Source organism: Candidatus Accumulibacter necessarius (assembly GCF_036625085.1).
The window spans coordinates 114,289-229,631 of record NZ_JAZKUM010000004.1; the positions used below are offsets into that span (position 1 = coordinate 114,289).

Sequence of the window (115,343 nt, forward strand, 5' to 3'; positions counted from 1 at the left end):
ACAAGGGAAGCGATCCACCGTCGCGCGGTGGTCCTAGACGACCGGGCGTTGCTGGAACGTGGGCTCAACGGCAAGAGCTGAAGGAAGACAAGCTGCCTTTGTCGGGAGCTTGAAGGGCCTGCTGGAATGCAAATCGACTTCAGCGGTGGCCATTTGTTCCGAATCCAGGTTGATGACGGCCGCGGCTGTTTCATGGAGGGAGCCGCGCTTCACGGGGCTTGCTTTGCGACTTGGAGTAGTGTGCTCTGCAGCAATCAGGCAAGACCGCAATACCGAAGGCGACCTACGGATCTACCGATGCTCCCGATCCAGCCAACGACGTGAGTCACATGGTTCTCCACCAGGATGGGCAGTAGCCCCCGCCAGCAACCATCGACTGGATCGGTTCACAACTGGCCAAACCTGCTGGCGCCGCGATCGCTCAGATTAGCCGGTTGCTCGAGCCTCTCGGTTGCGCACCGTGTGCGCAGAGCCTCGCCGATGGGACGCCAGTGTTGACATTGCGCAGGAGACGGTCGGAGCAATAACAGCCCTCCTTGCCGCATTGCCGTATGCTCGGCCCTCGCTCAGCCCGTAGCACTTCTGAGCGAGGGCGGCCAACTCAAGGCCGAGCGCGAGCCAGGGAGAAGTCGGCAGCTAAACAGCCGTCCTGCGCCCACGCCGTAGCGAAAGCCCTGCAAACGCGAGGCCCATGAGTGCCAGCGTAGCCGGCTCCGGAACTTCGTTGCCACCGACTTCAACAGCGACGCTATCGATTCTCGCGTCGTAGTCAGTCCCGTTAATCTCGCTGCGGAAGGCGATCGTCGTGTTTGCTCCGCTAGCCACGAATGAAAGGGTTGCGTTGATCCAATTGCTATTGAGGATCTGGTAGCTAGCGACCTCGATACCGTCAATATCAACCGCCAGTCCGAATCCGCCCGTGATGACTCTCCCCGAGTAGTCAAAGGTCAGGTCGTACTGTGTGCCTGCGCTGGTTGCGATGGCCTGTGACAGTTTGGGGTCCGGGTCACCACTTGGAGTATTGCGACCATTGTGGTTGATCCAGAAAGAGCCCAGGGGATTGCCCTCGCCCGGAAGATACCCACCGTCTACACCCTGGTTGTTATAGGTCCAGCCGTTCGCGTTGGTCGCGAAGTCTCCGTTCTGAATCAGATTCGCCTGCGCAAGACCGCAGCCGAACAATGCGCTGACCAAGGCCAGCGGCCGGACCATGGAACGTAGTTTCATTGTGAATCTCCCGTGAAGTTACCAGCAAGAAGTGATCTAGTGATTCAGACGCCACACTCTGACGATGGAGAGCGCCTGCAAACAGGCAGCCTTCTTCTCTTCCCGCTATCGCCAGCCCTCTGGCTCAGTCGTCACAAGCAGAAACCGTGCCAGAACTACAATGGCACATGAGCCTAGTAAATCTTTCAATAGCTTAGGTCTATAACGCATCTAGCAAGGGAATCGGAGGTGTCCCCTTCCCGCTCAATCTGTAAAATTTCTCGACATGATGAATCTCACAGATCCTCGACCTGCGACACCGTGGCTGGCCAACCCGAAACTTCATTGGTGGCGGCTGATAATTACGTGCACCTTCTGCAGGGAAGTGTGGCTCGCTGACTACAGGCGCCTGACGCAGCAAGGCGCTGTAGCCGGGTTGGCGCGATCAAGCTCCCGGCTGCCGCCGAGACGCCGCCTGCGTAGTTGCTGCGTACCGTCGTTTTGACACCCCGGTCGTCCACCCGGATAATCCAGACAAGACTTCATCAGCGTGTAGAGCGCTCAGCGCGGCAAGAAAGGGGCAGGACATGCGAACGGTAAAAAGCTTCCTGTCCAACTCAGCGCCAAGTTTCGCAGCTACCGCGACGCCCTGCGTCGCGACCTCGACCGGCCGAATGTCCCGGTCAAGGTGCAGAAGGATTTCATCGCCACCGGCAGCGAAATGCTGGACAAGCTCGACGAGTACATCCGCGACTGCGACGCGGTAGTCCACCTCGTCGGCGACATGACCGGTGCCCTGGCGCAGGCGCCGTCGCTGGCAGTGATCCGCCAACGCTATCTGGATTTGGTCAGTCGCCTTCCTGTGCTTGTACCGTTCCTCGAACCCAATGCGCCGGCGGTCTCCTACACGCAGTGGGAAGCCTGGCTGGGGTTGTATCACGGCAAGCCGCTTTTCATCGCCGCGCCGCAGCAGGCGCATCTCACGCGGCTGGCGGAGCTCGAGCGCCACCCGGAAATCACCTTTGCCGATGGCAACCGCCTGGTGGTGGAACTGCTGCGCTCGAAGCTCCACGAGATCCTCGCGCTGGCCGGGCCGCCGACCCGGCCAGTCAGTCTGCCCTACCGCAGCCTCGGCGAGTTCTTCAAGGGCCGCGAAGCAGCAATCGAGGAACTCGTCACCAAGCTCGGGTGAGTCCCCGAGCACCCGACTCCGGTCGCCGCGCGCGTGATCAACGGCATCAGCGGCGTCGGCATGACGCGCCTCGCGCTTGAGTACGCCTGGCGGCGCGCCGACGACTACGGGGCGATGTTCTTCGCCAGCGCCGACGACCCCGTGGCGCTGCAGAGCAACTTCGCCGTCCTCTGTGGGCGAAGGATCCTCGATCTGCCCGAGCAGCGCGAAACCGAAGAAGCCCGGCAGCACGACGCAGTGCTCAAGTGGCTGTGCGAGCACCCCGGCTGGCTGATGATGTTCGACAACGTCGATTCCGAAGAAGCCGCCGCAGCGGCCGAATCGCTGCTGCCGCAACTCGCCGGCGGCCACACCCTGCTCAACAGCGGGCCGGCTAACTGGAGCGCGGCTGCCTGGCGGTTCTGCGGCTCGATGTCCTCTCACCCGAGGCCGCCGCCGACTTCCTGCTCGCGCGCACGCGGACAGACGCCGCGCTCACGACGACGATGCAGTTGCGGTGCGAACGCTGGCCGAAGAACTCCGCTGCCTCGCTTTGGCGCTCGAACAGGCGGGCGCCTATATCGCGCAGCGCGCGCAGAGCTTCGCGCAGTATTTCGCCGAATGGCAGGGTCAACGCGACGAGGTGCTCGCCTGGTTTGACCCGCGCTTGATGCAGTACCCGAAGAGCGTGGCAATCACCTGGCAGACCTCGTTCGATCAAGTCGGTGAAGCCGCCCGCCGACTGCTGAGGCGCGTGGCCTGGCTTGCTACAGACCCGAGCCCGGAATCGCTACTGGAGGTGCTGTTGCCTATAGCGGCGGGTGAGGAAACCGATCCCTTCAAGGCGTTGGCAGAACTGGATTCGTATTCGCTGGTCAAGCGCGCCGCCAACACGTCGAGCTTCACGGTTCACCGGCTGGTGCAAGAGGTCACCCGCCGTGGCCAGAGCGACCGATGGCCGCCGGCTGCGCTTATCGAGGGCCTGGCGTGGGTCAATGCCGCTTTCGTTGGCGACCCTCAGGACGTCCGCAACTGGCGGGTCCTCGAGCAGTTGGTGCCGCACGCGCGGGCGGTCGCCGGATACGCCGACCGGGTCGGCATCACCGATCCGACCGCCGGATTACTGAGCGACAGCGGGACTTTTCTGCTGGAGAAGGCCGTGCACGGCGATGCCGAGCCACTGATGCGCCGGGCGTTGGCGATCGACGAGGCGAGCTTCGGCGTCGAGCACCCGACGACTGCGGTCCGTTTCAACACCCTGGCTCACCTGCTTCAGGCCACCAACCGGCTGGCCGAGGCCGAGCCGCTGATGCGTCGCGCGCTCCGATGCTGCATCGCGAGCGTCGGCATTGAGCATCCGAACACGCAGACTATCTTGGGGAACTACGGCGAGCTACCGAGGGCAATGGCCAAGACCGAAGACGAAATCCGCGACAGCGTGCTCCCGCTGTTGCAGCAACGATGAAGGTCACGGTAAGCATCATCAGGTAGTCCGTCAGGCTGCGCGACTGCCACGCCCTCGCAGCGCTTCGCCAGCGGATCAGCGCCCACTTCTCTCGGCGAAGTTTGCCACCCCGCAGTCAGCTCTTGTGACTGCAAAGCCGTGCTGGCCAGGTCGGCACTGGCGGTGGCCTGCCTGCCGCATATCGACGCACCCGCTTGCCCGGTGGTTTCCTCCGGGCCTTGTGACATCTTCCTACCTGCCGGGCGGTGGTGCGCGCAGGGCGGCCAGCAGCTTCTGGCCAGGACGGCCGTCGACCACCATACCCAGGCGCTTCTGCTCGGCCTGGATCGCCTGCCGGGAGTTGGCGCCGATCATGCCGTCTATCTCGCCGATCGGGTGTCCCCGGCTGGCGAGCAGGGTCTGCAGTTCGCGGCGCTCTTGCCGCGACAGGCCGGGGTCGTCGGTCGGCCAGGGTGCGGCAAACGCCTTGCCGCCCTTGATCCGGTCGGCGAGGTGAGCGATCGCCAGGGCATAACTCTCGGCGGCGTTGTACCCGTAGATCACGTCGAAGTTGCGAAAAACCAGGAACGCCGGGCCGCGCGGACCAGCGGGCAGGAGCAGGCCGGCGGCGGCATCCGAGGCGGCGATCGGCTGGCCATCGGCGCGCTGCACGCCGCGGCCCGTCCAGTAGGACAGCGGACGCTTGTTGCGCCGTCCCGAGACGCTGCTGTCGAAGGCGGACGGCAATACCACCTCGTAACCCCAGGGCTCGCCCTTGCGCCAGCCCGCCCGGTGCAGGAAATTGGCGGTCGAGGCGAGGGCATCGGGGACGCTGTCCATCAGGTCGCGGCGGCCGTCGCCGTCGCCATCGACCGCCAGCCGCAGGAAGGTCGATGGCATGAACTGGGTGTGGCCGAAGGCGCCGGCCCACGAACCAACGAGGCGCTCCGGCGCGATGTCGCCAGTGTCAAGGATCTTCAGCGTGCTCAGGAACTCGCCCCGGAAGTAGGCTTGCCGGCGGCCAAAACAGGCCAGGGTGCCGAGCGAGGTGAGCAATGGGCGTTTGCCGAAATTGCGTCCGAAGTTGCTTTCGACGCCCCAAACGGCGACGACGGTGTCGGCATCGACCTGATAGCGCTCCGCTGCCTTGGCCAGCGGGGCCGCCCATTTCTCGCGCATGGCGAGTGCATCGGCCACCCTTTCCTCATCGACCAGGCCGGCAAGGTAATCCCAGATCGGTGTCCGGAACTCGGGCTGGTAGTCGAGGAATTCGAGCACGCTCATGTCGGGCGTCAAACCACGGGTCAGGCGATCGAAGGCAGCCGTCGAGACGCCTTTCGCCGGCGATTCTGCGCGCAGCGCCGCCATGCAGGTGGTGAAGCGCTCGGCCGGCACGGCTTCCTGAGCAGCGATGGTGCCGGTCATCAGAGTCAGGGAGAGGAAGAGGTAGGCGGTTTTCATGGCAAGGTTCACAGGGCAAAGGTGGCGTCGCGGTGGGTGGATACAATGAAAGCGTTTGCCGCGCGGAATAGCCGTCATCGGGGCCGGCGCGGGCGTGACAGCGACTCATGCCGCAGCCAGGTGAAAATTCACCGCCTGTCAACCGTCCGCGGTCTTGTCGGGTGGTTCGGTCGGGCGGGTCGGAAGGTCGTTCGCTGCCTGACCGGTGGCCGCGGCACGTGGCTTGGCGTCGTATTCGGCGCTGCCGATCACTTCGCCCTCGATGACCAATCCGCCCGGCTGCTGCCTCTGCGGGTTGGCCTGCTGCTGCATCTGCTCGTTCAGATGCCGGCGAAGGTGACGGGTTTTCCACTTCAGGTAAGCAAAGACCAGCAATCCGCCGATGACCACGACAGTGAGTGCCAGCAGCGAAAACATGAACGCGACGACCACCAGCACCGCCCCGGCGGCAATCGTCAGCAGTTTTCCAAGGATGCCACCGGGCGGCGCTGCCAGCCGAGTGTCGGCAAAGCCGGATTGTTCGTGATTGTTTCCCATCCAAACCCTCGTTGTCCCGTTCCGAGAAGAACGACCTTGGCGCTTATTGTACGGTGTGGGCAGCGCTCGGACCACTCTGTGGCAACCTTGCTCGCGGTGCGCGGTGGTCTCTGCCCGACAATAGAAACGGCCCGCGCAGAGGGGGAGCTGGGCGGGCCGGGTGATGCTGTCGCCGTGACACTCCGGGGGGAGGGGGGGGGGAGGGGGAGGGGAGTGCTCCGGCGACAGAACGAATGCTATAGATAAAGACGAACAAGATCTGTGCGGTATTTGTCGTTTTGTGTCACAACGTGTACGTGGCCACCCGGAGAGGCGCTAGATCAGGAAGGGATTGGCAGCGCCGGTAAATAGCCTGGTCAGCAGCTTCTGCTCCTTGCTCTCGATCGAATCGAGAAACTCGCTTGCCGAGCCCATTCCGCGGAAGGCGTTGAAGCCGCGCTCAAGGAACTCGTGCAATTCACCGAGGCCGGTGAGGTGGGCAGGACCGCGCATCAGCTTGAGCATGCCGCTCAACAGCGGCTTCCTGGCCAGTCTGTCGAGCGCTTCACCGGTTTCGCGAATCAGCAGAATCTGGCGTTCCCGCTCCGCCTGGCAGCCGACAACCCGGTAGGCGGCAGCATAGGCGTCCTCGTCGATGCAGTCGATCAGCCCGGCCCGACACAATTCGGCGATCATGGCCGAATCGAGTTCTTCGGACAGGGCATCCAGTTCGACCGCCAGCGCGATGGTGCGCAGCGCCGAAGCCGGAAGCATCTTGATCAGGAGCGGCAGGATGCGCTCGACCTCCTCGTCGCGGCTGCTGAAGTCCTTCGGGCCGTAGAGGTCGGAGAGAAAGAACTGCGCAGCTTCTCCGAAGCGCGGACTGGCCAGCAGAACGGCATGGGTGCGGGCCAGTCGCCCGGCCTGCCATTCGCGCAGCCGCAGGCGAGCACGCGCGGCCTCAGGCTCGGTGTTGGCCTGCAGGCGCAAATGCTTGGCCGTCTTCAGGTGTTGCCGTAATGCGTCGGCGCTCTGCTGCATCTCCAACGAGACCGTCGAACTGTCCATGGCGAAGCATTATGCACCGCCGGGGAGAGTCTGTTTAGAGGACATCGCCTAACGGCAACACGCCGGGGAGCATACACTTGATCGCGAAAGAATCTTCGAAAGGACAAGCCATGCCTCATCCCGATTCGCTGGCGAGCCGCTTCGCCCGTTTGCAGGGCGCCGCGCGAAGCGATCCGAATCCGGACCGGGCGGTGCGCGATCGCCGCCTGCAGAGTCTCGACCGGCTGCTGCTCGACAACGAGAAGGCGCTCGCCGACGCCGTTCGGGGCGATTTCGGCCATCGCTCGCTGGCGGAAACGCGCATGCTCGAGCTGTTTCCGGCGCACGAGGCCATTCGCCACACCCGTCGGCACCTGCGCCGCTGGATGCGGCCGCAGGCGCGCTCGGTATCGCTGTGGTTTCAGCCGGGCAGGGCCGAGCTGCATTATCAGCCGTTGGGCGCGGTGGGCGTCATCGTGCCCTGGAACTACCCGATTTTCCTCGCCGCGGCACCGTTGGCCGGGGCACTGGCGGCCGGCAATCGCGCGCTGGTCAAGATGTCGGAGGTCACCCCAGCGACGGCATCACTGCTCGCCGAACTGGTCGGCAGATACTTCGCCGACGACGAGGTGTCGGTGGTCGAAGGCGATACCAGCGTGGCACAGGAATTTTCCAGGCTGCCCTTCGATCACCTCCTGTTCACGGGTTCGACCGCGGTGGGTCGACACGTCATGCGCGCTGCGGCCGACAATCTGACGCCGGTGACGCTGGAACTCGGTGGCAAGTCCCCGGCGATCATCGGCCCCGGATCGGCTGCCAGCGCCCATTTTGCGCACGCGGTGGAGCGCATCGTCGTCGGCAAGTGCCTGAACGCCGGGCAGACCTGTATCGCACCTGACTACGTCCTGTTGTCGGCCGGGCTGGAGCAGGCATTCATCGACCGGGCGCGAACTGTCGTCGCCAACTGTTATCCGGAGATCGACAAGAGCGCCGACTATTCGACGATCATCGATCAGCGTCAGTACGCCCGCCTCTGCGCTTACGTGGACGAGGCCAGGATGGCCGGGGCAAAGGTGGTTGATCTGGCACCGGCCGCCGTCGCCGACCCGGTTCGACGTCACCTGCCGCCACTGGCCTTGCTCGAGGCTGGCGACGATCTGCGCGTGATGCGGGAGGAAATCTTCGGTCCGCTGCTGCCGGTGCTGCCCTATCGTGATCTCGACGAGGCGATTCGCTACGTCAATCAGCGGCCGCGGCCGCTGGCGCTGTATTACTTCGACAGCGAGCGCAGGCACATCGAGCGCGTGCTCAATGAAACCGTTTCCGGCGGTGTGACGATCAACGACACCATCCTGCACATTGCGCAGGACGATCTGCCCTTTGGTGGCGTGGGCCCGAGCGGCATGGGCTGCTATCACGGTTTCGCCGGCTTCGAGACCTTTTCGGTCAGAAAGGCGGTCTTCCGGCAATCGCGTCTGTCCGGCATCGGCCTGTTCAAGCCGCCTTACGGTGCCCTGTTCGAACGCTTGACGAGGATCATGCTGCGATGATTCTCTCCCGACGGCAGTTCATCCAGACCGGTCTCGCCGGCAGTCTGGTACTGTCCTTTGCCGGCTGGCTGAACGCGGCCGGTGCGCGTCGTCTGAGCGCAGCCGAGCGCGAGATGCTCGCTGCGCTGTGCAGCGCGCTGCTCGACGGTGCGCTACCGAAGGACGCCGAGCAAAGGCGCCAGTTGGTGGCGCTGACCGTCGACGGCATTGCCACCGCGGTCGACGGTCTTTCGCTGGCCACCCAGAAGGAACTCGGCGAGTTGTTCGGCCTGCTGGTGCTTGCGCCGGCGCGGCTGCTCCTGGCCGGTGTCGGCAAGCCCTGGCGCGAGGCCAGCGTCGCCGAGGTGAGCGAGTTTCTGCAGGATTGGCGATCGAGTCGTCTCGGCCTGCTGCAGAGCGCCTACGGCGCACTGCACGATCTGACCTTTGGCGCCTGGTATGCACGTGCCGACACCTGGGAAGCCATCGGCTATCCCGGCCCACCACGGGGGTATTTCTGATGCAGGACCCGATCAAGACCGGCCTGGCCAATGGCTGGAAGCACGTCGACGCCTCAACCCTCACCAGGAGTCAGGCGGTGGAGGCCGATGTGGTCATCGTCGGCACCGGTGCCGGTGGCGGCGTCACCGCCGACATCCTCAGCGACGCCGGCTTGCGTGTCGTACTGATCGAGGAAGGTCCGTTGCGCTCGTCGAGCGACTTCCGGATGCGCGAGGCCGATGCCTACCCCGAGCTGTACCAGGAATCGGCCTCGCGGAAGACGGCTGACAAGGCGGTGAACATCCTGCAGGGGCGCTGCGTCGGCGGCTCGACGACGGTGAACTGGACGAGCAGCTTCCGCACACCGCCGGAAGTGTTCGACTTCTGGCAACGCCAGTTCGGCCTGCGGCAACTGAGCGTCGAGTCGATGAGTTCGTGGTTTGCGGTGATGGAGCACAAGCTCTGGGTACGTTCCTGGGATACGCCGCCCAACCAGAACAACCAGGTCCTCGTCGCCGGTGCCGAGAAACTCGGTATCCCGGTAGCGGGCATCAAGCGCAACGTCAAGGGTTGCTGGAACCTTGGCTACTGCGGCATGGGCTGCCCGACCAACGCCAAGCAATCGATGTTGCTGACCACCATTCCAGCTGCACTGAACCGTGGCGCGACGCTGTACACCCGGCTGCGCGCCGAACGCCTGCGTTTCGCCGGCAGCCGGGTGAGCGCGCTCGACTGCATGGCCTTGCAGCCAGACGGCATCCATCCGGCTGGCAAACGCGTGCAACTGCGCGCCCGCCATTTCGTCGTCGCCGGTGGCGCCATCGGCAGCCCGGCACTGCTGATGCGCAGCGGCATTCCTGACCCCTATCGCCTGCTCGGCAAGCGCACCTTCCTGCACCCGGTGATCATCTCGTCGGCGCTGATGCCGGCGCGCGTCGACGCCTACGCCGGTGCGCCGCAGTCGATCTACAGCGACCACTTCCTGCATCGGGCGCCGATTGACGGTCCCCTAGGCTTCAAGCTCGAAACACCGCCGTTGCACCCGGTACTCTATGCGACCACGCTGCAGGGCTTCGGCGAGGCACACGCCAGGCTGATGCGTGAGTTTACCCACGTCAACGCGCTGCTGGCGCTGCTGCGCGACGGTTTCCATCCGGAAAGCCGCGGTGGCCAGGTTCGCCTGGGCAGTGACGGTCTGCCGGTGCTCGACTACCCACTTGGTGAGGTGATCTGGGAGGGGGCCCGGCGGGCGCTGCTGGCGATGGCTGAAATCCAGTTCGCTGCTGGCGCGCGCTGGGTGACGCCGGTGCATGAGACCTCCCCCGGATACTCGAGCTGGGCCGAGGCTAAGAAAGGGATCGCCGAGTTGCCGCTGAAGCCCTTCCTCTGCCGGGTGGTCAGCGCGCACGTGATGGGCGGTTGCGGCATGGCCGATACTCCCCAGCGCGGTGTCGTCGATCATCGCGGGCGGCACTTCTGGCTCGGCAATCTGTCGGTGCACGACGGATCGGTTTTTCCGACCAGCCTGGGGGCCAATCCGCAGCTTTCGATCTACGGCCTGGTCGCCCGCAATGCCAGCCTGCTGGCTGCCGAACTGTCGGGCCGGCCGCCTCCGGTCATCCCCTGAGGAGAACCGTCCCATGCTCGCACGCGCCCTGCGTCTGTCCCTGCTGCTTGAAATTGCGCTTTACCTGGCGCTGGCGAGGTTCGCTTTCGATGCCTCGCCAGCCACCGCCGCCCTGGCGGCCCTCGCTGGCGTGCTTTGCCTGCGCGCTGCGCTGCTCACGCTGATCTACGCTTATGCCTGGGCCTACCATTCGCCGGCGTCGCGGCTGTCGCCGCAGCAGGCGCTGGTGATGGTCGCTGGCGAGTACGGCGCCCTGCTGTTCGCCTTCGTCCTGATCTTTCCTTTCGAACGCTGGTGGATGGGCGAGGATCGTCTGCAGCCGGCCGCAACGGATGGTGCCGAGCCGGCCGGCCGCCGGCCGCCGGTTCTGCTGGTGCACGGCTACGGCTGCTCGCGCGCTGCCTGGTGGTGGCTGCGCCGCCGGCTCGTGGCAGCTGGCTGGAGGGTGGCGACGATCAACCTTGAGCCAATCTACACCGGGATCGATGATTTTGTTGATCCCCTGGCCCGGCGCGTCGACGCCGTGCTTGCCGAAACCGGCGCCGCACGAGTGATTCTTGTCGGCCACAGCATGGGCGGCCTGGTGGCGCGGGCTTACCTGCAGCGCCACGGCGAATCGCGGGTGGCAGGTCTGGTGACTCTGGGAACGCCGCATCAGGGCAGCCGGCTGGCGCACATCGGTTATGGCGAAAATGCCCGTCAGATGCGGCCCGGCGGCCCCTGGCTGCAGACCCTTGCCAGCCCGGCGCCGGTGGTCGATACTGTCGTCATCTACAGTTCACACGACAATTTCGTGATGCCGCAGAGCCAGCTGCAACTGCCAGGAGTACCCAATCAGGCGATCGACGGAATCGGTCACCTGGCGATGCTTTTTTCACCACGCGTGGCGCAGGCCCTGCTGGCGGCACTCGAGCGAATCGGCGCGCGCTCTCTCGCGGCAGACAGCGCCTGAGCAGGCAATGAACAAGCTGGCGTTCGCCGTGTCGATCTGCCTGCTGGCGGTTCAGGCGCTGGCGCAAGAGGTGTTTGTCACACGCGGCGCCGGTGGCCCGGTTTATTCCGACAAGCCGCAGCCCGGTTCCAGGTCGGTCACCTTGCCGGAACTCAACGTGTCGCCAGCCGTGCCGGTGACCAAGGCGGCGGTCCCGGCGGCGAGAAAGACGCCGGATGAAGCCGGCAATCGTGCGGCGGCAGTGCCGGGCTACCAGAAGTTCAGCATCGTCTTCCCCGAGAACAATGGCAGTGTCGCGGCCAACACCGCGCTCTTCGAAGTTCGGGTCGCGCTGGAGCCGGCGCTGCAACTGGGCGAGGGGCACGCGATCATGGTCAGCGTAAATGGTCGGCCGGTCGGCCAGCGCTTCACGGCGACAGAGTTCATGATTCCGCCGGAATTCTGGGGCGATACCTTGCCGCCAGCCAACCAGCGCCATCAGGTCGATGCCGCGATCGTCGACAGCAGTGGCGCGGTGATCAAGCGGGCGGAGCCGGTGACCTTTTATCTGCGCTATATCGAGTTCAGGCATCACCGGCCGGTGCACCAGCCGCAGCCACTGCCGATACCCGTCGAGAAGCCCAGGCCGCCACCGGCATTGATGGAGAAGGGCCCGGCGGTCAGGAAGTCAGAGGAGCCACAAGGGCAAGCCCTTCCGCGCGGCCTGGGCGCCAGCCCAACGCCACCGCCGCGGCAGTAGCACGGGAGGTGCCGGTGCCATGCGACACTACAGCAGATCGCGGGCTATTCCTAAAGCAGCCGCTACAGGTCCCGTCGAGGCCGAAGAAGGCTGTCCGAGGACTGACACACCGACCCGGGCGCTGCAGCGATCGCCGCGCTCACAGAAGCCGACAGAAGTTAACAGAAGCTGACCGAGGATAAGCTCACCATGGGACCACAAATTCGTATCATCACCTCCGAAATCTGCCAGGTTGGTGGCCCTGGGCAGACCGATCAGAGCGATGCGGCGATCTACCTCGTCCATTTCGCCGATTCAGCGGCTCTGATCGATGCCGGCAGCGGGCGTGCCAGCGATCGCGTGCTGATGAACATCGAAGCGGCCGGTGTCCTTCCGGAGCAGGTTCAGTACCTGTTGCTGACACATTGCCACTACGATCACACTGGCGGCGCAGCGGCGTTCCGGCAGCGCTTCGGCTGGCGGGTGGCCATCCACTCGCTCGAGGCCACCGCCCTGGAGACGGGCGACAACAAGCTCAGCGCGGCGTCCTGGTATGGCGACCATCTGGCCCCCTGTCCGGTCGATCTCCGGCTGGCCGACGGCGATCGCATCCTGCTCGCGGAGCGCGAGATTCAGGTCATACACATTCCGGGACACTCACCCGGATCGCTGGCCTATCTGGTCGAATCGGAAGGCAAGCGCGTGCTCTTTGCCCAGGATGTGCATGGACCCATCCACCCGGCGCTGTTGTCGAACCGGGCCGACTATCAGGCCTCGCTGCGCAAGTTGCAGGCCCTGCAGGCTGACATTCTCTGCGAAGGGCACTACGGCGTCTTTGTCGGCCAAGCCAACGTGGCGGCTTTCATCGACGGCTTTGTTGAGGACTGACGACGGCCGTTACTTTCGCCAAGCCGGACCCGATCCCTGGAACTCGCCCGTTCGCGCTGACGAACGTGGTAGAGGTGGCAGCAGGGTAGGCGCCACGCCGGCCGCTACCCGGTATTGCGCAACCCGGCGGCCACCCCGTTGATGGAGATGTGGATGCCGCGCTTCACACGTTCCATTGCGGCGTCGTCGCCTGGTGCGCTGCTGCGGTAGCGTCGCATCAGCTCGACCTGCAGGTGGTTGAGCGGGTCGATGTACGAGAAGCGATGCTCGATCGAGCGTGCCAGCGAGGGGTTCGATGACAGGCGCTGCTCCTCGCCGGTAATCAGGGCGAGTGCACTCTGCGTGCGTCGCCATTCGGCTTCGATCAAGCCGAAAATGTGCTCGCCGAGTGCGTCGTCCTCGACCAGTTCGACGTATCGTCGGGCGATGCCGAGATCGGTCTTGGCGAGGACCATGTCCAGGTTGGAGAGCAACGTGGTGAAGAAGGGCCACTGCGCGTGCATCCTCCGCAGCAGCGCCAAGCGTGCCTCGCGCTCGTCGTTCTGGCCACCGAGGTAGACGTCGACCGCCGACCCGAAGCCGCACCAGCCCGGCAGAGCGACCCGGCACTGCCCCCAGCTGAAGCCCCATGGAATCGCCCGCAGGTGCTCGATGGCGTTGCTTGCCTTGCGGGCGGCGGGGCGGGAGCCGATGTTCAATTCGGCGATTTCGCGGATCGGGGTAGCGCTGAAGAAGTAGTCGGCGAAGCCGGGTGTTTCGTACACGAGCTGTCGATAAGCGGCCATGCTGGCCACGCTCAGAGCCTCGGCTGCGGCCAGGAAGCGCGCCGGTGCCCGCCGGGCCGGCGGCAGCAGGGTTGTTTCCAGGGTTGCTGCAACCAGTGTCTCGAGGTTGCGGCGGCCAATCTCCGGGTTGGCGTACTTGGAGGCAATCACCTCGCCCTGCTCGGTGAGGCGGATCTGGCCATTCACCGTTCCCGGCGGCTGCGCCATGATCGCCTGGTAGCTCGGTCCGCCGCCGCGTCCGACCGTCCCGCCGCGGCCATGGAAGAGGCGCAGCGTCACGCCTTGCGACTGGTGAAGCCCGGCGAACAGCGCGGCCAGCGAGGTCTCGGCCTTGTACAGCTCCCAGGTGCTGGTGAAGGTGCCGCCGTCCTTGTTGCTGTCCGAGTAGCCGAGCATCACTTCCTGCTCGCCGCCCGAGGCCCCGATCATCGTGGCGATACCGGCGGTGGCGTAGAAGCTGCGCATGATCGCCGTCGCGCGGCGCAGATCGTTGATCGTCTCGAACAGCGGGACGACGTTGAGTTCGCTCTGTGCTCCCTCGCGCAGTGTGCCGCGCAGCAGGCCGGTTTCCTTGAAGAGCAGGAGGACTTCGAGCAGGTCGCTGACTTCCTCGGTGTGCGAGATGATGTATTGGCGGATGGCGTGCTTGCCGAACGCCTGCCGCAAGCTCGCGGCGGCTTCGAAGATCGCCAGTTCGCCGTTGGCCAGGGCGCTGTAGTCGCCGCCGCGCACACGCAGCGGGCGCGCATCGTCGAGCAGTCGTAGCAGCAGGGCGCAGCGGGCCGGTTCAGCCAGACCGCCGTAGTTTTCCTCCAGCCGGGCGACGCGCAGCAGTTCGGCGAGCACGGCCTCGTGCTGGTCGGAGCTCTGCCGCAGGTCGACCGTCGCCAGGTGGAAACCGAAGACCTCGACGGCGCGGATCAGCGGGGCCAGGCGCAGGGCGATCAGGGGATCGGCGTGATGGGCGCGCAGCGAGTGCTCGATTACCCGCAGGTCATCCAGGAAATCAGCCGCCGAGGGATAGGCGGCAGCGCTGACCAGCGCGTGGCGCAGCGCGGACTGGCCGGTCAGCGCCTGCAGCGTCGCCGCCAGGCGCGCATACATGCCGATCAGCGCCCGCCGGTACGGCTCGTCGCGCCGGTGCTCACTGGTGTCCGGCGAGCGATCGGCGAGCGCCGCCATGGCCGGCGTCATGCGCACCCATTGCGCCGACATCGAGAGTTCGCCGCCCAGCTGGTGCACTTCAGAGAGGTAGTGTTGCAGCGCTGTTTCCGCCTGTCGCTGCAGCGCCATGCGCAAGGTCTCCGCGGTAACGAACGGGTTGCCGTCGCGGTCGCCACCGATCCAGTTGCCCATGCGGAAGAAGGGAGCCAGTTGCTCGCTGGGGAGCGCTTCCTCGAGCGCGCGGTAGAGGCGCGGGATCTCGCGCAGAAAAGTGGCGCGATAATACTGGAGAGCGTTCTCGATCTCGTCGGCGACCGTCAGCCGGGCCAGGCGCAGCATTCGCGTCTGCCAGATCTGCGTCACCCTGGCCTTGATCAGCGCCTCGTTGTCAGCCAGTTCGCCCACGCTGAACAGGGTCTCGCGGCCTTCCACGAGTTCAGCGATGGTCCGTTCGGCGGCGAGGATGCTCTGCCGCTGGACCTCGGTGGGATGCGCCGTGAGGACGGGTGAGATGTGCGCCGAACGCAGGCTGCGGCCGATTTGTTCGGGCGATACGCCGGCCGCTGTCAGCCGCCGCAGGCTCAGTGCTAGCGAGCCTTCCTGCAGGTGTCCGGCGCGCTCGTGAAGGCGGCGGCGGCGAACGTGCTGCCGGTCCTCGGCGATGTTGGCCAGGTGCGAAAAGTAGCTGAAGGCGCGGATGACGCTGACCGTCTGGTCGTTCGATAGGCCACGCAGCAGGTCATCGAGGTCCTGCCCGGCCTGGGTGTCGCTTTTCAGGCGGTAGGCGATCGACAGTTGCCGCACACGTTCGACCAGCTCGTACGCTTCGGGGCCATCCTGTTCCCGGATGACCTCGCCGAGGATGCGCCCGAGCAGGCGGATGTCTTCGATCAAGGGGCGGTTCTTGTCGTCAGCGGCGGAAGCAGGGCTGGAGTGGCGGGTCATGGGAACCGAGGGAGGGTGGATTTCGCAGCATGGTATCAGGTCCATGTGCTGAAAATTTCATTGCGGTACCTGAGTGCAGGGCAATTGCATGAAAGCCAGGGTCGTAAACCCTGCCCGAGCGGACGATCAGAGGAAACGAGACTTCGACTGAACGGCATTTGTATCCCAGCAGCTTGCCGCCTGATGCTTAGCGGATGATTCTTGACGCACAGCACACAGCGTTTTACGCTCTGGCAGTATCGGGCCAGCGCCCCAAAGTTGCGAAAGGCGCCTGCCAGGTTCCAGCGGAACTGGCAGGCAGAGTCGCTGTCGAAATTGCCTGAAGAAGTGATTTCACTGCCGTCAGCAACCGGTCGAACCCGTAATTCCAGCAGACCGCTTCTGTGGCGCTGAAAGCCGTTTTCCGCCCACCGATAGACCAGCTGCCTCAGCGATCGACCGATCAAGCTAAGTTTTCACCCTCTAACGTTATCGACGATTCGGAAGCGTCTGACAACACGTTAACAGCTGCGGTTCGGCAAAGGAGGAGCACGTGAAAATACAATCCACGAAGATCGACGCATTCAAAGGAAAGTTCGGGGGAGAAGTTGTTTCTCCGGGCGACGAAGCCTACGACGACGCGCGCAAGATATGGAATGCGATGATCGACAAGCATCCCGCGCTCATTGTCCGCTGCATCACCACGTCGGACGTGGTCCTTGCAGTGAACTTCGCGAGAGACAACGAGCTCCTGCTCGCGGTCCGTGGCGGCGGGCACAACATCGCCGGTAGTGCCATGTGCGACGACGGCATCGTAATCGACCTGTCGCAGATGAAAGCCGCCAGCGTCGACCCCGTCGCGCGCCGTGTCACGATCGAGGGCGGCGCCACGCTCGCGGACCTCGACGCCAGCACCCAAGCCCACGGCCTCGCGACGCCGCTCGGCATCAACTCCACCACCGGCGTCGCCGGACTAACGCTTGGCGGCGGCTTCGGTTGGCTCAGCCGCAAGCACGGTATGACCATCGACAACCTCGAGTCGGCCGAGGTCGTCACCGCCGCTGGCGAGGTGGTGCGTGCCAGCGACACCGAGCACCCCGATCTGTTCTGGGCCCTCCGAGGTGGCAGCGGCAATTTCGGCGTCGTCACCCACTTCGAGTTTCGCCTCCACCCTGTCGGCCCGGACGTTCTGAGCGGCCTGATCGTCTACCCAATCGCCGCGGCGAAGTCTGTGCTGCGCCAGTACCGCGAATTCCTCGCGCAAGCGCCGGACGCCCTCTCCGTCTGGGCCGTCTTGCGCCAGGCTCCACCCCTGCCGTTCCTTCCCGAGGCGGTCCACGGCACGGGGATGATTGCGCTTGCGCTGCTCTACGCGGATGACCCGAAGCTGGGCGAACCGCTCATCGATCCGCTGCGGAAGTTTGGCACTCCCCTGGGCGAACATGTGGGCGTTCAGCCGTACACCGCCTGGCAGCAGGCCTTTGACCCGCTGCTTACACCAGGGGCGCGCAACTACTGGAAGTCACACAATTTCTCGACGCTCCAGGACGGGCTGTTCGATGCCGTCATTGAGTCCATAGAGAATCTGCCATCGCCCCAGTGCGAGATCTTCTTCGGCGCCATCGGCGGAGCCACCACACGGCCAGCGCCTGAGTCCGCAGCCTACGCGCACCGCGATGCGCAGTTCGTGATGAATGTGCACGGGCGCTGGCAGGAGCCGGCCGACGACGAACGTTGCATCGGCTGGGCGAGGGAGTTCTTCAAGGCCTCAGCGCCTTTCGCCAGCGGCGGAGTCTACGTCAATTTCCTGACGGCCGACGAGGGCGATCGCGTACGCAGCGCCTACGGCCCGAACTACGATCGCCTTGCGCAAGTGAAGCGAACCTACGACCCGGACAACCTGTTCCGCATGAACCAGAATATCCAGCCGGCTTGAGAGATGGTGAGGAAGTGTTGTACCTGATACAAGGCTACTGGCCCCCGTAATCCAGGCAGACAACCATGGCTCGACAATACGTCGATTGCCGCGAATACCCGAGCGACACAAACTGCACCGTCAGGGCAATTGCATGAATCTTATACAAGACCGAGCAGTTCCGCGCGGAAGGTATCGGAGGTAGCGGCGATGAGGCGCTGAACCTTGAGACCGCCCTTGCGCTTGACCGGGGAGAGGCGGATGAGGTTCAAGACGAATTGGCGCACGACGGCGAGGTTGTGAGCGGCATGATCGGTACGGGCCCGCATCTGGTCGTCGCCAAAGACCACGTCCATGCACCAATGCAGACTGTGGCAAGTCGGCCGGAGGAGTTGCACCCCCGGCCTCTCACAGAACGGTGCGTGAACCTCTCGATTCACACCGCTCCCATCAAGCAAACGCACCGACCATTCCTTTCTGCCAATGCACGAAGAGATACGGCTGCGTCTCGGAAAGCTGTTCGAGAAACCTGCTCGCCCGTATCTTGTGGCCCTTCAGCCGTCTGTACTTCCTCATCGCCCAAGCCACCAACGTCTTGTTGAAGTGCCTGAAGACGGGGTACATTGCCGACCGATAGAATCTTCCGTAATACGCGAGCCAGCCCCTCAGGACTGGATTGTGCAGTCGGGAAATGTCGGCTAGGCTCAGCTCCGTCCGATTTCGGTAGCTCAGTTTGCGTGTCGTTGCCCGCATCGCCGTAATCGCTTTGTTGCTGACCGCCGGGGTGAAGCTCACAAACAGGCTGTTGCGCTTGCTGTTCTTCACCACCCTTGGCCGGAAGGTATATCCGAGGAAATCAAACTGCGTGACCGGATACCTCCCCTTGCGACTACCGTCTTTGCAGTACACGATCTTGGTCTTGTCCGGATGCATCTGCAGGGCGCATTGCGCAAACCTTGCATCGAGCGCCGCCATCAGGGCCTGCGCCTCCTGCTCGGTCCGACAATGGACCAACCCATCATCCGCATACCGGCACCAGGGGTTGTCCGGATAGTGTTTCGTCATCCAGACGTCAAACGTGTAGTGAAGGAACAGGTTGGCCAACACCGGACTGACGACGCCGCCTTGCGGTGTCCCCCGGGTACGTTCTACCCGGGTTCCGTCCGCCTGTTGCAGCGGCGCAGTTAGCCAGCGCCTGATATACAGCATGGCCCATTCACACTCCACGTGCTTCTCGAGCGCCTTCTCCAGCAATGCATGGTCGATGTTGTCAAACAGGCCTTTGATATCAAACTCTAGAACCCAAGAATACTTCCAGCATCGTTCCCGCGTTACCCCCACGGCATCCAGCGCCGACCTTCCGGGCCGATAACCGTAGGAATCCGGTAGAAACTTGGCTTCAATCCCGGGCTCTATCACCCGCTTGACAACCGTCTGCGCCACACGATCTGCCACCGTTGGAACACCCAATATGCGCTCCCCGCCATTCTTCTTGGGAATGGCAACCGCTTTGACCGGCGGCGGAAAGTAGCTTCCCGACGACATCCGGTTCCAGATCTTGTACAGGTTACCCTTCAGATCCTTCTCGAAGTCGCCGATCGATTCCTTATCCACCCCTGCCGATCCCGCATTGGCTTTGACCGCTTGATACGCTTCGTACACCAGCCATTTGTCAATGGCAAATGGTTTTGTTGCACTCATCCGTTTCCTCCTGTTGCCAGTTGAACGCCAAGTGCAACCGCTTGATCCGACCCCTTTGCTCCAGCCGCATTACCAGCCTTCATCGCTCGTACGGGTCGGTCCGTCCCAGTGCTCCGCATCGGTACTCTCGCCTCGTGGTTTCTGCCACTTGTGCTTCTCCCTTGACATCGGAACGACTGGTTCCCGCAGTTCCACACAAAAGCCTGGATCAGCTTCACGCCTCCTATACGCCGGCCGCCGCTTGCCCAGTAGTCAGGTGCCCGGCAAGCTTGTCCCAGAAGATAGAAACGCCCCTGGTTTTGACGACAAGTCTCTGGATTACGACGCGTCAGCGAAGGTTCACTTTCGTTCGTCTCTCTGATCCTTACCTGCTCGAGGTACGTCCTCGACGCTTTGACCCCAACGCTCACCACCACGGCTCTTGACCGCAGCAGCTTGGGGTGGTTTGAGGCCCGCTCCTGAAAGCCGACCCCGAGGGACCTACCCTCATCTTCCGTGTAGCTTCTACACAGTTCGTCAGTCCATTACGAACTTCCTTTCTGTGTGCCTGCGGCACACTCTCGACACGCCAGTGCTGGCGGACGCTCTGATTCATGCGCTGAGCGTCAGGTGGCAAGCTACTGAGATACACGCGCCGTTCAGTCGAAGTCGCTTTCCCCCTGATGGTCCGTTCGCTGGTGATCACCGCAAACGATTTCAGGTCTGGCCAGCGCTCGGGGGCGTGCAGACAGTCCAGCTGGTTGAAGACGTAGCAGCGACGCACTTCGATCCGGCCATGATCCTTCTCGATGACTTCGTGGAACTGGTGGGGCGTCTTGGCTGGTGCCGCCTCGAAAGCGCCGAAGAAGTCGTCGATCGATTCGGCCAGCCTGGGCTGATTGTCCTTGACGGCCAGGAGGTAGTCCGCGCCGCGGTCCCGAATGGCCTGCGCAATGTTGGGCTGGGTGCCCATCGCATCGATGGTGACGATGCTGCCTTGCAGTGCCAAGGTCGCCAGCAGTTCAGGGATGGCGGTCTTCTCGTTCGACTTCTTGGCGGTCGCGCGCTGCCCGAGCACCACACCCGCTTGGGCCGCAAAGGCGCTGACCAGGTGAAGGGGTGTGGCGCCCACCTTTCCCGACCGACGACTGGTCTTGCCGTCGATGGCCACCACGTCGCCGTTTGCCAGCACGGGCAACACCTGGCCCACCCAGCGCACGAAGGCCGCCCCGAATTCGTCGGGATCAATCGCCGCAAAGACCCGGCCAAAGGTGTCGTGCGAGGGGATGCCCTGTTCGAGTTTCAGATACTCCCGCAACCACTCCAGCTTCTCTTTCGCCCAAGCCTCGATTTCGACAAAGGTGTCGGCCCCTGACAGGACCGCACTGACTGCAACCACCAGCAACTCGATCAGGTCGTGCTCGACCTTCGTACTCTGCCTCGGATCGCGCACGCCCACCCAGACGTCGACCAACCGGAACTTGCTTTCTGCCCTCATGGAAAACCCCAAAAAGACAGAAAACTACACAAATCAGGGGGCTGTGAACAGCCCCTTTGTAACTCGTTGAGCGTAAACGATTATTTCGGAGGGTTCACGACGATGGCATTCATGCGATTGCCCTGACTGCACCGTTTTCATCGCGGCAGACTCGGAGAAGGACCTACTCGAGGCCGCAGTGCCGCACGCGGTGACGGTGCACGGGCACCAGGACAACGAGGAACGGCGCAAGACACTCAGCACGCTGTTCAAGGTGGGCGCGTCGAAACCCTGAGGGGGATACCCCTCTCTGGCAATTGTGACGGCTATTCGCACGATCGCTCTTGCCGGCGGCGCGCTCCCTTCCCTAATCTGACCCGGCCCGTTACAGTCGCGCTTTGGTACCGCCAGCAAGCACAGGCCGGCGGCCTCAGCGGGGGTGGGTGAATGAAGAACATGAGTGGGCTGGACGGTGTGTTTCTGCACCTCGAAACACCGGCGACGCCGATGCACGTCGCTGCGCTGTACCTGATCGAGCCGCCGGCCGACCGCGACCGGCATGTGGACTTCGCCGGCGAGATCGAGCGGCAACTGCTGCCGCGGCTGGCGCTGGCGCCTTTCTTTCGCGCCCGGCTGGCGCCGATGCCGCTGCAGTTTGCCAACCCGGTGTGGATTGACGGTGGCGTGCCGGAATTTTCCTGTCATCTACGCCGCATCGTCCTGCCGGCAGCGGCCGGCTTCGCGGATCTCGAGGCCTGTGTCAGCGGCCTGCACGCGACGCCGCTCGATCGCCGATACCCCTTGTGGGAGCTGGCGATCATCGAAGGCCTGGCCAGTGGCGAGATCGGCCTGTACTTGAAGATTCACCATGCGGCGCTCGACGGTGTCTCCGGCATGGCGCTCGCCGGCACCCTGTTCGATGCCACCGCCGAGCCGGCAGAGGTGCCCGCAGACTGGCGGCAACGGGTGGGCGAAGCCGAAGACCCCGGTCTTGGGCAGCGGCTTGGCGCGATTTTTCGCCATACCGCTGCTCAGTACGTGAAGCTGGCGCGTCACCTGCCGGCGGGGCTGCGCTTGCTGAGCGGCATGGTCAGGTCCGCCGGCCAGGGAACGGCGCCCGGCATGGGGCAGAACCTGGCGTTTGGGCCAAAGACCCCGTTCAACGTGCCAATCAGCAATGCGCGTGGCTTTGCGGCGCTGTCTCTGTCGCTGGCCGGGGTCAAGGAGATTGCGCGGCGGCACGAGGCGACGCTCAACGATGTCGTGCTCGCCCTCTGCAGTGGCGCCCTGCGTCGCTACCTGCAGGCGCAGGGCGGGCTGCCGCGCAAGTCGCTGATTGCCACCATGCCGGTGTCGCTGCGCCCGGCGGGGAACACCGAAACGACGATCCAGGCGACGCTGACGCTGGTCCGGCTGGCGACGCACCTGGCCGATCCGCTGCGGCGACTGCATGCGGTGCATGCCGCGGCCGGCGCTGCCAAGGCCTTGACGAGGCGTGCGCAGTCGATCATTCCGACCGATTTTCCGTCGCTCGGGATTCCCTGGGTCGTCGGCGGCCTGGCGGCGCTGTATGGCCGTTCAGGCGTGGCGAAGCTCCTGCCGCCGCTGGCCAATCTGGCGATTTCGAACGTGCCCGGGCCGCGACAGCCGCTCTACATCGCTGGTGGCCGGATCCGTGCCTGCTGGCCCTTGAGTATCGTCGAGCACGGTCTCGGCCTCAACATCACGGTGTTCAGCTACTGCGATTCGCTCGATTTCGGGCTGACCGTCGCCCGCGATGCCGTTCCGGACGTCGCCTTGCTGGCGCAGGCACTGACCGCCGCTTATGCCGAATTGGACCAACTGCCGGCGACGGCCGTGGCGGACGGGCCGGTGAAAATGCATGGCCCAGGGGAATCGGTGGTGCGCAAGGCGGCCGCAGAAGCGAGTACCGAACGCGCCAGGGCAGCTCGTCCGGCGGTACACAAGAAGACTTCAACATAGGGAGGAGACAAGCATGTACGAACCCCATCAGTGGTACGAACTGGGACTTCTACGCTCGCCGGGTTGGCTCAGGCTGGCGCTGGAGATGCGCGCGGGCTGGGAGTACGGGGCGAGCATTGCGGCCACGCCGCTGTTGAGTATGGCGCCGCGCGGCGACGGTCATCCGGTACTGGTTTTCCCCGGCCTGATCACCGGCGACCTGTCGACGCTGCCGTTGCGCAACTACCTCCAGAGTCGGGGCTACGCAGCTTACCCTTGGGGGCTGGGAATCAACCGTGGCCCGCGCGAGGGCGTGGTCGACGCCTGTCTCGAGCGCCTGGATACGCTGGCCCGCGAGCATGACCGCTCGGTCAGCCTGATCGGCTGGAGTCTCGGCGGCATCTATGCGCGCGAGCTGGCGAAGGCGAGGCCGGACATCGTCCGGCAGGTGATCAGCATGGGAACGCCTTTTACCGGTCATCCGAAAGCGACCAACGCCTGGCGCATCTACGAATGGGCGACCGGGCACAAGATCGGTGCTCCCGACATCCACGAGCCACTACGCACGCCGCCGCCGGTGCCGACAACGTCGATCTTCAGCCGCAGCGACGGGGTCGTCGCCTGGCAATGCAGTCTCGAACGCGAGAGCCCGCATACCGACAACATCGAGGTGCAGGCCAGCCATCTTGGCATGGGCCTGAATCCGCTGACGCTGTATGCCATCGCTGATCGCCTCGCGCAGGCCGAGGGCGAGTGGCAGCCATTCGATCGCTCGGGCTTTCGGAGCTACCTGTATCCCGACCCGCGTCGCCGGGCCCGCTATTGAGCGGCAAGGCGGCCGCGCTGGCGACGAGGCGAGGACGCCTTGGGCACTGAGCTGGCGTGGCCCGACGCTGAGGCGATGGTGCACGCGAATGGTATCGATCTCTGCTACCAGAGCCTGGGTGATCCCGGCGCACCGGTGATCCTGCTGATCATGGGGCTGGGCATGCAGCTCATTGCCTGGCCCGATGCGTTCTGCGCCAGCCTGGTCGACCGGGGCTTTCGCGTGATCCGCTTCGACAACCGTGACGTCGGCCATTCGACACACGTTGCCTGGGGACAGCGGCCGCGGGTGCTGCTCGCGATTGCGTGCGGCGTGCTGGGCCTGCCGGTTCGTTCGCCGTATCGCCTGAGTGACATGGCAGACGATGCCATCGGCCTGCTCGACGCGCTGCAGGTCGAACGAGCCCACGTCGTCGGTGCCTCGATGGGGGGCATGATCGGCCAGTGCATGGCGGCGTGTCATCCGGCGCGTCTGCTGAGCCTCACCTCGATCATGTCTGCCAGTGGCAACTGGCGTGTCGCCTGCGGCCGTCCTTCTGTCTTGCGACAGCTCTTGCGCCGGCCAGCGCAGCCGGATGACCCGACGAGCCAGGTCGATCACCTGATGCGACTGTTTGGCGTGATCGGCAGTCCAGGCTTCCCGACTGACCAGGCGGAACTGCGCCGCCAACTCGAGCGCGGCGTTGGTCGCGCGCTTTACCCGGTTGGACCGTACCAGCAGTTGCTGGCGATCATCGCGGCCGGCGATCGGCGTCGTGAACTCGCCATGATCCGCGTGCCGACTCTGGTGATCCACGGTGCCGACGACCCGCTGCTGCCGGTCGCGGCGGGCCGGGAAACCGCGAAGCACATTGCCGGTGCCCGACTGCAGGTCATCAAGGGCATGGGACACGACCTGCCTCCGGGGGTGCAGGCGCTGCTGGTGGAGGGAATCGTCAGTCACTGCCGGGGAGCCGCAAGGGCCTGAGCCCGGCGGGGCGCTGCCTTGGCCTCGACCGGGTGCGGTGGGCGGTGTCGTGGTGATCTCTTGCCGGTATCGAGCGGAATCAGTGACAATCCGTTTGCCGAGCAAAGCAACGGTCTGCGCACCGTTCGTCGGCATTCCCGATCCGCCTGCGGATCACCTGTAAACCCGGACCACTCCGTGTCCGGGCGGATGTCTTGATAGTGGAGATCAACCATGCAAATTTCCCGGAGGCGGTTTCTTGCCTCGGCGGGGGCGCTCGGCGCTACTGCCACAGCTTCCGTCCTGGCCCAGCCAGTCAGGCCGCTACCCTTCCTGATCACCACCCAGAGCGATGCGCTGTTGCCGAAGGCCTCTGGCAAGCGCGTCGTCATCTGTGGTGGGGGCTGGGGTGGCGTCAGCGCAGCCAGGCATCTCAAGAAAAACAATCCGGGCATCGAGGTCGTTCTGCTCGAGCGTAATCCGCTTTTCTTCTCCTGTCCGATGAGCAACAAGTGGCTGGTCGACGTCGTCGATACCAACTACCTCACCTGGAGCTATCTGGACGTTGCCAGCAAATACGACTATCGCTTCATCCAGACCGAAGTCCTCGCCTTCGAGCGTGACCGGAAACGCGTCATCACCGCCCAGGGCCATGTCGATTATGACTACCTGATCGTCGCTGCCGGCATCCGCTACAACTACGAGGCCTGGTTTGGCGATGACCGCCGGGCCGCGGAGTATACCCGCGCCCGCTATCCCGCAGCCTACATTCCCAACGCCGAACACTTCGTCCTCAAGGCGGGGATTCAGGGCTTCAAGGGCGGCGACCTGGTGATGACCCTGCCACCCCCGCCGCACCGCTGCCCGCCGTCGCCCTATGAGCGGGCCTGCCTGATCGCCAGCCTTTTCAAGCAGAACAAGGTGAAGGGGAAAATCATCCTCCTCGACCCAAAAGACAGCCCGAAGCCGATCACCGAGGGCTTCCAGGAAGCGTTTTCCACCCTCTACCGGGACCAGATCACCTACGTGCCGAAAGCGGTGATCCAGGAAGTCGATCCCTTCAACAAGCGGATCAGGACCACTGCCGGCGATTTCAGGTTCGACCACAGCATCCTGATGGCGCCGCACCAGGCTGGCGATATGGCCTGGAAGGCGGGTGCCATCGGCCGCAATGCCGAAGGCCGGCTGACTGGCTGGGCAGCGGTCGATCCGCTCTTTCTCAACCTGCGGGAAGACCGGGACGTGTACGTCATCGGCGACGCGGTCGGCATCGTTTCACCGCAGTTCAGCTTCTACCCGAAAGCCGGCCACGTGGCCAACGCACACGCCAGGATCGTTGCCCGCTACATTGCCGACCGAGTGGCGGGCAAGGCGCCGAAGGCGGCGCTGCCTGACAACCTGTGCTTCATGATGGTGAATACTGCACCGCGCGAAGACATCGCCGTCCGCTTCCGCTATCACCTGGACGACCAGGGGGTGATCATTCAGGAGCAGATCGACGACAATCTGCGACGCGACGATCTGGTGAGCGAGGATTTTCAGTGGGCGAGCCGGATGTACGAAGACATGTTCGGCTGAACGTCAGCGGCATACCCCGGAAGGCAGCCAGGCGACACTTCCGGGATCGCTGGTCCGCTACCTGCGGAGGACCGTCGCCAGCAGGCTTTGCCGACGAGGGGAACGGCCGCCCGGGATGTCACGGACAATGTTCACGACGTCTTCTTTCCCGCAAGGTCCCTTCCGCAAAGGGTGCCGGCAGGGGATTTCAGGGCACGGCTGCCGATCAACCGCTGGCTTCCGGCAACCCGTCTACCCGAAACGCCCGGTGATGTACTCCTCAGTCAGCTTTGACGACGGGTTGGTGAAGATCTTCTTGGTGTCATCGAACTCGATCAGCTCACCGATATACATGAACGCGGTGTAGGCCGAAACCCGCGCGGCCTGCTGCATGTTGTGGGTCACGATGAGGATGGTGACCTTCTCTTTGAGTTCGTCGACGAGTTCCTCGATTTTTGCTGTAGCGATCGGGTCAAGCGCCGACGTCGGCTCGTCGAAGAGCAGGATCTCGGGGTTCGTGGCCAGCGCCCGCGCGATGCACAGGCGCTGCTGCTGGCCACCCGAGAGGTTGAAGGCGAGGTCATTGAGCCGGTCCTTGACCTCGCTCCACAAGGCAGCGGCGCTCAGCGCTTCCTCGACCTTTTCGTCGATCAGGGCGCGATTGCGAAGCCCGCGCACGCGAAGGCCATAGGCGACGTTCTCGTAGATCGACTTGGGAAACGGGTTGGGCTTCTGGAAGACCATCGAGATGCGCATGCGCACCTCGATCGGATCGACGTGCCGGTCGACGATGTTCACGCCGTCCGGATAAAGCAGGATCTCGCCCTCGTAGCGCATGTTCGGGTAGAGATCGTGCATGCGGTTGAAGCAGCGCAGGAAAGTCGACTTGCCGCAGCCCGAAGGGCCGATCAGGGCGGTGACCTGGTTCTTCTCGACCGGAAAGTCGATGCTCTTCAGGGCCTGGAAGTCGCCATAGTAGAAGTTGAGTGCATTGACCTGCGCCTTGAGTTCGGCCCGGGGTTTTCGTACGAGGGTGCTGATGGTGCTCACGATGGTCATCCTTGTCGGGTGAGCAGGTCGCTCACCATTTGATTTTCCTGCGGAAGTGGTAGCGGATCCAGATGGCGACAGCATTCATCGACAGCGTCATCACCACCAGTACCAGCCCGGCGGCGGCGGCATTCGCCTGAAACGCCTCCTCTGGTCGCGAGATCCAGTTGAACATCTGGATCGGCATCACCGTGAAGGGTGCCATCAGCCAGTCGAAGGAGATCAGCTGATCCGGGTTGCCGAAAGGCGAAGGCGGCAGGAAGGCAATGAAGGTCAGTGCGCCGATGGTGATGATCGGCGCCGTTTCGCCGATGGCGCGGGCGAGGCCGATGATCACGCCGGTCATGATGCCGGGCAGCGAATAGGGGATGACATGGTGCGAGACCACCTGCCACTTGGTCGCCCCGCAGGCATACGCGCCTTCGCGGATGTTCTGCGGGATGGTGCGGATCGCTTCACGGGTGGCGACGATGACCACCGGCAGGATCAGCAGTGCCAGCGTCAGGCCAGCGGCGGCGATGCTCTGGCCGAGGCCGAACTGGTAGACGAAGAGGCCGAGGGCGAGCAGGCCGTAGATGATCGACGGCACGCCGGCGAGGTTGGTGACGTTGATCTCGATGATGTCGGTCAACAGGTTCTTGCGCGCGTATTCCTCGAGGTAGATGCCTGCGCCGACGCCAAGCGGCACGGCGACCAGGGCGGTCACCAGCATTACCAGGATCGTTCCCACCCAGGCCGAGAGGATGCCGGCGCTGGCCGCCCGTCGCGACGGGAAACTGGTAAAGAAATCCCAGGAGAGATGCGGTAGGCCGCTGTTCAGCATCTGGCCGAAGAGCATGGCAAAGACCAGCGTGGCGAACATCAGGGCCAGCACGCCGAGCAGGCCGAATAGCCAGTCCCAGGTCTTGTGTCTGGCAATCAGGCGACGGATCGCCTCGACGTCGGCGGCGGGCGCGGTGAGCGGCAGGGTGGTCATTGTCAGTAAGCCTCACGAAAACGTTTGCGCAGGACGTGGCCGATGATGTTGAACAGCAGGGTGATCAGGAGCAGGGTCAGGCCGGCGGCGAAGATCGTCTGATAGCCGAGCGAGCCGTGTGGCAGGTCGCCGAGCGCCACCTGGACGATGTAGGCGGTGATCGTGGCCGCCGGTTCGACCGGGTTGAAGCTGAAGTTCGGTTGCATGCCGGCGGCAATGGCGACGACCATCGTTTCGCCGACAGCGCGCGAGATGCCGAGGATGTACGACGAGGCAATGCCGGACAGCGCCGCGGGCGTGACGACAAAAATCGCCGTCTGCAGGCGCGTTGCGCCCATCGCGTAGGAGGCTTCGCGCATGTTCATCGGTACCGCACGCATCGCGTCTTCGGACAGCGAGCTGACATAGGGCACGATCATGATGCCCATCACCAGACCGGCCGAGAGCATGTTGAAGCCGGGCAGGTCGGGGTAGATCTGCTGCAGCAGGGGGGTGACGAAGAGCAGCGCGAAGTAGCCATAGACGATCGTCGGGACACCGCCGAGCATTTCAAGAAAGGGCTTGGCGACTTCCCTGACGCGGAAAGGGGCGAACTCGGAAAGGTAGATGGCGAGCACAGTACCGAGTGGAATGGCCACCAGCAGGGCGACAATCGTCGTCGTCAGGGTGCCCGAGAGCAGCGCGATGATGCCGAAGTGCGCGTCGTCGAACAGCGGCGTCCATTGCGTGTCGGTCAGGAAGTCGAGCAGCGGCACGGTGCGGAAGAAGGCAATCGATTCCCAGACGAGAATCGCGACGATGGCGAGTGTCGTGAACACCGAGACCAGTGCTGCCAGCAGCAGCACGGCCTCGATGCCGCGTTCGGTCAGGCGGCGCCGAAGATTCATCGATGGTATCGCCAGCGATCGGCCGGCGGCGGCAACTATCAACGGTTGCGGCGAAGGTTTCAGGGGAATACTGCTCATCGTTGGAGCCTCAGACGACAGCGTGTTGGCATGGAGCGGACCGGCCGGGCGCCCCGGGGCGCCGGCCTGGTACCAGGGTCTGGCTGATGTTTCAGAGCTGCGCCTCGCGCTTCATCAGCTGCTCGATGGTCAGTCCGACTTCGTTCTGGCCACCAAAGACGGTACCGAGCTTCTTCTTCGCAAGGTGCTCGAGGTTACCCGCGTAGGCTTTGGCCGGCAGCGGGATGTACTTGACCTCCTTGACCAGTTGCGGGGCGTTTTTCATGTAGAAGTCTATGAAATCGCGGATCTCCGGCTTGTCGAGCGACTTCTCGCTGACGTAGATGAAGATCGGTCGCGAGAGCGGCTGATAGGTGCCGTTGTCGACGTTCTCCGGTGTCGGCGCGACCGGCCCCTTGCCGCCGTCGATGGCGACGGCCTTGAGCTTCTTCTGGTTTTCGATGTAGTAGGCGAAACCAAAGTAGCCGAGCGCGCCCTTGTCGCCGGAAATGCCCTGCACGAGCACGTTGTCGTCTTCCGACGCGGTGAAGTCGCCGCGGCTCGACTTCGCCTTGCCGACGATGGCTTCGGTGAAGTAGTCAAAGGTACCGGAATCGGATCCGGCGCCGTAGAGCTTGATCTTCTGCTCGGGCCAGGCAGGGTTCACGTCTTTCCAGCTGTTGATCTTGCCCTGCGCAGCCGGTTCCCAGACCTTCTTGAGTTCGGCGACGGTCATGCTCTTGATGAAGGTATTCTGCGGGTTGACCATCACTGTCAGTGCGTCATAGGCGATGGGCATTTCGTAGTAGCGGACACCGCTCTTGGCACACTCTTCCATCTCTTTTTTCGAGATCGGCCGCGAGGCGTTGGCCAGGTCGGTCTCGCCACGGCAGAACTTCTTGAAGCCACCGCCGGTGCCGGAGATGCCGACGGTGACATTGACGGTGCCCTTCCTGGCCTTCTGGAACTCCTCGGCGACCGCTTCGGTGATCGGGAAAACGGTGCTCGAACCGTCGATCTTGACCACCGGCGGCGCGGCGAGAAGCGATGGCGTGAAGCAGAGGGCCGTCAGAAAAGTGATTGAAGGAACAACGGACTTGCCTGGCAGACGATTCATGATCAACTCCTGATTGTGTCTGGATTAGGGTTCTGGAGTCGATTATTCACTGGCTGTGTGACAGCTTGATGACGGCTGCGCCGTGCGGTCGCCCGGGGGGTGCAGCTCTCTTGGCCATGGGCTAGTCGTGCGCTCGCCCAGCGGGCCAAACCCACTCCGCCTCGCTTACTGGCGAGGCGGAGTGGGTACCTTGGGACCGTTCGTGTGATGCGCTGGGCGGGCGTGACTCCTTGACCTACGCGCTTTCGTTAATCGCCGGTTCAGGGGCGATGACATCGCGTATCGCGGCCTTGAGATTGCTTGCGTCGAGGTGCGCGAGCAGCAGCAGGCCGGCGCGTATGAGTTGCTCCTTGCCGGTATCGACGCCCTGGCGTGCGAGCCGCTTCTTCAGTTTGCCGAGTTCCCGGTACTCGCTCTCGGCCAAATGTACCTTGCAGCGGACGGTTTTCGGTTTCTTCGGCTTTTCGGCCTTCGTCCTGGCCTTTCCGGCCGGCGCCCTGGCCGTCGCTTCGGCGGTCCTTCGGAGTTTGAGTTCGTGCGCGGCAGCCTTGATGGCGTCAGCGCTGGAAGGGTGGGATGGTGCTGACATACAAATCTCCATGGGGTGGGATGGGTTTTCTCGAGGGGGGACTATGAGCCGTGCATCAAGGCCTCGAGCAGCTTCCGCATGTCGTCGGGACGCGGGCGGGCCTTGTTCTCGCCGCCATAAACGCTGCCGACCTTTTTTGCCGCGATCCGTTCCATGTTCTCGCTGTAGGCCCTGCTTGGCAGTGGCAGGTAGTTTGCTTCGACGACCAGCCTGGCTGCATTCTTCATGCCGAATTCGACGAAGTCCCTGACCGCGGGCTTTTCGAGCGAACGTTCGCTGACGTAGAGGAAGAGAGGACGCGACAGTGGTTGATAGCTGCCGTTGCGAATGTTGCCGACCGTCGGCAGGACGGCTTCCTTGCCGTCGCTGATCGCGACTGCCTTCAGCCTGTTCTGGTTTTCAACGTAGTAGTCGAGGCTGATATAGCCCAGGGCGTCCTTGTCCTGGGCGATGCGCTGGGCCAGTACGTCGTGGTCTTCGGCCGTACTGACGTCGCTGCGGCTGGACTTTGCCGTGCCAACAACGACTTCAGTGAAGGACTCGAAGCTGCCCGAATCGACGCCAGGTGCATAAAGCTTGATCTTCTCGGCGGGCCAGGCAGGGTTGATGTCCTTCCATGTAGTGACTCGGCCCTGCGCCGCCGGTTCCCAGAGCTTCCTCAGTTCGGCGACGCTCAGTCGATTGACGAAAGCATTCTGCGGATTGACCACTACAGTCAGCGCGTCGTAGGCGATGGGCATTTCGTAGAAGCGGATGCCGGCTTTGGCGCACTCGTCCATTTCCTTTTTCAGGATCGGCCTGGAGGCGCTTGCAATGTCGGTTTCGCCACGACAGAATTTGGCGAATCCGGCGCTGGTTCCCGAGACGCCGATGTTGACGTGTACCTCGTGCAGCTTGGCCCGCTGGAAATCCTGAGCAACCGCCTCGGCAATCGGATAAACGGTGCTCGAGCCATCGACCTTGACGACGGGCGAGGCGCCCATGGCCAGTGGGCTGAAGCCAACTGCAGCAGCAAACGCAATTGCGGAACACAGCGGAGCGGCTGGTAGGGCTGACAGATTGCACTTCATGGGGAGCCTCCGTGGCTGAAGTACGTCGAAGCGACAGAGCCATTATGTGACAGATTTGTGACGAATTGATGACAGTTCGCCGTTCCGGGAACAAAGCGACCGGGCGCAGCCTGGTGGCCGCCGGACGAAGGCAGCACCCCGGCGCTCGCCACCGTACCTTCGGCGCCCGTTCATAGCCCAGTGCGCCCGCCCGGCGGTTTGCGCGGCGATGCCAGACGGCCGATAATGCCGCCTGGCGTTGGCACGAACTGCTGGCGGAACTTGGAGACATCAGATGGATCTTTGGGCATGCCCAGCAGTGGTCACCGGCGCAGCATCGGGCCTGGGCGCGGAAACGGCGCGCTATCTCACAGAGGCCGGTGCCAGAGTAACGGTGATAGACATTGACGCCGACGGCGTGCGCAGGGTGGGCGAGGAGATTGGTGCACACGCCATTCACTGTGACGTCGCGGATTCACTGGCGGCGGAAAAGGCGCTGAGCACAGCGCGGGACGCGCATGGCGCCGCCCGCGTGCTGGTGCACTGCGTTGGCCGTGGCCACTTCGAGCCGATTGTCGGCGTCGATGGCCCGATGCCGCTCGAGGATTTCCGGCAGCTCGTCGAGGTCAACCTGATCTCGACCTTCAACATGATGCGTCTGGCCGCTGCCGACATGGCGCGTCTGCCGCCGATGGCCAACGGTGAGCGCGGCATCATCCTGTCGACGGCGTCCGTCTCGGCGTACGAAGGACAGAGCGGCGAGGCGGCCTATTCGGCTTCCAAGGGCGGTGTTGTCAGCATGATCCTGCCGGCCGCCCGCGAACTGGGTCCCCTGGGCATCCGCGTGGTCGGCATCGCACCTGGGCTGTTCGGTACGCAGACGCTGTTCGACATGGAGAAAAACCTCGACTCCCGGCTGGCGCGGCAGATTCCGTTTCCGCACCGCTTCGGCGACCCGGCCGAGTTCGCGATGCTGGTCCTGCATGTGATCAAGAACGTCATGATCAACGGCAGTGTGCTGCGTCTCGACGGCGGCTATCACCGCTGAATCGGCGTCGTGATCGTGCAGGAGGGCGCAGCCATGAGCAAGACCATTGTCTTCTATCTCATCTCGCATGCCTCGGGCGAGCTGGTCGAGATGCTGGCGCGCAATGCCGTCACCCAGCTCGAAGGGGTCGAGGTGAAACGGCGCTTGTGGAAGATGGTCCGCCGCCTGGACCAGGTTCCCGAGATCCTCGGCGTCCTGGCTACCGCGCCTGGCTATGTCCTGCACAGCATCAGCCACAGCGATGTGCGCGCGGCCATTGAAGAGGGCTGCCGCCGTCTGGGCATGCCTTACCAGTTTGCCCTCGAGCCTCTGCTCGGCCAGCTTGCCGAGTACTCTGGCGCCGCCATCAAGTCTCACACCAGTTCCGGCGACGCTTTCGACGAGGATTACTTCCGGCGCGTCGAGGCCATGAAATACACGCTGGCCCACGACGACGGTATCGGCAGCGAAGACCTCGACGGCGCCGACGTGATCGTCGTCGGGGTATCGCGGGCGACCAAGACGCCGACCTGCATGTATCTCGCCTCGCGTGGCATCAAGGCGGCCAACGTGCCGCTGGTGCCGGGTGCGCCGCCACCAGTCGCCTTGTTGCGGGCGAGTGGTCCGCTGGTTGTCGGCCTGACGGTCGATCCGGCGCGTCTGGCGGTGGTTCGCGCGGCTCGTCTGAGCGCGCTGAACGACGAAGCCAACACCGACTACGCCGACTACGATATCCTGCGCAAGGAGGTGCTCGAAGCGCGGCGCCTGTTCATCCGGCGCGGCTGGCCGATCATCGATGCCAGCCATCGCTCGATCGAACAGACAGCCTCGATGATCATAGACATGTTGCGCAAGCGGGCCGGCGAAAGCCATTAGAGAGCCTGCTGTGCGTGGGTGCTGGCCGCTGCGGCATGACGCAGCCTGCGGCACCCGCCGCACCCCGTCAGAAGAAAAAGCGATGGGCGAAGAACGCGATCAGGCCGATGGCGATCGTCGCCAGCAGGTTACGCGTGGTGATGCCGGCGGCGAGACTGAACAACGCGGCGACAAGGTACGGATTCGCCAGTGAAAGGTGCCAGTCGCCTCTTGGCAACAATACGGCGGGCAGGGTGATCGCGGTGAGCACTGCCGGCGGGATGAACTTGAGCGAGTCGCTGAGCCAGGGTGCGAGGCGAATCCGGTCCGCCAGTCCGAACAGCAGGTAGCGGATGCCGAAGGTCACGGCGACCATGCCGGCAAGCATCCAGGCTTCGTTTGCGCTCATTGCCGGATCGCCTCGACTTTGGCCCGGGCCAGGCGCTGCGCCATGAGGCCGGCAGCAATGCCGGCAAAGGCGGAGACGAGAATTCCCAGCTTGTAAGGCATCGCCAGGGTGAGCAGCGAGGCGGCGCCGGCAGTCAGCACACAGAGCGCGACCGGAAGCGTTTTGACAAAGGGGATGATCATGCCGATGAAGGTGACCGGCATCGCGACATCGAGTCCCCAGTTCTGCGCATCGGGAATCCGGTTGCCGAGGACCAGGCCGAGAAAGCACCACAACTGCCAGTTGAGATACATGGCGATCGACGAGCCCAACTGGTACCAGTGTTTGCAGGATGATGAATCCTTTCTTTGAAAGCGGTGCACGGCGACCGCGAAGGTTTCGTCGGTGAGCCAGAAGGCGAGGGGAATCCGCCAGCGCTGCGGCAGGTCCTTGAGGTAGGGCAGCAGGGTGGCGCTGTAGAGCATGTGTCGCAGGTTGACGATCAGCGTCGTCAGAACGATGATCGCCACCGGTGTCTGGGCGGCCACGAGGCCGATTGCGATGAACTGCGACGAGCCGGCGAAGACCAACGCCGACATGGCGATGGCGGCGGCGAAGGACAGACCCGAGGTGGCGGCGACGGCGCCGTAGATCAGCCCGAACGGCAGCGCGCCGAGCAGCAGGGGCAGCGTGTCGCGTACTCCCGAGAGGAACTCCTGCTTCCTGAGGGCTGGTGGCTGATTGACTGGCGCCATGGGCTCAGGGCGTCAGAGGAGCGTGCACCGGGACGGCTGAATCGGGCGATTGGCTTTTCGGTGGCGGCAGAACGTGGTCAGGCATCTCATGGCGGGATTCTACCCGCCTATGGCCACCAAGATCTTGCGGTCGGGCCGGAAAGGAGCGGGTCCGAACGAGACGCACCGGCGGACCTGCGCCGCGATCGCTTGCCTCATGCGCTCAATGACCATGGGCGCCGGGATGGCGCCCTTCTATCCGCCTTGTCGATGAGCCGGACCAAGCGGGGTTCTTGGGCAGCAGTTCTCATTTCAAACCCAAGCAATGCGGCTGTTGGCGTAGGTTGGCGCACGCGGATTGGCAGACTTGGGCGATGAAGATTGAGGGAAACTCCGGGTGTTTTTTAAAATAATGCTGGTAAACAGTGTGTTATAGTGTTAACCTCGAACTTGATCGAAGTATTGATGATTTTCAGGTGCCCAGCCCATTTCGACCGTTGCCCCCATCCCCCTGCCGAGCCCCGCCATCGCCTTGATCGAGAAGGTTCGGGATGCATTCCGGGCTTTGCCGGACGGGCGTAAGCAGAGCAACGCCCGGCTCTATGAGATGGAGGATGCGGCCCTGTCGGCCTTCGCCGTGTTTTTCTCGCAAAGTCCGTCCTTCCTCGATAGCCAAGTCAGGATGCAGAAGCAGTTGGGGCGGAACAATGCCTCTTCGCTGTTCGGGGTGCATGAGATTCCCTGCGATAACCAGATTCGCAATCTGCTGGACCCGGTGCCGCCGGAAACGGTGTACCCGGTCATGGCCGAGATTGGCGATGCCCTGTACCAGCAAGGCTATCTGGCGGGATTTCGCTCGCTCAACGACACCTTGCTGATTGCCCTGGACGGCACTGATTTCTTCTCGTCGGAAAAGATTTCCTGTGCCGGTTGCAGCGAGACGCGCCTGAAGAACGACAGGGTTCTCTATCGCCACCTTGCCGTGACGCCGGTGCTGGTGGCGCCGGGCCAGGCGAACGCCATCCCGTTGCCGCCGGAATTCGTGCAACCCCAGGACGGCCAGGACAAGCAGGACTGCGAATTGGCCGCCGCGGCCCGCTGGCTGGCGCGCTGGGGCGAGCACTACCGCCCGTGGCGCATCACCTACCTGGGCGACGACCTGTACTGCCATCAGTCGCATTGCCTGCGGGTGCGGGCGCAACAGGCCGACTTCCTGTTCACCTGCAAGCCCGAATCCCATGCCACGCTCTACGAGTGGGTCGGCGATTTCGAGCGCAACGAGCAACTCGGCCGCGTCGTACAGGCGCGACGCGTCGGCAAGAAGCACTTTACCGACACCTATCGCTATGCCCATCAAGTGCCATTGCGCAACACGGACGATGCCGTGATGGCCAACTGGCTGGAACTGGTCACCACCGATGCCCGCGGTGCCATCGTCTTCAAGAACGCCTGGGCCACCTCGCATGCCATCACCGACCATAACGTCGCCGCTCTGGCTTCCGCCGGGCGGGCGCGTTGGAAAATCGAGAGTGTGCCGCAGGCACACAGAAAGGAAGTTCGTAATGGACTGACGAACTGTGTAGAAGCTACACGGAAGATGAGGGTAGGTCCCTCGGGGTCGGCTTTCAGGAGCGGGCCTCAAACCACCCCAAGCTGCTGCGGTCAAGAGCCGTGGTGGTGAGCGTTGGGGTCAAAGCGTCGAGGACGTACCTCGAGCAGGTAAGGATCAGAGAGACGAACGAAAGTGAACCTTCGCTGACGCGTCGTAATCCAGAGACTTGTCGTCAAAACCAGGGGCGTTTCTATCTTCTGGGACAAGCTTGCCGGGCACCTGACTACTGGGCAAGCGGCGGCCGGCGTATAGGAGGCGTGAAGCTGATCCAGGCTTTTGTGTGGAACTGCGGGAACCAGTCGTTCCGATGTCAAGGGAGAAGCACAAGTGGCAGAAACCACGAGGCGAGAGTACCGATGCGGAGCACTGGGACGGACCGACCCGTACGAGCGATGAAGGCTGGTAATGCGGCTGGAGCAAAGGGGTCGGATCAAGCGGTTGCACTTGGCGTTCAACTGGCAACAGGAGGAAACGGATGAGTGCAACAAAACCATTTGCCATTGACAAATGGCTGGTGTACGAAGCGTATCAAGCGGTCAAAGCCAATGCGGGATCGGCAGGGGTGGATAAGGAATCGATCGGCGACTTCGAGAAGGATCTGAAGGGTAACCTGTACAAGATCTGGAACCGGATGTCGTCGGGAAGCTACTTTCCGCCGCCGGTCAAAGCGGTTGCCATTCCCAAGAAGAATGGCGGGGAGCGCATATTGGGTGTTCCAACGGTGGCAGATCGTGTGGCGCAGACGGTTGTCAAGCGGGTGATAGAGCCCGGGATTGAAGCCAAGTTTCTACCGGATTCCTACGGTTATCGGCCCGGAAGGTCGGCGCTGGATGCCGTGGGGGTAACGCGGGAACGATGCTGGAAGTATTCTTGGGTTCTAGAGTTTGATATCAAAGGCCTGTTTGACAACATCGACCATGCATTGCTGGAGAAGGCGCTCGAGAAGCACGTGGAGTGTGAATGGGCCATGCTGTATATCAGGCGCTGGCTAACTGCGCCGCTGCAACAGGCGGACGGAACCCGGGTAGAACGTACCCGGGGGACACCGCAAGGCGGCGTCGTCAGTCCGGTGTTGGCCAACCTGTTCCTTCACTACACGTTTGACGTCTGGATGACGAAACACTATCCGGACAACCCCTGGTGCCGGTATGCGGATGATGGGTTGGTCCATTGTCGGACCGAGCAGGAGGCGCAGGCCCTGATGGCGGCGCTCGATGCAAGGTTTGCGCAATGCGCCCTGCAGATGCATCCGGACAAGACCAAGATCGTGTACTGCAAAGACGGTAGTCGCAAGGGGAGGTATCCGGTCACGCAGTTTGATTTCCTCGGATATACCTTCCGGCCAAGGGTGGTGAAGAACAGCAAGCGCAACAGCCTGTTTGTGAGCTTCACCCCGGCGGTCAGCAACAAAGCGATTACGGCGATGCGGGCAACGACACGCAAACTGAGCTACCGAAATCGGACGGAGCTGAGCCTAGCCGACATTTCCCGACTGCACAATCCAGTCCTGAGGGGCTGGCTCGCGTATTACGGAAGATTCTATCGGTCGGCAATGTACCCCGTCTTCAGGCACTTCAACAAGACGTTGGTGGCTTGGGCGATGAGGAAGTACAGACGGCTGAAGGGCCACAAGATACGGGCGAGCAGGTTTCTCGAACAGCTTTCCGAGACGCAGCCGTATCTCTTCGTGCATTGGCAGAAAGGAATGGTCGGTGCGTTTGCTTGATGGGAGCGGTGTGAATCGAGAGGTTCACGCACCGTTCTGTGAGAGGCCGGGGGTGCAACTCCTCCGGCCGACTTGCCACGAGAACAACAACACCCTCAAGACCAAGGGCTACCATTTCGACCACAACTTCGGACACGGCAAGCAGTTTTTGGCCAACCTGTTCGCTACACTGATCTTGTTGGCCTTCTTGGTCCATACCGCCCTGGACTGGATGGACACCCGTTACGCCAAGGTGCGCGGCCTGCTGCCCTCCCGACGCACCTTCTTCGAACACCTGCGCGCCTTGCTACAGTACCTGCCGTTCGATGACTGGGATCACCTCATGCGCTTCATGCAGCAGCGCCTCGCTCCCAACGCCCCAGACACCGGCTGACTTACCCCATCCAACAGTCCTTACCCTCAACACCCACTACCATGGAATTTGAAATGAGAACTGCTGGTTCTTGGGCACGCTTAAGCGACATTTAATTTTGGGGGGTACAATCTGCAGAGTTTAAGGTCTGAGGGTTCTCTGCTTGACACTACCATCCCTGTTTTCAGCGACTCTGCCGTCGATCCGGCAACAGAACAGATACTTGCTCTGGTCCGGGCTGCTGCTCGTCCTGCACGTCGCAGCCTTTGCTACCGGCGAGCAGTTCGCAGACCTGAATACGGCCCTGTGGACCGTTGCCACCACGATCAGCTACGCTGTTATCTACCTCTTGCCAGCCGTCGTGCTGATTGCCCTTGGCCGCACCGTGCTGTCGCGCCTTCCCGGACAGGGAGCCGGGTTCTTGCTGGCCATGCTGGCGATTGTGACGACCAGTCTGACCCATGTCCTGCTCTTCGCGGACCGCACCATCTACGCGATGTATGGCTTTCATATCAACGGTTTTGTCCTCGATCTGGTCAAGACGCCGGGCGGCATCGACTCCCTGGGTGCCAGTCGCAGTACCGAGTTGACGGCGGCGGCCATCATCCTGGCCTTTTTCGTCGTCCAGGCGGCGCTCTATCTTTGGGTCATCCGCAAGGAGGGCGCCGCACCGGCCATTCGCTGGCGCTGGCTGGTTGCCATCCTGCTTTGCCTGACCCTCGGTGAGCGCGTCGCCTATGGCTTCAGCCATGCGGCCAATTACCCGCCCATCCTCTTTGCCGCCGAACGCTATCCACTGTATCTGCCGATGACTTTCCGCAAACTGTCGGCCAGCCTGGGTATCGACGTTGCCAGCCAGGGCGATGAGATAAGGGCCAGGAAAATCGATCTGAGCTATCCGCTGCAACCACTCAAGATCGAGCCTCCAGCCAAGCCGCTGAACGTCGTCTGGCTGGTTGCCGAGTCGCTCCGCTTCGATATGCTGGACCCGAAAATCATGCCGGCCCTGTGGCAGTTTTCCGAGCAGTCCCTACGCATGGAACGTCACTACAGCGGCGGAAACATGACCCAGATGGGCGTTTTCTCGATGTTCTACGGCTTGTACGGCAACTACTGGTTCCCGATGCTGTCGGCCCGGCGCGCGCCGGTGCTGATGGACGTGATGCAGCAACAGAACTACCAGTTCGGTCTCTACACCAGCCAGCGCTTCACTTATCCGGCCTTCGACAAGACAGTTTTTGTGAACATCAAGCCCGAGGATCTCCATGAGCGGGCCGCTGGCGAGGTAGCCTGGCGACGCGATCAGCTCAACATCGACGACCTGCTCAGTTTCGTCGACCAGCGGGACACGCGCCGGCCCTTCATGGCCTACATGTTTTTCGAGTCCACGCACGCCAATTACTACTTCCCGGACGATGCGGTCATTGCCCGTCCCTACCTTGATGACCTGAATTACCTGACGGCCGACTTTGCCAAGGAGATTGGCCAGATCAAGAACCGCTACATCAACGCGGCGCACCATGTCGACAGCCAGATCGCCCGCGTCCTCGAACACCTGCGCAAGACCGGCCTGCTCGACCAGACGGTTGTGATCGTTCTTGGCGACCATGGCGAGGAGTTCATGGAGCGCAGTCGCTGGGGTCATAGTGCCGAGTTCAATCGCTACCAGACGAGCACGCCGGGCGTCATCTACGTACCCGGCCAGGCGCCGCGCGTGATGACGGGCATCAGCAGCCACCTCGACATTCCTGCCACGCTGCTGCCGCTGCTTGGCGTCATGAACCCGCCGGAAGACTATTCGCTGGGCGGCAACCTGCTTGATCCCAAGTTCCACCGTCCGTACGCCGTGGCGGCCGACTGGAACCGGATCGCCTACCTTGGCGAGCGCTACAAGATCACCATCCCCTTTAACGCCACCGGCTCACTGCGCAACGAAGTGACCGACGGTGACGACAACGCCGTGGCCGATATAGCGGCGGCAAAACAGGCCATCGGCCAGGAGCGGGCCGAAATCATGACGAATCTGGCGCGTTTCAGCAAAGCGAAGTATTGAAGCCTTACGCTCTCGGTGCCAGGCACGGCCGGGAGCTTTGGGCGCGTCGAGCATTGTCCGGAGTGGGGGAAGGCGCACGGGTGGGTATCCGGCATGGCGGTGATGTTGGCTCCCCAGATGAGGGAGGGTCGTCTTCCTGCAAAGTGCATGTCCGCCAGGGAAGCGGTGCCGGCCATTCGAATTTGATGAAGTTCAATGGCTGGAGCTGCTCAATGGCCGCCAGCAGGTGAACAGTCTGAAAGACCGCTCCCCGCGTGATTCCGTCGTTGCCGCTCGGTCGCAGCAGCTTCTCGTCTGCCTGGTTGCTGGAAGTACAGACCTGCACCCGATACCGGTCACTCATGGGCTTCCATACGGCTTTCCTGAAATCAGTTTGACATGATGCGCATCATGTGAGAGGCTTTTGCATGATAAACATCATGCGGGAATCCATGGCCAGTCGATCCGATCTCAAGGAAGCTTCACTGCGGCGCATTTTGACGGCGGGTGCCTCCCGCCTGCGTGTTGAAGGACTGTCCGGTGCCGCCATCGCCCCCGTGATGCAGGAAGCGGGGCTGACGCATGGCGCGTTTTACGGGCATTTCAACAATAAGGAGGACCTGGCCGCGGCGGCGTTTCGCTTCGCCTTGGTGGACAACCGTCCGCGCTGGACGGGGCAGGCCCGTCAAGAGTCCTGGCCGAGTCGGGTGGTTCGGCTGGGCAAACGCTATCTGACGATAGCGCATCGCGACGATCTGGCCGACAGTTGTGCGCTAGCCGCGCTGGCATCGGATGCGGCGAGAAGCAGTCCTGGTTTCAAAAAGGTCTATGAGGAAGAGTTGGGGAAGTCGTTGCGCGCCGTCTGCATTCCTCCCGACGAAGGCAGCCCGATCGATCCGGCACGCCTGAACGACGCGATAGCCTTGATGGCTTTGTGTGTCGGGGCCATTTCGCTGGCCCGCGCGGTGGACAACCCGGTTTTTTCCGAACAAATCCTCACCGTTTGCCGGCAGGCAGTCGAGCGTATCGCCAGACCGGAGAATGAATCGCCAACAAGCGTGGAGGTGCCGGATCATCCAGGAAACCGAAGCGACGCAGCGCGAACGGACGAGCATCGCTGATTTTCCGATCTTGACGATGGACGCACTGCTGCTGACCCATGCACGACAATATGTCGGCCCCGGCGCGGTTCCAGTACTGCTCCGGGAGCAACACCGGCTGGTTTGTCACGACACCGGCTTTGTTGACCCGGGCGTCGCCCGAGATTTTGAAATCGCGCATGCCGGCGCCGTGGCGCTGTGCGGGCAAACACCCGATGCCATTGCCGAAGAGTTGAAAGAGCGCGGGCTGGCGATCGGTGCCGTGATTTCCAATGATGTCTTCCCCAATACGCCGTTGCCGATAGAAGAGGTCTCGCTCCAAACGCTGCGAGAGAGCGTGGAGGCCCTGCTGATCTTTCCGTATCGTCTGACGCAACTGCTGTTGCCGCCGATGAAACTGGCGCGTCGCGGCACCTTCGTCTTCATCACATCCGCGCGTTACCTGCAACCCGAACCCGGGTTTTCCGTCGCCACCTCGCTGCGGGCCGGGACAACGGCCTTCGCGTTGGCGCTGGCGAAAGAGGTGGCGCCTTTCGCCATACAGGTGAATGTCGTGGCACCGAACTACCTGTACAGCGAAGCCTATTACCCTCGTGCGCGATTCATCGATGACCCGGCCGGATGCCGGGAAATCGCCGGCAAAGTGCCCATGGGGCGTCTCGGCGAGCCGCAGGAAATCGGCGAATTGATCGAATTCCTGGCATCTGGGCGTTCCCTATTCACCACCGGTCAGGTGGTCAATTTCACTGGCGGATGGCCATAGGTCGCAAAGAGCCGCGCCGCAGGCAATGGGCGTCAACGGGGATGTACCACGAATTTTCTGACCAACTGTTCGTCTGTCTGTTCAGAATCATGCCAGCAGAACACCCTGCTTGCGGTGTATCCCGTGAAGTCAGACAGGCACGGTGGATTCCCCCTGGCGCAGAAATGCGGGCATTAGCTGTCGTCGCCAAGGAAAAAGTTCCCCGACTGTCAGTCGGCCAGTGCCGCGGCCAGCGTCTTCGCATTCTGCCGCATCATGCCGAGATAACTGTCGGCCGGGGTGCCGGCTGCGGACAGTGAATCAGAATACAGCGTGCCGCCGACGCGCGCGCCGGATTCGCGACTGATACGTTCGAGCAGCCGCGGGTCGGCGATGTTCTCGACGAACATGGCCTTGATCTTCTCGCTGCGGATCTGCCGGATGATGGCGCCGACATCGCCAGCGGAGGGTTCGGCATCGGTGCTTATCCCGACCGGGGCAATGAAACGGATGCCGTAGGCGCGGCCAAAATAGGCGAAGGCGTCGTGCGAGGTCACGACCTTGCGCCGGTCGGCCGGCAGCGCGCTGAAGGTGCTGCGGATTTCGCCGTCGAGCGCAGCGATCTCCTTGTCCAGTCGGGCGGCGTTGGCTTGATAGACCGTCTTCCCGGCCGGGTCCGCGTCAACGAGTGCTGCGGTAATGTTGGCCACGTAGCGGCGGGCGTTGGCCAGATCCTGCCAGGCATGCGGGTCGAGGCCGCCGGCGTGGTCGTGCGCCTCGTGCTTGCCGGAATGGGCCTGTGGCTGCCGGATGGCGTTGACGCCCTGGCTGGCGACGACCCGCTTGCCGCGATAGCCGGATGACTTGATCAGGCGGTCGATCCAGCCCTCGAAGCCGAGACCGTTGACGACTACCAGGCGTGCCCGCGAAAGGACTTTGGCGTCGGCGGGGGTCGGTTGGTAGACGTGCGCGTCCGCCCCCGGGCCAACCAGGGTGTGCACCTGGACGCGGTCGCCGCCGATCTGCTGCGTCAGATCACCGAGAATGCTGAAGCTGGCGACCACCGGCAGCGCATCGCCAGCCGCCACCCGGACGGGAAGGCCCACGCTGACCAGGGTCAGCAGCAGGATCAAAGCCAGGCGGGGCAGGTTGCTCACGACACGCTGGTGCATCAGATTTCTCCTCTCGGGTTCAGCGCTCGAAATGCCAACCCGACCGCCAGCGGCTGGCGAGCGGCCCGAGGGGACCGATGGCCAGCGAAAGCAGGTAGATGGCGCCGAGCGTCAGGACGATAGCCGGTCCGGCCGGCAGGTTGATGTAATAGGAAAGCAGCAGGCCCGCCAGCGATCCGGCAAAGGCCACACCGACGGCGATTACCAGCAAGGGGCCGATGTTGCACACCCACAGGCGTGCCGCGGCTGCCGGGAGAATCATGATGCCGACCGCCATCAGCGTGCCGAGGGCGTGGAAGCCGGCAACCAGGTTGAGCACCAACAGGACCATGAAGCCATAGTGGGCGACCGGCCCAAGGCGGCTGATGCGCGCCAGGAAGGCCGGGTCGCAGCCTTCGAGCACGAACAGGCGCAGGCCGAGCGCGAGCGCCACGATCGACAACGAGGCAAAGCCGGCGAGCAGGAACAGCGCCGAGTCGTCGAGCGCCAGCACGCTGCCGAAGAGCACGTGCAGCAGGTCGACGCTGCTGCCGCGCAGCGAGATGATCAGGACGCCCGCGGAGAGCGAGAGCAGGTAAAAGGTGGCCAGGCTGGTGTCTTCCTTGATCACCGTGTTGCGCGCCACGCCGCCGGCCAGTACGGCTACCGCCAGCCCGGCGACCAGGCCGCCGAGGGTCATCGCGGGCAGCGACAGGCCGGCGATCAGGTAGCCAATGGCGGCGCCGGGCAGGATCGCGTGCGACATCGCATCGCCGGCCAGGCTCATGCGGCGGAGCATCAGGAAGACGCCGACCGGTGTTGCTCCCAGCGACAGCGCCAGGCAACCCGCGAGCGCCCGGCGCATGAAGCCGAACTCGATGAAGGGCGAAAGCAGGGGGACGGCGGAAAATGTTTCGTTCATGCGACATCCTGGTCGGCATGACATATCGCGGCCTGGGTCTCGTCGCCGCGTCCCTCGGCGAGGTGGCGGGCGCGCAGCAGGTTGGCCTCGCTGAGGACGCTGGCGGTGTCGCCGCGTGCCACCAGCTCACGGGCGAGCAACAGGGTCTCGGGGTATTCCTGGCGTACATGCGAGAGATCGTGCAGGACGACGATCACCGTCCGCCCTTCATCGTGCCAGTGGCGTACCACTGCCGCCAGATCCCGGACGCTGGCGGCATCGATCGCACCGTAGGGCTCGTCGAGCAGCACCAGTGGCGCATCCTGCAGCATGACCCGGGCAAAGAGGGCGCGCTGCAACTGGCCACCGGAGAGGGCGCCAATCGGACGTGCTTCCAGGCCGCTCAGGCCGACCCCGTCGATCGCCTCGGCGATGCGCCGGCGTCGGCTGCGGTCGAGGCCGCCAAAGGCGCCGATCTCGCGCCACAGGCCCATGGCGACAAAGTCATGAACCACGATCGGGAAGCTGTTGTCGAGCGTCGCCTGCTGGGTGAGGTAGGCGATCTGCCGTCGCTGGACGCCGATCAGCTCGATCCGGCCCTGCAGCGGCCGGAGTTCGCCGGCGATGGCCTTGAGCAGGGTTGATTTGCCGGCGCCGTTCGGGCCGACGATGGCCAGCAGGCTGCCGGCGGCCACTTCGCCGCGCAGGTGGTGCACCGCCGGGTGCCGGTTGTAACCCAGGGTCAGATTCTCGAAGCGAAGAATCGGCCCTGCGGCAAGCGGGCGCATCGACCGCACGATGCTCAATCGAGTGCCCAGAGCACGGTCGTCCACAAGGCGACCAGCGCGCCGGCGGCCCAGATCACGCGAGACGCCGCACTCGCGCAGAGCACCGGATTGGCTTTCGCGAGGTTGGCCGATTCGGCCGGACGGGTAGGGGAAGACATCGGCAGGCTGGGACGAGAAAAGTGAATCGTGGCGGTTTGCGGTGGAGGGCGAATCTTGCCTCGTTCCGAGGCCAAATGCAACACTGTTGCGCGACGGTTGCATCCAGCATGCGGATGGCCACTCCACCACGACGGCCTGGGCGATAATGATCCCTTCTGCCATTTCCAGGATGCCGCAGGCAATGAACGACGAACCGGTCACCAACGACAGCGACAACCCGTGCTTCGAGCAGCTTCTTGCCGTGCTCACCGCGCATGGCAAGGCGCGTCGCCGGCTGCTGCAGTTCGGCATCGGCAGCGCGGCGCTCCCCTTCCTCGGCTGGCCGGCCCTGGCTGCGCCGGTGGCCCGACCCGGCATCGGTTTTCGCCCGGTGGCCGCTTCCAGCGAAGATGCCGTACGTGTCCCCGAGGGGTACACGCTGCAAGTACTGTACGCTTGGGGTGACCCGATTTCGGCTGGTCCGGCTTTTCGTGGCGATGCCGGCAACAGCGCTGCGGAGCAGGCCGAGCAGGCGGGCATGCATCACGACGGGATGCATTTCTTTCCCTTCATCAGCAAAGGCCAGGCCTCCTCCACGCATGGCCTGCTGTGCGTCAACCACGAATATACCGACGAAGCCCTGTTGCATCCGGAGGGCATGACCGACTGGAATGCCGCCAAGACGCTCAAGTCGCAGAACGCGCACGGGGTTTCGCTGATCGAGATCGAGCTCAGGGGCAGCGGCCGGGATTGGCGCTGGCAGGTCGTCCGGCCTTCTTCCTACGCCCGCCGGATCACGGCACGCACGCCGATGCGGATCGACGGCCCGGCCGCCGGCGCCGGCCCGCTGTGCACCGGCGATGACCCGGCTGGCCAGGTCGTTCTCGGCACCCTGGCCAACTGCGCGATGGGGGTGACGCCCTGGGGCAGCTATCTGACCTGCGAGGAGAATTTCAACGGCTACTTCAAGGGGCTGCCGACGCCGACGGCGGCACAGAAGCGTTACGGCATCCGCGAGCAGGTTGCGGGCTACCGCTGGCACGAGCATGACCGGCGCTTCGACGTCGCGAGCGAGCCGAACGAGGTCAACCGCTTCGGCTGGGTGGTCGAGATCGACCCCTGGAATCCTGCTGCGGTACCGGTCAAGCACACCGCGCTCGGCCGTTTCAAGCACGAAGGTGCGATGGTCACGTTGGCCGGCGATGGCCGGGTGGTGGTATACATGGGCGACGATGAGCCCTTCGAATACATCTACAAGTATGTGTCGCGCGACCGCTACGACTCGGGAAACCCGGCCAGCCGAGCCGGCTTGCTCGAAGCCGGAAGGCTGCACGTGGCCCGTTTCGCTGCCGATGGTCGCGGTCAGTGGTTGGCCCTGGAGCACGGGCAGAACGGCCTGACCGAGGCCAATGGTTTCGTCGATCAGGCAGATATCCTGATCCGCACCCGCCAGGCCGCTGACTTCGTTGGCGCGACGAAGATGGATCGCCCCGAGTGGATTGCCGTCCATCCGCAGAGCGGCGAGGTTTACTGCACCCTGACCAACAATCGCCAGCGGCTGGCTGCCGACGCCGCCAACCCGCGCGCCGAAAATGCGTTCGGCCACATCATCCGCTGGCGCGAGGGGGGCGATGGCGGCAAGGCGAGCGGTGACGCAGCCGCCGACGCTTTCGCCTGGGATGTTTTCGTTCTTTGCGGCGACCCGCAGCATGCCGACCCGGCGAAGCGGGGCAATATCCGGGGCGATGCCTTCAGCAGTCCGGACGGACTGTGGTTCGATCGTGATGGCCGCCTGTGGATTCAGACCGATGCGTCCGGCAGCGTCCTCGGTCGTGGTGATCATGAGCGATTCGGCAACAACCAGATGCTGGTGGCCGACGTGGTCAGCGGCGAGATCCGGCGTTTCCTCACCGGCCCGAAAGGCTGCGAGATAGCCGGGCTGACGGCCACGCCCGACGGGCGCAATCTGTTCATCAACGTCCAGCATCCGGGCGAAGTCTCCGGCGGCCGCGCCAATGCGGCGGAGGCGCCGGCCGGTTCGGGCTGGCCGGCAAGCCAGTTCGCCGAGCTGACGGGTGGCCGGCCGCGGTCGGCAACGGTCGTCATCAGACGTCAGGATGGTGGCGTCGTCGGCGCCTGACGCGAACGCGCTGCGGCCAGGTTTTCCGAAAGCCTGGCGGCAAGCGGCCGCTGCCTCTCAGGCGGGCGGTGGCGCCAGTGGCGGCGTCGCATCGTCGGCAGCCACCTGCTGCTGGCACGCCTGGCGCAGGAAAATCAGCTGCTGCCGATAATTGTGACAGCCGACACAGAGCAGGGTGTGCAAACGCAGCGCGAAACGTTCGCCACCGGGGAGCTCGCGGTCCATCCCTTCCGACATCAACCGGACGGCTTCCTTGCAGCTCATCATTTCGCCTGTCCTCCGCCGGCAAACCATTTCTGATCCAGACACAGGCGCAGGCCCATGCGCGCGCGGTGCAGAACCACCCAGCAATTGTTGCTGCTCATTGCCAGTTCCTCGCAGATTTCGTCGGTCTCCAGACCGAGCATCTCGCGCATCATGAAGACGCGTGCGGTGCCTGCCGGCAGGCGGTTCAGGCAGGCATCGAAGATCACCCAGAAGCTTCGATTCTCAAAGCTCTTTTCGGGATTTCCCCAGTCCGAAGGGCGGGCCTCGCGTTGCCAGTGGCCGTTGCTCCTGAACAGCGGGTCGAAATCGGCGTCGTCGATCTCTTCTTCGGGTTCCTGATAACTCGGTTCGCGAACCCGCCGCCGGATGATGTCAACGATCTTGTTCCTGAGGATCGAGAACACCCAGGTCTTGAGCTTGGCGCGCTCGCCAAAGCGGTCGGCTCCCTGCAGTGCGGCGAGCATTGCTTCCTGGACGGCATCCTCGGCACTGGCCTGATCGCGCAACTGCAGCACCGCAAAGCGCAGCATCTCGCGCCGGAAGCCGGACAGCTCGCCGGCGATGGTCTGCGCAGCCGCCGGGAGCGCTCGGTCCTTGCCCGTTGGCAATGGGGTGTGACTGGTGCCGCCAGCGGTCGGGGTCATCGGGTGGTGCCGACAGCGGCAGACTGGCAGGAGTTGTTCACGGCGGGGCCTCTCGGGAACGATGGTTGTGGGGCCGCTTCTGTGACAGCGAGCGGAGTTCACTGCGCTACCGGCCGCCGTCCGGTCGCCCGGCAGGTTTGCCGCAGCCGACCGCTTGGCGGATTATACGCAGGAGCGGGTCCGGCATCGCCTTGCCGGGGCGGGTTTTCCGTCGGAGGAGGTACTGGCGGCGATGATCCTCGGCCCGATTCGACCACACGCTGCGCTGCTTGCGACCGGCTCGAAAACGCAGCCAATCCTGGCGAAATGAAATAACATGAGCAGCCCCTCAACCACTGGCAAGGAGACAGCGATGCACATCGGCGTACCCAGGGAAATCAAGAACCACGAATACCGTGTTGGCCTGACCCCGTCATCGGTGCGGGAAATGGTTGTCCATGGCCATCAGGTGACCGTCGAGACCGGTGCCGGCAAAGGCATTGGCGCGACCGACGAGGTCTACCAGAAGGCCGGTGCGGTGATTGCCACGACCGCTGCCGAGATCTTCGCCACGGCCGAGATGATCATCAAGGTCAAGGAACCTCAGGCCGGCGAGCGCGCGATGCTGCGTGAGGGGCAGATTCTCTACACCTACCTGCACCTCGCCCCCGATCCGGCGCAGTGTGCCGATCTGGTCAAGAGTGGCGCGGTCTGCATCGCCTATGAAACGGTCACCCAGCCGGGCGGCGGTCTGCCCTTGCTGGCGCCCATGTCGGAAGTCGCGGGCCGCCTGTCGGTCCAGGCCGGCGCCTATTGCCTCGAGAAGGCGCATGGCGGCATGGGTGTCCTGCTCGGTGGCGTCGCCGGTGTCCCGTCGGCGAAGATCGTCATCCTTGGCGGCGGCGTGGTCGGTACGAACGCGGCGCAGATTGCCGTCGGCAGCGGTGCCCAGGTGGTGGTCATCGACCGCAACCTCGATGTCCTGCGGCGCATGGATCGCCTGCTCGGCGCGCGCGTGATGACCGTCTTCTCCAACCGGGACAACGTCGAACATCACGTGCTACGCGCTGATCTGGTGATCGGTGGCGTACTGATTCCGGGCGCTGCCGCACCCAAGCTGGTCAGCCGGCAGATGGTCGATGCGATGAAGCCCGGCTCGGTGATCGTCGACGTCGCCATCGACCAGGGCGGCTGTTGCGAAACGGCCAGGGCGACAACCCATGCCGAACCGACCTACATGGTCGGCAACGTCGTCCATTACTGCGTTGCCAACATGCCGGGCGGTGTGCCGCGCACCTCGACCTACGCGCTGAACAATGCGACCTTGCCCTTTGCGCTGCAGATTGCCGACAAGGGTTGGCGGCAGGCGTTGAAGGACGACCCGCATCTGCGCAACGGGCTCAACGTTGCCTTTGGCAAGGTGACCTGTCGCGAGGTCGCCGAAGACCTGAACTACGACTACCGCGATGCGCTGTCGGTGATCGCTGGCTGACGTTCAGCCGCCGTTACCTTTCGCCAACAGGGCCCGGGCTTTCCGTAGCACCACGGCATTGACCCGCCAGCGGGCGATGGCAGGGCACTGAGCGCAGGGGACGCGGTAGAATGACGGTCATGGAGATGAGCGGCGACTGCGCGAGCGGCTCGACCTTTACGAACGGCTGATGCGCCTCGACAAGCCGATCGGCATCCTGCTGCTGCTCTGGCCGACGCTGTGGGCGTTGTGGCTGTCGGCGCTGGGCCGGCCGGACTGGCTGGTGGTCGTGGATCTTCGTGCTCGGGACGGTGCTGATGCGTTCGGCCGGCTGCGTGATCAACGATCTGGCCGACCGCAATTTCGACCCGCACGTGGCGCGCACCAGCGACCGTCCGCTGGCTGCCGGCAGGGTATCGGTCAGGGAAGCGCTGCTGCTTTTCGCGCGCTCGTGGTTTGTGCGGTTCTCTGGTGCTGCCGCTGCGCAGCTGGTTGCTTCGCCGGCCTGTGTTGCGGCGCTCTTTCTTGCCGCCAGCTATCCCTTCACCAAGCGTTTCCTGGCCGTGCCGCAGGCCTATCTCGGGCGTCGCTTTCGGTTTCGGCATCCCCATGGCCTATGCCGCACAGCTCGGCAGGGTGCCGGCGGAAGCCTGGTGGCTGCTGCTGGCCAACGTCTTCTGGGCGATCGCCTACGATACCGAGTACGCGATGGTCGACCGGGCCGACGACCTCAAGATCGGCATCCGCACCTCGGCGATCACCTTCGGCCGCGCCGACGTGGCGGCGGTGATGCTGTGCTACGCGCTGGCGCTGGCGCTGATGGGCATGGTCGGTTACGGATCTCGGCCCGGCGCCTTTTTCTACGGCGGCCTGGTGGTCGCTGCGGCATTGCCGGCTACCATTACACGCTGATCCGCGAACGCGATCCCAGCGCTGCTTCCAGGCTTTCCGGCACAACAACTGGCTTGGCGCCAGCGTCTTTGCCGGCATCGCCCTCGATTTTCTTTTCAGGAGGAATTTCCGGATGAAGACTTACCTGTTCTGTTCGCTGGCGCTGCTGGCGGGCACCGCGCAGGCGGCCGACGACGTGCGCCAGCTGGCTCCGATGCCGGCGGCGGCGGAAGCCAATCTGCGTGCCGAAATGCGCGCCAACCTGCTGGCCTGAACGAGATTCTCAGCCTGGTGGCGGCGGCAAACTCAAGGAGGCCGGCGAAGCTTGCCGAAAAGGAACTGGGCTCTCGGCCATGGGCAAGCATCGCGGCCAGCCTTTCGACGCCCGTCCCGGGCCGCACATGCCGCCGGCGATGCACGCATCGGCATCGACGGGCACAAGGCGGCGAGCGAGTTTGCCCGTATCGCCGCCAGCGGTGACCGCGAGAAGACGATCGCCGCGCTGCCGTCGCTGACCACGGCCTGCGTCGGCTGCCACTACGCTTATCGCATCCGGTAGACGGTTGGAAGGACTCCGGATGAAATATCACGACCTGCGCGACTTCATCGCGCAACTGGAAACCCTCGGCGAACTCAGGCGCATCGCGTCGAGGTCGATCCACGTGCCTGGAAATGACCGAGATCTGTGATCGCGTGCTGCGCGCCGGCGGGCCGGCGCTGCTCTTCGAGAACCCCAAGGGCATGCGATGCCGGTGCTGGCCAATCTCTTCGGCACGCCGCGGCGGGTGGCGCTGGGCATGGGGCAGGATTCGGTGCTGGCGCTGCGCGAGGTCGGCAAGCTGCTCGCCTACCTCAAGGAGCCGGAGCCGCCGAAAGGGACTCAAGGACGCCTGGGACAAGCTGCCGGTACTCCGGCAGGTGCTCAACATGGCGCCGCGCCTGCGCTCTTCGGCGCCGTGCCAGGAAGTCGTCTGGGAAGGCAAGCGAGGTCGATCTGTCGCGCTGCCGATCCAGCTCTGCTGGCCGGGCGACGCGGCGCCGCTGATCACCTGGGGGCTGACGGTGACGCGCGGGCCGCACAAGACGCGCCAGAACCTCGGCATCTATCGCCAGCAGGTGCTCGGCGCGAACAAGGTGATCATGCGCTGGCTGGCGCATCGCGGCGGCGCGCTCGATTTTCGCGATCACTGCCTGCAGCGGCCGGGCCAGCCTTTTCCGGTGGCGGTGGCGCTCGGCGCCGATCCGGCGACGATTCTCGCGGCCGTGACGCCGGTGCCGGACAGTCTCTCCGAATACCAGTTTGCCGGTCTGCTGCGCGGCGGCAAGACCGAAGTGGTGAAATGCCTGGGCTCCGATCTGCAGGTGCCGGCTTCGGCCGAGATCGTTCTCGAAGGCTTCATCGATCCCGCCGAGAGCGCGCTCGAAGGACCGTATGGCGACCACACCGGCTACTACAACGAGCAGGCGCGTTCCCGGTGTTCACCATCGAGCGCATCACGATGCGCCGGCAGCCGATCTACCACAGCACCTACACCGGCAAGCCGCCGGACGAACCGGCGATGCTCGGCGTGGCGCTCAACGAAGTCTTCGTGCCGCTGCTGCAGAAGCAGTTTCCCGAGATCGTCGATTTCTATCTGCCGCCGGAAGGCTGCTCGTATCGCCTGGCGACGGTCAGCATCCGGAAGCAGTACCCGGGGCACGCCAAGCGCGTGATGTTCGGCATCTGGAGTTTCCTGCGCCAGTTCATGTATACCAAGTTCATCATCGTCGTCGACGACGATGTCGATATCCGCGACTGGAAGGAAGTGATCTGGGCGATGACCACCCGCGTCGATGCGGCGCGCGACACGCTGATCGCCGAGAACACGCCGATCGACTATCTCGACTTTGCCAGCCCGGTCGCCGGCCTGGGCAGCAAGATGGGTCTCGACGCGACCAACAAGTGGCCCGGCGAGACCAGTCGCGAGTGGGGAACGCCGATCGTCATGGACGCGGCGGTGAAGCAGCGGGTCGATGCCCTGTGGTCCGAGCTCGGACTGTGAGCGCCGGGCGAGTGGCATGGCGATGGACAATGGCGAAGCTCACCATCCTGGAGGCTGAAAATGAGCAATGAGCTGATTCCCCACAGCAACCTCGAGGGCGCCCGCGCCTGGTGCCATGTCATCTACGGCCTGCATGCCCTGGCCGTCGTGGTCGGGGTGACCGGTGCCGCGACGTTCGCCGGAGCCTTTGTTTTTGGCGTGCCATCGCTGATTGCCGTCGTTCTCAACTACCTCAAGCGCGGCGAGGTCGCGGGACCTGGCTCGACAGCCACTATCGCTGGCAGATCCGGACCTTCTGGTTCACGCTGCTCTGGCTGCTGGTCTACGGCCTGCTGATCATCACCCTGATCGGTATTCCGATCGCCTGGGTGCTGATCGTCATCCTTGGTCTGTGGGTCGCCTATCGGGTCATCCGCGGCTGGCTGGCCCTTGCCGGACAACGACCGATCGGTGTTTCCTGAGCAGCTCACCCTATGGGCGATGAGCCTGGTCTACACCACCCTGCTATCCTTCGTTCCTCTGCTCGCGCTGAGCTTCTCGGTCCTAAAGGCCTTCGGGGTGCACAATCAGATCGAGCCGATGCTGGAGCGACTGCTGGCCCCGCTCGGGGCCAGCGCCGATGAAATCAGCCCGCGGATCATCGAGTTCGTCGACCATACCAATGTCGGCGTGCTCGGTTCCGCCGGACTTGCGCTGTTGCTCTACACGGTGGTCTCGCTGGTCCAGAAGATAGAAGAGTCGTTCAACTTTATCTGGCATATCTCCGAACCACGCAGCATCACCGAACGCTTCAGCCTCTACCTGAGCGCGCTTCTGGTGGGCCCGATCCTGATCTTCGCGGCGGTCGGGATCACCGCTGCCACCTTGAACATGGAGGTCGTGCGCGAGGTCCTTGCGCTCGAACCGATCGGCTGGATGGTCGGAGTGATCGGTAGGCTGGTGCCCTATATTGTGGCCATCGGCACTTTCACCCTGATCTACATGGCGGTTCCCAACACCCGCGTGGACCTCGGCCCGGCGCTCGGTGGCGGCTTCGTCGGCGGCCTGCTATGGCAGCTTTCAGGATGGGGGTTTGCGGTCTTCGTTGCGTCATCGAGCAGGTACTCGGCGATCTACTCCGGTTTTGCCGTCGTCATCCTGTTCATGTTCTGGCTGTACCTCAGCTGGTTGATCCTGCTGTTTGGCGCAAGTGTTTCCTTTTACTGGCAGCACCCCGAGTCCGTGGTCGCGACAGGGGGTGAGCCACGCCTCAGCAACCGGATGCGGGAGCGGCTTGCCCTGGCGATCATGAGCTCGATCGGAGCGCACTACCTGAGCGGACGCCCGCCATGGACCATGCCACAGCTATGCCAGGCCCTGCATGTGCCGAGACACGCCGTCGAGGCGATGCTCGGAGCCTTGCAGCACGGCGGCTTGCTGGTGCAGACTCAGGACGGTGCGCAGGGCTACCTGCCGGCGCGCGACCTCGGCGCGATCTCCGTAAAGCAATTGCTGGACATCGTCCGCTCTGCCGGTGAGAACGGCTTCCTCAATCCAGCCAGCCTGCCGGTTCCAGAGCGCGTCGAGCAGGTCCTGCAACAGATCGATTCCTCGCTGGGTACGGCACTGGAGACGATGACCGTTATAGACCTGTGTCGGTAAGCAGCCTGGCCGGCCGACCAGGATCAGGTTTTCCGGCGGCGCTCACTGTATTCCGAATGGGTTGTCGGCTATGATGTCTCATTGGCCGAGTCGTTGAGTCACACTCATGAGCTTCGCTCGCAGTTGCCGCCGCCTCTTTCTTGTCCTCGCCACGCTGCTGGCCGGCATCGCCGCTGGCGGTGATGCCGCCGCGCCAACGGCGGCAGCGGTAGTGACGGTGGTGATCGACGACAATTATCCGCCTTACGTGTTTCGTGCGGCCGACGGCGCGCTCACCGGCTATCTGGTCGATACCTGGAAGCTCTGGGAAAAGGCGACCGGTGTACGGGTCGATCTGCTCGGCAGCGACTGGGCGACGGCGCAGCAGCGCATGAGCGACGGGCGGGCGGTGGTGATCGACACGCTTTTCCGGACTTCGGAGCGCGAGCGTACGCTCGATTTCTCGTCGCCTTATGAACCGATCCCGGTTTCGATCTACACTCACAAGGACATCGGCGGGATCGTTGATCTCGAGACCCTGCGAGGCTTCCTGGTTGGCGTCAAGGCCGGCGATGCCTGCGTGGAAAAGCTCGCCGGCGCCGGTATCAGCACCGTGCTACCGTTCGCAAGTTATCAGGCGCTGGTGAGTGGCGCGGTTGAGGGCAAGGTCCGGGTATTCTGCCTCGACGAGCCGCCAGCCAACTACCTGCTCTACCTCAACAAGGCGGATTCCCTTTTCAACAAGGCCTTCACGTTGTACACGGGGCAGTTTCACCGGGCGGTGCAGAAAGGCGATGCGGCCACTCTGGCGCTGCTGCAGCGTGGTTTTGCCGGCATTTCTGCCGAGGAAGAGCGGGACTTGCGTCAGAAATGGATGGGAACGCCGCTGGTCTTGTCCCCCATTGCACTGTATCTGGGCTACGCTCTTGTGGTTGGTTCACTGATCGGTGGTCTGCTGCTGCTCTGGGTGATGACCTTGCGGCGCGTCGTCCGACAGCGGACAGCGCAGCTTGAAACAACACTGGAGGCCATTCCTGATCTGATGTTCGAGGTGGGGCTGGATGGTCGCTACCACGACTGCCATTCGCCACGGACCGACCTGCTCGTCGCTCCTCCGGATCGGCTGATCGGCCGCCTGATCGCTGATACCCTGCCACCGGAGGCAGCCGCCACCTGTTTGTCGGCCTTGCGCGAAGCACACGAAACAGGCCACTCGCTTGGCCACCAGTTTGAGCTGCAACTCGCCAGGGGTAGTTCGTGGTTCGAGTTGTCGGTGGCCCGCAAGCCGGCACGCAGTGGTGAAGTCCCACGCTTTATCGCCCTCTCGCGCGACATCACCGAGCGCAAGCGCGCCGAGGCGCGTTTGCGCATGGCCACCGAAGCGACCCAGCTCGTCTTCTGGGAGCTGGATCTGATCAAGGACCGCATCCTCTACGATGCGACCATGCTGCAACTGCTCGGCCTTGATCACGGCGAGGATCCGGCGAGTTCGGGTGCGCTGATGGAACTGGTGCACCCGGATCACCGGATAGCGCTGATCGAGCGATTCCAGGAAGCCATGCAACCGGGTGATCCGGTGTTCGGCTTCGAGCATCAGATCGTCAACAGGTCCGGGCAATGCATCTGGTTGCAGACGCGCGGGCGAGTTGCCCAGCGAGATGCCACTGGGCGAGCCGTACTGGCGGTGGGCACCGCGATGAACATCAGCGAGCGCAAGCAGGCCGAGGCGGCGCTGCTGCGCCGCAGCGAGCAACTGGAGATGATGTCCACCGCTAGCCAGGACATCAACAGTGAGTTGGACATACCGGTGATCCTGCGCCAGTTGGTGGCCGCTGCGCTGCAGATTACCGGCGCCACCGCCGGCGCGGCGGCCCGCGTCTGCGAACAGCAGATGGTGTTCAGCGAGTACAACCTGGGCGGCCGTTTGCTGCCGATCGATTACCGTTTCCCGCCGGGCTACGGTGTGCCCGGACGGGTGCTGCAGACGCGGAAGTTCCATCTCAGCAATGATGCCGTGCACGATCCGTATGTTGTCCCCGAGATTCAGCAGGCGATCGGCTTTCACAACCTCCTCGACATGCCAATCATCAACCGCCATGGCGAGCTGCTCGGTTGTTTTGAAATCCACAACAAGCCGGATGGCTTCGATGAAACCGACGCCCGCCTGCTGCAGGGCCTCGCCGCCAGTGCCGCGGTGGCGCTCGAAAACACCGCCCTGCTGGTCGAACGCCGGCTGGTGGAGCAGGCGCTACGGGAAAGCGAGGCATTGAAAGGATCGGTGCTTGCCAGTGCGGCCTGCGGCATCGTCGCGACCGACCCGCTGGGGCTGATCACGGTGTTCAATCCGGGTGCTGAAGCGATCCTCGGCTACCTTGCCGAGGAAGTGGTCGGCAAGGTGACGCCGATCGTCTTTCACGATGCCAACGAGGTCGCGGCGAGGGCGTTGGTACTCAGTGATGCACTCGGCTATAGGGTTGAGCCGGGTTTCGACGCACTGGTCGCCAGGGCGCGCAGCAGCAACAGCGTCGACGGGTGGGAAACGACCTTCATCCGCCAGGATGGACGGCGCCTTGCCGTCTGGCTATCGGTGACCGTGATGCACGGTGCGCAAGGCCAGCTCACCGGCTATCTCGGAACGATCGTCGATATCAGCGAGCAAAAGCAGGCGGCGGCGCAGCTCGACCTGGCCGCCAAAGTCTTCGAGCAAGGCGGCGAGGGGATCGCGATTACCGATGCGGCTTGCAACATCGTCATGGTCAATCACGCTTTCACCCGGATCACAGGTTACAGCGAGGCTGAAGCGCTGGGTTGCAACCCGCGCCTGCTGGCTTCAGGGCGGCACGATGGCAGCTTCTACCAGAGCATGTGGCGCGCGATCGAAGCGCTGGGGCACTGGCAGGGCGAGATCTGGAACCGCCGCAAGGACGGCAGCGTCTATCCCGAGTGGCTGTCGATCAGCCGCGTCGAGCGGGAGGGACGGACCACGAACTACATCGGAACCTTCATCGACATCACCCAGCACAAGGAGGCCGAGGCCAGCATCCAGCGTCTGGCGCACTTCGATCCGCTGACCGGTCTGCCGAATCGCAGTCTGCTCGACGAACGGGTCAGGCATGACCTGAGCCGTGCCCACCGTGGTCGCGAGTCGCTGGCGCTGATGTTTCTTGACCTTGATCGCTTCAAGAACGTCAATGATTCGCTGGGCCACCGGATTGGCGATGAACTGCTGATTCAGGTGGCACAGCGCCTGAAAGGCACGGTGCGCGAGGAAGACACGGTTTCGCGTCTCGGCGGCGACGAATTCATCCTCGTCTTGCCGAGCACCGACGCCGCCGGCGCCGCGCACGTGGCGGCCAAGCTGCTCGAGGTCACCGCGCCGCCCTATCGCATCGAACAGCATGAGCTGAGCTGCACGGCATCGGTGGGGATTGCCATCTACCCGGCCGACGGCGAGAGTTTCGAGGCCCTGTCGATGTCCGCGGATACGGCGATGTATCGCGCCAAACAGCGCGGTCGCAATGCCTACTGCTTTTTCACCGCAGAGATGCAGGAGCGGTCGGCGCGTACGCTGCAGCTGGAGAACGACCTGCGTCGGGCGCTTGAACACGGCGAGCTCCACTTGCGTTATCAGCCACAGTTTGCCATCGAAGGCCGTCGTCTGGTGGGCGCCGAGGCACTTCTGCGCTGGCAGCATCCCGAGCTGGGGATGGTTTCGCCCGCCGAATTCATCCCGATTGCCGAGGAGTCCGGCTTGATCCTGCCGATTGGCGAATGGGTGCTACGCATGGCGGTGCGCCGGATGCGAATCTGGCAGCAAGCCGGCCTGCCTCTGCTGACTGTCGCTGTCAATCTCTCGGCGGTCCAGTTCCGGCAGGCCAATCTGACGCAGTTGGTATCGGCGATTCTGGATGAGGAAGATCTGCCGGCCGAGTTTCTCGAGCTGGAGTTGACCGAGAGCGTGGCGATGGACAGCCCGCTCGCGGCGATCGAGACGATGGACAAGCTGCGCGAGCGGGGCGTGCGGATTTCGATCGACGACTTCGGTACCGACTATTCGTCGATGAGCTACCTCAAACGTTTCCGGGTGCACAAGCTCAAGATCGATCGCTCCTTTGTCGCCGACCTCGCCAGCGATCCGGATGATGAGGCGATCGTTGCGGCGATCATCAGTCTGGCGCACAACCTGGGCCTGCAGACGATTGCCGAGGGCGTGGAAAGCGAGGCCCAGCTGGCTTTCCTGAACCGCAAGGGTTGTGACGAAGCGCAGGGCTACCTGTTCAGCGAGCCACTGACGGCTGACCGCTTCGAGGCCTTCGTCCGTGATCGTTCCCTTGTCTGAAGTGTCGGTCCGTCGGCGGCTCGGCCATCGGCACCAGGCTTGTCGCGTCCGTCGGTCAGCGCTTCGCCAGCCAGAGAAGCAGGGCATCGATCGCCGGCTTGCCGAGTCTCGCCTTCGGGTCATTGATCATGCAGACGACGATCCAGCGCTTGCCGCTTTGATCCAGCAGGTAGCCGGCAATCGCCCGTACGCCATCGAGATAGCCACTCTTCAGGTGTGCCCGACCGGTTGCTGCCCCGGTGTTGAAACGTTTTTGCAGAGTACCGTCCACGCCGGCAATCGGCAGCGAAGCGATCAGTTCGGGCATCACCGGGCTTTGCCAGGCGGCACGCAGCAACTGGCCAAGGCCTTCGGCCGAGATGCGCTCGCTGCGCGACAGGCCGGAGCCGTTGTCCAGTACCAGTTCAGGCAGTTTCAGACCCTTCGCCTGCAGCCAGCCGGCAATCTGGCGGCGCGCGCCATCGGTCGTCGCAGGACGCTCGCTGTCAAGGGACAGGAACAATTGGCGCGCCATGACGTTATTGCTGTACTTGTTGATGTCACGAACGATCTCGCCGAGCGCAGGGGACGCGTGCACTGCCAGCGTGCGCGCGCTGGCAGGCGCGCGACCTGCACGCACGCGGCCACCGAAGCTGCCACCGAGTTCCCGCCACAGGGCGCGGAAGAGGCCTTCGACCTGGACGTCGGCTGGCCAGGGCGATAGCTGCAGCGCCTTCTCGCCACAGGCGGCCGGAAAACTGCCGCTGAGTTCGATGGTCAGGCCGCTGACCGCCGGCCTGACCTGCTCGTGCCAGTCGCCGCAGGCCTCGCGTCCCAGGCTCAGGCGGTTGCTGATCTGCAGACCCTCGCTCGGGGTTTCGGCGATCACCCTGACCTCCTTACCTGTCGGGTCGGCTTGCAGCACCAGGCGGATGCTCTTGAAGTTCAGCAGGAGCGCATCGGGGCCGGCGTTGTACGGCCGCAGGGCCTCGTTGTCGAACTCGCCCGGGTCGTGCGGCGGCAGCGCGAAAGCGCTCCGGTCAAGAACCAGGTCGCCGCCGATTTCGCTCAGTCCACGGGCACGAAGCTGGCGCAGCAGCAACCAGAACTGTTCGAGGCCCAGCTTGGGATCGCCACTGCCGCGCAGGTAAAGGTTGCCGTCGAGCCGACCGCCGGCCGGGCTGGCCTCGGCCAGCGCTTCACTGCGCCAGGTATGCGCCGGGCCGAGCAGTTCAAGGCCAGCGTAAGTGGTCAGCAGTTTCATGACCGAGGCCGGGTTCATGGCCTGGCGGGCATTGTGGCTGAGTAGTGCCGGTCCGCCATCAACCGACTGCACGAAGAGGGCGACCGAGCGCGACGGGATTCCTGCCTCCTGGAGCGCCTGGCTGACGGCGGGCGGCAGCTCTGCCGCGTGGGTCATTGGCACGCCGCCCAGACAGAGCAAGATCAGCAGCCGGGGGGCGATGCTGCTGAGGCTGACAACTCGCGCAGGACCCCGAGAAGAGCCCGTCGGGCGGGCGGGGCTCGCGTCAGGCGACGTTGCGGTCGTCCAATCGCGGCTTGCGCCCTGGCGGCCAAGGCCTGCGATGCCCATCGATCTGCGCCAGGCGCCGTTCAGCCATGTTCCCAGGGCGGTTGGTGGCTGAGAAAATCGCCCAGCAGCGTATCGAGTTGACCGAGCATCAGGTCGTTGCGCCCGGCCAGCCAGCCGCGCACGAGATCGCTGTGGTGGCCCGGAACGGCCAGCACGATCAGCGGTTCGGCGACAGCGGTGTCGTTCATCCGGCCGAGAAGGTCGAGCAATCCCGCCGCACTCTGGTGATACTGCTGCAGGCGTCGGGCAGGAAACAGTGGGGCGAAGAACTCGAGTGCATAGCGCAATCGCTTCATCGCGATGCGCAACGCATGCCGGGCTTCCGGATTGGAATCCTTGGTTTCGATAGCCAGGGCGGCGACACGCTTGGCGCGCTTGTCCAGCGAACGGGGGGCAAAAGTGGCGATCGGTGGCTTCCTGCTTTCCACCAGGGCGACGGTAGCCGCGGTGAATTCGAGCAACAACTGCGAGTAGCTGGTTGCGGTCATCGCCGCCTGTGCCGCCTTGCGGCAAACGGCGAGGTGACTCTTGGCCTGGCTGTCCAGCCGCTCAACGTCGGCGTGATCAGGAAACGCCTGTCGGATCGGTGGCAGCATCTCGGTGATGAAAACGTCCCAGTTGCGAGTGTCGCCGAGCTGATTGGCCAGCGTGCGCCAGCGCGGGTCGAAGTTGCTGACGTATTCTTCCGGCAGCAGCGGCCGCCAGAGACGGATAGCCGAGCGCAAGCGGCGAATAGCGACGCGCGCCTGGTGAATGTATTCGGGCGCATCGGTCTCGCGCACGCCGCGCTCGTTGCCCTGCAGTTGCGACAGACACGAGAAGGCCGTGCTGCGGAACACCCCGATGCTGGTCATCCCCGGTGCCAGCGGCACGTTGCCAGCCTTCACCGGCGCCAGCGCTGCCGGGTGGGCCAGTCGGTAGCCCCGTTCAGCCTTGCTGGCGCCTTCGGGATGCAACGGCAGATCGGCCTGCAGGGCGATTGCCGCGCTGAACAGGTCGGCGACGTCTCCTTCGAGGAGTTCAAGTTCGACTTCGCAGATGGTCTCCTGACGCTCGCCGGCAACGATCTTGCCGCGGTCCAGCGCTAGCTCGATGCGCGTCCCTTCCTGTGGTGTCAGCAGCCAGAAGCTGCGCGTGAAGTCGGTGGTGAACACCGGTACGAGGTCGGGAGTCGCCGCTTCGAGAAAGCGGCGAACCTTCGGGTTATCGACGTGGGAAAAATCAAACTCGCCGGGCTGACCCGGAGCCTCCCATTCGCTGCGCTGTGCCAGCCCGCCGGGGGACGGGGCGTCACTCTTGACCGTCAGCAGCCATACCTCGCCTTTCTGGCGGTAGCGCACGGCCAGGCGCTTGCGCTGCAGGGCTTGGTCAGGCGTGTCATAGTAGGTATTGATCAGCTTCTGTCGGATCGGCTTGCTGTCGGCCAGCAGCCGGTGTGCGGGCACCCGGCGCGCGGCATTCGCCGGCAGGCTCAGCTTGATCTCGGTTTCCAGTGCCATTCTTGGTGTCTCCTCTTGGTTGGTATAGGTGCCGCATGGTTCATTGATCGTAAGTACGTAGCTTCCCGACATCCGGAATATGGATCTTCCGCCCTTCGACCACGACCAGCCCTTTCTCGGAGAGTTCGTGCAGGATGCGCGAGAAGTGCTCCTGCGTGAGATTGAGACGCGAGGCGATGATTCCCTTGCTGGTCGGGAGGGTCACGGTGATCGACTTCTCACCGTCGGTCGGAATCTCCCGCAGCAGATAGCCGATGATCCGCTGACGGCCTGAACACAGGGAGTAGGATTCAACATCGCTGATCAGGTGGTGCAGACGCATCGACAGCCCGGCAATCATCTTGCGACCGAGCCTGGGGTCAGCGTTGAGTTCGTCAACCACCGCAGCCTTGGCGATGTGCAGCAGGAGCGAATCGGCCAGTGCCTGCGCATACACCATACAGGGCTTGTCCATGAACATCACGGCTTCGCCGAAGGTCTGGCCCTGACCCAGGATGTCGACAACCTTCTCACCGCCTTGCGCCGACGTGAAGGCCAGTTTGACCTGCCCGTAGACAATCAGGTAGAAGCCGGTTGGCATGTCGCCCTTGTGGAACAGGATGTCGCCACGCGACGCGGTGAGTTCGCGCGAACCGCGCGCGAGACGGGCAATTTCCTCAGTTTCCAATCCACTGAACAGCGGCACATGCGCCAGCAGCGCTTCAATGTTGATGCCGTGTTGATGTGAATGCATGGGCTTCAGAAGAAAATCGGCCACTGACTTGCCGGGAGTGGGCAATCTTCGCATTTGTGATCGCCGGCGGCAAGTACGAGCCTTCTCAGGGGCGTTGCGATGGGTTGGAGACCTCGGCCTGTTCAGTGCGAAAGCAGTCGGTCTTCGGCCAGCGCCAAGGCCGGGGCCCTGCCGCTGAGCACCAGCGTGTCGCCGCCATCGAGCACGGTCGCGTCGTCGAAGGTTGCAGGCAGGCCGTCGGCACGGCGCAGACTCGCCACCCGCACGCCGACGGTGGGCAGCGCCAGGCTGGCCAGCGTCTTGCCGACGGCGCAGCCGGCCGCAGGCAGAGTGACGGTGCTGAGACGCTCCTGTTCGAAGTCGTCGGCGCTGTCATCGTCGGCGCCGTGGAAGTAACCACGCAGGAGCTGGTAACGCGCATCGCGCTGGTCCTGCACGACGCGAGCGACGCGCCGCATGGGCACGCCCATCAGCGCCAGCGCGTGACTGGCCAGCATCAGGCTGGCTTCGATCGCTTCTGGCACCACCTCGGTGGCACCGGCCTCGCGCAGCTTTTCGAGGTCCACGTCGCTGACGGTGCGCACCACCACCGGCAGATTGACCGCCTGCTCGTGGGTGTGGTGCAGCACCTTCAGGGCGCTCGCGGTATCGGTGTAGGTCACGACGACGGCGCTGGCGCGGTGCAGGCCGGCGGCCTTCAGTGCCTGCAGGCGGGCGGCGTCGCCAAAGACCACCGAATGCCCGGCAGCCTTGGCCTGGCGCACCCGATCCGGGTCAAGATCGAGCGCGATGTAGGGGATGCCTTCGCCTTCGAGCAGGCGGGCCAGATTCTGCCCGCAGCGGCCGTAGCCGCAGATGATCACGTGCTGGTCGACGTTCATTGCCTGGCTGGCAATCCGGGTCATCTGCACGGCCTGCAGCAACCAGTCGCTGGCCACCAGCTTGGAAACGATGCTGTTGGTGTACAGGATAATGAAGGGCGTCGCCAGCATGGACAGCACCATGGCCGCCAGAATGGGGTTGAAAAGTTGCGGCGGGACCAGATGGTGCTGGCCGGCGAGCGTCAGCAGCACGAGGCCAAATTCGCCCGCCTGGGCAAGGTAGAGGCCGACGCGCAGGGAGACCCCCATCGAGGCGCCAAATGCCCGTGCCAGGCCGGTGATCATCGCCAGCTTGAACGCCAGCGATAAAGTGAGCATTACCAGCACCATCGGCCAGCGCTCGAGCACCAGGCGCCAGTCCAGCATCATGCCGATGGTAATGAAAAAGAGGCCCAGCAGCACGTCGTGGAAGGGCCGGATGTCGGTTTCCACCTGGTGCTTGAATTCGGTTTCCGAGATCAGCATGCCGGCGACGAAAGCACCGAGAGCCAGCGACAGGCCGGCGTGCTCGGTCAGCCAGGCCAGGCCGAGGGTGATCAGCAGCAGGTTGAGCATGAACAGCTCGTCGCTTTTCTGTCGTGCGACCAGGGTCAGCCACCAGCGCATGATGGTCTGCCCGCCCGTCAGCAGTAGCCCGAGCAACACCACTGCCTTGAGCAGGGCCAAGCCCAATGCCGGCAGCAGGTCTTCCGGGTCGGCCGCCAGCGCTGGAATCAGGACCAGCAGGGGCACCACAGCCAGATCCTGGAACAACAGGACCCCCACCACCCGCTTGCCGTGTTCGGATTCCAGCTCCAGGCGCTCGGCGACGAGCTTGATGACGATGGCAGTGCTGCTCATCGACAGGATACCGCCCAGCGCCAGCGCGATCTGCCACGACACCTTCCACCAGCCCGGCAACATCAGCGCCAGGAGCAGCGAGGCGGCCGTGGCGAGCCCGATGGTGAGGACGACCTGCGCCAGGCCAAGGCCGAAGACATGCTGCCGCATGGCACGCAGCTTGGGCAGGCTGAACTCCAGGCCGATCACGAACATCAGGAAGACGACGCCGAATTCGGCCAGGTAGCGGATGCCGGCAGAATTCTGCGCCAGGGCCAGGGCATTCGGCCCGATGAGGACGCCGGCCACCAAGTAGCCCAGCATCGGCGGCAGCCTGAACTGGCGGCAAGCAACGACCGCGAGTACGGCGGCCAGCAGATACAGCAGGGCAATGTCGAGTGAAGTCATGGCACCAGTCATGGGGCACTCGTCAGCGCCGTGGGAGATGCGGTCACGAGGCCTGTGTTGTGCCAATGGTTTTTTCCTTGGCAGAATCTACCACAGAAAAAAAAGCTGGCGATAGCCGATGGACGGTCGCACCGTCCATCTTGCTCAGGGTCTGGCGAAGCGGCGAAGGAAGGCCCGCCGGGCCGAATCCGGCTTTGGCGGCGAAGTTCCGCCTGAACCGGACCGCGGGTTCGCAACCGTGGGTGCCATGAGCATGGCCTCCAGAGCGGCACTTGCTGCCGCGCGCGCGGCCGCTTGCGAGGCGAACTGGCTGGGTGGAGCGAACAGCGGGCAATACTGGTAGGCAGGAACGATCGCGGTCGGGTCGTGATCGGCGATGAACTCGAGCGGACCAACCGGGAAGAGGATATGGCAGCGCTGGCCGGGACGCCGGTCGGACCACAGATTGCCGCCGCCTGGCAGGACGAAGAGATTGATGAACCACGGCGTGATGACGGCGCCTACCCAGTCGCCGGACCGCTCGCATGGGCTGGCGGCCCCGCCTTCTCCGGCCACGGCTGCCGTGTCCCTATCCGAGTGGTCGGTGCTCGCTGGCTGCCAGCGGCGAAAACCGACCGCTTCCACGGACAGGGCGGAATTGACAAATGGCAGATCGCGCATGTTCGTCGCCCAGATCTGGAGATACATCGCTTCCAGGCGCTGCTCGGGGTTGTCGGTGATTGGCGCTGCGGGTGGAGGTTGCTTCGCCTCGAAGGCCGGCTTGCGGAACTCGGGGCTCATTGCGGCTCGCCAGGATCTCCGGGCTTGCCGGTCAGGTCGGCGAAATGCCGCGCCGGGTCGTAGTCTCCGGTCAGAGCAGCAGAGACGGCGGCGAGAGCATCTTCAATCAACTCCCGCTCGCCATCCTCGAGCACTTCCCTGGCCAGGCCCAGCGAGGCCAGAACCCAGGTTCCGACCGGTTGCGGGCCGATCAGCATCAGGTTGACCCGCTCACGCCGCAGAGCGTCTCCCTGTCCTCGCTCGGCGACCGCGAAGTCGCCATTCCTGCCTTCCAGGACGACGAGCCGCATCGGGATCGACAGGCACATCAGCGGGCTTTGATGGTCGCTGGCGACGCACCAATCCCGAGCATCAGCAGTTCGTTGATCATCATGCGCAGCAGTTCCGGCATCCCGGCTTCGACTTCGCGGCTCAGTTCCATGCCGAGCGCCAGAGACTGCGGCTGCAGGCCAAGGATGGCGGTGTGCTTCGGGGCCCTGCCGAGCAGCTCCAGTGTGGCCAGGACATCGCACAGCCCGACCTGGTGTGGCGACAGCCGGGTCTTGAAGAACACCGGTACCGCATCACCCGCCAGGCGGATCGGTGTGCCCGCGGCGCGGCCGGCGCGAACCGCGTCCACGATGATCAAGGCATCGAGACCCTCGAGTTCCTCGAGCATTTCCATGCCGCTGGTGCCACCGTCGATAAGCTCGACTGTCGGCGGCAAGGCACAGGCCAGCGGCAGGCGCTCAATGGCTCGCACACCGAGTCCTTCATCGCTCAACAGAATATTGCCAACACCCAGGACGACTATGCGCATGACTGGTCCACGGTACGGGATGAGGAAAGGGCCGCCAGGGTGACATCCTGGCGGCTTGGCGGGGGCTGCGGCGACCGCGGTCAGGCGGCCTTGACCTTGACCACCGGCTGCTTCTCCTGGTCGACGACATGCACCGCGCAGGCGAGGCAGGGGTCAAAGGAGTGCACCGTGCGCAGGACTTCGAGCGGTTGCTCCGGAATGGCGACCGGCGTCCCGGCGAGGCAGGCCTCGTAGGCCCCGGGCTCGTCCTTCTCGTTGCGCGGCGCCGCATTCCAGGTGGTCGGCACGACGCACTGGTAATTCTTGATCTTGCCGTCGTTGATCACGATCCAGTGCGAGAGAACCCCGCGCGGTGCTTCGTGGATGCCGACGCCGGAGATCTCGCCTTTTGGGAAGACCGGCTTGTTGAAGGTCTTGAGGTCACCCTTGGCCATGCTGGCCAGCAGGAGATCCCATTGCCGGGCCAGTTCGTCCACCTCCACCGCACAGGCGACGGCACGTGCCGCGTGACGGCCGATGGTCGAGTGCAGCGCGTCGAGACCGACCTTGGTCTTGGCGACGGTGGAAACCAGGTCAAGCGCGTGCGTGGCATAGTCGATGGTCGGTTGGTGCCCGGCAGCGACCATCGCCAGTACGCGTGGCAGTGGACCGACCTGCATCGGCTTTTCATAGAAGGTTGGCGACTTCAGCCATGAATACTTGCCGTCTTCCTGGAAATCGGTGTATTGCGGTCGCGTTTCGCCCTTGTACGGATGTAGTGGACCCTTGCCGCCTTCATACCAGGAATGCTTGACGGATTCGGTCACGCCATCCCTGAAATAGGCGTCGTCGTGCGTCTTGATTTCCTTGAAGGTGGCCAGGTCGCCGCCGGCAATATGGCCGCCGGGCAGAGCAAACTGCGTGTTCCTGCCGTCGAGGGGAATGTCCGGCACCGAGATATAGTCGACGATGCCACGCCCGATGGTCGTCCACTCCGGGTAGAAGCCACCGACCACCGCGACGTCGATCAGGTAAACGTTCTTCACGAAGTCGGCGAGCTGATCGATCCAGCCCCTGACCGCCAGCAGACGCTCGACGGTGAGCACCGATTGCGAGTCGATGGCCAGCGCATTGCAGACACCGCCGACGGCAAGGTTCTGGATATGAGGGGTCTTGCCGCCGAGAATGCTGACCACCTTGTTCGCGTGCCGCTGGACTTCGAGCGCCTGCAGATAGTGGGCCACAGCGATCAGGTTGACCTCGGGTGGCAGCTTCATCGCCGGATGTCCCCAGTAACCGTTGGTGAAGATGCCGAGCTGCCCGGTGCCGACGAAGCCGGCCAGGCGCTCCTTGACCTTGGTGAATTCGGCCTTGCTGTTGCCCGACCAGCTCGAGAGGCTCTCGGCCAGGCTGGCGGCCTTGGCCGGGTCGGCCTTCAGGGCGCTGGTGACATCGACCCAGTCGAGCGCCGAGAGGTGGTAGAAGTGTACGATGTGGTCGTGCACCGCATGCGCCAGAATGATCATGTTCCGAATGTACTGGGCGTTGACCGGCAGCTCGAGCTGGAGGGCATTCTCGACCGCGCGTACCGAGGCGAGCGCATGCACCGTCGTACACACGCCACAGATGCGCTGGGTGATCGCCCAGGCATCGCGCGGATCGCGACCAATCAGGATGTTCTCGACGCCACGCCACATCTGGCCCGAGGCCCACGCTTTCCTGACCTTGCCGGCGTCGACTTCAACGTCAACCCGCAGGTGACCTTCGATTCGGGTGACCGGATCAATCGTGACTCTTTGCGACATTTTCTTGTCTCCTGAAAAGCGCGTTAGCTGTGCGCCGGCTGAGCGTACGGCTCTTCACGCGGCAAAACCGGGAATCGGCGGGTGATGTAAATATAGCCGAAGACCTCGGCGGCGAAGATTCCGAGAGTAACCAGCAATTCCGGCACCGAGGGGAAATACCGCCAGCCCGGCCCAGTGTCAAAAGTGATCAGGAAGCCATTGAGGCGCAGCAGGATGCCGCTGAGCATGACCGCGATGCCGGCGAGAAACAGCCTGGCCGGATTGCGCCGCGCCTCGGTCGTGCCAATCAGGAGGAAAGGAGCGATCAGGCAGCCATTCTCGACCCAGAAGGTGAGCGCGATGTAAGTCGGCTTGAATGCCTCGCCAATCACCCCGCGCAAGAGGATGTCGGCGAACCGCACGACCAGAAAGACGGCCATGATACCGAGCATGACCCGGGCCATCGGATTGAGAAGGGGTACCTCGACTTGCCGTCGGTAAGCCGACGCGGCAACGCAGGACTCGAAGAGGATGACTCCGTAGCCCAGCGTGATGGCCGAAAGCAGGTAGAGCAAGGGCAGCACCGGGGTCTGCCAGAGCGGATGGACCTGGCCGCCCATGACGACCAGCATCGTTCCCAGCGAAGCCTGGTGCATCATCGGCAGGACGACGCCGAGCGCGATGAAGATGTACAGCACTTTCTCGAGTTGCCTGCGCGCGTCGCGCAGGCCCAGCTTTTCGAGAAAGACCGGCGAGAACTCGATCCACATGACAATGATATACAGGGTGATGCACGCTGCGACCTCGAACATGACCGAGTTCACGTTGAAGTAGCCTGGCCAGAAGATATGCCAGAAGTTCCACCAGCGCCCCAGGTCGAAAGTGATCGCGGCACCGGCCAGGGTGTAGCCGAAGAGGCTGCCGAGCAGGGCCGGACGCACCAGCGGATGATACTTGCCCTTGTTGAAGATGTAGACCAGCAGCGCCATGCAGAAGCCGCCGCAGGCCAGGGCCGAGCCGATGAAGACGTCGACCACGACCCAGATGCCCCAGGAGTAGCCATCGTTGACGTTGGTCGTCGAGGCGAGGCCGAAGAACAGGCGGACGACGATGATCGTCGCCATGACGGCGATCAGGACGCCACAGACCAGCGTCGTGGCATTGAACAGGCTGCCGCCAACCGGCGCTGGTGCTGCATGCTGCTGAGCGCTCATGATCACTCCTTCCCGGGTTCGTCTGCCGGCGCATCGTCTTCATGATGAACGTTGCGTTTGGCGACGTAGGTCATTGCTCCGAGCACGGCAAAAGGCATCAGCAGCCCGCCGTAGAGCGTGTGCTGAATCGTCTCCGAGGTGGAAGCCGACGACTTCGGTGAGAGGTAAGGCATGCCAACCTTCTCGAAGTCGACAGCCGAGAGCTTCAGGACCTGTGTGCCGCCGTACTCGGTTTCGCCGTAGACGTGCTGCTTGTAGTTGCCGACGTAGCCTTCGTAACCCTGATCCGGACCGCCGCTGAGGTTGCCGCGCGGATAGGTGGTCACACTACCCGGTTGCAATGCCAGACGGCGCTTGGCTTCGCTCAGCAGGTCGCTGGTCCGGCCGAAAAGCGTGGCGCCGGTTGGACAGACCTCGGCACACGCCGAATAGTGGCCATCCTTGTAGCGATGCCGGCAGAGTTCGCACTTGCCGATCTTGCCGGTCGGCGAGTCATACTGGTACTTGGGAATACCGAACGGACAGGCGACGACGCAGTAGCGGCAGCCGACGCAGGCTTCGGGGTCATAGGCGACGATACCGGTCGTCGGGTCCTTGACCATCGCCGTTACCGGGCAGGCGGAAACGCAGGACGGGTCGGCGCAATGCATGCACGAGGTCTTCATGAACGCGTACCCGTTGGTCTCGTCGTCCTTGGTGGTCATCGTGCCGCTGCGGTACATCTTGATGATGTTGAAGGTGTAGCCGCTGGTGTCGAGCGGGGTATCCCACAGCTTGTCGGCCGTCGAGAACACGGCCGGATTGTTGTTTGCCCGCTTGCAGGCGGCAACGCAGGCCTTGCAGCCGATGCACAGCGTCGCGTCGTAGAGCAGGCCGAGTGCCTCCGGCGGGCGCTGGTAGGTTTCGCGTGCTGCGGCTGTCGTGCTGACCGCGCCGGCAGCGACGGCGGCACCGGCGGCGGCGCAACCTTTCAGGAACTGGCGACGGGGGTTGCCGTCTGCGGAAACATCTGGCCTCGTTGTACGCATCTCACACCTCCGTCCTTTCGCCCGCCGTCCTGGCTTTTTCGGCTTCCTCGGCCTTGTGCGAAAGGCCCAGATTACGTGCGACCATTGCCGTGCCACCGGCAGCGGCGCCGGCGACCGCCGCAAGGATCGCCGCCGAGCCGAGCGTCGCCCCCATGCCTTGCTCTTCGACGATGCGCGGGTACTGCTGCGGGGGTTCGGCGTTCTTTGCCTTGGCCAGCATGTGGATCGGCTTGCTGAAACCGACACCCTGTTCGGTGCAGCCAATGCAGGGACAGCCGCAGCCAACCGGCCAGGTACCCGCGCCAGCGTCACCGAAGAGGACCGTCGGGCAGTTGGCGTAGGTCTCAGGTCCCTTGCAGCCAACCTTGTAGAGGCAGTAGCCCTTGCGGTGCCCTTCATCCCCGAATTCGATGACGAAACGACCAGCATCGAAATGAGCCCGACGTTCGCAGTTTTCGTGGATCAGGCGCGAGTAGGCAAATGTCGGCCGGCCGAGTCCATCGACTGGCGGCAGGCTGCCAAAGGTCAGAAAGTGCACGACTGTGGACAGGAAGTTATAGGGGTTTGGCGGGCAACCGGGAATCGTCACCACCGGTTTGCCGAGCACCGCTGCGACGCCGGAAGCTCCGGTCGGGTTGGGGTCGGTGGCTGGCATGCCGCCCCAGCTTGCGCAGGAGCCGATGGCGATCACCGCTGCCGCGTCGGCGGCGCATTCCCTGGTCAGATCGATGGCCGTCTGGCCGCCGACCTTGCAGTAGATGCCGCCGTCGCGGGTCGGGATGGCGCCTTCGACGACCAGCAGGTAGCGGCCCTTGTTCTCGGCCATCGCCGTCTTGCGTGCCTGCTCAGCCTGATGGCCGGCAGCCGCAAACAGCGTTTCATGGTAGTCGAGCGAAATCACGTCGAGAATCAGCTTTTCGAGCGTCGGATGCTCTGCCCGCAGCATAGATTCCGTGCAGCCGGTACATTCCTGGAAGTGCAGCCAGATCACCGATGGACGCTTCCTGGTGGCGAGCGCCTCTGCGACTGCTGCATCCGCCCCCTGCGGCAAGCCAAGGCCGGCCGCCACGGTGGCGCAGAACTGCAGAAACTCGCGTCTCGGCATGCCGAGTCGTTCGCTTGCCGCGGTAATACCCGCATCACCTTCGAGCTTTAGCAGACTGGTATTGGCCATTTTCCTGTTCCCTCTCTCGTCGTCCGACCGCTGGTCGGGAGGTTTTCGCCGGCACGTCAGGGAGCGCGCGTGCGGTCCCAGACTTGGACGCACACAAGAACCGTGCCAGATTGAAGTAACTATTGAAAAACAGGGACATCGGGTCGGGCCAGCAGAGCCGGAAGGAAATCAATCTTTGCGCCTTGGGCAGCAAGTGGAAACTTTCTTTGCAGTGGAGTTGGGGTGGTCTGTGCCTTCGGGAGCGGCGGCTGCCCGCGTTGTCTGCCACGTGCAGAGACCGCGGGCAGCCTGCCTTGCCGTCGCGATCAACGCGGCGATCGTCGCAATATTGCAACGGGCAGCGATAGTCTCTACGATCAAGGTATGAGCCGCTCGATCTTCCTCCTCAAACGCAAATTCCCCGTGGCCCGTATCAGCGGACGCAGGCTGTGCCATGGCTGCCGACCGCGTTCGGCAGCGGGCGGTCGCCTGCGTCACGCGCAGCCTGTTGCTGTGTCTCCCTGTCCTTCTCTCTTGCCCGATGGCTCCCACCAGCTTGCAGACTAAACACCTGCCGAGGCCTCCGCTGGTTGCCCCCGATGCACGGCTGCCGGAAGCGCCGCCGGCATTGGACGGCGTGGACGAGACGGTCTGGGTCGAGGTGATTCGCAAGATGGACGAGGTGTACAACGACCTTCTCCAGTACGAGGTGGTCCTCGAGCAGAAGAACGCCGCGCTCGAGGAGTCGCAGCAGTTCATCGAAAGCGTTCTCGCTTCGATGTCGGACATCCTCATCGTCTGTAACCGGCACGGTGCGATCCAGGAGGTCAACGATTCCTTGCGACGCTTCATCGGTCTGGACGAGACCGTCCTGCGCGGGCGACCGCTCTGCGATCTCTTCGCCGACGAGGCGTCACGGCAGCGCGTGCGCGACTTCTTTTCGGCCGCGCGCCCGGCGAACGTGCAGGATTGCGAGTTGCTGATCAGCGGTCGCGATGGCAGCCCGCTGCCAGTCTCGCTGAACTGTACGCCACGGCTTTCGGGCACGGGCAAGCTGGTCGGGATGGTGCTGACCGGCCGCCCGGTCGGCGAACTGCGTCGTGCCTATCACGCGCTGCGACAGGCGCACGAGGATCTCAAGCGCACCCAGCAGCAGCTTCTGCAGGCCGAGAAGATGGCTTCGCTTGGTCGCCTGGTCGCCGGGGTGGCACACGAGCTGAACAATCCGATCAGCTTCGTTCTCGGCAACGTGCTGGCCATTCGACGCTACGCCACGCGCCTGCAGACCTATCTCGAGGCGGTGCACTCCGAACGTTGCGCGCGATCGCCGGAACTCGAAGGATTGCGCCAGGAATTGCGTATCGACCGCATCATGGCCGACCTGACGCCACTGCTTGACGGCATGACCGAGGGCGCCGAGCGCACGCGCGACATCGTCGATGGACTGAAGCGATTCTCGGCAGTCGACCGCAGCGCCGACGAGTCCTTCAACCTTTCTGAAGTCGTTGCGCGGGCAGTCCGCTGGGTGGTTCGTGCCGGGCCGCGCAACTTCCACGTCAACGTCGACTTGCCTCCCGAATTGCTGGTTATCGGGTCTTCCGGGCAGATGCAGCAGGTCCTGATGAACCTGGTGCAGAATGCCCGTGACGCCACGGTTGGTGGCGAATCGCCGACGCTCGACATCGGTGCTGAAGTTTGCGAGGGGACGATCCGGGTGCGCTTCGCCGACAACGGGCCCGGAATCGCGCCGGCCAACCTCTCGCGTCTGTTCGACCCGTTCTTCACAACCAAACCGGTTGGGCAGGGGACCGGGCTGGGGCTGTCGATCAGCTATGGCATTGTCGAACGGCACGGCGGTCGCCTGGAAGCGGCGAACCGGGCCGAAGGCGGTGCCGTCTTTACCCTGAGCCTGCCACTGGCGCCGGCCTGACTCTGCCCGAACCAAACATCAACGGCTCTGGTTGCCAAAGGAGATACAGAATGAACGAAAATCCGGTTCGCTGGTTTGAAATCTACGTGCAGGAGATGGCGCGCGCAAAGTCTTTCTATGAATCCGTTCTTGGAGTCAAACTAGAAGCGCTCAACAGCCCTGGCGTCGAGATGTTCGCTTTTCCGATGCAGATGGGGCAGGGCGGTGCCTCGGGTTCGCTGGTCAGGATGGAAGGGATGCCGTCGGGAGGCAACAGCACGCTGGTGTATTTCGGCTGCGAGGACTGCGCGGTCGAGGCCGCGCGAGCCGCCCAGGCCGGCGGCCGCATCTGCCGCGAAAAGTTCTCGATTGGCGAATACGGTTTCTGTGCCTTGGCCGTGGATACCGAGGGCAACGTCTTCGGTCTGCATTCGATGACCTGAGATCAAAGCCGCCTCGACGAGCGGCCAGGCGACTGCGAGGAGTCGTCAGCCCATCTTTTCGATCAGGTGCGCCTTGATCTGGGCACGCCCGGAAGGGCTCGCCATGGCGATGATCGTATTGCCGGCGTGGATGACGTGGTCAACCTTGGGATTGAATACCCAGGCGCCATCGCCCTCGCGCAAGGCGAGCAGGATGTAGTCGGGACTGCGCAGACGCAGGTCGCCGACACGGGTCGGCGGGAAATCGGGAGGAACCGGCACCTCTTCCACCCGTACGTTCTTGTCGGAACGGATCATCTCGTCGAGGAAGCCGACGACGTGCGGTCTGACCATCGCCGAGGCCAAGCGGGTGCCACCGGTGAAATCAGGTGAGATCACCGTGTCGGCGCCCGCCCGGCTCATTTTCTCGACGTTGCGCAGTTCCTGGGCGCGGGCGACAATCCGCAGGTTGGGATTGAGCTGTCTGGCGGTGATGATGATCATCAGATTGCGTGAGTCGTCGCCGGTGACCGCAAACAGCCCGCGGGCGTCCTCGATGTCGGCTGCTTCGAGCAGATCGTCGTCGGACGCATCTCCGTGCAGGTAGAGCAGGCCGGGAAACTTGTCGAGGTTCTCCTCGAAGCGATCAGCTTCGATGTCCATGGCGACGTAGTGACGGCCGGTGTTGTGGAGTTCCCGCGCGACACTCCGACCGACCCGGCCGAAACCGCAAATGATGAAATGCTGCCGCAGCTTCTGTATCCGCTTTTCCATTCGTCGTCTCCGCAGGGAAAAATCAAGGTCCTTCTCGAGGAAGAACACTGACAGGCTGGTGAATAGAAAGGTCAGGGCGCCCAGGCCGGAGATCGCGATCAGGCCGGCAAACAGCCGCTCGCTGATCGAATGGAGCGGGACGATCTCGCCATAGCCGACCGTCGAGATGGTGATCAGCGTCATGTATAGCGCATCCGACCAGTCCGCGTTGTCACCGGCAATCTCGTAGAAGCCGAGCGTGCCGAGACCGATCAGGATCACCACCACCAAGGCGGCCCAAACGATGCGAACGATGATGCGCTGCAGCTGCCCTGCGACGCGCACGTCCGATTCGCGCAGGCGGCGCCGGCGGCGGATACGCATGCGAGCCTGTAGCGGGCTATCGGCCATGCGCAAGAAAGGGATCGGCGTTCATGTCGCTAGTTTAGGGCTATCGTCGCCAGAAGGCCGGTGTCAGCACCACGAGCAGCGTAAATATTTCCAGACGACCAAGTAGCATGGCGAAGCTGCAGACCCAGATCTGGAAGTCGGTCAGCCGGCGAGCGCCGGCGGAGCGCGACGAAGTGGGTTGCGAAGTTCATTCCGGCGATCAGCATGAAGAGGATGGAAACCGCCTCGATTGCCGGCGAATTGCAGAAACCGAAGCAGGCATCGTGGGTCGAGAAACCACCGAGGCCTATCGTGCTGAAAGCGTGCACCACGGCGTCGAACCATGTCATGCCGGCCCAGTGGTAAGCCAGTATGCAGAGCACGGTAATGCCGGCATAGACCACCCACAATCCCTTGGCCGTCTGCGCCATGCGCGGTGTCAGTTTGGAGTCCTTCATCGGTCCGAGGGTCTCCGCCTTGAACATCTGGCGACCGCCAATGCCGAGCAAGGGCAGGATGGCCACGGCGAGAACGATCACCCCCATCCCGCCAAGCCAGACCAGCATCCCGCGCCACAGGTTGATCGACTGCGGCCGGGTGTTGAAATTGGTAAGGATGGTCGCACCCGTCGTCGTCAGACCGGAGACCGCCTCAAAGTAGCCGGCGGTCAGCGAACAGCCGAGATGGGGCACGAGTGGCAGAGCGGCAAACACCGGCAGGATCGTCCGCACCAGCACTACCAGGAGGAAGCCGTCACGGATCTGCAGGTTGCGCTTCTCGTGGCGCGTTGCCCACCACAGGCCAGCCCCCGTGGCCAGGGTGAGCAAAAACGCTTCATCGTAGGCGGTGGTGGCGCCATCGTCCTGGTACCAGGAGAACACCAGCGGGACAAGGAGTGTCAGGGCAAAGCTGAAGACCAACACACCGACGACACGGATGACCGGGTAGTAGCGCTTCATGGCACACCCGGCTGAAAGCGATAGCCGATACCGGTCTCGGTCAGGAAGTGGCGTGGCTGGGTCGGATCCCGTTCAAGTTTCTGCCGCAGGCGACGAATATAGATACGCACGTAGTGCTCCTGTTCTGGATGTCCGGGGCCCCATACCTCCCCCATCAGGTGCCTGTGCGTCAGCACTTTGCCGGCGTTGGCCAGCATCACGGCGAGCAGGCGGTGCTCGATCTGTGTGAGGTGAACGTCCTCTCCGGCACGCCGAACAGTGTGTCGCGCGATATCGACCTCAACCTCGCCGAAGCGATACGCCGTGACGGCCTCCTCGGCCGGGCTGTGGCGACGGAGCAGGACACGAACCCTGGCCAGCAACTCGCCGACACCGAAGGGCTTGGTCAGGTAGTCGTCGGCGCCGGCATCAAGAGCCTCGATCTTGTCGTGTTCGGCCGTACGGGCCGAGAGGATCAGGATCGGTAGGGAAGACCACAGCCGCAGCTCGCGAATGAAGTCGATACCGTTCATGTCGGGCAGGCCGAGATCGAGGATGACGAGATGGGCATCACCCGCAGCAACCGCTTCAAGCCCGGCGCGGGCGGTCGCGGTCTCGGACGCCATACAGCCTGACTTGCGAACGGCGTCGGAGACGAAACGGCGGATCTGCGGATTGTCCTCGACCACCACGACGCGTATCGGCAAATCGCTCACGACAGGTCTCCCTCCATCTCGGGCGGGGTGCCCAGCGGCAGCGTCAATCGCACCCAGGCCTTGCCCGGCGTGTTCTCGGCCGCGATGGCACCGCCATGGGCACTGACTATGGCGCGGCAGACCGCCAGGCCGATGCCTGTACCGGCGACCGTCGGCTCCTGGAAGCCACGCACGAAGGGATCAAAGACCTGGTCAAGTCGATCGGCGGGGAAGCCCGCACCCTCATTGCACACCGAAACCTCCAGGTTGGGGCCGCACACGCGTGCCAGCAAACCGATGGCTGTTCCAGGGGTTGAGTATTTTGCTGCATTCTCCAGCAGATTGCAGAGCACACGTTCCATGAGCACGGCGTCAAAGCAGACCAAGGGAAGGTCCGCGGGCAGTCCGATGTCAAGCTGTCGTGCCGCCAGCATATCGTCAAGCAGGCGCACACTCGACCCGACGATGTCATCGAGTGGCTGCCACTGCCTGTTGAGCATCACGCGTCCAGACTGAAGTCGGGCCATCTCCAGCAGATTGCTCACCATCCGGTGCATGGCGAGGGACTGGTCGCGCAGCATGCCTGCCGTCTCCGCGGCATGGTCTGACGAGTTCGCGTGGCGGTCGGACAGCGTATCGACGAGCGTATCAGCAAGGCCAACCAGGCTGGTCAGTGGTGTACGCAGGTCGTGCGACAGTGAAGAGAGGATTGACGATCGCAACTTCTCGGATTGCACCTCGAGTTCGCTCTGTTGCGCAATCTGGGCATAGTGAATCCGCTCAATGGCAATGCCTGCCAGGGAAGCGACTGCTTCAACGAGTGGCTGCAGCACATGCCGCGTCCTGGCCACGGCGAGAACGCCACGCGCGCGTGTCGCGCCGGCGAACGGCAGGAACACACTGTCTGCGTCGATTACGGCGGCGTTCTGTCGATACGCCGTAAGGGCATGAACTCGTGCCTCGTCGCCGATAGGCAGGGTGCCATGGATCGTCAGCGCCTCCTGTCCCGCACTTCCTTCATCGACCAACACCGCGCTGTCCATTTCAATCACACGCAGGAACCGGCCGACGATGTCGACCACCTGCTCGAGGGTCAGGGCAGCCCCGAGGTCGCGCGCCAGTTGATACAGCATGCGCGTTTCGCGTTCTTTCGACAGGATGGCTTCATTTTGCTCGGCGATGTGTGACGCCAGGTGCGAGCTAATCAATCCAACGGCCAGCATCACGGCAAAGGTGATCAGGTATTGTGCATCAACGACCGTGAACGACAGGTGTGGCGGGACGAAGAACAGGTCGAAGAGGGCGACGCTCAGGAATGCTGCGACAACGGCAGGGCCTCTCCCCAGTTTGACGGCGGCGATGAACACGACCAGGAGAAACAGCATCACGATGTTCGCCAGGTCCAGCCAGCCGCGCAGCGGCAGGGTCAGGACCGTAATCAGCGCACAGAGGGCCAGAGCTATCGGATAGCGCGCGCGAAACGAGTAATCGAGCACCCAATCTCTCCGATCAGGGGAAGTGGCGCAGTGTCCTGCAGTCGATGTAAAAACAGTGTAAACAGCCCCCGATCATCCGCGCAAAAGAACCGGGGGAAATGAGCGGGGCTGCGGCGGCGAGCTATAATCCGGCGCACCCTGATGTCCGGTCACCACTCTCCTTGGTGAGCCGTCCACCTATTCTGCCTGCACGTCGAAAGCCATGAACCATATTGCCAAATTGTTAAACGCCGACAATGTCGTGGCTGATCTCCAGGTCAGCAGCAAGAAGCGCCTCTTCGAACAGGTCGGCCTGTTGCTTGAAGATCCCGAGCGACTTGGCCGCAGCCAGGTTTTTGATGCCCTGTTCTCACGTGAAAAGCTCGGATCGACCGGGCTTGGACTCGGTGTCGCGATTCCGCACGGACGCATCAAGGGCCTCAAACAGGTGGTCGGCGCCTTCGTCCGCCTGGCCGCCCCAGTTAACTTCGATGCGCCGGATGGCCAGCCGGTCAATCTGGTCTTCGTCCTGCTGGTGCCTGAAGTGGCCACCGAGCAGCACCTGCAATTGCTCTCCGACCTGGCTCAGATGTTCTCCGAGCGTGCGGTGCGTGAGAAACTGGCTGCCGCACCTGACGCGGCAGCGATTCGCGCGACCTTCGCCGCCTGGCAAGCCGACTGACCGCTTCCCTCACGCCACGTTTCGCGGTAGCTGTCCTCTCACCTCCCTGACTCTTGCGAAAACGGTCGCTGAGTCGGTCCGCTGAAGAACAGTGCCGAGCCGGTCTAGCTGTGTTTGAAAGCAAGAAACATCTTGAAACAGCGCGCGAAGGCAAGCGGGGTTTCGCAATGTTCTGCCCACAGCTCGGCAGTCAGGGAGAAGGAGACGTCGCCAGCGGCTTCTCGGTCCTTGACCCAGACCAGACGCCGATCACTGAAGACGCCAGTCGGCAGGCGACTGCGGATGAACTCCCAGACCTCATCCAGATGGTCGAAATTCGCCAGTTCTCCCGTCCCATCGGCGCCTTCTTCTTCTTCCATGAAAACCTGGTAGCGCATCACGAACCTCAAGAAAAACGGCCCGCCACACCGACGGCGGACACGTGGTTGGCCAACAGCGCGCAATTATTGGCCAACGCGGGCGAATAGTCCATCCCGTTGTCGCTGCTGACGCGTGTCAAATCAATCTGCGTGCTCTTGGCCACCAGACCGCGCCACCCAGCGCTGTCCCGTGTCGGCAACCGGCGGTCGATGTCGTGCGGTGACCGGTGTCGCGGCGGCAGCTACCGCCGGCGACGCCTCAGCCCTTGACACACACTACCTGCCGCAGCGTATGCACCACTTCCACCAGCGAGCGCTGAGCGTGCATCACCGCGTCGATGTCCTTGTACGCCATCGGGATTTCATCGATGACCTCCCTATCCTTGCGGCACTCGACGTGTGCCGTGGCACGTTCCTGGTCGGCAACCGTGAACCGGCGTCTGGCCTCGTTGCGGCTCATCGTCCGGCCGGCGCCGTGGCTGCACGAGCAGAATGACTCCTCGTTGCCGAGGCCACGAACGATATAGCTTCTGGCACCCATCGAGCCGGGGATGATGCCGAGTTCGCCCTTGCGCGCCGACAGCGCGCCCTTGCGGGTGACGAAGATCTCGGACCCGAAGTGGGTTTCCTTCTGGACGTAGTTGTGGTGGCAGTTGACGGCCTCGACGTTGACGGTGAAGGGCCTGGTGATCACCTTGCGTGCGACGGCGATCAGACTGTCCATCATTGCCGTCCGATTGCGGCGCGCATAGTTCTGTGCCCAGCCGACCGCTTCAAGGTAATCGTCGAAATGCACGCTGCCTTCTTCGATGTAGGCGAGGTCGCGATCGGGCAGGTTGGCCAGGTGCTGCCGCATATCCGCCTGTGCCAGCGCGATGAAGGTGCTGCCGATGGCGTTGCCGACGCCGCGCGAACCCGAGTGCAGCATGAACCAGACGTGGTCGGCCTCGTCGAGGCAGACTTCGATGAAGTGGTTGCCGGTGCCCAGCGTACCCAGGTGCTTGTGGTTGTTGGTATCCCTGAGGTGGGGGTACTTTTCGACGATGCGCGTGAAGCCGGGCAACAGTTCGGCCCACAAGGCGCTGACCCGTTCCGGCGGGTTCTGCCAACTGCCCTCGTCGCGCTTGCCGCGGCCGACCGTACGGCCATGTGGTATCGCCTGCTCGATCGCGCTACGCAGGGGGTGCAGGCTGTCCGGCAGGTCGGAAGCCTTCAAGGTCGTGCGGGTAGCGATCATGCCGCAGCCGATATCCACGCCGACGGCCGCCGGGATGATCGCGCCGCGCGTCGGGATCACGCTGCCGATCGTCGAACCCTTGCCCAGATGCACGTCCGGCATCACCGCGAGGTGGCGGAAGATGAATGGCAGGCGGGCGGTGTTGATCAGCTGGAGGCGGGCCGCGTCCTCGATCGGCACGCCTTCGGTCCACAGCTTGATCGGCCGTCCATCCGGCACCTTGATGACTTCGATTGCTTCCGGGTTCATGCCAGCGAGCCAAGTCCGACAGGTTGCTAGCGCGTAATCGGCTTGTAGCGAATCCGCCTCGGTTTCGCTGCCTCTTCACCAAGGCGGCGTTTCTTGTCTTCCTCGTACTCGTGGTAGTTGCCGGCAAAGAAGGTCCATTGCGAATCACCTTCGCAGGCGAGAATGTGCGTGCAGATCCGGTCAAGGAACCAGCGGTCGTGGGAAATGACCAGCACGCTGCCGGCGAATTCAAGCAGAGCGTCTTCAAGCGCACGCAGTGTTTCAACGTCGAGGTCGTTTGACGGCTCGTCAAGCAGCAGGACGTTGCCGCCGGCAATCAGCGTCTTGGCCATGTGCAGGCGACCACGCTCGCCGCCCGACAGTTGACCAACGCGCTTCTGTTGATCGCCGCCCTTGAAGTTGAAGCGGCTGATGTAGGCGCGGGCCGGCGTTTCATACCTGCCAACGGTGAGCAACTCGGCACCGCCGGAAATTTCTTCGAAAACGGTCTTGTCACCGTCGAGACAGTCCCGGCTCTGGTCGACATAGGCGAGCTTGACGGTATTGCCAATCTCGATCTCGCCCGAATCCGGTTGCTCCTTGCCGATCAGCATGCGGAACAGCGTCGATTTGCCGGCGCCGTTCGGGCCGATGATGCCGACGATGGCGCCTGGCGGAACGTTGAAGCTCAGCCTGTCGATCAGCAGACGGTCACCGAAGGACTTGCTGACGTTCGTGAATTCGATCACCTTGCCGCCCAGGCGCTCGCCGACCGGAATGAAGATTTCCTGCGTCTCGTTCCGCTTCTGGTACTCGACGCTGGACAGTTCCTCGAAACGTGACAGCCGTGCCTTGCTCTTCGCCTGGCGGGCCTTCGGGTTCTGGCGCACCCATTCGAGCTCCTGCTTCATCGCCTTGATCCGGCCAGCCTCCTGGCGGCCTTCCGTCTCCAGGCGCGCCTCCTTCTGCTCCAGCCAGCTCGAGTAGTTGCCCTTCCACGGGATGCCCTGGCCGCGGTCGAGTTCGAGGATCCACTCGGCGGCGTTGTCGAGGAAGTAGCGATCGTGCGTCACCGCGACCACCGTGCCGGGGAAGCGCACGAGGAACTGTTCGAGCCAATCGACCGACTCTGCGTCGAGATGGTTTGTCGGTTCGTCGAGCAACAGCATGTCGGGCTTCGAGAGCAGCAGTTTGCACAGCGCGACCCGGCGTTTCTCGCCGCCCGAGAGGTTCTGGACCAGGGCATCCCAGGCTGGCAGGCGCAGCGCATCGGCGGCGAGTTCGAGCTGGCTGCCGAGGTCGGAGCCGGCGGTGGCGATGATCGCTTCAAGGCGCGCCTGCTCCTCCGCGAGCTGATCAAAATCGGCGTCGGGTTCGGCATAGGCTGCGTACACCGCTTCCAGCCTGGCCTGGGCCGCAAAGGCTTCGCCGAGGCCCGACTCGACTTCCTCGCGGACAGTCTTTTCGGGGTCGAGCTGGGGTTCCTGCGGCAGGTACCCAATCTTGAGGTTGGGCATCGGCGTCGCTTCGCCGATGATGTCCTTGTCGACTCCGGCCATGATGCGCAGAACGGTCGATTTGCCGGAGCCATTGAGGCCCAGCAGGCCGATCTTGGCGCCGGGAAAGAAGGAGAGCGAAATGTCCTTGATGATCTGGCGCTTCGGCGGCACGATCTTGCCGACGCGGTTCATCGTGAATACGTATTGAGCCATGGTTTTGCTTGTCGATCAGCGGGTGGAGGAGCCGTTGGCGAACGCAGGCCGCGTCCGGAAGACGTCAGTCTACCCGAGACTGACCGACCACGCCGGCTGAACATCGCGCTTTCGCAGGGTGGCCCGCGTCAGGCCAGCCGACGCCACGGACTGCGACCGACCAAACCACAGCCCCTATTTATCGACAAATGCCCGTTCGATAACGTAGTCACCCTGGGCGCCGATGTACGGCGATACCTGGAAGCCCCGGCTGTCAAGCAGGGCACAGCAGTCCCTGATCATCGCCGGGCTGCCGCAGACCATGGCGCGGTCGCGCGCCGGATCGAAGGGGGGAAGGCCAATGTCGGCGAACAGGCGGCCGCTGTTGACCAGTTGGGTGATTCGACCCTGGTGGCAGAACGGCTCGCGGGTGACGGTCGGGTAATAGATCAGCTTGTCGCGCACCAGATCGGCGAAATATTCGTGTTGGGGCAACTCCTCGCTGATGAAGTCGCGGTAGGCCAGATCCTTTTGCCAGCGAACACCATGGATCAGGATCACCTTTTCAAAACGCTCATAAGTCTCGGGGTCCTGGATCAGGCTGATGAACGGCGCGAGACCCGTACCGGTCGCCAGCAGATAGAGATTCTGGCCGGGCCGCAGGTCGCGCAGCACGAGCGTACCGGTCGGCTTGCGGCTGACAACGACCTCGTCACCGACCGCGAGGTGTTGCAGCTTTGAGGTCAATGGGCCGTCGGGTACCTTGATGCTGAAGAACTCGAGGTATTCGTCGTGATTGGCGCTGGCAATGCTGTAGGCGCGAGTCAGCGGACGCCCCGCCTGCGGCAGGCCGACCATCACGAATTGACCATTGATGAAGCGCAGGCCAGGATCGCGGGTGGTGCGAAAGCTGAACAGGGTATCGTTCCAGTGATGGACCGAAAGGACGCGTTGGGCGGAGAAGTTGCTCATCGTTTTGACCATGGTTGGCTCTTGACCGGGAAATCGTATTTGCTCATGTTATATTTGTAAAACCGATTTGTTGAATAGATGATATCTACAAAATAAATATGCGATACAGCTTGCGCCAGATCGAGGTGTTCGTTGCGGTTGCCCGGCACGAGAGTGTTTCGCGTGCCGCCGAAGAGCTTTCCCTGTCGCAGTCAGCGACCAGCACGGCACTCGCCGAACTCGAACGACTGTACGACACCCAACTTTTCGACCGGTTCGGCAAGTCGCTGCGTATCAACGAACTCGGGCAGGCGCTGCTGCCGCAGGCCGTCGAGTTGATCGAGCGGGCGGCGGCTATCGCCAGTGTGCTCGAAGGTCGCGCCGGATACGGACGGCTGCGCATCGGCGCAACGCTGACCATCGGCAACTATCTCGCGACGCTGGTCGTCGCTGATTTCCTCAAGCGCCACCCCGAAGGTACGTTGCAGTTAAAGGTGGAAAACACGAGCACGATCGTCGCCCAGGTAGCGCGCCACGAACTCGATCTGGGGCTGATCGAGGGTACCTGCCGTCACCCCGATCTGATCGTTGAACCCTGGGTGGCCGACGAACTGGTGGTGTTCTGCGCGCCCACTCATCCGCTGGCGAAAGAGGGCAGGGCAACGCTGATGGAACTGACAAGGGAGGCATGGATTGTGCGCGAACCCGGATCGGGAACGCGAGAAACACTCGACCAGGCTCTGCGCCATCACCACTCGGCCTTGAACATCCGACTCGAACTGGAACATACCGAAGCCATCAAGCGCGCCGTCGAGTTCGACCTCGGCATTGCCTGCATCTCGCGCCTCGCACTGCGCGAGGCGTTCCGACGCGGCAGCCTGGTGGCGATCGAAACGCCCGAACTCGACCTGCGCCGGCACTTCCACTTCCTCTGGCACCATCGGAAATTCCAGACCGCCGGGATGCGCGAGTTCATCGGCCTTTGTCGGACGATGACCGCCGGTATCGAGCGTAGCGACCAGATCGAATGGCCGGTCATTCCTTAGGTGGAGCGACCGCTGAACTGATTCGCCTGGCGGTCAACCTGACCGGTCGCAGATTTGCCCTGGCCGAAGCTCCCCGACGAACCAACTCCCGCACGCGCGTGCATCCCTTGCCGGCACGCAGCGCCTGTGGGGAAATTTCCCGCATAATATCATTTGCTTGAAATCGCAAGAAAAGGGACACTTGGTGTCTTTTACTGGAAGCCTTGCCGATGGAAGTCAGGCCGGGCAGAAAGCCCTTCCGTATATTGTCGCTGGACGGCGGTGGTACCTTTGCCTTGATCCAGGCGAAGGTGCTTGATGATCTCTTTCCGGGCGAGGATGGACATCAGGTTCTCAGCCATTTCGACCTGGTGTCGGCCTGCTCGGGCGGGGCGATCGTCGCTGCGGCACTGATCGAGGGCTATGCGCCGCGCGAAATCTTCGAGCTGTTCGACAGCCCTGCCAATCGGCATGCACTTTTTGGGCGCTTGCCCTGGTACCGGAGTCTGTTGCAGCTGGTTACCGGTGTTTTCTCCCCGTCGAGCCCGGTTGGCCGGCGTTTCTCGACCGGTGGCAAGCTTGAATTCCTGCATCGCATACTGCCCCGGATGGGCACCACCTCGCTGCACAGCCTGCACGGAATCCTCAACGACAGCATCGCTTCGTTCCGGGCGCAGCGCGATGAACCGGACCGGCCAATGTCCTTTCTTTTTGTGACCTACGACTTCGACCGGGACCGGGCTCGCATGATGCGCAGCAATGTCGCGAGCCCGGCCGCCAGCTTCCCGCATCGGCAGCAGCGCGCGACCCTGGCGGAAGCGGCGCATGCGTCAAGCACCGCACCGATCAACTGGTTCGACAAGCCAGCTGAATTTGACGGTTGCCGTTTCTGGGACGGCGCCATGACGGGCTACAACAATCCAGTGCTGGCAGGCGTTGTCGAAGCCATCGCCATGGGTGTGCCGCGTCGCGACATCGGCGTCCTCTCGCTTGGCACCAGCACGGTTTTTCTACCCGAGTGCGGCACCGAAGGGATCCCCGATGCGCTGTGCCAGCCGCGCGCCAGGACCGGCTTTCTCCCGGAGCTTGTCAAGGTCGGCAAGACCATCATCGCTGATCCTCCGGACGCGCACACCTTCATTGCTCACCTGATGCTCGACGGCGGTTTGCCGCTCGACGTCTCCTGTTGTCCCCACACCGAAACGGCAATTGTGCGCATGAATCCGGTGATTCAGCCGGTCATCGATCGCGCGACCGGGGAGTGGAACGTTCCAGTTGGCTGGGGGGTGGGAGAGTTCCGCCGCATTGCCGAGATGGATATCTCCGCGCGCAGGCAAGACGACGTGGACTTGATCAAGCGGCTATGCGACGGGTGGTTGCGGGATGAATGGCACAATCAACCCATTCGGGGTTGCGGCATCTGGGCGTCGCCATCGTCGGATTCTCCTTTGGCGAACACGGATCGCTTGTGCGAGATTGGCCATCGCTGGTATCGCGATGCCAAATCCGCCTGGACCGCGCTGTCGGCTTGAGGCCAGCGAACCGAGCCCGGCATGCGCAATCCACGAATCCTGATTCTCAACTGCTATTCCGACAACCACCGTCACGCGCGGGGGAACCCCTGGCTCGTGCCGCAGTCGATAGCGCCGGCGGTTCTGGCCGGAATGCTCGATCCCGCGCACGTCGATATCCGGCTCGCCTGCGAATTTCGCAACGGCCCTTTCGAGGATCTTCGCGCGTTGCAATGGGCAGACCTGTTGGTACTGACCGGCCTCAACCCGGCGTTCGACCGCATGAAGCAGGTCACGGCGTATGCCCGAGCGGTCAATCCGGGCATCGTTGTCGCCATGGGCGGTCCGTTGGCGCGGATGCTGCCCAATCTCAGCCGCCGCTATTTTGATTACGTCTGCAGTGGGGATGTCGAGCAGATAACAAGCGTGGTGGATGCGGTCTTTGGCCCGGGGCACGCTGCCGACATACCCATTGCGCGGCATGACCTGTTGCCCGGGAATCGCATCATCGGCTATGCGGAAACCTCCCGCAACTGCAACTTCCGCTGCAGCTTTTGCGCCATGACGGCCGAAGACCAGCAATTCATGGCCTACGACCTCGACGATGTGCGCCGGCAGATTGAGGCGCTTGGTTACCGTCAGTGCGTCATGTTCCTTGACCAGAATTTTTTTGCCGGGCCGCGCGCGCACTTCAAGGCACGCATGGCGCTCCTCAAGGGGTTGTTCGAACAACGGAAGTTCGGCGGCTGGGCGGCGCTGGTGACTGCCGATTTCTTCAAAGGCGCCGACAACGTCTCGCTGGCACGCGAATCCGGCTGCATCGGGGTTTTTAGTGGCGTCGAATCGTTCAGCCGCGCGCAGGTCACCGCCCTCAACAAGAAACAGAATCTGGTGCTGCCGCAGGAGGAAACCATCCGATCGTGTCTGGAGGCCGGTCTGATCTTCCACTACGGTCTGATCTTTGACCTAGTAGTTCGTTTCAACAATAGACATGAACATTCAGTGATAATGACATGATTTCAAGCCTTTTCTGTGTGAGGTGTGGTCATGTCCGGAAAGACGAGTCGGGCGGCACTGGCAGTGACGGCGGCGGAAGAGGAGATGCTCTGGAATCTGGCCCGGTCGAGAACGGCGCCGGTACGTGAAGCCGAGAGGGCGAAGATTCTTCTGGCGTACGCGGAGAACCGGTCGATTACTGAGGTCATGCGCCGAGTGGGAGTGGGACGTTCGACGGTGTACAAGTGTATCGACAAAGCCCTGGCCGAAGGTGTGGCGGCTGGGCTGAAGGATGCCTATCATCGCCCGCATGAGCCTGAGATTGGCGAGGAGGCCAAGGCCTGGGTGGTCAGTTTGGCCTGTACCAAACCGAAAGATCATGGACGGGCAGCGGAAGTGTGGTCGATTTCGGCGTTGGCGGAATTTGTCTCGAGCCATGCCGAGGAGGCTGGCCATCCGCGTTTGGCGCAAGCGGGCAAGAGTACCGTCTGGCGGATTCTCAACGAGCGGCAGATCAAGCCGCACAAGATCAGCTATTACCTGGAACGGCGCGACCCGGATTTCGATCGGAAGATGCAAGAGGTTCTGATGGTTTATCAGGATGTGGCTTTGTACCGCTGTTCATGATGCGCGTCCAAATCCGATCTACACCGTGAGCGTCGACGAGAAGCCAGGTGTTCAGGCGCTGGGGCTGACGGCGCCGGACTTGCCTCCGGTGCCTGACAAAGCGCCCACCCTCGGGCGCGATTACGAGTACGTTCGCCATGGCACCGTCTCGATTCTGGCTGGCATTGATCTGCACTCCGGTCATATCTTCGAGCGAGTCGAGGATCGGCACCGTAGCGCCGAGTTCATTGAGTTGCTCAAGGACATCGACGCCCACTATCCTCCAGAGGCGATCGTTCGCCTCGTTCTCGACAATCATTCGGCACACATCTCGAAGGAAACCCGGGCCTTCCTCGCGACGCGCCCTGGGCGCTTCGAGTATGTCCACACCCCCAAACACGGCTCGTGGCTCAACCTCATCGAGTGCGCCTTCTCGAAGATGGCTCGCACCTTCTTGCGGCATATCCGGGTCACTTCTCTGGACGAACTCAAGGCACGCATCCACCAAGGAGTCGACGAGATGAACGCGGCCCCAGTCGTCTTTCGTTGGAAGAAGTTCGATCTCGCCATAGCCTGATCTGACCATGTTTTCGCGGAACGTACTACTAGTTGACCAGACGATCGACGACTTGCTGGCTGAAATTGAATTCATCGTCGCCAACCCGCGCATTACTCTGCCGAGCTTCCTTAGTTTTACCATCCCGATGCTGGGGACGCCGCTGTTTGGCAGACGGCTGCGCGAGGGTCTGTTGCTGCCGAACGTCAAGTTGCGCGACATGGACGGGCGGTCACTCGTATGCTACCCTGTCGACGCCATCGAAAACGCCATCGCCTTTGCTGCGCGCATGGATAAGGGCCTGATTTCCAAACGCAAGCTGGCAGCGCACGCTTGGCGGTTCTTTTGCTGCTATCGCGCGACGCTATCCAGGTGGGGACTATTGAGCGGCCTGGGAAACGCCTGGACGATGAGCCACCCGCGTTTCGGCAGCAACGGCCGCGACGGCATTCCACCCGGCCGGGAGGGTTGCCGCAGCTACCTTGCCAGCTCCGAACCGCTCGGCTCGCTGTACCGCCCCCGCATCAGGATTCCCGAACGCTACCGCGGGCATTTCGAGCCGCTATACGTTACTGATCCCGATGGCGAGCTGCACGATGACCTGATTGGCGACGCAGCCAGCCTGCTCCCTCCGACCGGGAAGGGCGAAGCGGCGACAGTCCCCACCTATAATGCAATTGCCATATCCTGAAAAAGCGCCAGATCCTGGCGTCTCTGGAGACAGGAAGCGTGGATGAAGAAAAACCACGGGATGATGCGTGTGATGATCAAGCGGATCTGTAGGGGGCTGGTGCTCCTGGCGGTGATAGCCCTCGTGATTCCGGGGGCCTGGCCGGAAACCAGCACCTTCTCGGCAAGATTGACGACTCTGTGGGATGCCCCGCAAGGTCCCGGTCGGTCGGACGATGCGAGCCGCTGGCTGACCCGGCTCCGCGATTTACTGTCACGACCGGGTGCGGGTTGTGAGGACCTGGAACTGCCAGAGTTGTCATTGACCAAGCCGGCCCGCGCTTTCCAGATCAAGGTCGAGCACGAGCGGTTCGGGGACCGATCGCCAATCGTCTACCTGCAGGAACCGATTGCCGAATTCTTCATTGTCGTCGCCACCGACGTCAATGGTTGCCCCTGGTATTCCATTTCCGGTCGTGGCTTACCGTTTGCCCAGCGTGATATCGTCAGCCCGTTCCCCTACGCTCGCCTTCCACCGTTGCCCCAGGGCGCGACCATCACTGCGATCGTGCAGGACTACAAGGCAATCCGTCCGTGGATCATGATCACCGACGAAGCCAGCTTCGTGCGCGAAAACACCGTGCTCTGGGTCGGCCTGGGGGCCTACACCGGCATCCTGCTGATGATGATTGTCGTCGCCCTCGGCTTCGACGCCTACGCAGGTAGCCGCGTCGCATTGGCCTATGCCTTTTACTGTGCCGCGTTGCAGGTCTGGCTGGTGCAGAATTTTGGAGTTGGCTCCGCTTTTGTGCCGTTCTGGCCCGGTCCGGAGTACTTCCCTACGCTGCAGGCGATCTCGGTCGCCGGCGTGGTGCTCGGGATCGGCTTCGCAGTCATCGAGTTCCTGCAGCTGCGGGGCAGGGTGCGCGTGGCGATTGGCGGCTTCGTCCTGCTCAGCGCGCTCTGCTTCCTCGCTTCGGCATGGCATCCGGCCGGTTACCGTGCCGGGGCGGCCGTCCTCTCCGTTCTGGCCGTTGCGACCATCGTGTTGCTCGTCAGGGGCGTGTTCAAGGGCGATACCTCGCTCCGGCTGTTTACGCTGGGGCTAGGCGCGACCATGGTCGGCGGGGGGGTGCAGGCTTTTTCAGTGGTCGGTAGCGGTGTCGAGGTTGGCCGGCTGGCGGCCTTCGCGTTTCCGATCGGCAGCCTGCTTCAGGCAGCTTTCTGGCTGGCAGCGCTGATTGTCCGGCTGCGGGGCGAGCACCGGGAGTTGCATGAGCTCGAAGGACAGCAGGCGGCGATCATGTGGGCGATGCCTGACCTGATTCTGGTCATCGATCGGCAAGGGGTCTGCCTCGACTACAAACAGCCCTACGCGACGCGATTCTTCGTCGCCGGTGGCGAACTGGTCGGAAAAAACGTGGCAGAGGTTCTGCCAACCGAGACGGCCGGTACTATCCTGCGGGGTGTCGAGCAGGCGCTGCAGCGAGGGGAACTGCAATCGGTGTTCATCGACCTGCCAGTAGACGGGGGCATTCACCACTACGAGGCGCGTATCGCGCCAAACGGACCCAGCAAGGTGGTGGTGGTCGTGCGCGACATCACACTGCAGAAGCGCAACGAGGAAAAGATTCGTCGCCTGGCCTACTTCGACACCCTGACCGGCTTGCCAAACCGGCAGAGTTTTCTCGAACGTCTCGATCGCGAATTGCTGCGCGCACGCCGGACGAGTAGCCGGATAGCGCTGCTGTTTCTCGACCTGGACGGCTTCAAGCGGATCAACGACACGCTTGGGCACAGTGCCGGCGACTGCCTGCTGCAGACCGTCGCCGACCGCCTGCAGGAAAGGCTGCGCGCAGGCGCCTTCATTGCCCGGCCGGCGCTGGACGAATCGGGCCTGCACTTCGCACGTCTTGGCGGCGACGAGTTCACTGTTGTTCTGCCCGATGTCGACACCGCCGAGGCCGCCTGCGTGGTCGCACAGCGAATACAGGAACTGCTCGGACGAGCTGTCCTGATCGGTGAGCAGGAGATCGCGGTTACCTCTAGCATCGGCATCGCGCTCTTTCCCGACGACGGCGACGATGCCGCGACGCTGTTGAAGCACGCGGATACCGCGATGTATTACGCCAAGGAGCAAGGGCGCAACAACTGGCAGTTGTATGAGCGCACGCTGACTACCCGAACGACGGCACGCCTGGCGCTGGAGGGCGATATTCGCAAGGGCCTCGAACGAGGCGAATTCCGTCTATTCTATCAACCGCAGGTGCGCGCCAGCGATGGCACGATCGTCGGGGTCGAAGCACTGGTCCGCTGGCAGCATCCGCAGCAGGGGCTGGTATCGCCGGCACTGTTCATTCCGGTTGCGGAGGAAAGTGGTCTGATCATCCCGCTCGGCGAGTGGGTGCTCAATGCCGCCTGCAGCCAGGTGCGGGAATGGCAGCAGCGTGGCGTGTCGGTCCCACGGGTGGCGGTGAACGTTTCGGCACGCCAGCTTGGCGCACCGGATTTCCTCGACACCGTTGCGGCGATCATCGTCGCAGCGGGCGTCGCTGCCGACCGGCTCGAACTGGAGTTGACCGAGAGCATTCTGATGGATCCGGAGGCCGAACGAATCCAGGGACTGTTTCGCCTGCGCGCAATGGGCGTTCACTTCTCGATCGACGATTTTGGTACTGGCTACTCATCGCTGTCGTACATCAAGCGCTTCCCGATTGGCACGCTGAAGATCGATCAGAGTTTCATCCACGGCCTACCACAGCATGCCGACGATGCCGGCATCACCACCGCGATAATCTCCATGGCCCGCGGCCTCGATCTGGACGTCATCGCCGAAGGCGTTGAAACCAGAGAGCAGCTCGATTTCCTGCAGCGTGCGCAATGCCCGAAGCTGCAAGGCTATCTGTTCAGCTACCCGCTGCCGCCAGATGAAATGGAAGCTCTCCTGCGTCGCGGCTGCATCTCCTTGTCTCCGGAAGGTGCCAGAGAATGAGCCAGACGTCGCTGCAAGTGGCGGACCTTCGGGCCCCTGGCAGGGCAATCGCATGAATGCCATCGTCGTGAACCCTCCGAAATAATCGTTTACGCTCAACGAGTTACAAAGGGGCTGTTCACAGCCCCCTGATTTGTGTAGTTTTCTGTCTTTTTGGGGTTTTCCATGAGGGCAGAAAGCAAGTTCCGGTTGGTCGACGTCTGGGTGGGCGTGCGCGATCCGAGGCAGAGTACGAAGGTCGAGCACGACCTGATCGAGTTGCTGGTGGTTGCAGTCAGTGCGGTCCTGTCAGGGGCCGACACCTTTGTCGAAATCGAGGCTTGGGCGAAAGAGAAGCTGGAGTGGTTGCGGGAGTATCTGAAACTCGAACAGGGCATCCCCTCGCACGACACCTTTGGCCGGGTCTTTGCGGCGATTGATCCCGACGAATTCGGGGCGGCCTTCGTGCGCTGGGTGGGCCAGGTGTTGCCCGTGCTGGCAAACGGCGACGTGGTGGCCATCGACGGCAAGACCAGTCGTCGGTCGGGAAAGGTGGGCGCCACACCCCTTCACCTGGTCAGCGCCTTTGCGGCCCAAGCGGGTGTGGTGCTCGGGCAGCGCGCGACCGCCAAGAAGTCGAACGAGAAGACCGCCATCCCGGAACTGCTGGCGACCTTGGCACTGCAAGGCAGCATCGTCACCATCGATGCGATGGGCACGCAGCCGAACATTGCACAGGCCATTCGGGACCGCGGCGCGGACTACCTCCTGGCCGTCAAGGACAATCAGCCCAAGCTGGCCGAATCGATCGACGACTTCTTCATCGCCTTCGAGGCGGCACCAGCCAAGACGCCCCACCAGTTCCACGAAGTCGTCGAGAAGGATCATGGCCGGATCGAAGTGCGTCGCTGCTACGTCTTCAACCAGCTGGACTGTCTGCACGCCCCCGAGCGCTGGCCAGACCTGAAATCGTTTGCGGTGATCACCAGCGAACGGACCATCAGGGGGAAAGCGACTTCGACTGAACGGCGCGTGTATCTCAGTAGCTTGCCACCTGACGCTCAGCGCATGAATCAGAGCGTCCGCCAGCACTGGCGTGTCGAGAGTGTGCCGCAGGCACACAGAAAGGAAGTTCGTAATGGACTGACGAACTGTGTAGAAGCTACACGGAAGATGAGGGTAGGTCCCTCGGGGTCGGCTTTCAGGAGCGGGCCTCAAACCACCCCAAGCTGCTGCGGTCAAGAGCCGTGGTGGTGAGCGTTGGGGTCAAAGCGTCGAGGACGTACCTCGAGCAGGTAAGGATCAGAGAGACGAACGAAAGTGAACCTTCGCTGACGCGTCGTAATCCAGAGACTTGTCGTCAAAACCAGGGGCGTTTCTATCTTCTGGGACAAGCTTGCCGGGCACCTGACTACTGGGCAAGCGGCGGCCGGCGTATAGGAGGCGTGAAGCTGATCCAGGCTTTTGTGTGGAACTGCGGGAACCAGTCGTTCCGATGTCAAGGGAGAAGCACAAGTGGCAGAAACCACGAGGCGAGAGTACCGATGCGGAGCACTGGGACGGACCGACCCGTACGAGCGATGAAGGCTGGTAATGCGGCTGGAGCAAAGGGGTCGGATCAAGCGGTTGCACTTGGCGTTCAACTGGCAACAGGAGGAAACGGATGAGTGCAACAAAACCATTTGCCATTGACAAATGGCTGGTGTACGAAGCGTATCAAGCGGTCAAAGCCAATGCGGGATCGGCAGGGGTGGATAAGGAATCGATCGGCGACTTCGAGAAGGATCTGAAGGGTAACCTGTACAAGATCTGGAACCGGATGTCGTCGGGAAGCTACTTTCCGCCGCCGGTCAAAGCGGTTGCCATTCCCAAGAAGAATGGCGGGGAGCGCATATTGGGTGTTCCAACGGTGGCAGATCGTGTGGCGCAGACGGTTGTCAAGCGGGTGATAGAGCCCGGGATTGAAGCCAAGTTTCTACCGGATTCCTACGGTTATCGGCCCGGAAGGTCGGCGCTGGATGCCGTGGGGGTAACGCGGGAACGATGCTGGAAGTATTCTTGGGTTCTAGAGTTTGATATCAAAGGCCTGTTTGACAACATCGACCATGCATTGCTGGAGAAGGCGCTCGAGAAGCACGTGGAGTGTGAATGGGCCATGCTGTATATCAGGCGCTGGCTAACTGCGCCGCTGCAACAGGCGGACGGAACCCGGGTAGAACGTACCCGGGGGACACCGCAAGGCGGCGTCGTCAGTCCGGTGTTGGCCAACCTGTTCCTTCACTACACGTTTGACGTCTGGATGACGAAACACTATCCGGACAACCCCTGGTGCCGGTATGCGGATGATGGGTTGGTCCATTGTCGGACCGAGCAGGAGGCGCAGGCCCTGATGGCAATCCTCGCAAGTTAGCACCAAAGCATAACTATTGTGCGCGGTTGCGCCGATCGCACCTGTCTTGCATAATGGCGGTATAAAGCGTTGTTTATAAAGGAGAACCACATGACAGCCTGAATATTCGAATATGCTTATGAAGCTCTCTAACTATCTGTTGTCAAGAGAGTTCATGGAAGTAGCTCGGCTCGACCCCAAACACTTTACCCGCCAACGCACCCTGACGCTGCCGACCGTCCTGAGCTTTCTGCTCTCCGGAGTCCAGGCCGCGGTACAGTCCGAACTTGATCAGTTCTTCGCCAATCTGCGCAATCGCGCCGACTCGGTGCGCGAAGTAACGGCACAAGCTTTTTCGCAGGCGCGCTACAAGATCAATGCGCTGGTGTTTGGCGAAGTCAATCAGGAGCTGATCCGCTTGGCGGAGGAGCACCTGCCCTTCCCGAGATGGAAAGGGCTCCGCGTGGTCGCCGCGGATGGGAGCGACGTTCGCCTGACCATGATGAAGGACGGGGTCCGGTCGATCGTTAAAGGCATGGCGTTTGGCCTGTACTTGCCAGGGATCGAACTGTTTCTGGACTTCCGGCTGCATGAGCCTTTGTCCAATGAGCGCCAGATGTTCTTCGAGGCGATCGACTGTCTGCGCCCCGACGATCTGCTGCTGATGGATCGAGGCTTTCCGTGTCGTTGGCTGGTGTCGGTACTGACCGCGCGCCAGCTCCATTTTTGTATTCGTTGCGATTTGTCGCGAGGATTCAAGGTGGTACGTGAGTTCCTGCGGTCCGGCCAAAGCGAGCAGGTGGTCGTCTTGCGCGCCCCGAATGCCCGCGATGCCAAAGACTATGAATGTCCGGCGACGCCGACCACTGTTCGCCTGGTGCGGGTAGTGACACCGAATGGACGGATCCATGTGGTGATGACCTCGCTCCTCGATCCGGTGGCGTTTCCCGCCGCCGAGTTCGCCGATCTGTACCACGGTCGGTGGCGGATCGAGGAGGCATACAAGCGGGTCAAGCATCGCCTCCAACTGGAGCATACCTCCGGCCTGTCTTGGCACGCGGCGCGCCAGGACTTTGGTGCCAAGGCGGTCTTCGACAACCTCAACGCCCTGGCGGCCTATGTCGCCACGGCGGCTCATCTGGACCCGGAATCCTTGTACAAAATCAACCGCACCCTCGCGATCGACAAGATCAAGCGGCAACTCGGTCGCTGGCTTTTGGCCGCTCAGGCTACCACTCGCCGCCTCAAACCGCTCCTCGCAGAAATCGCTCTGAACCTCCAGAAGTTTGTTCCCGACCGTTCGCAACCTCGCAAACCTCAGCCGAAACCCCACCTGTCTCACGCCTATAAGTGATTATGCTTATATGCTAACTTGGGAGGATTGGCCCTGATGGCGGCGCTCGATGCAAGGTTTGCGCAATGCGCCCTGCAGATGCATCCGGACAAGACCAAGATCGTGTACTGCAAAGACGGTAGTCGCAAGGGGAGGTATCCGGTCACGCAGTTTGATTTCCTCGGATATACCTTCCGGCCAAGGGTGGTGAAGAACAGCAAGCGCAACAGCCTGTTTGTGAGCTTCACCCCGGCGGTCAGCAACAAAGCGATTACGGCGATGCGGGCAACGACACGCAAACTGAGCTACCGAAATCGGACGGAGCTGAGCCTAGCCGACATTTCCCGACTGCACAATCCAGTCCTGAGGGGCTGGCTCGCGTATTACGGAAGATTCTATCGGTCGGCAATGTACCCCGTCTTCAGGCACTTCAACAAGACGTTGGTGGCTTGGGCGATGAGGAAGTACAGACGGCTGAAGGGCCACAAGATACGGGCGAGCAGGTTTCTCGAACAGCTTTCCGAGACGCAGCCGTATCTCTTCGTGCATTGGCAGAAAGGAATGGTCGGTGCGTTTGCTTGATGGGAGCGGTGTGAATCGAGAGGTTCACGCACCGTTCTGTGAGAGGCCGGGGGTGCAACTCCTCCGGCCGACTTGCCACAGTCTGCACTGGTGCATGGACGTGGTCTTTGGCGACGACCAGATGCGGGCCCGTACCGATCATGCCGCTCACAACCTCGCTGTCGTACGCCAGTTCGTCTTGAATCTCATCCGCCTCTCCCCGACCAAGCGCAAGGGCGGTCTCAAGGTTCAGCGCCTCATCGCCGCTACCTCCGATACCTTCCGCGCGGAACTGCTCGGTCTTGTATAAGATTCATGCAATTGCCCTGGGGCCCCTGGTCCTGGCGCAAGTGCCCGATAATATCCGGTACCTGTCGCAATAGCGCGCGGAAATCGTCATCGACTTCGTCAAGTAGAGGGTCAGAAATTCATGAAATATCCCGATTTTTTCGACGCCATCCCGCGCATCGTGCTGCGCGACCCACTGGCGGAATTCCTCGGTGCAGCCGACGGAGGCCTCATCGAGTACAGCTACCTCGACGCGGTGAAACTCGCCGGGCATTCCTGCCCCACGGTTGCATCCGCCTTTTGCCTGACCCGGCGGGCCATGCGGGCACTGTATGGCGACGCGTTGCCCGAGCGTGGCGGGCTGCGCGTGGCGTTCTCCGCATCGGTTGCAGATGGCGTCACCGGGGTGACGGCCAACGTCGTCTCGATGTTGACCGGCGCCGCCGGAGAAGGCGGGTTCAAGGGGCTTGCAGGGTCCTTCGAACGTCGTTCCCTGCTGTCATTCAACGCGGCTATTCCGTCTGACATCCGGTACACCCGGCGCGACGGGCATGGTGAGGTCGACACGGCAGCGCACCTGAGCCAGGTGCCTGCGGACCCGGAACTCCGTCCGCTGATGCAACGCTGCCTGTCCGGAGTGGCGGACGCGAATGAGCGGCAACGATTCGCGGCTTTGTGGCAGGATCGGGTTCGCCGAATCCTGCTTGATCATGGTGACGATGCCGCGGTCTTCCGGGTTCACCGCACCGCCTGAGAAGGAAAGCCCCGCTCAACAATGCCAGCCACGCTCCGCTGCACGGTCTCGCGGTAGACCTGAATCCCGGCTTGCGGCAGGGCATCAACCGATATCAGACAGTTTGTTCAGGATCATTCCAGACAACAGGGAGTACCCACATCATGCCCATCTACGAATACGAGTGCACCACCTGCGGCAAGGCGTTCGAGAAGCTGGTACGCCAGTCCTCGCCAGCGCCGGAGTGTCCTGGCTGCCACAGCACCGATCTGCGCAAAAAGGTCTCGGCCTTTGCCGCCATAACCGGTTCGGCTTCGGGGTCTGCCGACCTGCCGGGCCCTTGCGGGAGTTGCGGCCATCCTGATGGCCCTGGCGCCTGCCGATTCAACTGAGAGACTTGGCATGACCCGTGCATGCAGTGGATGCTGCTGCCGTGTGTCGTCGCCTGAACGCAGCCCTCGATATCATGACGGTGAAGGGCGTCAAGGCCCTGCCGTGCTCCCCAAGCGGACGGGCGGCCAAGCGCCTCGCCGAGTCGACCGGTCTGGAAGCCAGGACCAAGGTTTTCCGCCAGGCGGCCAGCTCGCGCTTCGTCCGCAGTGCGCACCAGATAAACCGGGGAATCACCGGCGCACCAGGGATCAACGCCACCTTGCAGGCGGTACTGAATCCGCCGGGCGAGCACAGTGCCCCGCACTACCTGATGCTCACGCGCAACCTGATCTATACCGGCATCACTCGCGGCAAGAAGCTGGTGGTGCTGGTCGGCCAGAGGCGAGCACTGGCCATGGCCGTGAAGGGCCAGCAAACGGAACGACGTTGGTCAAAATTGAAGGAACGCTTGCGCACGAGCCCTTTCGGCCTTGAGATGAATGACCATGGCATCAATACGTTCCCGGTTTTGTGAACTGAAACAGCTGGCGAGCCGGATGGTCACGGGCCTTTCATCGCGCCTCGCCGGCACGCTCAATGCCCTCCGCCACCCGACCCGGCGGGGGGTGATCCGGACACTGGTGGCAGTGCCGACCCTGTTGCTGCTTTATGTGTTGATCCTGATTCCATTCACGCCAAGTATCAGCAACATCCGCAAGGCGTCATCGGAGCAACCGGCTCAGATCCTCTCGGCAGATGGCAAGAAACTGGCCGAGTTCAAGCAATCCAACCGGGAATGGGTCGCACTCTCCGAGATTTCACCACATGTCATCGATGCCCTGATTGCCACCGAAGATCACCGTTTCCACGACCATTTCGGTCTCGATTGGCGACGCACCGCTGCCGCAGCGCTCAACACGTTCAGCGGCGATCGCCAGGGCGGTTCGACCCTGACGCAGCAGCTTGCCCGCAACCTCTACCCAGAAGCGATCGGCCGGGCCCCCACGCTGACGCGAAAGATCAAGGAGGCCATCACCGCATTGAAGATCGAGGCCATCTACAACAAGAACGAAATCCTCGAAACCTACCTCAACACCGTGCCTTTCCTCTACAACGCCTACGGCATCGAAATGGCGGCCCGCACCTATTTCGATACCTCGGCCGACCAACTCGATGTACTGCAAAGCGCTACGCTGGTCGGCATGCTCAAGGGCAACACCTATTACAACCCCGTTCTCAATCCCGAGCGCGCCCTGCAGCGACGCAACACGGTACTGAAGCAGATGGTCAAGCGCGGGAAACTGACCTCCAGACAGTTTGACTCGCTCAGCAAGAGGCCATTGCGTATCGACTTCGAGCGACAGGTGGAACCACCGGGACCCGCACCACATTTCGCCAGGCACCTGCGCAAATGGCTGATTGCGTGGGCCGACCGCAACGGCTACAGCCTCTATGGCGACGGGCTGGTGGTACATACCACCATCGATTCCCGGCTGCAGGCGGCGGCCAGCGCGGCCGTGACTCGCCAGGGCAACCGCTTGCAGAACATCGCCAACGCGGCATGGGGAAGGCGCTTGGCGTGGAGTACCGACTCCAGCCTGGTCCAGGCCTTCATCCGCGAATCACCCGAGTACGCCTCCGCCGTCGCCAAAGGCCGCACGGCCGAACAGGCCATGCAGGACCTTCAGGCCGACAAGGACTTTCTGCGGGCGCTGCACCGGCAAAAGACGCAGATACAGGTCGGCTTCCTGGCAATCGATCCGCGTAACGGCCACGTCAAGGCCTGGGTCGGCAGCCGCGACTTCGAGGAGGATGCCTTCGACCATGTGCAGCAGGCGCGTCGCCAGCCCGGCTCGACCTTCAAACCCTTTGTTTACGCTGAAGCGTTTCGCCAGGGCGCCCGCCCGAACGACCGATTGATCGACCAGGCGGTGGAAATTGCCGTCGGTGGCGCCGAGGTCTGGCGGCCCACCGATGGCGGGCCGCCAAGCGGCGAGGCCATGAGCCTGAGCGATGGCCTCGCCTATTCGAAGAACACCATCACCGCGCAACTCATCCAGCAAGTCGGCCCCGCAAAGGTGGCGGCACTCGCCCGCAAGATGGGCGTGCGCCAGAGCACGCTCGACGCCGTGCCATCGCTCGCCCTGGGCACCAGCCCCGTCACCCTCAAGGAAATGGTTGCCGCCTACGGCACGATCGCGAACGGCGGGGGCTACCTTGAGCCGATGCTGGTTACCCGCATCGAAGATCGCGACGGCCAGGTCATCGAAGAATTCAGCCCGGAAGACCCGGACATTGCGCTCGAGCGCGAGGTCGCCTACACACTGCTGGACAGCATGCGCGGGGTAATCAACCGCGGCACCGGCCGAGGTATCCGCAGCCGATATGGCATCCGCGCCGACGTCGCCGGCAAGACCGGAACGACGCAGGATAACGCGGATGGCTGGTTCATCCTGATGCACCGGCAGCTGGTAGCCGGGGCATGGGTCGGTTTCAACGACGGCCGCGTCACGCTGCGCAGCGACTACTGGGGGCAGGGGGCACACAGCGCACTTCCGATAGTCGGTGACTTCTTCGGAAATGCCTTGCGCGCGCGCATCATCGATCCACGTGTTCGCTTCACGGCGCCAGAAGATACCGGCCTGTTGGCGCGCATCAGGGGGTGGTTCCAGAGCCTGTTTGCGCCGGAGCCGGTTGCCGAACCCAAGCCGCAACGAACCGTCAAGCCTGCCCAGGAACAGGAAGCTCGCGAAGAACCCGCAACGCCTGCTCCGGTTGTCGTGCCCCCACAACCGGAGGGCGATCCGCTGCAGGAGAAAATCGATCAGATCATGAAAGAGAGCGACGAGGCCGAACTGATTGAAACCGAGCCATCACCGTCGAAGCAGGAGGAAACCTTCCGTTGAAGCAGGTTGTGCGGCGCTTGGCTTTTCGCGGGAGCGGCAATCAGCCAACTTGGCTAGGCCTTGTCAGCCGGCGCTGGTTGGCTGGTGGTTTGCGAGTGAGACAAGACGGCAGGTATTGCCTTCTGGTGCAATGAGGGATCGTTTTCGATCCTGGACCTTCCCTCATGTCTCTCGCTGCCAACGTTTGCGTGCTCCTCTCGGAACCGATCTCCATTGTGGCAAGCCAAATTTCGCAAATCCTGGCAGATTGGCAAACTGAGAAGATTCCACAAGGCATGCTCGAGTTTCCTTGTCGATGAATCTTAAGGGGGCAGCGATTGCCGTCGCAATCGCTGCCCGGCCAAGTTCTCGGTCAGTTACCTGTTCGCCTCCTCCAGCATGCGCGGCGCATAGCGTTGCGTCAGGATCGGCCCCAGGATTGCCGTGACCAGTACCATGACCAGGACCGCGTTGAGCATGCGGGCATCGAGCAGCGGCTGGCCGGCGGCATTGAACGTCTTGTACGCCACCAGCGTCGCCGCCAGCGTTGCCGCAACCTGCGGGATCGTCAGCGACCACATTGTGCGGCGCGCTGCCGTGCCGTAGCCGAAGGCACGACCGCTGGTTTCCGCCGCAATCCATTTGCCGACAACGAGCCCGCCGATGATTCCCGCCGCCAGCAGAAAATCCTGGCTGATGGTGCGAATCAGCTCAAACGGGTCGATCATGAAACCGGTTGCGATGAAGAAGATCGGAATGAACAAGGTGTTGCCCATGAACTCCAGCTTGCCCTTCGCCGGCTTGTCCTTCACCGCCGCGTTCACCGCCAGTCCGGCAAGGAAGGTGCCGACGATGCCCGGCAGGTTGATCCACTCGGCAAGCAAGGCCGTTACCGCGAGAATGCCGAACATCAGGATGAAGTAGGTTTCTTCCTCGTCTTCGACCCGCCGCAACAGGTGTTCACCCGCACGCCCCAGCCCAAACAGCACGAGCGGGACGAAGACGACGATCTCGACCACCTGGATGGTGATTCCCGACACCGAAAAGCCGCTGGCGTACAAGGGAACGCAGATGGCGAACACGAGTAGCGACAGGGTGTCGGAAAGCACTGTCGCGCCGGTGACGACGACCATGGGTTCGAGGCTCCGCGCGCCCAGCCTGGCGACGATGGTCGAGCCGAGCATCGTGTGCGAGCCGAGCAGCGATCCGACGACGATTGCTGCCAGCAGGTCGTAGCCTAGCCATAGGGTGACCAGCGTTCCCAGCAGCAGGGGAACACTGGTCGTAACCACCCCGAAGCCGAGTGAGCGGAAGATCTTTTGCCTGAACAGCGACAGATCGATTTCCAGCCCCGCGAAGAACATCAGCAGCAGCATGCCGACTTCTGCAAAAAACTGCAGGACGGGATGTTGGGTTGGAAAGATGTCGAGCACGTGGGGACCGAACAGCACGCCGGCCAGCAGCAGCCCGACCGCCTCCGGCAGATGGACGCGGCGCGACAAGCGCGGAATGATGACGATCAGCATCATGCAGACCGCAAACTTGGCCAATACGGGCAGGACTTCGACTGCCTTGTGCAGGTAATCGAGAATGAACATGCCGCTATTCCTGAAACGAACTACCTGGAGAGGGTTGCCTATTCACACCCTATCCGGCACATGCACCAGAAACTCCGGCATGTCCGGGAGCCCGCCTATGAATGTCTCCTTCTTCTTCCCTTTGGCCGAGAAACGTTGCACGCGCTGCTTGAGCCGCTCGGCGACATAAAAGTCGCCGTCCGGTCCGATCGCGAATCCCGAAGGCGCCTTCAGCTTACCGTCGATGACCATACTTGCCTTGAGCTTGCCGCACGGCGCTTTGGCCGGGATGTCGAAGGCAAGGATGCTGCCCGAGCCAGTAGCGCCAATGTATAGCGTTTCACGGTGAAGAATGAGGTGTACCGGCTTGGTCAGCTTGCGCCCCTCGACCTGCGCGACTAGCCGCCCGGTTTTTACCGCAAAAATCTTGACGGTGTCTCCTGCCTCATCCGCCACGTAGAGATGCTTGCAGTGGACGACGATCCCGCGCACCGAATGCCGGGGCTTGCCATGCTCGTCGAGCACAACGCTGAGACCTTGCGGCGCAGGCACGTTCGTGGGCGCACTGTCGCCGACTTCGGGGAGGTGACCATGGCTGGAGGCGACGAGGGTGCCGGGCAGGAAGTTTCCGTCTGGGAACTTCCTGCGCAGGTGTTTCGCCACGGGCGCCGGCGCGAAGGTATCCGGCAGGATGGCGATGACGGTGTTGGTATCCTGGCAGGAGACATAAATGCGGCCATCGTCGCCGAGTTCCACGTCAAAGGGGTGGACCATCGCCGCAACGTCCGCTGCTCTTGCCAGGACATTGGTGAAATGAAAGGTGTCCCCGTGCCGGCGGTAGTGGGCGATATGGCTGTCCTTGCGCCAGGCATTGGCGATATAGAGATTGTCGCCAACGAGCGCAAAGCCACGGGCGATCTTCAATGGCGCAGCATCGGGCGAATCGTCGAGGAGCAAGGGGTGCTTCTCCCGCGGCGTCCCGTCATCGTTGAAGACGCCGATGTTCTCGAGACCGTGATGGCCTTCTCCCCGATAGCTCACCCACCACACGATAGTCTTCCTCCTTGTTCTGAGCCATGGACACCGAGGGTTTGCATAACAATGCGAGTCACTGGATGACAACCCCGCGCAACTCCGCAAAACGCCTGGCGACGAGTAACGACCACTTGTCGAAGGCCTCCTTTGCATACTGCCAGGCCTGGAACGAACTCATATAGCCGTTCGCCCAGGTCTGGGCCGCGCCGACCGCGCTGCTGTTGACGTTCGCGGCGTACTTGCGCCCGATCTCGGTATCGCGGCATTCGGCGATGACCTGACCATTGGCGCCGTCACGGAACTGCATCTCCATGCCGGTTTCACCCAGGTAGGGGGTCGACCCTGCCGGGCGGCCGGTGGCCACCCCGGAGCCCTCTTCGGCGACGAAGCCGTAGGGAATCAGCGTCCCCGCCAGGCTGTCGGTCACCGTCGTCGGCACGAGGTCGGTCAGTGCGACGCGGATCACCACGACGCCCGGCCCGGCCTTGTCGACGACCTGCATCTGCGGCTTCAAGGCCTTGACCAGCGAAGCGTGGAAGTAGTCGGTCAGCGTCTTGAGATCGCTGGGGTCGATTATCTTGACCTCGCCCTCCTTCTGGCCCTTGGGCGGCGCCAGCGAGACGACGATGCGCGAGACCAGGACCTTGTCGAACTGCTTCGGGTGCAGACGGGGGTCACGCCAGCATTCGATGCCGTCCAGCGCCGACATGGGCCGCAGGCGCGCGTAATCGCTCAGGAAGCCGCTCCTGGTCAGGCGCGCCGAATCGGTCGCGGTCACGCTGGTGCCGCTGCCCAGCGCGGCTTCGTAGGTCTGGCACGCGGCGGACAGCAACGTGGCGCCGGCAATGAGGCAGATGCCCAGGCCGCGGACGGCACGGGCAGAAGTCGTTGTCTTGAGATTCATGGTGTTCTGTTCCCCTGGATTGATTGCGAGTAATTCGGTTTTCCGGGCTGATGCCATCATCGGCATGTCGAGGCATCGTTCACTTCGGGAACATGAACTGCACCTGCGCCCGAATCTGCCAGTTCGCCCCGTCGTCCGGGGTGACCACATTGTAGTACGCCGACAACTGCGTATTTACCGGCAAACGACCGAGGTGGAATATCTTGCCGACGCCGCCCCCGACCGGCACCGTCCACCGCTGGCTGCTCTCGGCCTTCCAGTCGGCGGTGATGATCGGCGCGCTGGTGATGTAGAAACCGCCGTCAAAGTTGTAGTTGACGAAAGGCTGGATCAGGCCGTTGTTGTAAGAGCCGCCCTGCTTGTTGTCGGAGAGCGACCAGATATTGTTGACCAGCACGCCGTACACCCACGGATCGCCCTTTTCCAGATGCAAGACTACTGCCGATGCCCCAAGACCCCAGTTGCGGTTGCCGAGATCCGAGTTGCTGTTGGTCGGCAGTTGCACCACCGGCCCAGCGCCCCAGATCCACGCGCCGGGCTTGGCCGGCGAGAGGAAGGCGGTGAACACGGTGTCGCCGATGCCGTTGGTCCGATCACCATCCGGGAGTGGCTGCGAGATCACCGGCACAATGGTACGGGTGATGATGTTCCATTCGTCGCTCACCGAGATGGGAATCACCGGCTGGATGTTGAGGATGTTCTGGTTGCGGTTGTCCGGCCCGACGTTCAGGTTGGTGTTGTTCTGGAACGGCACGCTGATCAGGTTGCCAACCGGGTTCTGCGCGAGCTTGGCGAGTTCCTCGGCGCTCAGTTCGGCATACGCCGGTGCGGCGGCGAGCAGTGCTGCGGTCAACGCTGAAAATGCACAGGACTTCGTCTTGTTGTGGATGGTCATCAAAAACTCCCAGGTAAACATGGGCGCCACGCGGCACCCAACGGCAAGCAGATTACAGCGGACGGGCGGGCCCGATCTGCGGGGCACGCACCGGTTTGGCCATGCCGAAGAAGATCACCACGCCCTGACCGCCGCAACGGGTGGACAGTGCCTCAGCGGCGCCGGGGTAGCAACTGTCGATGTCCTGCCAGTTGTTCATGGCCCAGACGTCGCCCGCCGGGCCGACGGCTATGTCGGTCTGCAACTGCAGGCCACCGCCGACATAGCCGCCGGGCGGGGAAATCTGGTCACCAGTCTTGAAACCGGGCGGGCAGTTCTCGGTGCGCACGCCGCACAACTGGACGATCGGGCTTGCCGGCATCGCGAAGTTGGAGACCCAGAGGTTATCGTTGCCGTCGACCACCACGGCCCACGGCCCGGGGAGGCCACCACCCTTGAACGGCGAACCCGGCAATTGCGTGCCATCCGGCCGCAGCACGGTGATGCTGCCGCTGCCGCCCTTTTGTTCGGACATGGTCTTGGTCAGGTAGTCGGAAGCCGAGAGCACGCCGCCGGTCTTCAGGTGCACCGCCATGTCGACCATGTGCGCCAGGCCGAGCAAACCGGCGCCGAAGCGGTTGGTCACCCAGACGTTGCCCTGGCTGTCGATGTTCAGGCCACTGTTGTTGGAGCGCACGTCGAAGCGTTCCGCCCTGGTCGGGTCGGATGCCGGAAAACGGATCACATGGACCGAACTGTCCGAAACCCAGATGCGGTCCTGCTGGTCGATCGCCAGATGGAACGGTGCCGTGAAGGACTTGCACGGTTCGCCGCTGTCGCCCTCGCAGACGATCTTGCCGTTGTTCCAGTCGCCCTTCGGGAAATGCAGCAACTGGCGCTTGGAAATCCCCAGCGCCCAAACGTCGCCGTTCGGTGCGGTGATGATGCCCTGCATCAGGCCCAGTTTGCCGCCGAAGTTGATGCCCTCGGGCGGGGTGAGCGGTTTGCCGTTCTTGTCGAACACGGTAATCGATTTGCTGCCATAGCTCGCAAGCCAGACGTTGCCCTTGAGGTCGATGGCGGCGCCGAAGGTACCGCCCTGCATGCCGCCGCCGGCAAAACCGGTCGTGATCGGCGACAGCGGCTTGCCGTTGGGGTCGAACTTGCTGGCGTTGCCTTGCCAGAGCGCGTCGCTCGCCTGCCAGCCGATGGTGAAGTTGTTGCCGACCCAGAGGTTGCCTTCGGCGTCGAACATCGCCTTGCCGCCGGCCCGGTAGCCGCCGCCGTCGAACTTCAGCGGCAACACCCAGGCACTGGGCAAAAACTGCAGATAGGGCATGAACGGCACCGGGCGCATGGTCTTGCCCTGCGGAATCGGATAAAACTGTTCGAGCAGCGCGAAGACCCGCTGCGGCTGATACCACGGTGCCCTGGCGACCGCTTGAGCCGCGCTCAACGTGTCGGCTGGTGTTTCACCGGTCGGCCCCTTGGCGGCGGCGAACAGGGAACCACAGGCATCCGCCTTCACCTGCGTCACGCAGCCGGACAACCCATTGGCCAGCGTGGCGAAGTTGGCCATCGTCGGCGTCTGGCCGCCATTGAGCGGGTCCTGGATCACACCGCCCCAGCCACCGGTGGCGAGATCGACGAAACTCGGGACGTTGCCGGCGGCGATCTTCAGTTGCAGCGGCTGTGCCTGGATCGTCGTTCCGCTGATGAACTGGTTGTGCGTCCACACCGAGGCGACGGTGGTCATTTCGTTGATCGTGACCTTGGCCGGCGGCTTGCTGCCTAGCACCGTCATCAGGGCTATGGCCGGGTTGTTGCCGGCGGCCTTGTTGGCGGTCGGCTGACCGCCCTGGGCAATCAGGTAGAGGCTGGAGTCGGTGGGGGCAGCAGGCGCCGTCAGCGCAAAGCGGCCGTCGGCGCCGCTGCGTGCCTGCGCCAGTTGTTTCGGCGCGCCGGCACTGGCGGCCCAGAGGGTGACTGTGGAATAGGCAACCGGCGCGCCACCGCCGAGGACCTGACCGTTCAGCGTCGCCGCCAGCGCAGAACCGGCCGGCAGCATGCCAGCGACAGCAAGTGCCAGAATGGATACCGGACCCGCGACTGCATTTCTTCCTTCATTCAGATCACTGTTCACTTTTTTCCTTGTAGAACGAATAGACCGCAACATGCTGCGCCGGGCAGGCCTGCCTGCGCCGATTAGCGCCGGCCGCCAAAACGACCACCGAAGCCACCGCCACCAAAACGGCCACCGAAGCCACCGCCACCAAACCGGTCGCCAAAGTCGCCGCCACCGAAGCCTCCGGCCCGGCTCTCGAAACCGCTGCGCGCCTGCTGCTCGCGGTCGGCCCATGAGGTGTCGCCACCGGCCGATTGCCAGCCGCCGGCGCCGTGCTGCTGCCAGCCGCTGCCCGTGTTCCGGTAGGCATTGCCATCGGCACCCGCGTAATGGTTGCCGAACAGGCCGCTCGACGTGTAGCTCTTGCTCTGTCCGGTCTGCGCATCATAGGCACTGACCGTATGCTGGGCGCCAAAGCCATCGGGGCCGGCCGTGGCGGCGGCCGATCTGCTTATGGAACTGCCGCCCGGGCCGGTGGCCGAGACGCTCGATCCATAGGAACGCTGCCCGGTTTCGGTATTGTAGGAACCACCGCGTGCCACGTTGCCGCTGGTGCCGCCGGTGGTGTTGAATGTCCGGTCGTAGCCGCGCTGGGCCTGGCCGGTCTCCGGGTTATAGCTGCGTCCGGCGGCGTATGAACCGCTCGTTCCCGTGCGCAAGTTGCTGTAGTTGCCTGTCGCGGATGTGCCGATCTTGCCATCGGCGTTGGCATACCAGTTCCGTGTCCCGGAATAGACCGTGTTTCCCCAGTGCCCATAGACGCCGGCGCTGGTCGACCCGCAGCACGGATAGCCCCAGTACCCCGGGTGGTAGTACCCGGCACCCCAGTAGGGAACCGCCCAGGCCGCAGTGGCCAAGCCAAGGCCGAAGCCGAAGGCATAGCCGACGTAGGGGTTGTAGATCGGGGCAGCGGCCAATCCCCAGGTGTAAGGCGCCGCATACCAGTACGAGCCAATCCACGGCGTGTAGGTGTAGCCCGTGCCATAGACCACCACCCCGTCGGGGGAAACGACCGTGCCGAGGTATCCCGGGGTGTATCCGACATAGGCCACTTCCGGGCTGGCGCCATAGACCTGCACATAAGTCACATAGTGCAGCGCTGAACTGGCCGGAATGCTGTAGATCACCGGCGGCACGCTGGTCGCGACGACCCACGGGCCGGTCAGCGCGGGGGCCGAGAACCAGACGCCCGCTTCGAGCCCTAAATAGCTGTTCTGGCTGACCTGGATGATCGGTTGCTGCGCGTTGGCGACGTAGCGTAGCGGCGTTCCGTCGATGGCGCGGTAGGCCGGGGCACCGTCGAAGACCGGCGTGAACTTCGGCCCGTTGACGAGTGGAACAGCGGCCGTCTGCGGTATCGAATTGGCGATCAGCGCCTCCTGCGCCTGCGGCGTGCCGGCAACCGATGCCAGTACGACGCCGGCGGGTGCTTCCTTTGGAATCCGCGCGAAGTCGGCGGGCAGGCTGTTCGATGGCGTGAAGGTCCATGGTCCACCCAGGGATGACGCGCGATACCAGCGTCCGGAGAGCAGGGTGTAGTAGTCGTTGTTCGCCGTATTGACCAGCACGTCGGCGGTCGTGTTTTCGGCCCACAACAGCGACGTCCCGGTGACCGGGATAAAGTTCGGTTGCCCCTTGAAGACGACCAGTTCGGCCGGCACCTGCGTGACATGGATGGCCGGTGCGCCAGCCGCCAGGGTTGGCTTCGGGTCGGCGCGCGGGCCGCCATCGAGCAGATCCACGATGCCTTTTTTCGCGAGATTCTGCGCGAGGTCGTCGAGCCCGAGCGGCGTGGTTGGCGCCACGACCCACGGCCCGTCGAGCGAAGGTGCCGACATCCAGCCATCCAGGACATGCAGGTACCAGGTGCGATCCTTCCGGACCCGGGCGATCAGGGCCTGGGTGTTGATGATGCGCTCGAAGCGCGTGTCGGGAACCTTCCTGATGCTCGGCGCACCATCGATCGGCACCAGGATCGCCGGCGAATAGCTGATGATGACCTTGGGTGGCGTGTTGTTGACCTGTACCGTTTTTGGCTTGACCGTCTGCGACGCCGCCAGCTCTCCCGCCAGCAGGTCGAGGGACATGGTCGCCATGGCAACGGGCAACTGCGCCTGCAACTGCTGCAGGTAGGCAAGCCCGTTGTTAGGTAGCGTCGGGAATTTGGCCTGCGTCAGCACGAGCTCGTTCAGGGCGACCGTGCGCGACGAGGCATCGACGTGGGTGCGCGCGGTGCCGAAGACCACGCCGAAAGTCTGATCCTTCGCCCCGCTTGCCTTGACCGAGACGGCCGCGCGGAAACTGAGCGTGTTCCCGGACCAGCTGTTCACCTGGGGCAGGTAGATTTCTGCGGATGCATTGGCAAGGGCGACCTGGCGTGGCCATGGATCGGCCTGGATCTGGGTTGGGACCGCGGACTGGTTGTCCGCGCCAGGCGTGCTGGCCTGCCCGCCAAGCTGCGGATCGACCGCGAGCGGCTGCATCTGGACATCCATCCCCGGGCTGTAGGACACCGGGGCATTCTGGTTGGCACAACCCGCCAAACCAATAACCGTCGAGCCAAGCAGCGAGGCGGCGAGCCGGGAGCGATTTCTTGCTTTCATCTTGCTGTCTTTCTATCCATTCTGAATGTCAGGGGAGTTTGCGAGCGCGGACTGAATACTCACGGGCCGCATGATAGCGGCCCGCGAACGGGTTGGACCGGCAGGACGCCGCAGTCGCTCAATTGAGACTGGCGTCCTTGAAGAACTTGGTTCCGGACACTGTCAGCGTCGCCGACAGCCCGGTATCGGTCAACTGGTACAGGTAGACGCCAGGCGCCACCGAGGCCGCGCCGGAAAACATGCCGCCCTGGCCGCCGGCCATCGCTGAGACGTTGGCCTGGGCGCCGAATTCCCAGCCCTGATTGACGAAGTTGCTCAGCGACTGCTGGTTGGCGAAGACGAAGATCAGGCGATTCTTGTTCACGCCGAACCCCAGCCCGCCCTGTACCTGGGCCATCTGCATGAAGGTCTGGCGATTGGTCTGCCGGTTGACGACCATCCCCTTGCCGGTCGTGCCGCCAGCGAAGAAGAGCTTGATCCCGAAGGTGCTGAACACCGCGTAGCCGGCGGAACGTTCGATCGCCCGCCGCGCGCCGGGTTGGATCTCATAAAGGGTCGCAAGCGCGTCCTGGGCCATCTCCCGGACCTGGTGCCGGGCCTGGATGATCTTTCCTTCGTTCGGCACCCCTTCCGGGAGGATGTTTTCGGCGTCCTTCAGCGGGTCCCATGACCATTCGGCGGCAAGACCTGGCCACGACCCCAAGCAAAGGGCCGCAAGCAACAGCAGTACAGGTGTCTTCATGACAGTCTCCAAAGTGATGAACAAAATTGACGTCCCCGCAAGCGCTCTGCTTCGGGTAGCGATCCTGCGCCACGCGTGTGGCGATCAGCAGCGCGGCCAATCACCATGCCACTACAAGGGTGGATTAAAGGCAAAATTGCGCTGCTCGATCGTCCGGCCCTTGCCATCCAGGATTTTTACGGTCCAGTTGCCCGTCCATTGTTCCCGCATATTCATCTTCGACCAGGCGGGCTGGCGCGGACTTGTGACTTGAACGGCCGTTTCCTGCATGCGTTTGCCCTCGAGGCTCCAAAGGAAGGTCACCGTTTGACCGTTCAGGCCGAGGAGTTCGCCGTAGAAGTAGACGACCGGGGTCGAGTTGGTGAACTGCTGGCGGAAATCAACGGGGGCACCGTCCGCGATGTTGGCGGTGAACGTCGCGTTTGCAACCGAGCCGCCGTCCTGCGCAAACGCAACTGGCCCCGACAAGGCCACGGCAAACACCAATGCCATTGTTGAATGTGGAATCCTCACACTGTTTCTCCTAAAAAAAGTCAGCGATGGGCTGGTCCGGTCACACCCTCTCAGTCGGTTCCCCGCACCGTCGGCGCCGCCGCGAAGCTGCCGCCGAGCGCCAGCAGGAGGGTAATGCGGTTGATGTGACGGAGCGCGCGCAGTTTGATCAGATCGCCCTCGGCGCGGATCTGGTTCGTCTGCAGGTTCGACACCCACAACAGATCCTTGCGCCCGGCCAGATACTGCGTGGTGGCAATGCGCACGGCACTGGTCCGGTTGCTCAGCGAGCTTTCGTCGAGCACCGCTCGTCTGGCCAGCAAGGGCTCGTTGGCGAGTGCGCTCTCCACCTCGCGGAACGCCGTCAGCACCACGCTGCCATAACGGGCGACGGCCTGCGCCTGCTGTGCGGTGGCGATCCGGACCTGGGCCTCGAGGGCGCCGCCTTCGTAGACCGGGATGGCCGCACCGATGGCCGCCGTCGCCAGCCACGGGTTCAGGCGCAGCAAGGTCAGCAGGGGGTCGGCCAGGCGCCCACCGGTGAGCGCGATCGAGAAGTCGGGCAGCAGCGCCAGCTTGGCCGCCTCGGTCTTGCGAAAGGCGGCCAGCACGAGGCGCTCTGTCGCGATCACATCAGGCCGGCGCTGCAGCAACGCCGCGGGGATGCCGCTCGCAATCGGCGGCGGGTCCGGAGTGTAATTCATGGCAGCCTCGATCTCGGCGGCCGGGTAACGCCCCAGCAGCGCTTCGAGGCTGCGCCGGGCGTCGCCATAAGACTGCCGTGCGGCCTCGACCGAGCCGAGCGCGGAATCGACATTGGCCTGCATGTCGACCACGTTGAGATCGGTGTCCTTGCCGGCGGCACGCCGCGCTTTGACCAACCTGAGCAACTCGCTGTAGACCGTGACCGCCTGCTCGGAAAGCGCGAGCAACTGCCGCGTCTCGGTCGCCAGGTACCAGGTCTTGGCCACCGTGGCGGCCAGTGACTGGCGCGCCCATTCATAGTCGAGCGCGGTCGCCTCGTAAGCGGCCACGGCAGACGCGCGTTGCGCGCGCAGCTTGCCCCAGACGTCGAGTTCCCAGGCGACACTGGCCAGCGCCCTGGTGGAGTCGGTATGGCCGCTGTGGTCCTGGTCATGAAGGACGCGCTCACCCAGCCCAATGCCGACCTGCGGCAAGAGCTGCGCGCCCACCACGGTCACGGTTTGCTGGGCGGCCAGAACCTTCTCCGCGGCCTGGCGCAGGTCGAGGTTGTTGGCGATCGCCTCGGCGACAATCGCGCTGAGCTGCGGGTCGTCCAGCGACTTCAGCCAGTCGCCAACCACCGGGCCCGTCTCCGGTGCAGCTTTCCAGGTCGGCGGGATGCGCGTATCCGCTGGCAGCGCGCGTGTGACGACCTCGTCATGCGAGGGCGCGGGGGCCAGGGCGCAGCCGGTGAGCAATACCGCAGCGAGTGCCACGGCCAGGGTCGGAATACGCATCAGCCGGAGAATGGATAAATCCAGTTGAACCACGAGTAAGCGCGCAGCAGGATCTTGCGCAAGGGGACAAACCAGCTTTCAGGATTTGCATAGATTGCCGCCCGGCCCTGGGTGCCGATCGGGAAATTCGCCTGGACCGGGTCGTCGAGCTTGATCGCCACCGCGAACTGGCCCTGCGGGCGATCGGTCGGCACGGCCTGGAAGTTCGGCAGCACACCGCTTGGCAGCATCTGCCCGGCGCCGCTGCCCTGCCAGATCGCCAGTACCTTACCGGTAAAGATCTGCCCGGGGTAGAGGTCAATCGCCGTCTCGACGTCCTGGCCGGGCTTGACGTATTTCAGGTTCTCCTGGAAGAACTGGGCCAGCAGGTAGCGGTCGGCATCGCAGACGAAAGTCGCGATGGCGCCAATGCGGTAATCGCCGGCCACCATGCCAGGGCGGGCCTGCAGGTTGATGATGTGGCCGTCTTCGGGGGCCACCATCAGGGTGTTGTCAAGGTAGAAGCGTGCCTGCTCGAGTTCGGCCTGAACTGTAGCCACAGTCGTATTGACGCCATTGATCTCGGAGGTGTAATTCAGGATGGCGCGCTGCTCTTCGGCCTGTGCCTCCTTGATGGCGGCGGTGTCCACAGCCACCTGGGCGGCCCACTTCTGTGCATCTTCTTCGGGGCCGGCGCCCTGCTTCGCCAGATTCGCCGACAACGCCTGTTGGTACTTGGCGAATTCGAGATGAGCCTTGTTCTTGTTCACCTTCTGCCTCGCCACCTCGATGTCGGTCTTCATCACCAGCACGTTCTGCCTGGCCTTGGCGAGCTGGGCTTCCAGCTGTTTGACCTGGTATTCGTAACTCCGGCGATCGAACTGGAACAGCGGCTGGCCCTTCCTGACCGGCACATTGGGCTCGACCAGCACGGCCATGAGCAGTGTCGGCTGGGACAGGCGCGGGGTGAGCTGGATGGTGTGCTGGATTACCCTCGCTTCGGTGGCCAGCGGCGCCATGAAACGCAGGCCGATCAGGAAGATGATCAGCAGGTGCACCCCGACGAAGACGCCGATGACCGCCTGCGGGATGCCGAATTTCGCCAGCTTGAGCTTGAAGAAGATCAGCCACATCATGAAGCAGTAGCCGAACAGCATCAGGAGGCCGAGAATCATGACTTGCCTTCTTCAGAACCCTGGACAACGGCCTTGGCCAGGTGAATGGCTTGCGCGTCGGCGACGGATTCCTGCGTCGATTCCTTGACCGCCTCGCGGGCCGAGTCGGGTGTGCCTCGCAAGCGGGCGATCTCCTTGTCGGTTTCGATGGCTTCCTCGCGGGGGAAACGCCGGATGTCGACGATGTCGGTCGGCTTGAAGGCCCAGATCAGCGCCTGCATCCACGGATAGACCGTGGGCAGCAGGCCGGCATAGCCGAGATACTTGACCGCTTCGGCTTCCGGGTGCTTGCGCGCCAGGGCAATGCGCCCCGGCAGGCCGGCCAGGAAGAGCCAAGTCGCGATCAATGCGACCACACAGAGCATCAGGGTGAGAAAAGTCAGGTAGTCCCAGAGGTCGAGGTCGAATCCCAGCAAGGCTTCCATCGCTTGCACTCCCGTCTCAATCCTTGCCGTCTTCGAAAGGAATCCGCGCGTCTTCCTCGAAGCGCGCCTTGCGCTTGCGACCGAATGCCCAGATGACGACGCCGATGAATGCAATGATGATCAGCCCGTGATAAATGGTCAGTTCCATGGTAGCCCCCTCAAAGAATCGTTCAGCAGCACTGCCGCCGAAGTTTATGTACCAAGTATTTCGCTTCGCCCGCTCAGTTACCCGGCGGTGCCAGGGTCTCCAGCTCCTTCAATCGTTTCATCGCCTGCATCGCCTTCAGCGAGTCGTAATTGATGCCGGCGGCGTTGAGGCTGCTGCCCTGCTGGAACGGGTACTCGGGCAGCGTCCTGAGGAAGGCGCCGAGCTTCTGCTGCACCGGCACGAACAGCCAGATGTTGTCGGCGTACCAGCGCAGGTACAACCCGGATTCATGCGGCGCCTTCTCGTACGGGTCGGCGCGCAGATTGACGATCACCGGCCAGCCGGGCACATCGCGCACCGCGGTGGCGATGTTGCCGTTGGTAACCGCGAAATTCACCTTCCAGTCGTTCCAGCGCACGGCGTTCAATTCGCCGCCCTGGCCGAAATAGAAGATTTCCTCGCGTGGCCCCTGCTTCACCTCACCCTTGAAGTAGGGCAGGAAGTTGTAGCCGTCCAGGTGTGCCTTCCAGGTCTTGCCGTTGGCGGTGTAGCCCTGCTTGACCTTGTCGACGACGTCTGGCACACCGGCCGCTGCCAGGAAGGTCGGCAACCAGTCTTCCTGCGAGAAAATCTCGTTGACCAGTGTCCCTGGCCTGATCAAGCCCGGCCAGCGTACGAGCATTGGCACGCGGAAGCCTCCTTCCCAGGTCGTGCCCTTCTCGCCGTGAAACGGTGTCGTTCCTCCGTCGGGCCAGGTGCCCGTTTCGGCGCCATTGTCAGTTCCGTAGACGACAATGGTGTTGTCGGCGATGCCGAGATCATCGAGTTGCTTGAGTACTGCGCCAACCATGTCGTCGTGCTCGACCATTCCATCTGGGTAGAGACCGATGCCCGTGCGGCCCTCGGCGGACTTCTTCAGGCGCGTCCACACGTGCATGCGCGTGGTGTTGAACCAGACGAAGAAGGGTTTGCCGCTCCGGGCCGCATCGGCGACGAACTTCTGCTCTGCGGCGAAGATTTCCTCGTCGACAGTCTCCATGCGTTTCTTGGTCAGCGGTCCCGTGTCCTCGATCTTCTGCCCGCCCTTGCCATCGCTCCAGGTGTGCAGCACACCGCGCGGTCCGTACTTCTTGCGGAACTCGGGATCCTTCGGGTAATAGTAGGTTTCCGGCTCCTCCTCGGCGTTCAGATGGTAGAGATTGCCGAGGAATTCGTCGAAGCCGTGGACGGTCGGCAGGTGCGAGTCACGATCGCCCAGGTGATTCTTGCCGAACTGGCCCGTCACGTAGCCCTGGGGCTTGAGCAGGTCGGCGATGGTCGGCGCCCAGGTCGGAATGCCCTGCGGTGAACCCGGCATGCCGATGGTCAGGAGGCCGGTGCGGAACGGGTGCTGGCCGAGGATGAATGAGGCGCGCCCGGCGGTACAGCTTTGCTGCGCGTAGGCATCGGTAAACAACGCGCCCTCCCTGGCGATGCGATCTATATTGGGCGTCTTGTAACCCATCACGCCCAGGTTGTAGGCGCTGATGTTGGAGACGCCGATATCGTC

General features: G+C 63.2%; 95 protein-coding genes and 10 pseudogenes (1 of these 105 running past the window's edge). 50 read left to right on the top strand and 55 right to left on the bottom strand.

The window, feature by feature from the left end:
- Positions 1-636: 636 nt before the first annotated feature.
- On the bottom strand, positions 637-1,227 hold the full coding sequence (locus V5B44_RS11655; protein WP_332359210.1) for a PEP-CTERM sorting domain-containing protein: 591 nt from the start codon (positions 1,225-1,227) through the stop codon (positions 637-639).
- A gap of 667 nt (positions 1,228-1,894) precedes the next feature.
- Here V5B44_RS11655 and V5B44_RS11660 point away from each other — a divergent pair.
- Genes V5B44_RS11660 through V5B44_RS11670 form a run of 3 tightly spaced genes read left to right on the top strand, consistent with a single transcriptional unit; the run spans position 1,895 to position 3,842 of the window.
- Complete coding sequence (locus V5B44_RS11660) at positions 1,895-2,398, top strand: hypothetical protein (RefSeq protein WP_332359211.1); 504 nt, start codon at positions 1,895-1,897, stop codon at positions 2,396-2,398.
- A gap of 33 nt (positions 2,399-2,431) precedes the next feature.
- Positions 2,432-3,037, top strand: a complete 606-nt coding sequence (locus V5B44_RS11665; RefSeq protein WP_332359212.1) for a hypothetical protein — start codon at positions 2,432-2,434, stop codon at positions 3,035-3,037.
- Between the two features lie 10 nt (positions 3,038-3,047).
- Positions 3,048-3,842, top strand: a complete 795-nt coding sequence (locus V5B44_RS11670; protein ID WP_332359598.1) for a tetratricopeptide repeat protein — start codon at positions 3,048-3,050, stop codon at positions 3,840-3,842.
- Positions 3,843-4,073: 231 nt separating this feature from the next.
- Here V5B44_RS11670 and V5B44_RS11675 read toward each other — a convergent pair whose 3' ends face one another.
- The 3 genes from V5B44_RS11675 to V5B44_RS11685 all read right to left on the bottom strand — a co-directional run bounded on the left by V5B44_RS11675 (position 4,074) and on the right by V5B44_RS11685 (position 6,866).
- Entirely contained in the window at positions 4,074-5,282 is a 1,209-nt protein-coding gene (locus tag V5B44_RS11675; protein ID WP_434735440.1) for a lytic murein transglycosylase, read from the bottom strand.
- Positions 5,283-5,420: 138 nt separating this feature from the next.
- Positions 5,421-5,819, bottom strand: a complete 399-nt coding sequence (locus V5B44_RS11680) for a hypothetical protein (RefSeq protein ID WP_332359213.1) — start codon at positions 5,817-5,819, stop codon at positions 5,421-5,423.
- Between the two features lie 315 nt (positions 5,820-6,134).
- On the bottom strand, positions 6,135-6,866 hold the full coding sequence (locus V5B44_RS11685; RefSeq protein WP_332359214.1) for an FFLEELY motif protein: 732 nt from the start codon (positions 6,864-6,866) through the stop codon (positions 6,135-6,137).
- Between the two features lie 110 nt (positions 6,867-6,976).
- Between V5B44_RS11685 and V5B44_RS11690 the strand changes: the two genes are divergently transcribed.
- The 6 genes from V5B44_RS11690 (at position 6,977) to V5B44_RS11715 (ending at position 13,060) form a co-directional block, all read left to right on the top strand.
- Positions 6,977-8,395 carry a coniferyl aldehyde dehydrogenase gene (locus V5B44_RS11690; RefSeq protein ID WP_332359215.1) on the top strand — a complete coding sequence of 473 codons (1,419 nt, stop codon included), beginning with the start codon at positions 6,977-6,979 and terminating at the stop codon, positions 8,393-8,395.
- A complete protein-coding gene (locus tag V5B44_RS11695) occupies positions 8,392-8,895 on the top strand; it encodes a hypothetical protein (protein ID WP_332359216.1) in 504 nt (167 codons plus the stop codon). Before V5B44_RS11690 ends, V5B44_RS11695 begins: the two co-directional genes overlap by 4 nt.
- On the top strand, positions 8,895-10,502 hold the full coding sequence (locus V5B44_RS11700) for a GMC family oxidoreductase (RefSeq protein WP_332359217.1): 1,608 nt from the start codon (positions 8,895-8,897) through the stop codon (positions 10,500-10,502). The genes V5B44_RS11695 and V5B44_RS11700 overlap by 1 nt, the downstream gene beginning before the upstream one ends.
- Before the next feature lie 13 nt (positions 10,503-10,515).
- A complete protein-coding gene (locus V5B44_RS11705; RefSeq protein WP_332359218.1) occupies positions 10,516-11,454 on the top strand; it encodes an alpha/beta fold hydrolase in 939 nt (312 codons plus the stop codon).
- A 7-nt stretch (positions 11,455-11,461) separates the two neighbouring features.
- Positions 11,462-12,193, top strand: a complete 732-nt coding sequence (locus V5B44_RS11710) for a hypothetical protein (protein WP_332359219.1) — start codon at positions 11,462-11,464, stop codon at positions 12,191-12,193.
- Positions 12,194-12,382: 189 nt separating this feature from the next.
- Complete coding sequence (locus V5B44_RS11715) at positions 12,383-13,060, top strand: MBL fold metallo-hydrolase (protein ID WP_332359220.1); 678 nt, start codon at positions 12,383-12,385, stop codon at positions 13,058-13,060.
- Between the two features lie 104 nt (positions 13,061-13,164).
- Here V5B44_RS11715 and ppc read toward each other — a convergent pair whose 3' ends face one another.
- Positions 13,165-15,954 carry a phosphoenolpyruvate carboxylase gene (gene ppc / locus V5B44_RS11720; protein ID WP_332359221.1) on the bottom strand — a complete coding sequence of 930 codons (2,790 nt, stop codon included), beginning with the start codon at positions 15,952-15,954 and terminating at the stop codon, positions 13,165-13,167.
- Positions 15,955-16,486: 532 nt separating this feature from the next.
- Between ppc and V5B44_RS11725 the strand changes: the two genes are divergently transcribed.
- The gene (locus V5B44_RS11725) at positions 16,487-17,869 is read left to right on the top strand and encodes an FAD-binding oxidoreductase (RefSeq protein ID WP_332359222.1); all 1,383 of its coding nucleotides are present in this window, start codon (positions 16,487-16,489) and stop codon (positions 17,867-17,869) included.
- 140 nt (positions 17,870-18,009) lie between these two features.
- On the opposite strand, the pseudogene V5B44_RS11730 reads toward V5B44_RS11725, so the two are convergent.
- The 3 genes and pseudogenes from V5B44_RS11730 to V5B44_RS11740 all read right to left on the bottom strand — a co-directional run.
- Positions 18,010-18,216 (bottom strand): annotated as a pseudogene (locus V5B44_RS11730) (ISAs1 family transposase); the annotation flags it as partial.
- A gap of 82 nt (positions 18,217-18,298) precedes the next feature.
- On the bottom strand, positions 18,299-19,549 hold the full coding sequence (gene ltrA, locus V5B44_RS11735; protein ID WP_332358461.1) for a group II intron reverse transcriptase/maturase: 1,251 nt from the start codon (positions 19,547-19,549) through the stop codon (positions 18,299-18,301).
- Positions 19,550-20,105: 556 nt separating this feature from the next.
- Positions 20,106-21,026: pseudogene (locus tag V5B44_RS11740) on the bottom strand (ISAs1 family transposase); the annotation flags it as partial.
- An 82-nt stretch (positions 21,027-21,108) separates the two neighbouring features.
- Between V5B44_RS11740 and V5B44_RS11745 the strand changes: the two are divergent.
- The 5 genes from V5B44_RS11745 (at position 21,109) to V5B44_RS11765 (ending at position 26,316) form a co-directional block, all read left to right on the top strand.
- Positions 21,109-21,300 carry a DUF1059 domain-containing protein gene (locus V5B44_RS11745; RefSeq protein ID WP_434735451.1) on the top strand — a complete coding sequence of 64 codons (192 nt, stop codon included), beginning with the start codon at positions 21,109-21,111 and terminating at the stop codon, positions 21,298-21,300.
- Between the two features lie 152 nt (positions 21,301-21,452).
- Positions 21,453-22,988 (top strand): wax ester/triacylglycerol synthase family O-acyltransferase, encoded by a 1,536-nt coding sequence (locus V5B44_RS11750; protein WP_332359223.1) that lies wholly within the window; start codon positions 21,453-21,455, stop codon positions 22,986-22,988.
- A 13-nt stretch (positions 22,989-23,001) separates the two neighbouring features.
- Positions 23,002-23,793, top strand: a complete 792-nt coding sequence (locus V5B44_RS11755) for an alpha/beta hydrolase (protein ID WP_332359224.1) — start codon at positions 23,002-23,004, stop codon at positions 23,791-23,793.
- A gap of 39 nt (positions 23,794-23,832) precedes the next feature.
- A complete protein-coding gene (locus V5B44_RS11760; protein WP_332359225.1) occupies positions 23,833-24,759 on the top strand; it encodes an alpha/beta fold hydrolase in 927 nt (308 codons plus the stop codon).
- A gap of 213 nt (positions 24,760-24,972) precedes the next feature.
- Complete coding sequence (locus tag V5B44_RS11765) at positions 24,973-26,316, top strand: FAD-dependent oxidoreductase (protein WP_332359226.1); 1,344 nt, start codon at positions 24,973-24,975, stop codon at positions 26,314-26,316.
- A gap of 231 nt (positions 26,317-26,547) precedes the next feature.
- Here V5B44_RS11765 and pstB read toward each other — a convergent pair whose 3' ends face one another.
- From pstB to V5B44_RS11795, 6 genes are all read right to left on the bottom strand, one after another.
- Complete coding sequence (gene pstB / locus V5B44_RS11770) at positions 26,548-27,354, bottom strand: phosphate ABC transporter ATP-binding protein PstB (protein ID WP_332359227.1); 807 nt, start codon at positions 27,352-27,354, stop codon at positions 26,548-26,550.
- Between the two features lie 22 nt (positions 27,355-27,376).
- Complete coding sequence (pstA, locus tag V5B44_RS11775; protein ID WP_332359228.1) at positions 27,377-28,321, bottom strand: phosphate ABC transporter permease PstA; 945 nt, start codon at positions 28,319-28,321, stop codon at positions 27,377-27,379.
- A 2-nt stretch (positions 28,322-28,323) separates the two neighbouring features.
- On the bottom strand, positions 28,324-29,208 hold the full coding sequence (gene pstC / locus V5B44_RS11780; protein ID WP_332359229.1) for a phosphate ABC transporter permease subunit PstC: 885 nt from the start codon (positions 29,206-29,208) through the stop codon (positions 28,324-28,326).
- Between the two features lie 169 nt (positions 29,209-29,377).
- On the bottom strand, positions 29,378-30,382 hold the full coding sequence (locus V5B44_RS11785; RefSeq protein WP_332359230.1) for a PstS family phosphate ABC transporter substrate-binding protein: 1,005 nt from the start codon (positions 30,380-30,382) through the stop codon (positions 29,378-29,380).
- Between the two features lie 235 nt (positions 30,383-30,617).
- Positions 30,618-30,971, bottom strand: coding sequence for a hypothetical protein (locus V5B44_RS11790; protein ID WP_332359231.1), 354 nt, complete (start codon positions 30,969-30,971; stop codon positions 30,618-30,620).
- Between the two features lie 41 nt (positions 30,972-31,012).
- Complete coding sequence (locus V5B44_RS11795; protein ID WP_332359232.1) at positions 31,013-32,041, bottom strand: PstS family phosphate ABC transporter substrate-binding protein; 1,029 nt, start codon at positions 32,039-32,041, stop codon at positions 31,013-31,015.
- Between the two features lie 274 nt (positions 32,042-32,315).
- Between V5B44_RS11795 and V5B44_RS11800 the strand changes: the two genes are divergently transcribed.
- Both V5B44_RS11800 and V5B44_RS11805 read left to right on the top strand, forming a co-directional pair.
- Complete coding sequence (locus V5B44_RS11800) at positions 32,316-33,068, top strand: SDR family oxidoreductase (RefSeq protein WP_332359233.1); 753 nt, start codon at positions 32,316-32,318, stop codon at positions 33,066-33,068.
- Between the two features lie 33 nt (positions 33,069-33,101).
- On the top strand, positions 33,102-33,923 hold the full coding sequence (locus tag V5B44_RS11805; RefSeq protein WP_332359234.1) for a pyruvate, water dikinase regulatory protein: 822 nt from the start codon (positions 33,102-33,104) through the stop codon (positions 33,921-33,923).
- A gap of 67 nt (positions 33,924-33,990) precedes the next feature.
- On the opposite strand, the gene V5B44_RS11810 is transcribed toward V5B44_RS11805, so the two are convergent.
- Positions 33,991-34,311, bottom strand: coding sequence for an AzlD domain-containing protein (locus V5B44_RS11810; RefSeq protein WP_332359235.1), 321 nt, complete (start codon positions 34,309-34,311; stop codon positions 33,991-33,993).
- The gene (locus V5B44_RS11815) at positions 34,308-35,045 is read right to left on the bottom strand and encodes an AzlC family ABC transporter permease (protein ID WP_332359236.1); all 738 of its coding nucleotides are present in this window, start codon (positions 35,043-35,045) and stop codon (positions 34,308-34,310) included. The genes V5B44_RS11810 and V5B44_RS11815 overlap by 4 nt, the downstream gene beginning before the upstream one ends.
- Positions 35,046-35,556: 511 nt before the next feature.
- On the opposite strand from V5B44_RS11815, the gene V5B44_RS11820 reads away from it, so the two are divergent.
- The 6 genes and pseudogenes from V5B44_RS11820 (at position 35,557) to V5B44_RS11845 (ending at position 42,609) form a co-directional block, all read left to right on the top strand.
- A complete protein-coding gene (locus V5B44_RS11820) occupies positions 35,557-36,705 on the top strand; it encodes an ISNCY family transposase (RefSeq protein ID WP_332358460.1) in 1,149 nt (382 codons plus the stop codon).
- A gap of 406 nt (positions 36,706-37,111) precedes the next feature.
- Positions 37,112-38,362 (top strand): group II intron reverse transcriptase/maturase, encoded by a 1,251-nt coding sequence (ltrA, locus tag V5B44_RS11825; protein WP_332358461.1) that lies wholly within the window; start codon positions 37,112-37,114, stop codon positions 38,360-38,362.
- A gap of 76 nt (positions 38,363-38,438) precedes the next feature.
- A pseudogene (locus V5B44_RS11830) lies at positions 38,439-38,735 on the top strand (ISNCY family transposase); the annotation flags it as partial.
- 202 nt (positions 38,736-38,937) lie between these two features.
- The gene (locus tag V5B44_RS11835) at positions 38,938-40,767 is read left to right on the top strand and encodes a DUF3413 domain-containing protein (protein ID WP_332359237.1); all 1,830 of its coding nucleotides are present in this window, start codon (positions 38,938-38,940) and stop codon (positions 40,765-40,767) included.
- 419 nt (positions 40,768-41,186) lie between these two features.
- Entirely contained in the window at positions 41,187-41,867 is a 681-nt protein-coding gene (locus V5B44_RS11840) for a TetR/AcrR family transcriptional regulator (protein ID WP_332359238.1), read from the top strand.
- Positions 41,868-41,883: 16 nt separating this feature from the next.
- The gene (locus V5B44_RS11845) at positions 41,884-42,609 is read left to right on the top strand and encodes an SDR family oxidoreductase (protein WP_332359239.1); all 726 of its coding nucleotides are present in this window, start codon (positions 41,884-41,886) and stop codon (positions 42,607-42,609) included.
- A 209-nt stretch (positions 42,610-42,818) separates the two neighbouring features.
- On the opposite strand, the gene V5B44_RS11850 is transcribed toward V5B44_RS11845, so the two are convergent.
- From V5B44_RS11850 to V5B44_RS11865, 4 genes are read right to left on the bottom strand one after another with little or no spacing between them, the layout of a single operon-like run.
- Positions 42,819-43,760, bottom strand: a complete 942-nt coding sequence (locus V5B44_RS11850; RefSeq protein ID WP_332359240.1) for a metal ABC transporter substrate-binding protein — start codon at positions 43,758-43,760, stop codon at positions 42,819-42,821.
- A 19-nt stretch (positions 43,761-43,779) separates the two neighbouring features.
- Complete coding sequence (locus V5B44_RS11855) at positions 43,780-44,661, bottom strand: metal ABC transporter permease (protein ID WP_332359241.1); 882 nt, start codon at positions 44,659-44,661, stop codon at positions 43,780-43,782.
- Complete coding sequence (locus V5B44_RS11860) at positions 44,658-45,428, bottom strand: metal ABC transporter ATP-binding protein (protein WP_332359242.1); 771 nt, start codon at positions 45,426-45,428, stop codon at positions 44,658-44,660. The genes V5B44_RS11855 and V5B44_RS11860 overlap by 4 nt, the downstream gene beginning before the upstream one ends.
- A 14-nt stretch (positions 45,429-45,442) precedes the next feature.
- Complete coding sequence (locus tag V5B44_RS11865) at positions 45,443-45,586, bottom strand: hypothetical protein (RefSeq protein ID WP_332359243.1); 144 nt, start codon at positions 45,584-45,586, stop codon at positions 45,443-45,445.
- Positions 45,587-45,768: 182 nt separating this feature from the next.
- On the opposite strand from V5B44_RS11865, the gene V5B44_RS11870 reads away from it, so the two are divergent.
- Positions 45,769-47,706, top strand: coding sequence for a PhoX family protein (locus V5B44_RS11870; protein WP_332359244.1), 1,938 nt, complete (start codon positions 45,769-45,771; stop codon positions 47,704-47,706).
- A gap of 57 nt (positions 47,707-47,763) precedes the next feature.
- Here the strand turns inward: V5B44_RS11870 and V5B44_RS11875 are convergent, their stop codons facing one another.
- Both V5B44_RS11875 and V5B44_RS11880 read right to left on the bottom strand, forming a co-directional pair.
- Entirely contained in the window at positions 47,764-47,973 is a 210-nt protein-coding gene (locus V5B44_RS11875) for a zf-HC2 domain-containing protein (RefSeq protein WP_332359245.1), read from the bottom strand.
- Positions 47,970-48,617 carry a sigma-70 family RNA polymerase sigma factor gene (locus V5B44_RS11880; RefSeq protein ID WP_332359246.1) on the bottom strand — a complete coding sequence of 216 codons (648 nt, stop codon included), beginning with the start codon at positions 48,615-48,617 and terminating at the stop codon, positions 47,970-47,972. Before V5B44_RS11880 ends, V5B44_RS11875 begins: the two co-directional genes overlap by 4 nt.
- 352 nt (positions 48,618-48,969) lie before the next feature.
- On the opposite strand from V5B44_RS11880, the gene ald reads away from it, so the two are divergent.
- The 8 genes and pseudogenes from ald to V5B44_RS11920 all read left to right on the top strand — a co-directional run bounded on the left by ald (position 48,970) and on the right by V5B44_RS11920 (position 58,959).
- Complete coding sequence (ald, locus tag V5B44_RS11885) at positions 48,970-50,088, top strand: alanine dehydrogenase (protein WP_332359601.1); 1,119 nt, start codon at positions 48,970-48,972, stop codon at positions 50,086-50,088.
- A 169-nt stretch (positions 50,089-50,257) separates the two neighbouring features.
- Positions 50,258-51,079: pseudogene (gene ubiA / locus V5B44_RS11890) on the top strand (4-hydroxybenzoate octaprenyltransferase); the annotation flags it as partial.
- A 12-nt stretch (positions 51,080-51,091) separates the two neighbouring features.
- Entirely contained in the window at positions 51,092-51,232 is a 141-nt protein-coding gene (locus V5B44_RS11895) for a hypothetical protein (protein ID WP_332359622.1), read from the top strand.
- 51 nt (positions 51,233-51,283) lie between these two features.
- Entirely contained in the window at positions 51,284-51,517 is a 234-nt protein-coding gene (locus V5B44_RS11900; RefSeq protein WP_332359247.1) for a hypothetical protein, read from the top strand.
- A 19-nt stretch (positions 51,518-51,536) separates the two neighbouring features.
- Positions 51,537-53,000 (top strand): annotated as a pseudogene (ubiD, locus tag V5B44_RS11905) (4-hydroxy-3-polyprenylbenzoate decarboxylase).
- 60 nt (positions 53,001-53,060) lie between these two features.
- Positions 53,061-53,336, top strand: a complete 276-nt coding sequence (locus V5B44_RS11910) for a hypothetical protein (RefSeq protein WP_332359248.1) — start codon at positions 53,061-53,063, stop codon at positions 53,334-53,336.
- A gap of 93 nt (positions 53,337-53,429) precedes the next feature.
- On the top strand, positions 53,430-54,641 hold the full coding sequence (locus V5B44_RS11915; protein ID WP_332359249.1) for a YihY/virulence factor BrkB family protein: 1,212 nt from the start codon (positions 53,430-53,432) through the stop codon (positions 54,639-54,641).
- A 106-nt stretch (positions 54,642-54,747) separates the two neighbouring features.
- The gene (locus V5B44_RS11920; RefSeq protein WP_332359250.1) at positions 54,748-58,959 is read left to right on the top strand and encodes an EAL domain-containing protein; all 4,212 of its coding nucleotides are present in this window, start codon (positions 54,748-54,750) and stop codon (positions 58,957-58,959) included.
- A 55-nt stretch (positions 58,960-59,014) separates the two neighbouring features.
- Here the strand turns inward: V5B44_RS11920 and dacB are convergent, their stop codons facing one another.
- From dacB to V5B44_RS11975, 11 genes are all read right to left on the bottom strand, one after another.
- Positions 59,015-60,358, bottom strand: coding sequence for a D-alanyl-D-alanine carboxypeptidase/D-alanyl-D-alanine endopeptidase (gene dacB, locus V5B44_RS11925; RefSeq protein WP_332359251.1), 1,344 nt, complete (start codon positions 60,356-60,358; stop codon positions 59,015-59,017).
- Between the two features lie 194 nt (positions 60,359-60,552).
- Positions 60,553-62,031, bottom strand: a complete 1,479-nt coding sequence (locus tag V5B44_RS11930) for a CHAD domain-containing protein (RefSeq protein ID WP_332359252.1) — start codon at positions 62,029-62,031, stop codon at positions 60,553-60,555.
- 40 nt (positions 62,032-62,071) lie between these two features.
- On the bottom strand, positions 62,072-62,764 hold the full coding sequence (locus tag V5B44_RS11935; RefSeq protein WP_332359253.1) for a Crp/Fnr family transcriptional regulator: 693 nt from the start codon (positions 62,762-62,764) through the stop codon (positions 62,072-62,074).
- A gap of 122 nt (positions 62,765-62,886) precedes the next feature.
- The gene (locus tag V5B44_RS11940) at positions 62,887-64,872 is read right to left on the bottom strand and encodes a cation:proton antiporter domain-containing protein (protein ID WP_332359602.1); all 1,986 of its coding nucleotides are present in this window, start codon (positions 64,870-64,872) and stop codon (positions 62,887-62,889) included.
- 144 nt (positions 64,873-65,016) lie between these two features.
- Entirely contained in the window at positions 65,017-65,652 is a 636-nt protein-coding gene (gene hybE, locus V5B44_RS11945; RefSeq protein WP_332359254.1) for a [NiFe]-hydrogenase assembly chaperone HybE, read from the bottom strand.
- Entirely contained in the window at positions 65,649-65,960 is a 312-nt protein-coding gene (locus tag V5B44_RS11950; protein ID WP_332359255.1) for a HypC/HybG/HupF family hydrogenase formation chaperone, read from the bottom strand. The genes hybE and V5B44_RS11950 overlap by 4 nt, the downstream gene beginning before the upstream one ends.
- Positions 65,960-66,451 (bottom strand): HyaD/HybD family hydrogenase maturation endopeptidase, encoded by a 492-nt coding sequence (locus V5B44_RS11955; RefSeq protein WP_332359256.1) that lies wholly within the window; start codon positions 66,449-66,451, stop codon positions 65,960-65,962. The genes V5B44_RS11950 and V5B44_RS11955 overlap by 1 nt, the downstream gene beginning before the upstream one ends.
- An 80-nt stretch (positions 66,452-66,531) precedes the next feature.
- Positions 66,532-68,235: a nickel-dependent hydrogenase large subunit gene (locus V5B44_RS11960; protein WP_332359257.1), complete on the bottom strand. Its 1,704-nt coding sequence runs from the start codon at positions 68,233-68,235 to the stop codon at positions 66,532-66,534.
- Positions 68,236-68,258: 23 nt separating this feature from the next.
- Positions 68,259-69,428 carry a Ni/Fe-hydrogenase cytochrome b subunit gene (gene hybB / locus V5B44_RS11965; RefSeq protein WP_332359258.1) on the bottom strand — a complete coding sequence of 390 codons (1,170 nt, stop codon included), beginning with the start codon at positions 69,426-69,428 and terminating at the stop codon, positions 68,259-68,261.
- 2 nt (positions 69,429-69,430) lie between these two features.
- Positions 69,431-70,456, bottom strand: a complete 1,026-nt coding sequence (hybA, locus tag V5B44_RS11970) for a hydrogenase 2 operon protein HybA (RefSeq protein WP_332359259.1) — start codon at positions 70,454-70,456, stop codon at positions 69,431-69,433.
- 1 nt (position 70,457) lies between these two features.
- Entirely contained in the window at positions 70,458-71,630 is a 1,173-nt protein-coding gene (locus V5B44_RS11975; RefSeq protein WP_332359260.1) for a hydrogenase small subunit, read from the bottom strand.
- 520 nt (positions 71,631-72,150) lie between these two features.
- Between V5B44_RS11975 and V5B44_RS11980 the strand changes: the two genes are divergently transcribed.
- Positions 72,151-73,539 carry a sensor histidine kinase gene (locus tag V5B44_RS11980; protein ID WP_434735452.1) on the top strand — a complete coding sequence of 463 codons (1,389 nt, stop codon included), beginning with the start codon at positions 72,151-72,153 and terminating at the stop codon, positions 73,537-73,539.
- A 50-nt stretch (positions 73,540-73,589) separates the two neighbouring features.
- Entirely contained in the window at positions 73,590-73,961 is a 372-nt protein-coding gene (locus tag V5B44_RS11985; protein WP_332359261.1) for a VOC family protein, read from the top strand.
- A 45-nt stretch (positions 73,962-74,006) separates the two neighbouring features.
- On the opposite strand, the gene V5B44_RS11990 is transcribed toward V5B44_RS11985, so the two are convergent.
- The 4 genes from V5B44_RS11990 to V5B44_RS12005 are packed head-to-tail and all read right to left on the bottom strand — an operon-like array spanning position 74,007 to position 78,212.
- Complete coding sequence (locus tag V5B44_RS11990) at positions 74,007-75,077, bottom strand: potassium channel family protein (protein WP_332359262.1); 1,071 nt, start codon at positions 75,075-75,077, stop codon at positions 74,007-74,009.
- Between the two features lie 56 nt (positions 75,078-75,133).
- The gene (locus V5B44_RS11995; RefSeq protein WP_332359263.1) at positions 75,134-76,042 is read right to left on the bottom strand and encodes a potassium transporter TrkG; all 909 of its coding nucleotides are present in this window, start codon (positions 76,040-76,042) and stop codon (positions 75,134-75,136) included.
- A complete protein-coding gene (locus tag V5B44_RS12000; protein ID WP_332359264.1) occupies positions 76,039-76,737 on the bottom strand; it encodes a response regulator in 699 nt (232 codons plus the stop codon). Before V5B44_RS12000 ends, V5B44_RS11995 begins: the two co-directional genes overlap by 4 nt.
- Positions 76,734-78,212 (bottom strand): DUF4118 domain-containing protein, encoded by a 1,479-nt coding sequence (locus tag V5B44_RS12005; protein WP_332359265.1) that lies wholly within the window; start codon positions 78,210-78,212, stop codon positions 76,734-76,736. Before V5B44_RS12005 ends, V5B44_RS12000 begins: the two co-directional genes overlap by 4 nt.
- Before the next feature lie 202 nt (positions 78,213-78,414).
- Between V5B44_RS12005 and ptsN the strand changes: the two genes are divergently transcribed.
- The gene (ptsN, locus tag V5B44_RS12010) at positions 78,415-78,873 is read left to right on the top strand and encodes a PTS IIA-like nitrogen regulatory protein PtsN (RefSeq protein ID WP_332359266.1); all 459 of its coding nucleotides are present in this window, start codon (positions 78,415-78,417) and stop codon (positions 78,871-78,873) included.
- A 104-nt stretch (positions 78,874-78,977) separates the two neighbouring features.
- Here ptsN and V5B44_RS12015 read toward each other — a convergent pair whose 3' ends face one another.
- The 5 genes from V5B44_RS12015 to V5B44_RS12035 form a co-directional block, all read right to left on the bottom strand.
- A complete protein-coding gene (locus V5B44_RS12015) occupies positions 78,978-79,250 on the bottom strand; it encodes a hypothetical protein (RefSeq protein ID WP_332359267.1) in 273 nt (90 codons plus the stop codon).
- An 8-nt stretch (positions 79,251-79,258) separates the two neighbouring features.
- Positions 79,259-79,396, bottom strand: a complete 138-nt coding sequence (locus tag V5B44_RS12020; RefSeq protein ID WP_332359268.1) for a hypothetical protein — start codon at positions 79,394-79,396, stop codon at positions 79,259-79,261.
- A 95-nt stretch (positions 79,397-79,491) separates the two neighbouring features.
- A complete protein-coding gene (locus V5B44_RS12025) occupies positions 79,492-80,718 on the bottom strand; it encodes an RtcB family protein (RefSeq protein ID WP_332359269.1) in 1,227 nt (408 codons plus the stop codon).
- A gap of 26 nt (positions 80,719-80,744) precedes the next feature.
- Positions 80,745-82,409: an energy-dependent translational throttle protein EttA gene (gene ettA / locus V5B44_RS12030; RefSeq protein ID WP_332359270.1), complete on the bottom strand. Its 1,665-nt coding sequence runs from the start codon at positions 82,407-82,409 to the stop codon at positions 80,745-80,747.
- A gap of 174 nt (positions 82,410-82,583) precedes the next feature.
- Positions 82,584-83,360 carry a ferredoxin--NADP reductase gene (locus V5B44_RS12035; protein WP_332359271.1) on the bottom strand — a complete coding sequence of 259 codons (777 nt, stop codon included), beginning with the start codon at positions 83,358-83,360 and terminating at the stop codon, positions 82,584-82,586.
- A 98-nt stretch (positions 83,361-83,458) separates the two neighbouring features.
- Between V5B44_RS12035 and V5B44_RS12040 the strand changes: the two genes are divergently transcribed.
- From V5B44_RS12040 to V5B44_RS12110, 15 genes and pseudogenes are all read left to right on the top strand, one after another.
- Positions 83,459-84,385 (top strand): LysR family transcriptional regulator, encoded by a 927-nt coding sequence (locus V5B44_RS12040; RefSeq protein WP_332359272.1) that lies wholly within the window; start codon positions 83,459-83,461, stop codon positions 84,383-84,385.
- A 209-nt stretch (positions 84,386-84,594) separates the two neighbouring features.
- Complete coding sequence (locus V5B44_RS12045) at positions 84,595-85,896, top strand: patatin-like phospholipase family protein (RefSeq protein WP_332359273.1); 1,302 nt, start codon at positions 84,595-84,597, stop codon at positions 85,894-85,896.
- Between the two features lie 21 nt (positions 85,897-85,917).
- Positions 85,918-86,892 carry a B12-binding domain-containing radical SAM protein gene (locus V5B44_RS12050; RefSeq protein ID WP_332359274.1) on the top strand — a complete coding sequence of 325 codons (975 nt, stop codon included), beginning with the start codon at positions 85,918-85,920 and terminating at the stop codon, positions 86,890-86,892.
- A gap of 30 nt (positions 86,893-86,922) precedes the next feature.
- A pseudogene (locus tag V5B44_RS12055) lies at positions 86,923-88,054 on the top strand (IS630 family transposase).
- A gap of 7 nt (positions 88,055-88,061) precedes the next feature.
- The gene (locus V5B44_RS12060; RefSeq protein WP_332359275.1) at positions 88,062-88,724 is read left to right on the top strand and encodes a hypothetical protein; all 663 of its coding nucleotides are present in this window, start codon (positions 88,062-88,064) and stop codon (positions 88,722-88,724) included.
- Positions 88,725-88,766: 42 nt separating this feature from the next.
- The gene (locus V5B44_RS12065; protein WP_332359276.1) at positions 88,767-91,694 is read left to right on the top strand and encodes a putative bifunctional diguanylate cyclase/phosphodiesterase; all 2,928 of its coding nucleotides are present in this window, start codon (positions 88,767-88,769) and stop codon (positions 91,692-91,694) included.
- Between the two features lie 165 nt (positions 91,695-91,859).
- Positions 91,860-92,780 (top strand): annotated as a pseudogene (locus V5B44_RS12070) (ISAs1 family transposase); the annotation flags it as partial.
- A 556-nt stretch (positions 92,781-93,336) separates the two neighbouring features.
- A pseudogene (ltrA, locus tag V5B44_RS12075) lies at positions 93,337-94,077 on the top strand (group II intron reverse transcriptase/maturase); the annotation flags it as partial.
- 124 nt (positions 94,078-94,201) lie between these two features.
- Positions 94,202-95,416: an IS4 family transposase gene (locus V5B44_RS12080; protein ID WP_332357585.1), complete on the top strand. Its 1,215-nt coding sequence runs from the start codon at positions 94,202-94,204 to the stop codon at positions 95,414-95,416.
- A gap of 36 nt (positions 95,417-95,452) precedes the next feature.
- Positions 95,453-95,977, top strand: a complete 525-nt coding sequence (locus tag V5B44_RS12085) for a group II intron maturase-specific domain-containing protein (protein WP_332359277.1) — start codon at positions 95,453-95,455, stop codon at positions 95,975-95,977.
- Between the two features lie 82 nt (positions 95,978-96,059).
- Positions 96,060-96,266, top strand: a pseudogene (locus V5B44_RS12090) (ISAs1 family transposase); the annotation flags it as partial.
- 120 nt (positions 96,267-96,386) lie between these two features.
- Positions 96,387-96,998, top strand: coding sequence for a hypothetical protein (locus V5B44_RS12095; protein WP_332359278.1), 612 nt, complete (start codon positions 96,387-96,389; stop codon positions 96,996-96,998).
- A 143-nt stretch (positions 96,999-97,141) separates the two neighbouring features.
- Positions 97,142-97,369, top strand: a complete 228-nt coding sequence (locus tag V5B44_RS12100; RefSeq protein ID WP_332359279.1) for an FmdB family zinc ribbon protein — start codon at positions 97,142-97,144, stop codon at positions 97,367-97,369.
- Between the two features lie 302 nt (positions 97,370-97,671).
- Positions 97,672-97,884 (top strand): annotated as a pseudogene (locus V5B44_RS26660) (hypothetical protein); the annotation flags it as partial.
- Positions 97,885-97,906: 22 nt separating this feature from the next.
- Positions 97,907-100,255 (top strand): penicillin-binding protein 1A, encoded by a 2,349-nt coding sequence (locus V5B44_RS12110; RefSeq protein WP_332359280.1) that lies wholly within the window; start codon positions 97,907-97,909, stop codon positions 100,253-100,255.
- 356 nt (positions 100,256-100,611) lie between these two features.
- On the opposite strand, the gene V5B44_RS12115 is transcribed toward V5B44_RS12110, so the two are convergent.
- From V5B44_RS12115 to V5B44_RS12175, 13 genes are all read right to left on the bottom strand, one after another.
- A complete protein-coding gene (locus V5B44_RS12115; RefSeq protein ID WP_332359281.1) occupies positions 100,612-101,832 on the bottom strand; it encodes a cation:proton antiporter in 1,221 nt (406 codons plus the stop codon).
- Between the two features lie 42 nt (positions 101,833-101,874).
- Positions 101,875-102,768 carry a hypothetical protein gene (locus V5B44_RS12120; protein ID WP_332359282.1) on the bottom strand — a complete coding sequence of 298 codons (894 nt, stop codon included), beginning with the start codon at positions 102,766-102,768 and terminating at the stop codon, positions 101,875-101,877.
- Between the two features lie 151 nt (positions 102,769-102,919).
- Positions 102,920-103,750 (bottom strand): DUF3313 domain-containing protein, encoded by an 831-nt coding sequence (locus V5B44_RS12125; RefSeq protein ID WP_332359283.1) that lies wholly within the window; start codon positions 103,748-103,750, stop codon positions 102,920-102,922.
- Between the two features lie 79 nt (positions 103,751-103,829).
- On the bottom strand, positions 103,830-104,645 hold the full coding sequence (locus V5B44_RS12130) for a neuromedin U (RefSeq protein WP_332359284.1): 816 nt from the start codon (positions 104,643-104,645) through the stop codon (positions 103,830-103,832).
- A 52-nt stretch (positions 104,646-104,697) separates the two neighbouring features.
- Complete coding sequence (locus V5B44_RS12135; RefSeq protein ID WP_332359285.1) at positions 104,698-106,767, bottom strand: hypothetical protein; 2,070 nt, start codon at positions 106,765-106,767, stop codon at positions 104,698-104,700.
- 62 nt (positions 106,768-106,829) lie between these two features.
- On the bottom strand, positions 106,830-109,352 hold the full coding sequence (locus tag V5B44_RS12140) for a carbohydrate-binding family V/XII (protein WP_332359286.1): 2,523 nt from the start codon (positions 109,350-109,352) through the stop codon (positions 106,830-106,832).
- 118 nt (positions 109,353-109,470) lie between these two features.
- Complete coding sequence (locus V5B44_RS12145; RefSeq protein WP_332359287.1) at positions 109,471-110,094, bottom strand: YSC84-related protein; 624 nt, start codon at positions 110,092-110,094, stop codon at positions 109,471-109,473.
- A gap of 111 nt (positions 110,095-110,205) precedes the next feature.
- The gene (locus V5B44_RS12150; RefSeq protein ID WP_332359288.1) at positions 110,206-110,586 is read right to left on the bottom strand and encodes a DUF2914 domain-containing protein; all 381 of its coding nucleotides are present in this window, start codon (positions 110,584-110,586) and stop codon (positions 110,206-110,208) included.
- A gap of 71 nt (positions 110,587-110,657) precedes the next feature.
- Positions 110,658-112,100, bottom strand: coding sequence for an efflux transporter outer membrane subunit (locus V5B44_RS12155; RefSeq protein ID WP_332359289.1), 1,443 nt, complete (start codon positions 112,098-112,100; stop codon positions 110,658-110,660).
- The gene (locus V5B44_RS12160) at positions 112,067-113,221 is read right to left on the bottom strand and encodes an HlyD family secretion protein (protein ID WP_332359290.1); all 1,155 of its coding nucleotides are present in this window, start codon (positions 113,219-113,221) and stop codon (positions 112,067-112,069) included. Before V5B44_RS12160 ends, V5B44_RS12155 begins: the two co-directional genes overlap by 34 nt.
- On the bottom strand, positions 113,218-113,646 hold the full coding sequence (locus V5B44_RS12165; protein ID WP_332359291.1) for a DUF3302 domain-containing protein: 429 nt from the start codon (positions 113,644-113,646) through the stop codon (positions 113,218-113,220). The genes V5B44_RS12160 and V5B44_RS12165 overlap by 4 nt, the downstream gene beginning before the upstream one ends.
- Positions 113,647-113,662: 16 nt before the next feature.
- Positions 113,663-113,794, bottom strand: a complete 132-nt coding sequence (locus V5B44_RS12170; RefSeq protein ID WP_332359292.1) for a cbb3-type cytochrome oxidase subunit 3 — start codon at positions 113,792-113,794, stop codon at positions 113,663-113,665.
- 73 nt (positions 113,795-113,867) lie between these two features.
- Positions 113,868-115,343 carry the 3' portion of an arylsulfatase gene (locus V5B44_RS12175; protein ID WP_434735441.1) on the bottom strand. 162 nt of this gene lie beyond the right edge of the window, so 1,476 of the gene's 1,638 nt are visible here — the last part of the coding sequence; its start codon lies off the right edge, out of view; it ends in the stop codon at positions 113,868-113,870.

Bases quoted from the DNA above. Each gene is read 5' to 3' on its own strand.
- V5B44_RS11850 (WP_332359240.1), bottom strand. From the start codon at position 43,760: ATGCACCAGCGTGTCGTGAGCAACCTGCCCCGCCTGGCTTTGATCCTG.
- V5B44_RS11815 (WP_332359236.1), bottom strand. From the start codon at position 35,045: ATGGCGCCAGTCAATCAGCCACCAGCCCTCAGGAAGCAGGAGTTCCTC.
- V5B44_RS12080 (WP_332357585.1), top strand. From the start codon at position 94,202: ATGAAGCTCTCTAACTATCTGTTGTCAAGAGAGTTCATGGAAGTAGCT.
- V5B44_RS11995 (WP_332359263.1), bottom strand. From the start codon at position 76,042: ATGAAGCGCTACTACCCGGTCATCCGTGTCGTCGGTGTGTTGGTCTTC.
- V5B44_RS11865 (WP_332359243.1), bottom strand. From the start codon at position 45,586: ATGTCTTCCCCTACCCGTCCGGCCGAATCGGCCAACCTCGCGAAAGCC.
- V5B44_RS11980 (WP_434735452.1), top strand. From the start codon at position 72,151: ATGGCTCCCACCAGCTTGCAGACTAAACACCTGCCGAGGCCTCCGCTG.
- V5B44_RS11800 (WP_332359233.1), top strand. From the start codon at position 32,316: ATGGATCTTTGGGCATGCCCAGCAGTGGTCACCGGCGCAGCATCGGGC.
- V5B44_RS12025 (WP_332359269.1), bottom strand. From the start codon at position 80,718: ATGAACCCGGAAGCAATCGAAGTCATCAAGGTGCCGGATGGACGGCCG.
- ltrA (WP_332358461.1), bottom strand. From the start codon at position 19,549: ATGAGTGCAACAAAACCATTTGCCATTGACAAATGGCTGGTGTACGAA.
- V5B44_RS12130 (WP_332359284.1), bottom strand. From the start codon at position 104,645: ATGACCATCCACAACAAGACGAAGTCCTGTGCATTTTCAGCGTTGACC.
- V5B44_RS11785 (WP_332359230.1), bottom strand. From the start codon at position 30,382: ATGAATCGTCTGCCAGGCAAGTCCGTTGTTCCTTCAATCACTTTTCTG.
- V5B44_RS12085 (WP_332359277.1), top strand. From the start codon at position 95,453: ATGGCGGCGCTCGATGCAAGGTTTGCGCAATGCGCCCTGCAGATGCAT.
- V5B44_RS12115 (WP_332359281.1), bottom strand. From the start codon at position 101,832: ATGTTCATTCTCGATTACCTGCACAAGGCAGTCGAAGTCCTGCCCGTA.
- ettA (WP_332359270.1), bottom strand. From the start codon at position 82,409: ATGGCTCAATACGTATTCACGATGAACCGCGTCGGCAAGATCGTGCCG.
- V5B44_RS11680 (WP_332359213.1), bottom strand. From the start codon at position 5,819: ATGGGAAACAATCACGAACAATCCGGCTTTGCCGACACTCGGCTGGCA.
- V5B44_RS12160 (WP_332359290.1), bottom strand. From the start codon at position 113,221: ATGATTCTCGGCCTCCTGATGCTGTTCGGCTACTGCTTCATGATGTGG.
- pstA (WP_332359228.1), bottom strand. From the start codon at position 28,321: ATGACCACCCTGCCGCTCACCGCGCCCGCCGCCGACGTCGAGGCGATC.
- V5B44_RS12060 (WP_332359275.1), top strand. From the start codon at position 88,062: ATGTTTTCGCGGAACGTACTACTAGTTGACCAGACGATCGACGACTTG.
- V5B44_RS11975 (WP_332359260.1), bottom strand. From the start codon at position 71,630: ATGGCCAATACCAGTCTGCTAAAGCTCGAAGGTGATGCGGGTATTACC.
- V5B44_RS11955 (WP_332359256.1), bottom strand. From the start codon at position 66,451: ATGCGCATAGTCGTCCTGGGTGTTGGCAATATTCTGTTGAGCGATGAA.
- pstB (WP_332359227.1), bottom strand. From the start codon at position 27,354: ATGACCATCGTGAGCACCATCAGCACCCTCGTACGAAAACCCCGGGCC.
- hybA (WP_332359259.1), bottom strand. From the start codon at position 70,456: ATGCGTACAACGAGGCCAGATGTTTCCGCAGACGGCAACCCCCGTCGC.
- V5B44_RS12110 (WP_332359280.1), top strand. From the start codon at position 97,907: ATGGTCACGGGCCTTTCATCGCGCCTCGCCGGCACGCTCAATGCCCTC.
- V5B44_RS11985 (WP_332359261.1), top strand. From the start codon at position 73,590: ATGAACGAAAATCCGGTTCGCTGGTTTGAAATCTACGTGCAGGAGATG.
- V5B44_RS11795 (WP_332359232.1), bottom strand. From the start codon at position 32,041: ATGAAGTGCAATCTGTCAGCCCTACCAGCCGCTCCGCTGTGTTCCGCA.
- ptsN (WP_332359266.1), top strand. From the start codon at position 78,415: ATGAACCATATTGCCAAATTGTTAAACGCCGACAATGTCGTGGCTGAT.
- V5B44_RS11675 (WP_434735440.1), bottom strand. From the start codon at position 5,282: ATGAAAACCGCCTACCTCTTCCTCTCCCTGACTCTGATGACCGGCACC.
- V5B44_RS11805 (WP_332359234.1), top strand. From the start codon at position 33,102: ATGAGCAAGACCATTGTCTTCTATCTCATCTCGCATGCCTCGGGCGAG.
- V5B44_RS11695 (WP_332359216.1), top strand. From the start codon at position 8,392: ATGATTCTCTCCCGACGGCAGTTCATCCAGACCGGTCTCGCCGGCAGT.
- V5B44_RS11855 (WP_332359241.1), bottom strand. From the start codon at position 44,661: ATGAACGAAACATTTTCCGCCGTCCCCCTGCTTTCGCCCTTCATCGAG.
- V5B44_RS11750 (WP_332359223.1), top strand. From the start codon at position 21,453: ATGAAGAACATGAGTGGGCTGGACGGTGTGTTTCTGCACCTCGAAACA.
- pstC (WP_332359229.1), bottom strand. From the start codon at position 29,208: ATGAATCTTCGGCGCCGCCTGACCGAACGCGGCATCGAGGCCGTGCTG.
- V5B44_RS11845 (WP_332359239.1), top strand. From the start codon at position 41,884: ATGGACGCACTGCTGCTGACCCATGCACGACAATATGTCGGCCCCGGC.
- V5B44_RS11755 (WP_332359224.1), top strand. From the start codon at position 23,002: ATGTACGAACCCCATCAGTGGTACGAACTGGGACTTCTACGCTCGCCG.
- V5B44_RS12040 (WP_332359272.1), top strand. From the start codon at position 83,459: ATGCGATACAGCTTGCGCCAGATCGAGGTGTTCGTTGCGGTTGCCCGG.
- V5B44_RS11920 (WP_332359250.1), top strand. From the start codon at position 54,748: ATGAGCTTCGCTCGCAGTTGCCGCCGCCTCTTTCTTGTCCTCGCCACG.
- V5B44_RS12065 (WP_332359276.1), top strand. From the start codon at position 88,767: ATGAAGAAAAACCACGGGATGATGCGTGTGATGATCAAGCGGATCTGT.
- V5B44_RS11870 (WP_332359244.1), top strand. From the start codon at position 45,769: ATGAACGACGAACCGGTCACCAACGACAGCGACAACCCGTGCTTCGAG.
- V5B44_RS11935 (WP_332359253.1), bottom strand. From the start codon at position 62,764: ATGCATTCACATCAACACGGCATCAACATTGAAGCGCTGCTGGCGCAT.
- V5B44_RS11875 (WP_332359245.1), bottom strand. From the start codon at position 47,973: ATGATGAGCTGCAAGGAAGCCGTCCGGTTGATGTCGGAAGGGATGGAC.
- V5B44_RS12015 (WP_332359267.1), bottom strand. From the start codon at position 79,250: ATGCGCTACCAGGTTTTCATGGAAGAAGAAGAAGGCGCCGATGGGACG.
- V5B44_RS11990 (WP_332359262.1), bottom strand. From the start codon at position 75,077: ATGCGTATCCGCCGCCGGCGCCGCCTGCGCGAATCGGACGTGCGCGTC.
- V5B44_RS11655 (WP_332359210.1), bottom strand. From the start codon at position 1,227: ATGAAACTACGTTCCATGGTCCGGCCGCTGGCCTTGGTCAGCGCATTG.
- V5B44_RS11960 (WP_332359257.1), bottom strand. From the start codon at position 68,235: ATGTCGCAAAGAGTCACGATTGATCCGGTCACCCGAATCGAAGGTCAC.
- V5B44_RS11700 (WP_332359217.1), top strand. From the start codon at position 8,895: ATGCAGGACCCGATCAAGACCGGCCTGGCCAATGGCTGGAAGCACGTC.
- V5B44_RS11895 (WP_332359622.1), top strand. From the start codon at position 51,092: ATGAAGACTTACCTGTTCTGTTCGCTGGCGCTGCTGGCGGGCACCGCG.
- V5B44_RS11765 (WP_332359226.1), top strand. From the start codon at position 24,973: ATGCAAATTTCCCGGAGGCGGTTTCTTGCCTCGGCGGGGGCGCTCGGC.
- V5B44_RS12095 (WP_332359278.1), top strand. From the start codon at position 96,387: ATGAAATATCCCGATTTTTTCGACGCCATCCCGCGCATCGTGCTGCGC.
- V5B44_RS12150 (WP_332359288.1), bottom strand. From the start codon at position 110,586: ATGGCATTGGTGTTTGCCGTGGCCTTGTCGGGGCCAGTTGCGTTTGCG.
- V5B44_RS12125 (WP_332359283.1), bottom strand. From the start codon at position 103,750: ATGAATCTCAAGACAACGACTTCTGCCCGTGCCGTCCGCGGCCTGGGC.
- V5B44_RS12045 (WP_332359273.1), top strand. From the start codon at position 84,595: ATGGAAGTCAGGCCGGGCAGAAAGCCCTTCCGTATATTGTCGCTGGAC.
- ppc (WP_332359221.1), bottom strand. From the start codon at position 15,954: ATGACCCGCCACTCCAGCCCTGCTTCCGCCGCTGACGACAAGAACCGC.
- V5B44_RS12050 (WP_332359274.1), top strand. From the start codon at position 85,918: ATGCGCAATCCACGAATCCTGATTCTCAACTGCTATTCCGACAACCAC.
- V5B44_RS12100 (WP_332359279.1), top strand. From the start codon at position 97,142: ATGCCCATCTACGAATACGAGTGCACCACCTGCGGCAAGGCGTTCGAG.
- V5B44_RS11880 (WP_332359246.1), bottom strand. From the start codon at position 48,617: ATGACCCCGACCGCTGGCGGCACCAGTCACACCCCATTGCCAACGGGC.
- V5B44_RS11930 (WP_332359252.1), bottom strand. From the start codon at position 62,031: ATGGCACTGGAAACCGAGATCAAGCTGAGCCTGCCGGCGAATGCCGCG.
- ltrA (WP_332358461.1), top strand. From the start codon at position 37,112: ATGAGTGCAACAAAACCATTTGCCATTGACAAATGGCTGGTGTACGAA.
- V5B44_RS11790 (WP_332359231.1), bottom strand. From the start codon at position 30,971: ATGTCAGCACCATCCCACCCTTCCAGCGCTGACGCCATCAAGGCTGCC.
- V5B44_RS12140 (WP_332359286.1), bottom strand. From the start codon at position 109,352: ATGAAAGCAAGAAATCGCTCCCGGCTCGCCGCCTCGCTGCTTGGCTCG.
- hybB (WP_332359258.1), bottom strand. From the start codon at position 69,428: ATGAGCGCTCAGCAGCATGCAGCACCAGCGCCGGTTGGCGGCAGCCTG.
- V5B44_RS12145 (WP_332359287.1), bottom strand. From the start codon at position 110,094: ATGAAGACACCTGTACTGCTGTTGCTTGCGGCCCTTTGCTTGGGGTCG.
- ald (WP_332359601.1), top strand. From the start codon at position 48,970: ATGCACATCGGCGTACCCAGGGAAATCAAGAACCACGAATACCGTGTT.
- V5B44_RS12170 (WP_332359292.1), bottom strand. From the start codon at position 113,794: ATGGAACTGACCATTTATCACGGGCTGATCATCATTGCATTCATCGGC.
- hybE (WP_332359254.1), bottom strand. From the start codon at position 65,652: ATGAGCCCCGAGTTCCGCAAGCCGGCCTTCGAGGCGAAGCAACCTCCA.
- V5B44_RS11705 (WP_332359218.1), top strand. From the start codon at position 10,516: ATGCTCGCACGCGCCCTGCGTCTGTCCCTGCTGCTTGAAATTGCGCTT.
- V5B44_RS12165 (WP_332359291.1), bottom strand. From the start codon at position 113,646: ATGGAAGCCTTGCTGGGATTCGACCTCGACCTCTGGGACTACCTGACT.
- V5B44_RS11860 (WP_332359242.1), bottom strand. From the start codon at position 45,428: ATGCGCCCGCTTGCCGCAGGGCCGATTCTTCGCTTCGAGAATCTGACC.
- V5B44_RS11690 (WP_332359215.1), top strand. From the start codon at position 6,977: ATGCCTCATCCCGATTCGCTGGCGAGCCGCTTCGCCCGTTTGCAGGGC.
- V5B44_RS12035 (WP_332359271.1), bottom strand. From the start codon at position 83,360: ATGAGCAACTTCTCCGCCCAACGCGTCCTTTCGGTCCATCACTGGAAC.
- V5B44_RS11715 (WP_332359220.1), top strand. From the start codon at position 12,383: ATGGGACCACAAATTCGTATCATCACCTCCGAAATCTGCCAGGTTGGT.
- V5B44_RS11810 (WP_332359235.1), bottom strand. From the start codon at position 34,311: ATGAGCGCAAACGAAGCCTGGATGCTTGCCGGCATGGTCGCCGTGACC.
- dacB (WP_332359251.1), bottom strand. From the start codon at position 60,358: ATGACCCACGCGGCAGAGCTGCCGCCCGCCGTCAGCCAGGCGCTCCAG.
- V5B44_RS11840 (WP_332359238.1), top strand. From the start codon at position 41,187: ATGCGGGAATCCATGGCCAGTCGATCCGATCTCAAGGAAGCTTCACTG.
- V5B44_RS11670 (WP_332359598.1), top strand. From the start codon at position 3,048: ATGCAGTACCCGAAGAGCGTGGCAATCACCTGGCAGACCTCGTTCGAT.
- V5B44_RS11685 (WP_332359214.1), bottom strand. From the start codon at position 6,866: ATGGACAGTTCGACGGTCTCGTTGGAGATGCAGCAGAGCGCCGACGCA.
- V5B44_RS11910 (WP_332359248.1), top strand. From the start codon at position 53,061: ATGAGCAATGAGCTGATTCCCCACAGCAACCTCGAGGGCGCCCGCGCC.
- V5B44_RS11940 (WP_332359602.1), bottom strand. From the start codon at position 64,872: ATGACTTCACTCGACATTGCCCTGCTGTATCTGCTGGCCGCCGTACTC.
- V5B44_RS11710 (WP_332359219.1), top strand. From the start codon at position 11,462: ATGAACAAGCTGGCGTTCGCCGTGTCGATCTGCCTGCTGGCGGTTCAG.
- V5B44_RS11950 (WP_332359255.1), bottom strand. From the start codon at position 65,960: ATGTGCCTGTCGATCCCGATGCGGCTCGTCGTCCTGGAAGGCAGGAAT.